Annotated in this window: 109 protein-coding genes, 1 tRNA gene and 2 pseudogenes (2 of these 112 only partly in view); 43 read left to right on the top strand and 69 right to left on the bottom strand. The window is 60.5% G+C overall.

What is annotated here, in order from left to right; genetic code table 11:
* Window positions 1-130, bottom strand: partial view of a secretin N-terminal domain-containing protein gene (locus AC07S6_RS01840; protein ID WP_495111563.1) — the start only. It extends 791 nt beyond the left edge of the window; only the first 130 of its 921 coding nucleotides appear in the window; it begins with the start codon at window positions 128-130; its stop codon lies off the left edge, out of view.
* 246 nt (window positions 131-376) lie between these two features.
* On the opposite strand from AC07S6_RS01840, the gene AC07S6_RS01845 reads away from it, so the two are divergent.
* The 8 genes from AC07S6_RS01845 (at window position 377) to cobA (ending at window position 11,652) form a co-directional block, all read left to right on the top strand.
* A complete protein-coding gene (locus AC07S6_RS01845) occupies window positions 377-1,576 on the top strand; it encodes a CmpA/NrtA family ABC transporter substrate-binding protein (RefSeq protein ID WP_127881135.1) in 1,200 nt (399 codons plus the stop codon).
* Window positions 1,577-1,589: 13 nt separating this feature from the next.
* The gene (locus AC07S6_RS01850; RefSeq protein ID WP_003193274.1) at window positions 1,590-2,165 is read left to right on the top strand and encodes an ANTAR domain-containing response regulator; all 576 of its coding nucleotides are present in this window, start codon (window positions 1,590-1,592) and stop codon (window positions 2,163-2,165) included.
* A gap of 146 nt (window positions 2,166-2,311) precedes the next feature.
* A complete protein-coding gene (locus tag AC07S6_RS01855) occupies window positions 2,312-3,523 on the top strand; it encodes a nitrate/nitrite transporter (RefSeq protein ID WP_014719480.1) in 1,212 nt (403 codons plus the stop codon).
* Window positions 3,523-5,190, top strand: a complete 1,668-nt coding sequence (locus AC07S6_RS01860; RefSeq protein ID WP_495111564.1) for a bifunctional protein-serine/threonine kinase/phosphatase — start codon at window positions 3,523-3,525, stop codon at window positions 5,188-5,190. The genes AC07S6_RS01855 and AC07S6_RS01860 overlap by 1 nt, the downstream gene beginning before the upstream one ends.
* A gap of 232 nt (window positions 5,191-5,422) precedes the next feature.
* Window positions 5,423-7,876 carry a nitrite reductase large subunit NirB gene (gene nirB, locus AC07S6_RS01865; RefSeq protein ID WP_495111565.1) on the top strand — a complete coding sequence of 818 codons (2,454 nt, stop codon included), beginning with the start codon at window positions 5,423-5,425 and terminating at the stop codon, window positions 7,874-7,876.
* Window positions 7,873-8,190 (top strand): nitrite reductase small subunit NirD, encoded by a 318-nt coding sequence (gene nirD, locus AC07S6_RS01870; protein WP_014719483.1) that lies wholly within the window; start codon window positions 7,873-7,875, stop codon window positions 8,188-8,190. The genes nirB and nirD overlap by 4 nt, the downstream gene beginning before the upstream one ends.
* Window positions 8,190-10,898 (top strand): nitrate reductase, encoded by a 2,709-nt coding sequence (locus AC07S6_RS01875; RefSeq protein ID WP_495111566.1) that lies wholly within the window; start codon window positions 8,190-8,192, stop codon window positions 10,896-10,898. The genes nirD and AC07S6_RS01875 overlap by 1 nt, the downstream gene beginning before the upstream one ends.
* Before the next feature lie 10 nt (window positions 10,899-10,908).
* Window positions 10,909-11,652 carry a uroporphyrinogen-III C-methyltransferase gene (cobA, locus tag AC07S6_RS01880; RefSeq protein ID WP_495111567.1) on the top strand — a complete coding sequence of 248 codons (744 nt, stop codon included), beginning with the start codon at window positions 10,909-10,911 and terminating at the stop codon, window positions 11,650-11,652.
* Window positions 11,653-11,712: 60 nt separating this feature from the next.
* Here cobA and AC07S6_RS01885 read toward each other — a convergent pair whose 3' ends face one another.
* The 8 genes from AC07S6_RS01885 to ppsA form a co-directional block, all read right to left on the bottom strand.
* Window positions 11,713-12,693, bottom strand: a complete 981-nt coding sequence (locus AC07S6_RS01885) for an OmpA family protein (protein WP_019820540.1) — start codon at window positions 12,691-12,693, stop codon at window positions 11,713-11,715.
* Between the two features lie 107 nt (window positions 12,694-12,800).
* Window positions 12,801-13,391, bottom strand: coding sequence for an RNA polymerase sigma factor SigX (gene sigX / locus AC07S6_RS01890; RefSeq protein ID WP_003193286.1), 591 nt, complete (start codon window positions 13,389-13,391; stop codon window positions 12,801-12,803).
* An 87-nt stretch (window positions 13,392-13,478) separates the two neighbouring features.
* Window positions 13,479-14,303: a mechanosensitive ion channel family protein gene (locus tag AC07S6_RS01895; protein WP_003193288.1), complete on the bottom strand. Its 825-nt coding sequence runs from the start codon at window positions 14,301-14,303 to the stop codon at window positions 13,479-13,481.
* Between the two features lie 2 nt (window positions 14,304-14,305).
* Window positions 14,306-14,551, bottom strand: coding sequence for a hypothetical protein (locus AC07S6_RS01900; protein WP_014719486.1), 246 nt, complete (start codon window positions 14,549-14,551; stop codon window positions 14,306-14,308).
* Between the two features lie 86 nt (window positions 14,552-14,637).
* Window positions 14,638-15,633 carry a zinc transporter ZntB gene (locus AC07S6_RS01905; RefSeq protein ID WP_054897192.1) on the bottom strand — a complete coding sequence of 332 codons (996 nt, stop codon included), beginning with the start codon at window positions 15,631-15,633 and terminating at the stop codon, window positions 14,638-14,640.
* A 25-nt stretch (window positions 15,634-15,658) separates the two neighbouring features.
* Window positions 15,659-16,150 carry a ribonuclease E activity regulator RraA gene (gene rraA, locus AC07S6_RS01910; protein ID WP_014719488.1) on the bottom strand — a complete coding sequence of 164 codons (492 nt, stop codon included), beginning with the start codon at window positions 16,148-16,150 and terminating at the stop codon, window positions 15,659-15,661.
* A gap of 229 nt (window positions 16,151-16,379) precedes the next feature.
* The gene (locus AC07S6_RS01915; RefSeq protein ID WP_495111568.1) at window positions 16,380-17,369 is read right to left on the bottom strand and encodes an alpha/beta fold hydrolase; all 990 of its coding nucleotides are present in this window, start codon (window positions 17,367-17,369) and stop codon (window positions 16,380-16,382) included.
* A 106-nt stretch (window positions 17,370-17,475) separates the two neighbouring features.
* On the bottom strand, window positions 17,476-19,851 hold the full coding sequence (gene ppsA / locus AC07S6_RS01920; RefSeq protein ID WP_495111569.1) for a phosphoenolpyruvate synthase: 2,376 nt from the start codon (window positions 19,849-19,851) through the stop codon (window positions 17,476-17,478).
* A 178-nt stretch (window positions 19,852-20,029) separates the two neighbouring features.
* On the opposite strand from ppsA, the gene ppsR reads away from it, so the two are divergent.
* A complete protein-coding gene (gene ppsR, locus AC07S6_RS01925) occupies window positions 20,030-20,848 on the top strand; it encodes a posphoenolpyruvate synthetase regulatory kinase/phosphorylase PpsR (protein ID WP_003193298.1) in 819 nt (272 codons plus the stop codon).
* 137 nt (window positions 20,849-20,985) lie between these two features.
* Here ppsR and AC07S6_RS01930 read toward each other — a convergent pair whose 3' ends face one another.
* Complete coding sequence (locus tag AC07S6_RS01930) at window positions 20,986-22,410, bottom strand: aminotransferase-like domain-containing protein (protein ID WP_054897194.1); 1,425 nt, start codon at window positions 22,408-22,410, stop codon at window positions 20,986-20,988.
* Between the two features lie 109 nt (window positions 22,411-22,519).
* Between AC07S6_RS01930 and AC07S6_RS01935 the strand changes: the two genes are divergently transcribed.
* The 5 genes from AC07S6_RS01935 to AC07S6_RS01955 are packed head-to-tail and all read left to right on the top strand — an operon-like array spanning window position 22,520 to window position 28,042.
* Window positions 22,520-23,464, top strand: a complete 945-nt coding sequence (locus AC07S6_RS01935; RefSeq protein ID WP_019820549.1) for a DMT family transporter — start codon at window positions 22,520-22,522, stop codon at window positions 23,462-23,464.
* A 23-nt stretch (window positions 23,465-23,487) separates the two neighbouring features.
* Window positions 23,488-25,350, top strand: coding sequence for a molybdopterin-synthase adenylyltransferase MoeB (moeB, locus tag AC07S6_RS01940; RefSeq protein WP_495111570.1), 1,863 nt, complete (start codon window positions 23,488-23,490; stop codon window positions 25,348-25,350).
* Between the two features lie 16 nt (window positions 25,351-25,366).
* The gene (locus tag AC07S6_RS01945) at window positions 25,367-26,281 is read left to right on the top strand and encodes a PLP-dependent cysteine synthase family protein (protein ID WP_127881138.1); all 915 of its coding nucleotides are present in this window, start codon (window positions 25,367-25,369) and stop codon (window positions 26,279-26,281) included.
* Between the two features lie 37 nt (window positions 26,282-26,318).
* On the top strand, window positions 26,319-27,311 hold the full coding sequence (locus AC07S6_RS01950) for a serine O-acetyltransferase (RefSeq protein WP_072447402.1): 993 nt from the start codon (window positions 26,319-26,321) through the stop codon (window positions 27,309-27,311).
* A 2-nt stretch (window positions 27,312-27,313) separates the two neighbouring features.
* Window positions 27,314-28,042, top strand: coding sequence for an alanyl-tRNA editing protein (locus AC07S6_RS01955; RefSeq protein ID WP_495111571.1), 729 nt, complete (start codon window positions 27,314-27,316; stop codon window positions 28,040-28,042).
* A gap of 130 nt (window positions 28,043-28,172) precedes the next feature.
* Here AC07S6_RS01955 and prpD read toward each other — a convergent pair whose 3' ends face one another.
* The 6 genes from prpD to AC07S6_RS01985 all read right to left on the bottom strand — a co-directional run bounded on the left by prpD (window position 28,173) and on the right by AC07S6_RS01985 (window position 36,569).
* Window positions 28,173-29,657 (bottom strand): 2-methylcitrate dehydratase, encoded by a 1,485-nt coding sequence (gene prpD, locus AC07S6_RS01960; RefSeq protein WP_495111572.1) that lies wholly within the window; start codon window positions 29,655-29,657, stop codon window positions 28,173-28,175.
* Between the two features lie 158 nt (window positions 29,658-29,815).
* Complete coding sequence (prpF, locus tag AC07S6_RS01965) at window positions 29,816-31,006, bottom strand: 2-methylaconitate cis-trans isomerase PrpF (protein ID WP_495111573.1); 1,191 nt, start codon at window positions 31,004-31,006, stop codon at window positions 29,816-29,818.
* An 11-nt stretch (window positions 31,007-31,017) separates the two neighbouring features.
* A complete protein-coding gene (gene acnD / locus AC07S6_RS01970; RefSeq protein WP_019820558.1) occupies window positions 31,018-33,612 on the bottom strand; it encodes a Fe/S-dependent 2-methylisocitrate dehydratase AcnD in 2,595 nt (864 codons plus the stop codon).
* Window positions 33,613-33,795: 183 nt separating this feature from the next.
* On the bottom strand, window positions 33,796-34,923 hold the full coding sequence (gene prpC, locus AC07S6_RS01975) for a bifunctional 2-methylcitrate synthase/citrate synthase (RefSeq protein ID WP_014719499.1): 1,128 nt from the start codon (window positions 34,921-34,923) through the stop codon (window positions 33,796-33,798).
* A gap of 42 nt (window positions 34,924-34,965) precedes the next feature.
* Window positions 34,966-35,859, bottom strand: coding sequence for a methylisocitrate lyase (gene prpB / locus AC07S6_RS01980; protein ID WP_034128348.1), 894 nt, complete (start codon window positions 35,857-35,859; stop codon window positions 34,966-34,968).
* Window positions 35,856-36,569, bottom strand: coding sequence for a GntR family transcriptional regulator (locus AC07S6_RS01985; protein ID WP_014719500.1), 714 nt, complete (start codon window positions 36,567-36,569; stop codon window positions 35,856-35,858). Before AC07S6_RS01985 ends, prpB begins: the two co-directional genes overlap by 4 nt.
* A 270-nt stretch (window positions 36,570-36,839) precedes the next feature.
* On the opposite strand from AC07S6_RS01985, the gene rloA reads away from it, so the two are divergent.
* The 6 genes and pseudogenes from rloA (at window position 36,840) to AC07S6_RS02015 (ending at window position 42,316) form a co-directional block, all read left to right on the top strand.
* Entirely contained in the window at window positions 36,840-37,364 is a 525-nt protein-coding gene (gene rloA, locus AC07S6_RS01990; RefSeq protein WP_014719501.1) for a retropepsin-like aspartic peptidase RloA, read from the top strand.
* A gap of 18 nt (window positions 37,365-37,382) precedes the next feature.
* Entirely contained in the window at window positions 37,383-38,915 is a 1,533-nt protein-coding gene (gene rloB / locus AC07S6_RS01995) for an osmotic stress tolerance membrane protein RloB (protein WP_003193324.1), read from the top strand.
* Window positions 38,915-39,901, top strand: coding sequence for an alpha-L-glutamate ligase-like protein (locus AC07S6_RS02000; protein WP_198862204.1), 987 nt, complete (start codon window positions 38,915-38,917; stop codon window positions 39,899-39,901). Before rloB ends, AC07S6_RS02000 begins: the two co-directional genes overlap by 1 nt.
* Window positions 39,902-40,087: 186 nt before the next feature.
* Window positions 40,088-41,431 (top strand): aminodeoxychorismate synthase component I, encoded by a 1,344-nt coding sequence (pabB, locus tag AC07S6_RS02005; RefSeq protein ID WP_495111574.1) that lies wholly within the window; start codon window positions 40,088-40,090, stop codon window positions 41,429-41,431.
* Between the two features lie 226 nt (window positions 41,432-41,657).
* Window positions 41,658-41,960, top strand: a pseudogene (locus tag AC07S6_RS02010) (type II toxin-antitoxin system HigB family toxin).
* Window positions 41,960-42,316, top strand: a complete 357-nt coding sequence (locus tag AC07S6_RS02015; protein ID WP_014719504.1) for a helix-turn-helix domain-containing protein — start codon at window positions 41,960-41,962, stop codon at window positions 42,314-42,316. The pseudogene AC07S6_RS02010 and the gene AC07S6_RS02015 overlap by 1 nt, the downstream one beginning before the upstream one ends.
* A 127-nt stretch (window positions 42,317-42,443) precedes the next feature.
* Here AC07S6_RS02015 and thrH read toward each other — a convergent pair whose 3' ends face one another.
* Complete coding sequence (gene thrH / locus AC07S6_RS02020) at window positions 42,444-43,061, bottom strand: bifunctional phosphoserine phosphatase/homoserine phosphotransferase ThrH (RefSeq protein ID WP_014719505.1); 618 nt, start codon at window positions 43,059-43,061, stop codon at window positions 42,444-42,446.
* A 151-nt stretch (window positions 43,062-43,212) separates the two neighbouring features.
* Between thrH and AC07S6_RS02025 the strand changes: the two genes are divergently transcribed.
* From AC07S6_RS02025 to AC07S6_RS02035, 3 genes are all read left to right on the top strand, one after another.
* Entirely contained in the window at window positions 43,213-43,947 is a 735-nt protein-coding gene (locus AC07S6_RS02025) for a phosphoadenylyl-sulfate reductase (RefSeq protein WP_014719506.1), read from the top strand.
* Window positions 43,948-44,436: 489 nt separating this feature from the next.
* The gene (locus AC07S6_RS02030) at window positions 44,437-45,966 is read left to right on the top strand and encodes an NCS1 family nucleobase:cation symporter-1 (protein WP_019820568.1); all 1,530 of its coding nucleotides are present in this window, start codon (window positions 44,437-44,439) and stop codon (window positions 45,964-45,966) included.
* 13 nt (window positions 45,967-45,979) lie between these two features.
* Complete coding sequence (locus tag AC07S6_RS02035) at window positions 45,980-46,708, top strand: aspartate/glutamate racemase family protein (RefSeq protein WP_014719508.1); 729 nt, start codon at window positions 45,980-45,982, stop codon at window positions 46,706-46,708.
* A 105-nt stretch (window positions 46,709-46,813) separates the two neighbouring features.
* Here AC07S6_RS02035 and AC07S6_RS02040 read toward each other — a convergent pair whose 3' ends face one another.
* A complete protein-coding gene (locus AC07S6_RS02040) occupies window positions 46,814-47,737 on the bottom strand; it encodes a LysR family transcriptional regulator (protein WP_495111575.1) in 924 nt (307 codons plus the stop codon).
* Window positions 47,738-47,844: 107 nt separating this feature from the next.
* Here AC07S6_RS02040 and AC07S6_RS02045 point away from each other — a divergent pair, with 107 nt between their 5' ends.
* Window positions 47,845-48,591 carry a 3-oxoacyl-ACP reductase family protein gene (locus AC07S6_RS02045; RefSeq protein ID WP_014719510.1) on the top strand — a complete coding sequence of 249 codons (747 nt, stop codon included), beginning with the start codon at window positions 47,845-47,847 and terminating at the stop codon, window positions 48,589-48,591.
* A gap of 129 nt (window positions 48,592-48,720) precedes the next feature.
* Here AC07S6_RS02045 and AC07S6_RS02050 read toward each other — a convergent pair whose 3' ends face one another.
* Window positions 48,721-49,407: an HAD-IA family hydrolase gene (locus AC07S6_RS02050; RefSeq protein WP_054897203.1), complete on the bottom strand. Its 687-nt coding sequence runs from the start codon at window positions 49,405-49,407 to the stop codon at window positions 48,721-48,723.
* A 224-nt stretch (window positions 49,408-49,631) separates the two neighbouring features.
* Here AC07S6_RS02050 and AC07S6_RS02055 point away from each other — a divergent pair.
* From AC07S6_RS02055 to AC07S6_RS02065, 3 genes and pseudogenes are all read left to right on the top strand, one after another.
* Window positions 49,632-49,868 (top strand): annotated as a pseudogene (locus AC07S6_RS02055) (type II toxin-antitoxin system RelE family toxin); the annotation flags it as partial.
* On the top strand, window positions 49,852-50,178 hold the full coding sequence (locus AC07S6_RS02060; RefSeq protein WP_014719512.1) for a helix-turn-helix domain-containing protein: 327 nt from the start codon (window positions 49,852-49,854) through the stop codon (window positions 50,176-50,178). The pseudogene AC07S6_RS02055 and the gene AC07S6_RS02060, both read left to right, overlap by 17 nt.
* A 51-nt stretch (window positions 50,179-50,229) precedes the next feature.
* A complete protein-coding gene (locus tag AC07S6_RS02065; RefSeq protein ID WP_014719513.1) occupies window positions 50,230-50,586 on the top strand; it encodes a DUF2784 domain-containing protein in 357 nt (118 codons plus the stop codon).
* On the opposite strand, the gene AC07S6_RS02070 is transcribed toward AC07S6_RS02065, so the two are convergent.
* The gene (locus AC07S6_RS02070) at window positions 50,573-51,541 is read right to left on the bottom strand and encodes an NAD-dependent epimerase/dehydratase family protein (protein WP_014719514.1); all 969 of its coding nucleotides are present in this window, start codon (window positions 51,539-51,541) and stop codon (window positions 50,573-50,575) included. The genes AC07S6_RS02065 and AC07S6_RS02070 overlap by 14 nt on opposite strands.
* A 94-nt stretch (window positions 51,542-51,635) precedes the next feature.
* On the opposite strand from AC07S6_RS02070, the gene AC07S6_RS02075 reads away from it, so the two are divergent.
* From AC07S6_RS02075 to AC07S6_RS02090, 4 genes are all read left to right on the top strand, one after another.
* Complete coding sequence (locus tag AC07S6_RS02075) at window positions 51,636-52,520, top strand: LysR family transcriptional regulator (protein ID WP_014719515.1); 885 nt, start codon at window positions 51,636-51,638, stop codon at window positions 52,518-52,520.
* A gap of 53 nt (window positions 52,521-52,573) precedes the next feature.
* Window positions 52,574-53,152 carry a DUF4337 domain-containing protein gene (locus AC07S6_RS02080; protein ID WP_003193347.1) on the top strand — a complete coding sequence of 193 codons (579 nt, stop codon included), beginning with the start codon at window positions 52,574-52,576 and terminating at the stop codon, window positions 53,150-53,152.
* Window positions 53,153-53,332: 180 nt separating this feature from the next.
* Complete coding sequence (locus tag AC07S6_RS02085; protein WP_003193349.1) at window positions 53,333-53,668, top strand: hypothetical protein; 336 nt, start codon at window positions 53,333-53,335, stop codon at window positions 53,666-53,668.
* A gap of 69 nt (window positions 53,669-53,737) precedes the next feature.
* A complete protein-coding gene (locus AC07S6_RS02090) occupies window positions 53,738-54,778 on the top strand; it encodes a DMT family transporter (RefSeq protein ID WP_495111576.1) in 1,041 nt (346 codons plus the stop codon).
* A 148-nt stretch (window positions 54,779-54,926) separates the two neighbouring features.
* Here AC07S6_RS02090 and AC07S6_RS02095 read toward each other — a convergent pair.
* Window positions 54,927-55,016: transfer RNA gene (locus AC07S6_RS02095), tRNA-Ser, on the bottom strand.
* 103 nt (window positions 55,017-55,119) lie between these two features.
* On the opposite strand from AC07S6_RS02095, the gene AC07S6_RS02100 reads away from it, so the two are divergent.
* The 4 genes from AC07S6_RS02100 to AC07S6_RS02115 all read left to right on the top strand — a co-directional run bounded on the left by AC07S6_RS02100 (window position 55,120) and on the right by AC07S6_RS02115 (window position 58,084).
* Window positions 55,120-55,287, top strand: coding sequence for a hypothetical protein (locus AC07S6_RS02100; RefSeq protein WP_183146268.1), 168 nt, complete (start codon window positions 55,120-55,122; stop codon window positions 55,285-55,287).
* Between the two features lie 50 nt (window positions 55,288-55,337).
* Complete coding sequence (locus tag AC07S6_RS02105) at window positions 55,338-56,030, top strand: crotonase/enoyl-CoA hydratase family protein (protein WP_495111577.1); 693 nt, start codon at window positions 55,338-55,340, stop codon at window positions 56,028-56,030.
* 212 nt (window positions 56,031-56,242) lie between these two features.
* Window positions 56,243-56,965 (top strand): 1-acylglycerol-3-phosphate O-acyltransferase, encoded by a 723-nt coding sequence (locus tag AC07S6_RS02110; RefSeq protein WP_236453097.1) that lies wholly within the window; start codon window positions 56,243-56,245, stop codon window positions 56,963-56,965.
* 147 nt (window positions 56,966-57,112) lie between these two features.
* The gene (locus AC07S6_RS02115) at window positions 57,113-58,084 is read left to right on the top strand and encodes a magnesium and cobalt transport protein CorA (RefSeq protein WP_003193449.1); all 972 of its coding nucleotides are present in this window, start codon (window positions 57,113-57,115) and stop codon (window positions 58,082-58,084) included.
* Here AC07S6_RS02115 and AC07S6_RS02120 read toward each other — a convergent pair.
* The 3 genes from AC07S6_RS02120 to AC07S6_RS02130 all read right to left on the bottom strand — a co-directional run bounded on the left by AC07S6_RS02120 (window position 58,081) and on the right by AC07S6_RS02130 (window position 62,379).
* Window positions 58,081-58,806 (bottom strand): amidotransferase, encoded by a 726-nt coding sequence (locus tag AC07S6_RS02120; protein WP_032901593.1) that lies wholly within the window; start codon window positions 58,804-58,806, stop codon window positions 58,081-58,083. The two genes, AC07S6_RS02115 and AC07S6_RS02120, sit on opposite strands and share 4 nt — an antisense overlap.
* Window positions 58,807-59,012: 206 nt before the next feature.
* The gene (locus AC07S6_RS02125; RefSeq protein WP_495111578.1) at window positions 59,013-61,157 is read right to left on the bottom strand and encodes a 3-hydroxyacyl-CoA dehydrogenase NAD-binding domain-containing protein; all 2,145 of its coding nucleotides are present in this window, start codon (window positions 61,155-61,157) and stop codon (window positions 59,013-59,015) included.
* Window positions 61,158-61,173: 16 nt separating this feature from the next.
* The gene (locus AC07S6_RS02130) at window positions 61,174-62,379 is read right to left on the bottom strand and encodes an acetyl-CoA C-acetyltransferase (protein WP_495111579.1); all 1,206 of its coding nucleotides are present in this window, start codon (window positions 62,377-62,379) and stop codon (window positions 61,174-61,176) included.
* A gap of 647 nt (window positions 62,380-63,026) precedes the next feature.
* Between AC07S6_RS02130 and AC07S6_RS02135 the strand changes: the two genes are divergently transcribed.
* On the top strand, window positions 63,027-63,827 hold the full coding sequence (locus AC07S6_RS02135) for a c-type cytochrome (protein WP_054897218.1): 801 nt from the start codon (window positions 63,027-63,029) through the stop codon (window positions 63,825-63,827).
* Window positions 63,828-64,009: 182 nt separating this feature from the next.
* On the opposite strand, the gene AC07S6_RS02140 is transcribed toward AC07S6_RS02135, so the two are convergent.
* The 14 genes from AC07S6_RS02140 to AC07S6_RS02205 form a co-directional block, all read right to left on the bottom strand.
* Entirely contained in the window at window positions 64,010-64,792 is a 783-nt protein-coding gene (locus AC07S6_RS02140; RefSeq protein ID WP_032901589.1) for a transglutaminase family protein, read from the bottom strand.
* Window positions 64,789-65,739, bottom strand: a complete 951-nt coding sequence (locus AC07S6_RS02145) for an alpha-E domain-containing protein (protein WP_034126756.1) — start codon at window positions 65,737-65,739, stop codon at window positions 64,789-64,791. The genes AC07S6_RS02140 and AC07S6_RS02145 overlap by 4 nt, the downstream gene beginning before the upstream one ends.
* Window positions 65,740-65,743: 4 nt before the next feature.
* Window positions 65,744-67,153, bottom strand: coding sequence for a circularly permuted type 2 ATP-grasp protein (locus AC07S6_RS02150; protein WP_197883254.1), 1,410 nt, complete (start codon window positions 67,151-67,153; stop codon window positions 65,744-65,746).
* Between the two features lie 445 nt (window positions 67,154-67,598).
* Window positions 67,599-67,940, bottom strand: coding sequence for a ribonuclease E inhibitor RraB (locus AC07S6_RS02155; protein ID WP_003193463.1), 342 nt, complete (start codon window positions 67,938-67,940; stop codon window positions 67,599-67,601).
* A 213-nt stretch (window positions 67,941-68,153) separates the two neighbouring features.
* Window positions 68,154-68,390, bottom strand: a complete 237-nt coding sequence (locus AC07S6_RS02160; RefSeq protein WP_054897212.1) for a hypothetical protein — start codon at window positions 68,388-68,390, stop codon at window positions 68,154-68,156.
* Between the two features lie 103 nt (window positions 68,391-68,493).
* Window positions 68,494-69,099, bottom strand: coding sequence for an START domain-containing protein (locus AC07S6_RS02165; RefSeq protein WP_054897213.1), 606 nt, complete (start codon window positions 69,097-69,099; stop codon window positions 68,494-68,496).
* A 41-nt stretch (window positions 69,100-69,140) separates the two neighbouring features.
* A complete protein-coding gene (locus tag AC07S6_RS02170) occupies window positions 69,141-69,395 on the bottom strand; it encodes a YkgJ family cysteine cluster protein (RefSeq protein ID WP_495111580.1) in 255 nt (84 codons plus the stop codon).
* Between the two features lie 162 nt (window positions 69,396-69,557).
* A complete protein-coding gene (locus AC07S6_RS02175) occupies window positions 69,558-70,049 on the bottom strand; it encodes a hypothetical protein (protein WP_034126752.1) in 492 nt (163 codons plus the stop codon).
* 93 nt (window positions 70,050-70,142) lie between these two features.
* On the bottom strand, window positions 70,143-71,582 hold the full coding sequence (locus AC07S6_RS02180) for an aminotransferase-like domain-containing protein (protein ID WP_003193472.1): 1,440 nt from the start codon (window positions 71,580-71,582) through the stop codon (window positions 70,143-70,145).
* Window positions 71,583-71,851: 269 nt separating this feature from the next.
* The gene (locus tag AC07S6_RS02185) at window positions 71,852-72,664 is read right to left on the bottom strand and encodes an OmpA family protein (RefSeq protein WP_034126751.1); all 813 of its coding nucleotides are present in this window, start codon (window positions 72,662-72,664) and stop codon (window positions 71,852-71,854) included.
* Window positions 72,661-73,023 (bottom strand): DUF4398 domain-containing protein, encoded by a 363-nt coding sequence (locus AC07S6_RS02190; RefSeq protein ID WP_003193475.1) that lies wholly within the window; start codon window positions 73,021-73,023, stop codon window positions 72,661-72,663. Before AC07S6_RS02190 ends, AC07S6_RS02185 begins: the two co-directional genes overlap by 4 nt.
* 9 nt (window positions 73,024-73,032) lie before the next feature.
* Window positions 73,033-73,848, bottom strand: a complete 816-nt coding sequence (locus tag AC07S6_RS02195; protein WP_200583212.1) for a substrate-binding periplasmic protein — start codon at window positions 73,846-73,848, stop codon at window positions 73,033-73,035.
* 72 nt (window positions 73,849-73,920) lie between these two features.
* On the bottom strand, window positions 73,921-74,850 hold the full coding sequence (locus AC07S6_RS02200) for an electron transfer flavoprotein subunit alpha/FixB family protein (RefSeq protein ID WP_197883265.1): 930 nt from the start codon (window positions 74,848-74,850) through the stop codon (window positions 73,921-73,923).
* Between the two features lie 2 nt (window positions 74,851-74,852).
* Entirely contained in the window at window positions 74,853-75,602 is a 750-nt protein-coding gene (locus tag AC07S6_RS02205) for an electron transfer flavoprotein subunit beta/FixA family protein (RefSeq protein WP_014719538.1), read from the bottom strand.
* Between the two features lie 516 nt (window positions 75,603-76,118).
* Between AC07S6_RS02205 and AC07S6_RS02210 the strand changes: the two genes are divergently transcribed.
* Window positions 76,119-77,783 (top strand): electron transfer flavoprotein-ubiquinone oxidoreductase, encoded by a 1,665-nt coding sequence (locus AC07S6_RS02210; RefSeq protein WP_217536557.1) that lies wholly within the window; start codon window positions 76,119-76,121, stop codon window positions 77,781-77,783.
* Between the two features lie 168 nt (window positions 77,784-77,951).
* Here the strand turns inward: AC07S6_RS02210 and AC07S6_RS02215 are convergent, their stop codons facing one another.
* On the bottom strand, window positions 77,952-78,845 hold the full coding sequence (locus AC07S6_RS02215; protein WP_034126748.1) for an AraC family transcriptional regulator: 894 nt from the start codon (window positions 78,843-78,845) through the stop codon (window positions 77,952-77,954).
* 180 nt (window positions 78,846-79,025) lie between these two features.
* On the opposite strand from AC07S6_RS02215, the gene AC07S6_RS02220 reads away from it, so the two are divergent.
* Window positions 79,026-80,078 carry an NAD(P)-dependent alcohol dehydrogenase gene (locus AC07S6_RS02220; RefSeq protein WP_054897943.1) on the top strand — a complete coding sequence of 351 codons (1,053 nt, stop codon included), beginning with the start codon at window positions 79,026-79,028 and terminating at the stop codon, window positions 80,076-80,078.
* Here AC07S6_RS02220 and AC07S6_RS02225 read toward each other — a convergent pair whose 3' ends face one another.
* From AC07S6_RS02225 to AC07S6_RS02250, 6 genes are all read right to left on the bottom strand, one after another.
* Complete coding sequence (locus AC07S6_RS02225) at window positions 80,079-80,882, bottom strand: IclR family transcriptional regulator (RefSeq protein WP_032895696.1); 804 nt, start codon at window positions 80,880-80,882, stop codon at window positions 80,079-80,081. It abuts the gene before it with no gap.
* Between the two features lie 220 nt (window positions 80,883-81,102).
* The gene (gene araH, locus AC07S6_RS02230) at window positions 81,103-82,068 is read right to left on the bottom strand and encodes an L-arabinose ABC transporter permease AraH (protein ID WP_014719542.1); all 966 of its coding nucleotides are present in this window, start codon (window positions 82,066-82,068) and stop codon (window positions 81,103-81,105) included.
* A 22-nt stretch (window positions 82,069-82,090) separates the two neighbouring features.
* On the bottom strand, window positions 82,091-83,590 hold the full coding sequence (araG, locus tag AC07S6_RS02235) for an L-arabinose ABC transporter ATP-binding protein AraG (RefSeq protein ID WP_495111581.1): 1,500 nt from the start codon (window positions 83,588-83,590) through the stop codon (window positions 82,091-82,093).
* Entirely contained in the window at window positions 83,587-84,567 is a 981-nt protein-coding gene (locus AC07S6_RS02240; protein WP_082423423.1) for a substrate-binding domain-containing protein, read from the bottom strand. Before AC07S6_RS02240 ends, araG begins: the two co-directional genes overlap by 4 nt.
* A gap of 32 nt (window positions 84,568-84,599) precedes the next feature.
* Window positions 84,600-85,421, bottom strand: coding sequence for an SDR family oxidoreductase (locus AC07S6_RS02245; protein WP_072448768.1), 822 nt, complete (start codon window positions 85,419-85,421; stop codon window positions 84,600-84,602).
* Between the two features lie 267 nt (window positions 85,422-85,688).
* A complete protein-coding gene (locus AC07S6_RS02250) occupies window positions 85,689-86,168 on the bottom strand; it encodes a GNAT family N-acetyltransferase (RefSeq protein WP_034128422.1) in 480 nt (159 codons plus the stop codon).
* Window positions 86,169-86,357: 189 nt separating this feature from the next.
* Between AC07S6_RS02250 and AC07S6_RS02255 the strand changes: the two genes are divergently transcribed.
* The 3 genes from AC07S6_RS02255 to AC07S6_RS02265 are packed head-to-tail and all read left to right on the top strand — an operon-like array spanning window position 86,358 to window position 87,443.
* On the top strand, window positions 86,358-86,696 hold the full coding sequence (locus AC07S6_RS02255; RefSeq protein ID WP_197882746.1) for a hypothetical protein: 339 nt from the start codon (window positions 86,358-86,360) through the stop codon (window positions 86,694-86,696).
* A 51-nt stretch (window positions 86,697-86,747) separates the two neighbouring features.
* Window positions 86,748-87,014, top strand: coding sequence for a hypothetical protein (locus tag AC07S6_RS02260; RefSeq protein ID WP_032895690.1), 267 nt, complete (start codon window positions 86,748-86,750; stop codon window positions 87,012-87,014).
* Between the two features lie 48 nt (window positions 87,015-87,062).
* Window positions 87,063-87,443, top strand: a complete 381-nt coding sequence (locus AC07S6_RS02265) for a termination factor Rho (protein WP_197882744.1) — start codon at window positions 87,063-87,065, stop codon at window positions 87,441-87,443.
* A gap of 116 nt (window positions 87,444-87,559) precedes the next feature.
* On the opposite strand, the gene AC07S6_RS02270 is transcribed toward AC07S6_RS02265, so the two are convergent.
* The 20 genes from AC07S6_RS02270 to AC07S6_RS02365 all read right to left on the bottom strand — a co-directional run bounded on the left by AC07S6_RS02270 (window position 87,560) and on the right by AC07S6_RS02365 (window position 105,438).
* Window positions 87,560-88,471 (bottom strand): PfkB family carbohydrate kinase, encoded by a 912-nt coding sequence (locus tag AC07S6_RS02270; RefSeq protein ID WP_495111582.1) that lies wholly within the window; start codon window positions 88,469-88,471, stop codon window positions 87,560-87,562.
* Window positions 88,464-89,930 (bottom strand): purine-cytosine permease family protein, encoded by a 1,467-nt coding sequence (locus AC07S6_RS02275; RefSeq protein WP_197882740.1) that lies wholly within the window; start codon window positions 89,928-89,930, stop codon window positions 88,464-88,466. Before AC07S6_RS02275 ends, AC07S6_RS02270 begins: the two co-directional genes overlap by 8 nt.
* 187 nt (window positions 89,931-90,117) lie before the next feature.
* A complete protein-coding gene (locus tag AC07S6_RS02280; protein WP_495111583.1) occupies window positions 90,118-91,119 on the bottom strand; it encodes an ADP-ribosylglycohydrolase family protein in 1,002 nt (333 codons plus the stop codon).
* On the bottom strand, window positions 91,116-91,829 hold the full coding sequence (locus AC07S6_RS02285; RefSeq protein ID WP_057976379.1) for a GntR family transcriptional regulator: 714 nt from the start codon (window positions 91,827-91,829) through the stop codon (window positions 91,116-91,118). Before AC07S6_RS02285 ends, AC07S6_RS02280 begins: the two co-directional genes overlap by 4 nt.
* Window positions 91,830-91,899: 70 nt before the next feature.
* Complete coding sequence (locus AC07S6_RS02290; RefSeq protein ID WP_495111584.1) at window positions 91,900-92,460, bottom strand: DUF1285 domain-containing protein; 561 nt, start codon at window positions 92,458-92,460, stop codon at window positions 91,900-91,902.
* Between the two features lie 16 nt (window positions 92,461-92,476).
* Window positions 92,477-93,082, bottom strand: coding sequence for a DUF4823 domain-containing protein (locus AC07S6_RS02295; RefSeq protein ID WP_034128431.1), 606 nt, complete (start codon window positions 93,080-93,082; stop codon window positions 92,477-92,479).
* 344 nt (window positions 93,083-93,426) lie between these two features.
* A complete protein-coding gene (locus AC07S6_RS02300) occupies window positions 93,427-94,395 on the bottom strand; it encodes a GTP 3',8-cyclase MoaA (RefSeq protein ID WP_019817203.1) in 969 nt (322 codons plus the stop codon).
* Window positions 94,396-94,534: 139 nt separating this feature from the next.
* Window positions 94,535-95,200, bottom strand: coding sequence for a TetR/AcrR family transcriptional regulator (locus AC07S6_RS02305; RefSeq protein WP_003189287.1), 666 nt, complete (start codon window positions 95,198-95,200; stop codon window positions 94,535-94,537).
* A 445-nt stretch (window positions 95,201-95,645) separates the two neighbouring features.
* Complete coding sequence (locus AC07S6_RS02310) at window positions 95,646-96,431, bottom strand: TatD family hydrolase (protein ID WP_057976383.1); 786 nt, start codon at window positions 96,429-96,431, stop codon at window positions 95,646-95,648.
* A gap of 62 nt (window positions 96,432-96,493) precedes the next feature.
* Window positions 96,494-97,483, bottom strand: coding sequence for a DNA polymerase III subunit delta' (locus tag AC07S6_RS02315; protein WP_034128434.1), 990 nt, complete (start codon window positions 97,481-97,483; stop codon window positions 96,494-96,496).
* Window positions 97,476-98,108, bottom strand: coding sequence for a dTMP kinase (gene tmk, locus AC07S6_RS02320; protein ID WP_495111585.1), 633 nt, complete (start codon window positions 98,106-98,108; stop codon window positions 97,476-97,478). Before tmk ends, AC07S6_RS02315 begins: the two co-directional genes overlap by 8 nt.
* A 19-nt stretch (window positions 98,109-98,127) precedes the next feature.
* A complete protein-coding gene (gene mltG / locus AC07S6_RS02325; protein ID WP_495111586.1) occupies window positions 98,128-99,264 on the bottom strand; it encodes an endolytic transglycosylase MltG in 1,137 nt (378 codons plus the stop codon).
* Between the two features lies 1 nt (window position 99,265).
* Window positions 99,266-100,081, bottom strand: coding sequence for an aminodeoxychorismate lyase (gene pabC, locus AC07S6_RS02330; protein ID WP_197882725.1), 816 nt, complete (start codon window positions 100,079-100,081; stop codon window positions 99,266-99,268).
* Window positions 100,081-101,325 carry a beta-ketoacyl-ACP synthase II gene (gene fabF / locus AC07S6_RS02335; RefSeq protein WP_034128438.1) on the bottom strand — a complete coding sequence of 415 codons (1,245 nt, stop codon included), beginning with the start codon at window positions 101,323-101,325 and terminating at the stop codon, window positions 100,081-100,083. Before fabF ends, pabC begins: the two co-directional genes overlap by 1 nt.
* A 110-nt stretch (window positions 101,326-101,435) precedes the next feature.
* Window positions 101,436-101,672 (bottom strand): acyl carrier protein, encoded by a 237-nt coding sequence (acpP, locus tag AC07S6_RS02340; protein WP_003175607.1) that lies wholly within the window; start codon window positions 101,670-101,672, stop codon window positions 101,436-101,438.
* A gap of 191 nt (window positions 101,673-101,863) precedes the next feature.
* A complete protein-coding gene (gene fabG / locus AC07S6_RS02345; protein WP_003189275.1) occupies window positions 101,864-102,607 on the bottom strand; it encodes a 3-oxoacyl-ACP reductase FabG in 744 nt (247 codons plus the stop codon).
* 24 nt (window positions 102,608-102,631) lie between these two features.
* Entirely contained in the window at window positions 102,632-103,570 is a 939-nt protein-coding gene (fabD, locus tag AC07S6_RS02350) for an ACP S-malonyltransferase (protein WP_014719563.1), read from the bottom strand.
* 126 nt (window positions 103,571-103,696) lie between these two features.
* Window positions 103,697-104,707 carry a phosphate acyltransferase PlsX gene (gene plsX / locus AC07S6_RS02355; RefSeq protein WP_084479911.1) on the bottom strand — a complete coding sequence of 337 codons (1,011 nt, stop codon included), beginning with the start codon at window positions 104,705-104,707 and terminating at the stop codon, window positions 103,697-103,699.
* Between the two features lie 4 nt (window positions 104,708-104,711).
* Entirely contained in the window at window positions 104,712-104,894 is a 183-nt protein-coding gene (gene rpmF / locus AC07S6_RS02360; protein WP_003179396.1) for a 50S ribosomal protein L32, read from the bottom strand.
* Window positions 104,895-104,907: 13 nt separating this feature from the next.
* Window positions 104,908-105,438 carry a YceD family protein gene (locus AC07S6_RS02365; protein WP_003175611.1) on the bottom strand — a complete coding sequence of 177 codons (531 nt, stop codon included), beginning with the start codon at window positions 105,436-105,438 and terminating at the stop codon, window positions 104,908-104,910.
* A gap of 105 nt (window positions 105,439-105,543) precedes the next feature.
* Between AC07S6_RS02365 and AC07S6_RS02370 the strand changes: the two genes are divergently transcribed.
* Entirely contained in the window at window positions 105,544-106,122 is a 579-nt protein-coding gene (locus AC07S6_RS02370) for a Maf family protein (RefSeq protein ID WP_072448780.1), read from the top strand.
* Window positions 106,123-106,253: 131 nt separating this feature from the next.
* Here the strand turns inward: AC07S6_RS02370 and AC07S6_RS02375 are convergent, their stop codons facing one another.
* From AC07S6_RS02375 to rluC, 3 genes are read right to left on the bottom strand one after another with little or no spacing between them, the layout of a single operon-like run.
* Window positions 106,254-107,237, bottom strand: coding sequence for a S49 family peptidase (locus tag AC07S6_RS02375; RefSeq protein ID WP_014719566.1), 984 nt, complete (start codon window positions 107,235-107,237; stop codon window positions 106,254-106,256).
* A gap of 21 nt (window positions 107,238-107,258) precedes the next feature.
* Window positions 107,259-107,921, bottom strand: coding sequence for an HAD-IA family hydrolase (locus AC07S6_RS02380; RefSeq protein WP_495111587.1), 663 nt, complete (start codon window positions 107,919-107,921; stop codon window positions 107,259-107,261).
* Window positions 107,908-108,867, bottom strand: a complete 960-nt coding sequence (rluC, locus tag AC07S6_RS02385; protein ID WP_034128444.1) for a 23S rRNA pseudouridine(955/2504/2580) synthase RluC — start codon at window positions 108,865-108,867, stop codon at window positions 107,908-107,910. The genes AC07S6_RS02380 and rluC overlap by 14 nt, the downstream gene beginning before the upstream one ends.
* Before the next feature lie 757 nt (window positions 108,868-109,624).
* Here rluC and rne point away from each other — a divergent pair.
* On the top strand, window positions 109,625-112,783 hold the full coding sequence (gene rne / locus AC07S6_RS02390; RefSeq protein ID WP_495111588.1) for a ribonuclease E: 3,159 nt from the start codon (window positions 109,625-109,627) through the stop codon (window positions 112,781-112,783).
* A gap of 557 nt (window positions 112,784-113,340) precedes the next feature.
* Here the strand turns inward: rne and AC07S6_RS02395 are convergent.
* Window positions 113,341-113,894: the 3' portion of a nucleotidyltransferase family protein gene (locus tag AC07S6_RS02395; protein WP_495111589.1), read on the bottom strand. It continues 31 nt past the right edge of the window; only the last 554 of its 585 coding nucleotides appear in the window; its start codon lies beyond the right edge, outside the window; its stop codon occupies window positions 113,341-113,343.

Below are 113,894 nucleotides of genomic sequence, written 5' to 3' on the forward strand. Positions count from 1 at the left end.
CCGGCAGCCCCTCATCCTGTGCCTGGTACACCTCGCCACAGGCCGTGCGACTGCCCAGCAACAGCGCGGCGCACAGCAGCACGCTGTACAGCCAGCGGCAATTGAGGGTTGCGAGGAAATCAGCGTGCACCGTGGGAATGCCTGGCGGTCTGGCCTGAGGAAGCGGCCATACTGCGAGGCGCACGAGGTTCAATCATGATGGAAAGTTGACGGCCAGTTGCACCGGCCCACCCATGGCATGTGCCTTGCTATGCACTCTGTATCAGGCTCGCACCAACGGCGGCACGGGCCTACGGACAAAGGCGTCGTTTCCCTGCAATGGCCTGTAACGCCAGCTTGGGAAACGGCGCTTTTTTTTCAGAAAAGGCAGGTATTGATGAACGATCCGCTGGCTTGGGTACACGGCAGCGATGCCCCGGAAAAGAGCAGCCTGGACCTTGGGTTCATGGCCCTGACCGATTGCGCCTCGTTGGTGGTCGCCGCCACCCAGGGCTTCGCCCAACCTTACGGCCTCACACTCAACCTCAAGCGCCAGGCGTCCTGGGCCAACCTGCGCGATAAGCTGGTCAGCGGTGAACTGGACGCCGCCCACAGTCTCTACGGGCTGATCTATGCCGTACACCTGGGCATCGGCGGCGTCGCCGCCAGCCCCATGGCAGTGCTGATGGGGCTGAACCAGAATGGCCAGGGCATCAACCTGTCCCACGGCCTGCAACAGCAAGGGGTGATCACTCCTGAGGCGTTGAAAGGCCATGTGCACCAAAGCCGGACAAAACTGACCTTCGCTCAGACGTTTCCCACCGGCACCCACGCCATGTGGTTGTATTACTGGCTGGCGAGCCAAGGCATTCATCCATTGCAGGATGTGAACAGTGTGGTGGTGCCGCCGCCGCAAATGGTGGCGCACCTGCAAGCCGGACGCATCGATGGACTTTGCGTGGGTGAACCCTGGTGCGCCAGCGCAGTGCAACAGAACCAGGGCTTTACCCTGGCGACCAGCCAGGCAATCTGGCCGGACCACCCGGAAAAAGTCCTGGGCTGCACCCAAGCCTTCGCTGACGCGTACCCCAATACCGCACGCGTGCTGGTCATGGCGATTCTCGAGGCCAGCCGGTTTATCGAACAGAGCCGTGAAAACCGCCGCTCTACCGCCCAGTTGCTCAGTGCCAGTGAATACCTCGACGCACCTGTGGGCTGCATCGAACCGCGCCTGCTGGGGCACTATGACGATGGCCTGGGCAACCACTGGCAGGATCCCCATGCACTGCGCTTTTTCGCCGACGGCGAGGTGAACCTGCCTTACCTCAGCGATGGCATGTGGTTCATGACCCAGTTCCGGCGCTGGGGCTTGCTGCGGGAAGACCCTGACTACCTGGGCGTTGCCCGGCAAGTTCAGCAATTGGCACTGTATCGCCAGGCTGCCGAGGCGCTGGGCATTAACGCAGGCGACTCGGACATGCGCCGCAGCCAGTTGCTCGACGGCAAGACCTGGGACGGCAGCGACCCCGCTGGCTACGCCCGCAGCTTCCACCTGCATGCCCTGGCCGATGATGCCAATCGCCAAGCGCTGCGCTGACAGGAGCCCGACGATGCTGCGAATCCTGTTGATCAACGACACCCCGCGCAAGGTCGGGCGCCTCAAGGCCGCATTGACCGAGGCCGGCTTCGAGGTGATCGATGAGTCCGGCTTGACCATCGACCTGCCCGCACGCGTCGAAACAGTGCGTCCTGATGTGATCCTGATCGATACCGAGTCACCCGGGCGCGATGTGATGGAGCAAGTGGTGCTGGTCAGCCGCGATCAGCCACGGCCCATCGTGATGTTCACCGACGAGCACGACCCGAATGTAATGCGCCAGGCCATCAAGTCCGGCGTCAGTGCCTATATCGTCGAAGGTATCCAGGCCCAGCGCCTGCAACCGATCCTCGATGTGGCAATGGCGCGCTTCGAGAGTGACCAGGCCCTGCGCGCCCAGCTTCATGCCCGCGACCAGCAACTGGCCGAACGCAAGCGCATCGAGTTGGCCAAGGGCCTGCTGATGAAGATGAAGAGCTGCAACGAGGAAGAGGCCTACACCCTGATGCGCCGCCAGGCCATGAGCCGTCAACAGAAACTGATCCAGGTGGCGGAGCAGATTATTGCCATGAGCGAGTTGCTCGGCTGATCTGGCTCAGCTCTTGCTAAAGAATTATCACAGGTAGCCAACGGCGGTTGCCCCTTCACGACAAAGACGTCGCCCACCCGGTTTGCCCTTGCGAACCCGGTGGCGGCGTTTTTTCGTTTCTAGACCCCCAACCGTTGAGGTGCGTGATGAAATCAAGCTTCTGGAAATCCGGGCACACCCCGACCCTGTTTGCCGCGTTCCTGTATTTCGACCTGAGCTTCATGGTCTGGTACCTGCTGGGCCCCCTGGCGGTGCAGATTGCCGCTGACTTGCACCTGACCACCCAACAGCGCGGCCTAGTGGTCGCCACCCCGATCCTGGCGGGCGCGGTACTGCGCTTCTTGATGGGGATGCTGGCCGACAAGCTGTCGCCCAAGACCGCCGGGCTGATAGGCCAGGTGATTGTGATCGTGGCGCTGTTCTGCGCCTGGAAACTGGGGATCCACAGCTACGAACAAGCGCTGCTGCTAGGCATGTTCCTGGGCATGGCCGGTGCGTCCTTCGCGGTCGCCCTGCCCTTGGCGTCACAGTGGTACCCGGCGGAGCACCAAGGCAAGGCCATGGGCATCGCCGGCGCCGGTAACTCCGGCACCGTGTTTGCGGCGTTGCTGGCGCCCGTGCTGGCGGCCGCCTTTGGTTGGAGCAATGTGTTCGGCTTTGCACTGATCCCACTGGTGCTGACCCTGATCGTATTCGCCTGGCTTGCGCGCAATGCGCCTGAACGGCCGAAAGCCAAAGCCATGGCCGACTACTTCAAGGCCTTGGGCGACCGCGACAGTTGGTGGTTCATGTTCTTCTACAGCGTGACCTTCGGCGGCTTTATCGGCCTGGCCAGCGCCCTGCCCGGCTACTTCAACGACCAATATGGCCTGAGCCCGGTGACCGCCGGCTACTACACCGCCGCCTGTGTGTTCGGCGGCAGCCTGATGCGCCCATTGGGCGGCGCCCTGGCAGACCGGTTCGGCGGGATCAAAACCTTGCTCGGCATGTACAGCGTGGCGGTGATCTGCATTGCGGCAGTGGGGTTCAACCTACCCAGTTCCTACGCGGCGCTGGCACTTTTCGTCTGCACCATGCTCGGCCTGGGCGCTGGCAATGGGGCGGTATTCCAACTGGTGCCGCAGCGTTTTCGCAGTGAGATCGGCGTCATGACCGGCCTGATCGGCATGGCCGGCGGCATCGGTGGCTTCGCCCTTGCGGCGGGCATGGGCGCCATCAAGCAGAGTACTGGCAGCTATCAACTGGCCCTGTGGTTGTTCGCCAGCCTCGGTGTGCTGGCCTGGTTCGGCCTGCATGGGGTGAAACGGCGCTGGAGAACCACCTGGGGTTCGGCCGCCGTGACCGCCGCACGCGTCTGATGAGCTTACAACTGAGCGTCGCCCAGGCCAGTGCCATCGGCCCGCGCAGCGAGAACCAGGATGCGCTGCGGGTGGTCACGCCCATGGCGGAACTGGCCGCGAGCAAAGGCTACCTGTGCGCACTGGCCGACGGCGTCAGCCAGTGCGCCGACGGTGGCCTGGCCGCACGCTCGACCCTGCAGGCCCTGGCCCTGGACTACTACGCTACGCCACAGACCTGGGGCGTGGCCCAGGCGCTGGAGCGCTTGTTACTGGCGCAGAATCGCTGGTTGCAAGCCAACGGCGGCGGCCAACCGTTGCTCACCACCCTCAGCGCCCTGGTGTTTCGCGGCCAACGCTTCACCTTGGCCCATGTCGGTGATTGCCGGGCGTATCGTTGGCTTGACGGCGAGTTGCAACGCATCAGCGAAGACCATGTGTGGGAACAGCCGGGCATGCAACATGTACTCAAGCGCGCCCTCGGCCTGGATCAGCACCTAGTGCTGGACTTCCTCGATGGTCCATTGCGCGAGGGCGAGTGTTTCCTGCTGCTCAGCGACGGGGTATGGGCCACGCTGGGCGATCACAGCATCGGCGCGATCCTGCGCGAACAGAGCGACCTCGAGCTGGCCGTCAACACCCTGGTCAACGCCGCCCACCTGGCGGGTAGTCAAGACAACGCCAGCGCCTTGCTGGTGCGCATCGATCAACTCGGCGCGGCCACCCTCGGCGACGCCTTGGTGCAGTTGCAGCAATGGCCACTGCCGCCACCGCTGAAAGTCGGACAAACCTTTGAAGGTTGGCAGGTGCAAAGCGTGCTGGCGCAGAGTCGGCAGTCGTTGCTGTACCGCGTGCACGACGCCCAGGGGCAACCCTGGCTGCTCAAGACCTTGCCGTTGCGTTGCGACGATACCGACGCCGCCCAGGCCTTGTTATCGGAGGAATGGTTTCTGCGCCGGGTCGCCGGCCGGGCCTTTCCCGAAGTGCATGCCGCCAGTGGCCGTCAGCATTTGTACTACGTGATGCGCGAATACGCCGGGCAAACCCTGGCCCAACTGTTCCAACAACAGGGCCCGCTGCCGTTGGCACAATGGCAGTCGATTGCCGAACGCTTGCTGCGCGCCGTGGGCCTGTTGCATCGCCGGCAGATCCTGCACCGCGACATCAAGCCAGAAAACCTGCTGCTGGGAGAAGATGGCGAACTGCGAGTGCTGGACTTCGGCCTGGCCTATTGCCCCGGGCTCTCCGAGGACCGTGCGCACCTGCTGCCCGGCACCCCGAGTTTCATCGCGCCCGAGGCGTTCGCTGGCGAGCAGCCTACGGCACAACAGGATTTGTACAGCGTCGGCGTGACCTTGTATTACCTGCTAACCGGGCATTACCCCTACGGTGAAATCGAGGCCTTCCAACGGCCCAGGTTTTCCCAATCCGTCAGCGCCAGCCGTTATCGCCCCGACTTGCCGGAATGGTTGCCACACAGCCTGGAACGAGCGGTGACCGCTGTCTCTGCCCAACGTTATGAAACCGCCGAAGAATGGCTGTTGGTGCTGGAGCAGGCCGATCGCCGCGAATTGAGCGTACGCCCACGCCCTTTGCTCGAACGCGAACCCTTGAAAGTCTGGCAGACCCTGGCGATGGCTTCGCTGCTACTCAATCTGGTGCTGCTGTACTGGCTGATGCACCACTAGCGGGCAGAATGCGCCGACTCTCCGTGTAAACGCCCAGTAAACCTGGGCTATAGGGACTTGGCACAGCTGCTGCATTAACGTTCCCAACACCCCACATATAGCCGCTCCTTCAACGACGAAGGGCCGAGCTTCCCGAGAGAACGGGACCAGGACAAAGGCGTCCTCGCTAGCTGACTAGCGGGGATGCCTTTTTTGTTTGCGCACGATTTGTCGAGCCATTGCGGAGAACGACATGAAAAAACTCAAACTGGTGATGATCGGCAACGGCATGGCCGGGGTTCGCACCCTGGAAGAACTGCTCAAGCTGAGCAACGAGCTGTACGACATCACCGTGTTCGGCGCCGAGCCTCACACCAACTACAACCGCATCCTGCTGTCGCCGGTACTGGCCGGTGAACAAACCTTCGAAGAGATCGTGCTCAACGACCTGGATTGGTACCTGGACAACAACGTCAAGTTGCTGCTCAACCGCAAAGTGGTGCAGATCGACCGGGTCAAGCGCAAAGTCATCGCCGAAGACGGCAGCGAGGCCGAATATGACCGCCTGCTGATCGCCACCGGGTCCACGCCGTTTATCCTGCCAATTCCCGGCAACAGCTTGCAGGGCGTGATTGGTTACCGCGACATTGCCGATACACAGGCGATGATCGACACCGCCAAGACCCACAAGCATGCGGTGGTGATCGGCGGCGGCCTGCTCGGCCTGGAAGCGGCCAACGGCCTGATGCTGCGCGGCATGCACGTGACGGTGGTGCACATCGGTGAATGGCTGCTGGAGCGGCAACTGGACAAGACCAGCGGCCAGCTACTGCAAACCGAACTGGAAAGTCGCGGCCTGGTGTTCCGCCTGTGCGAGCAAACCCAGTCCCTGCACGATGCTGGCAATGGCCGCGTCGGCTCGGTGCAGTTCAAGAATGGCGACATCATCCCCGCCGACCTGGTGGTGATGGCTGCCGGCATCCGCCCCAATACCGAACTCGCGGAAAAGTCCGGCATCCCCTGCAACCGTGGGATCCTGGTCAACGACACGATGCAAACCTACGACCCGCGTATCTATGCGATCGGTGAATGCGCCAGCCATCGCGGCATCGCCTATGGCCTGGTGGCGCCCTTGTTCGAACAGGCCAAGGTCTGCGCCAACCACCTGGCCCAATTGGGCTTTGCCACTTACAAGGGCTCGGTGACCTCGACCAAGCTGAAAGTCACCGGCATCGACCTGTTCTCCGCCGGCGACTTCATGGGCGGCGAAGGCACCGAAACCATCACGCTCTCCGACCCGATTGGCGGCGTGTACAAGAAGCTGGTGATCAAGGACAACATCCTGGTCGGCGCCTGCCTGTACGGCGATACCGCCGATGGCGGCTGGTATTTCCGCCAGATCCGTGAGAACCACGCCATCGGTGAAATCCGCGATCATCTGATGTTCGGTGAAAATGCACTCGGCGATGTCGGCCACCAAGGCCAGGACAAAGCCATGAGCATGGCCGACAGCGCCGAAGTCTGCGGCTGCAACGGCGTGTGCAAGGGCACCATCGTCAAGGCGATCCAGGAACAAGGGCTGTTCAGTGTCGATGAGGTGAAAAAACACACCAAGGCCGCCAGTTCCTGCGGCTCCTGTGCCGGGCTGGTCGAGCAGATCCTGATCAACACCGTGGGCGGCGCCGCCGACGTCAAACCCAAAAGTGAAAAAGCCATCTGTGGCTGCAGCGACCTCAACCACGGGCAGATCCGCCAGGCCATCCGCGAGCAGCACCTGCTGACCATCGACAGCACCATGCGTTACCTGAACTGGCGCACCCCCAATGGCTGCGCCACCTGCCGCCCGGCCCTCAACTATTACCTGATCTCCACCTGGCCCGGTGAAGCCAAGGACGACCCGCAATCGCGGCTGATCAACGAACGGGCCCACGCCAATATTCAAAAAGACGGCACCTACTCTGTGGTCCCACGGATGTGGGGCGGCGTGACCAATCCTTCGGAGCTGCGCCGCATCGCCGATGTGGCCGACAAGTACAACGTGCCGATGGTCAAGGTCACCGGCGGCCAGCGCATTGACTTGCTCGGTATCAAGAAGCAGGACTTGCCAGGAGTATGGAAGGACCTGGATATGCCGTCCGGGCATGCCTATGGCAAATCCATCCGCACCGTCAAAACCTGTGTGGGCAGCGAGTTCTGCCGGTTTGGCACGCAGAACTCGACGCAACTGGGCATCGAGCTGGAGCATGACCTGTTCAATATGTGGTCGCCCCACAAGGTCAAGTTGGCGGTCTCCGGGTGCCCACGCAACTGCTCGGAAGCGGGCATCAAGGACGTAGGCATTATCGGTGTCGACTCGGGCTGGGAGATGTACATCGGTGGCAACGGCGGGATCAAGACCGAAGTCGCAGAGTTCTTCGTCAAGGTGAAAACCGCCGAGGAAGTACGCGAATACAACGGCGCATTCCTGCAGCTATACCGCGAAGAAGCCTTCTACCTGGAGCGCACCGTGCACTACCTGCAGCGGGTGGGCATGGAGCATATCAAGAAGGCTGTGCTGGAAGACCCGGCCCGCCGCCAGGCCCTCAATGAGCGTTTGCAGTTCTCGTTGTCATTCGAGCAGGACCCGTGGAAAGAACGCCTGGAACAGCCGCAGCTGAAAAAGGAATTCGACGTGATCCCCGTCAAACACCTGGAGGTCTCGCTATGAACTGGCTGGATATCTGCGCCCTCGATGAAATCAACGCCCTGGGCTCGCGCATCATCAGCGGACCCAAAGGTGACATCGCGATTTTTCGCACCAGTGACGATGAAGTCTTTGCCCTTGACGATCGCTGCCCACACAAAGGCGGGCCGCTGTCCCAGGGCTTGATCTACGGCAAGCGGGTGGCCTGCCCGCTGCACAACTGGCAGATCGACCTGGCGACTGGCCAAGCCCAGGCCCCGGATATCGGCTGCGCCCACCATCATCAGGCCCGGGTCGAAAACGGCCGGGTGATGCTGGCCCTGCGGGACGCGGGTTGATGAACCGCCAGACCACCGCGTCCACCTGTTGTTATTGCGGGGTGGGCTGCGGCGTGCTGATCGAGCATGACGGCGAACAGATCCTGGGGGTGCAAGGCGACCCCAGCCATCCGGCCAACTTCGGCAAGTTGTGCAGCAAAGGCGCGAGCCTGCACCTGACCGGCGACTTGAGCGCCCGTGCGCTTTACCCGCAACTACGCTTGGGCAAAGAACTGGCGCGCACTCGCACCGACTGGGACACCGCCCTGGAACACGCGACCAACGTGTTTGCCGAGACGATTGCCGAACACGGGCCCGACAGCGTGGCGTTCTATATCTCCGGGCAACTGCTGACCGAGGACTACTACAGCTTCAACAAGTTGGCGCGGGCGTTGGTGGGCACTAATAATATCGACAGTAACTCCCGGCTGTGCATGTCTTCGGCGGTGGTCGGCTACAAGCGCAGCCTGGGCGCCGATGCGCCGCCGTGCAGCTATGAAGACCTGGAAAACAGCGACTGCGTGATGATCGTCGGCAGCAATATGGCCTACGCCCACCCGGTATTGTTCCGACGCCTGGAGCAAGCCAAGGCACAACGCCCGCAGATGAAAGTGCTGGTGATTGACCCTCGGCGTACCGACACCTGCGACTTGGCCGACCTGCACTTGGCCATCTTGCCGGGAACGGATGTGGCGTTGTTCCACGGCATTTTGCATTTACTGCTGTGGGAAGACTGGGTCGACCGTGCGTTTATCCAGGCCCATACCGACGGCCTGGCCGAACTCAAGCGCCTGGTGCATGACTACACGCCGCAGATGGTCACGCAGCTGTGCGGCATCAGCGTCGAACAGCTGCGCCTGTGCGCACAGTGGGTCGGCACCTCCAGCAGCTTTTTGTCGCTGTGGTGCATGGGGCTTAACCAATCCACCGCTGGCAGCGCCAAAAACAGCGCGTTGATCAACCTGCATTTAGCCACGGGGACCATTGGCCGGCCGGGCTGCGGGCCGTTTTCCCTGACCGGCCAACCGAACGCCATGGGCGGGCGCGAAACCGGCAGCCTGTCCAACTTGCTGCCGGGCCACCGCGAAGCGGCCAACCCTGAACACCGCGCTGAAGTAGCGGCCTATTGGGGCGTGGAACAACTGCCCGCGACTACGGGCCTTACCGCCATCGAACTGTTTGAACAGGTGCAGGCTGGCAAGATCAAGGCGTTGTGGATTGCCTGTACCAACCCTGCCCAATCGCTGCCCGACCAGAACGCGGTGCGCGCCGCTTTGGCAGCGTGCCCGTTCGTGGTGTTGCAGGAAGCGTTTCGTACCACCGAAACCGCCGCCTATGCCGACCTGCTACTGCCCGCCGCCAGTTGGGGTGAAAAAGACGGCACGGTGACCAACTCCGAGCGGCGTATTTCCCACGTGCGCCGCGCCATCAACCCACCGGGTGAAGCACGCGCGGATTGGGCGATCACCGTGGATTTCGCACAGCGCCTGGAGCGTCGTCTGCGTCCGGGATTGCCGAGCCTGTTCGCCTTTGAGCAAGCGGCGCAGCTGTTTGATGAATTCAAGCCACTGACCCAAGGCCGTGACCTGGATATGTCCGGCATCAGCCACGCCCTGCTCGACCGGCTCGGCCCGCAGCAGTGGCCCTTTCCCGAGGGTGCGCAAGCGGGTACGTCGCGCCTGTACACCAACGGCATTTTCCCTACTGACACGGGCCGGGCGCGATTTGTCGCCGAGCCTTACCGCGCCGCCAAGGAACAGCGCGATGCGCGATTCCCCCTGACCCTGATCACCGGTCGCCTGCGTGATCAATGGCACGGGATGAGCCGCACCGGCACGGCAGCGCAGCTGTTCGGGCACGTCAGTGAAGCATTGTTGAGCCTGCATCCGGATGAGCTACGCCGCCACCGCTTCAAAGAGGGTGACCTGGTCAGCCTGAAAAGCCGTCGCGGCAGCGTGATCGTCGCCGTCGGCAGCGATGACAGTGTGCGTCCCGGCCAAGCGTTTCTGCCCATGCACTGGGGCGACCGCTTTCTCAAGGGCGGCGTCAATACCCTCACTCAACCGGCGTTCGACCCTTTGTCCAAGCAGCCGGAGCTCAAGCACAGCGGCGTGCGCCTGGAAGCCGTGCAACTGCCGTGGCAGCTGTTTGCGCTGATCGAAGGCGATGTACAGCAACACTTCGAAGCCTTGCGCCCACTGTGTGAAACCTTTGCCTACGTCAGCCTGAGCCTGGCTGGCCGTGAACGCCCCGCGCTGCTGGTGCGCGCCGCGCATACCGAGGCGCCCGACCTGCAACTCTTGACCCGTATCGACCAACTGCTGGGCCTCAACGATGGCCCGGTAATGGCCTACGACGACCCGCGCCGCTCAATCGGCAAGCGCGTGAAGATCGAGAAAGGCCGCATCACCGCCCTGCGCCTGGCCGGCGAAACCCTCGCCCGTCACTGGCTGCAAAGCCTGTGGCTGGAAGGCCGGGCCGACGAGCAACTGCGGCGCTGGTTGCTGGCGCCATTGAGCGCGCCACCGGGCGGTACCACGGCCGGCAACAAGATTGTGTGCAACTGCAAGAACGTCAGCGAAAACGCCGTGTGTGCCGGTATCGGCAGCGGCCTGGACCTGGATGGCCTCAAACAGGCCTTGGGCTGCGGCACCCAATGCGGCTCCTGCGTGCCGGAAATCAAACGTCTTTTGGCTAGCAAACCGCAGCCAATCGCCATCAGTGTGTAAGGGGAACAACATGAGCGCAAAAGTGTGGCTGGTAGGCGCAGGTCCGGGTGACCCGGAGTTGCTGACCCTGAAAGCGGTCCGGGCTCTGCAGGCAGCGGACGTCGTGCTGATTGATGATCTGGTCAACCCGGCAGTACTGGAACACTGCACCAGCGCTCGGGTGATTACCGTCGGCAAGCGCGGGGGATGTCGTTCTACCCCGCAGGATTTTATTCACCGCCTGATGTTGCGTTATGCACGCCAGGGCAAGTGCGTGGTACGCCTTAAAGGCGGTGACCCGTGTATTTTTGGCCGCGGTGGCGAGGAGGCAACCTGGCTGCGCGAGCATGGAATCGAGGTGGAATTGGTCAATGGCATCACCTCAGGGCTGGCCGGGGCGACCCAGTGCGATATCCCGTTGACCTTGCGCGGGGTGAGCCGTGGAGTGACCTTGGTCACCGCGCATACCCAGGATGACAGTAGCTTGAACTGGCGTGCGCTGGCGGAGGGTGGAACCACGCTAGTGGTGTATATGGGCGTGGCCAAGCTGGAAGAAATCCGCGAACAACTGCTCAACGGCGGCATGGCTGCGGATATGCCAGTGGCAATGATCGAAAACGCTTCATTGCCCCAACAACGCGAATGCCGCAGCTCCCTGGCGGCCATGCATGAAGCTGCAAAAGCCTTTGCACTGAAGAGCCCGGCCATCCTGGTGATTGGCCAGGTTGCCGGCGCCGCACAGATGGCTAGCATCGCCGCTGCGGCAAGCGCCTGAGGCAAATCGCAGGCGAAAAAAAGCCCGGCCTGAGCCGGGCTTTTCTTTACTACTCAGTAATTACTGAGCGGTAGCTTCAACCGACGCTTCTACGCGACGGTTAACAGCGCGACCAGCTTCAGTTGCGTTGTCAGCAACTGGGCGGGATTCGCCGTAACCAACAGCAGTTACACGGCTAGGAGCAACGCCGTCTTTAACCAGGACTTGCTTAACAGCGTCAGCACGACGCTGGGACAGCTTCTGGTTGTAAGCGTCTGGACCTACGGAGTCAGTGTGACCAGCAACTTCTACGTTGGTAGCTGGGTACTGAGCCATGAAGTCGGCCAGGTTTTTAACGTCGCCGTAGCTGTTAGGCTTAACAACGGCCTTGTCGAAGTCGAACTTAACGTCCAGCTCAACACGAACAACCTGAGCAACCGGAGCTTCTGGCTCTGGAACTGGCTCTGGAGCTGGTGCTGGGGTAGGAGCTGGAGCAGCTGCGCCAGCGTTACCGCCGAAGTTCACGCCCAGGCCAACCAGTGCGGAGTAGTCCCACTTGCCGTTGTCCAGACCGTAGTCAGCTTCAACACCAGCACGAGCGTACAGGTTGTTGGTGAAGTAGTACTTCACGCCGGTACCGATGGTAGCGAAAGTGGTCTGGTCGCGACCGCTGTGGCCGTCAGCCTGAACGTTGGTACGGCTCTGGTGGCCGAAACCGCCTTCAACGTATGGACGCAGGCTATCAACGCCAGCCTGACCGAAGTGGTACTGAGCAACGAGGCTGCCAGTGTCACCTTTGATCTTCTGGTTGCCAGTGCCGTCGTTCGAACGGGTGTGGTTGGTCTTGTCGTACGACAGATTCAACGACAGATCGTCGGTCAGGAAGTAACCAATGCGAGCGCCTGGGTTGAAGCCGTCTTCGATGTGCTTAACGCTATCGTTGTACTGCTTCTTGTAGAACAGCTCGCCTTCAACTGCGCCTTGGCCTTGTGCCAGAACGCCGAAAGAAGTAGCGGCAATAAGAGAACCAATGGCCAAGCCCAAGGTGTTTTTCAGTTTCATCCGTTAAATCCCCATCTGGTGATTGTAAAGCAGTCCCACAAACCGGGGGACAACTCGGCGACAAGTCTAACAGAACTTGCCTACACGTAAGAGATATTTGCTACGCACTAAGTTTCAGTCTCGCCCGCAAATTTCTCACGTAATTTATCAAGAGCACGCTTGTACCGCATTTTTGTAGCACTCAAACCCATATGCATGATGTCAGCGATTTCCTGAAATTCCAGCTCTGCGACAAATCGAAGCACCAGAATTTCGCGGTCAATCGGGTTCACATGCACCAACCAGCGATCAAGTCCGCCCTTTTCCTCGGGTGCCGGCGCCTTCTCTTCAGACGCCTCCTCAAGGGGGTCCAGACTCAAAGCGTCCATCAAGCGACGCTTTCGCCGTTCCTTCCGATACTGCGTGATGCACTCGTTGTACGTGATGCTGTACAGCCAGGTCTTGAACTTCGATTTGCCCTCGAAGTTCTTCAGGCCGTATAGCACCTTGAGCATCACTTCCTGACAGACATCATCCGCGTCTCTATCGTTCCCCAAATACCTTGAACAAACGTTGAACAGAGTGCGTTGATACCTGCGCATCAATTCTTCGTACGCGCGTGTTACGTGAAACAGCTCCGTGTGCGAGCGCGCGACCAACTCCTCATCAGAGAGCTCACGGGGGTCATAGCGCGTGGACAGCGTTTGGGCTTTATTCAAAACAAGTCGTGCCGACAGTCAGGTCAATGTCCGCTGCAACCCGGTCACCCGGGTTTGCGGCGGCGTACATTAGCAGGATTTGCCGGATTAGCGGCTACTGACCTGCTGCTCCAGGAGAATCCGGTTGGACAGCGACACCAGTTCCCCGTCATCGGTCAGCACGGTCGTCTTGACTGTGCCGATCTCCTCGATTTGCCCTTCGACCTCACCCACACGCACCTGTTGCCCAACTTGATACAGCTCACGCACATAGATTCCCGCAAGAATCTGACCGGCAATTTCCCGGCTTCCCAACCCCATGGCCAGCGCAACTGCCAGACCAACGGTAATCAAAACAATCACAATAACGTGGTTGAGCAGGTCAGTTTTGACCTCCAACTGGCTGATCGCGACGGAAATACTGATGATAATCACCAGCCCCTGTGCGATTCGCCCCAGGCCCGCTGCGTAGTCCAACCCCACGCCTTCGGCGGCCCCGCGCACCAGCCCGTTGGCCAGTTGCGCGAGTAAAACCCCCACCAGCAGCACCAGCGCGCCGCCGAAAACTTTCGGCAAATACAGTGCCAGCATGTCGAGCGTAGCTGAAACTCGCTCAAGTCCAAGGGACTGCGCTGCAGAAACCAGAAAAATAAGTAGAACAAACCAATAGACGATCTTGCCGATCAGGGTCGAAATCGGTACTTGCAACCCCGCGCGGCCGAGCAATTTGGTCAGGCCAGTGCCGGCCATCAGGCGATCGAGCCCCAGTTTGGCGAGCAATTTGGACAGCAGGGTATCAAGCAACTTGGCTACGACAAAACCCAGCAATACCAGGACCAGGGCACCAAACAGGTTGGGAATGAAATTCGCCACCTTGGTCCACAATGCGGTCATCGCGGTGACCAGGCTCTGGGTCCAGAGATCAAGTTCCATATTCAATCAGCCTTATCAGCAGTGCTAGCAAGAGGTTTACGACGGGAAACCGGTGAAACATGGGCCGAACCGTTGTTCAGGGCCATCATCAACGCCGGCAACCAACGCCCGAGCAGACCGAACAGGTCACCCGCCCCTACCTGACGGTTGGCGGTTTTCAGTACGCGGCCCAGGCAGGCATCGTCATCACGGTTGGATGGCGAAGCATTGAGCATGTCACGCAAAGACTGTTCGAACGGATCGTGCATAGAGACCTCTCGCAAGTGATTTAAAAGACGAGGGTAAAATTCATCGGGTCACATCGGCCCTTTCTTACGTTCAGGTCATATTCAGGTCAAACCCAGCGCAATCGTCGAAACAGCCACCATTGCCCCAGTGCCACAGACACCATCAACAGGCACGCAATCATGAATCCGTAAGGGCTGGCAGAGAACGGAATGCCACCCACATTTATACCGAGCAAACCGGTAAGAAAACTCATCGGCAAGAAGATCCCGGTGATGATCCCGAAGCGGTACATGGTGCGGTTCATGCGCAGGCTCAAGCGCCGGTCTTCAGCCTCCAGCACAAGCCCCACGCGCTCTCTGGCCAATTCCAGCTCTTCCAGGTAACGGGTCAGGCTGTTGTGCAGTTCGTTCCAATAGTCGGCATCGTCGTCGCAGAACCACGCCAATTTGATTCGTGTCAGCTGGGCGAAAATATCCCGCTGGGGGGCCAGGAAGCGCTTGAGTCCGGCGGCTCTTCGACGGATCTGCAGAACGCTGCCGTGCTCCGGAGTATACCGTTCGTCGGCATCGAGTTTTTCTTCCTCGGAATCGACGATTTCAGACAAGCCGGCGACCAGATCCTGCACTTTGTTGGTCAGGTACTGAGCCATATAAAGGATGAGTTCAGACGCCGTCCTGGGGCCTTTGCCGTCTGCCAGTTGCACCAGTAACTCATCGGTAGCGCGCAGGGGGCGCAAACGCAGGGAGATCACTCGGTTGGCGGCGGCGAAAATGCGCACCGACACCATGTCTTCCGGCTCCGCGCCTGGGTTGAGATTGATTCCGCGCAGAAACAGCAGCAATTCGGCGTCCGGCAGCGGCAACAGGCGTGGACGGGTGTTTTCCTCCAGCAGCAGGTCACAGGCAAACTCGCTCAGGCCGCTGGATTTACGCAGCCAGGTCTGGGTTTGAGGATGGCTGCGATCCCAGTGCAGCCACAGGCTTTCCTGGGGCTGCAGCTGCAAATCGTCGAGCTCAGTCCGGGCAATCGAACGCGCACCGCCTTTACCATCCAGCACCAGGGCATGCACCAGCCCCCATTGCGCGTTTTCTTCTTCGAACATCCTCACCCCGATCGGTTGCGGCAGTTTATTCAGGCATTTTCAGCGGGCTGGGTGACACGATCACCCCGTTGTTATCGGCATAAATGTACTCACCGGGGCGGAACGTCACGCCTGCGAATGTCACCGGCACGTTCAGGTCGCCAAGGCCGCGCTTGTCGGTTTTTTTCGGATGAGAGGCCAGGGCCTGCACACCCAGGTCGGTCTGAGCGATGACGTCGACGTCACGGATGCACCCGTAGATCACCAGCCCTTCCCAACCATTTTTCGCGGCTTTCTCGGCAATCATGTCGCCCAGCAACGCGCAGCGCAGCGAACCACCACCGTCGACCACCAGCACTTTACCAGCGCCCGGCAGGTCAGCCTGCGCCTTGACCAGCGAGTTATCCTCGAAGCATTTGAGGGTGACTATCTCGCCACCAAAGGAGTCTCGGCCACCGAAGTTGCTGAACATCGGCTCCACTACCTGCACCAGCTCCGGGTAGGCGTCACACAGGTCGGGGGTCACGTAATGGTTCATCGAGAAACTCCTGTCATCAAAGAAGAGGTCGAACATCCACGGTGTACATCAAGAAAACGCCCCGCGACAGGCATTCTTTAAGCGCCTGCGGGTGGGCGGCGGCCATGATCAAACCACGTTCAGCGCAACGCAATACACGTTACGCGACTGAATATGACCAGAAGCGCGTGGCGCGTCATATCTTAGCCGCAACCATTCAAGAGTGAAACGCCCTTGGTAGAGCGTTTCGTCAAATCACTGCGGACACTTCGGGCTGCGTACCCAGCAAGGGTGTCAGCGGGTCGTTCACCCAGCGCTCGACCAAAGGCCACACTTGGGCCTGTGCGGCTTTGCTGACCAGCATCTGCACATGCCCGAAATCCTCGCTGAAACCCTGCTGACGCCCCAGGCACAGGTACTGGCGATGCTCGCTGCCCACTTGCTCGAAGAGCTTGCGGCAGGCCCAGTCCGGGTCTTGCCGGTCGCCCGCTGCGCTCACCGCCAACAGCGGCACATCGACCTGCGCCAAGCCTTTCCACCAGTCATGCTCGGCATCGCCAAACCGGCCGAACAGGCCGTTCCAACGCATCGCTTCGATCATCACGCCGGCCGGCTCGTCCTCGGGCCCACGCTTGAAGCGCGGGCCGGACAGATGGGCAAGGCGCTTGAGGATAAAGCGAGCGCACCACTCCACCGGTGGAATTTTCAACGGCCAGTGGGTGCGACTGACCTGGCAGCCGAACAACGCCACCGACGCCACCGCTGATGCATCCAAGTGCTGCCCACCCAAGGCCGCAGCCAAGGTGGTGGCGCCGAGGGAATGCCCGATCCAGTGCGGAATCTGCCCGCTTTGCTCACACACAAACGCCCCCACGGCCGGCAAATCGTAGCGCGCGTAATCGGCGACACGGTTTCTGGCGTAATCGTGATTGCGCTTGGACAAACCATGGCCGCGCATTTCCGGGATCCACACATCAAATCCGCGACGCGCGAGGTAAGCCCCCAGGCCGATACCTTTGGGCGAATACCAGAAACGCCGGTTGGAAAAACTGCCATGCAACAAAATAATCGGCGTGCCCCGGTTTTCAGGGACATCGGCCAGGCCCAAACGGGTAACCGCCAGCTCGACGGTGCCGTCCGGGCTGTTACCGGGTTTGAGTCGGTAGACGTCTTCACTCAGGTCACCCCGACGTTCAGCGCTGATCAGGGCGACAGGAAACAGATGGCTGCTGCTTTGCATAATGCTCTTGCACAAAAAAGGGCGGCGTCCGCAAGGATTCCCGCCCTGTACAGATAAGAATGCCGGTCACCCGCAACGAGTGACCGGCACTTTTGACCACGCGACCTTAGGCGGACGCTTGGCCTTCAGCCAGGAAGAACCAGGTTTCCAGCACGGAATCGGGGTTCAGCGAGACGCTCTCGATCCCCTGCTCCATCAGCCATTTAGCCAGGCCAGGGTGGTCCGAAGGGCCTTGGCCGCAGATACCGATGTACTTGCCAGCCTTGTTACAAGCCTGGATAGCGTTGGCCAGCAGCTTCTTGACCGCTGGGTTACGCTCGTCGAACAGGTGGGCGATGATCCCCGAATCGCGGTCCAGGCCCAGGGTCAACTGGGTCAGGTCGTTGGAGCCGATGGAGAAACCGTCGAAGAACTCCAGGAACTCTTCAGCCAGGATGGCGTTGGACGGCAATTCGCACATCATGATCACGCGCAGGCCGTTCTCGCCACGGGTCAGACCGTTTTCTGCCAGCAGGTCCACCACTTGGCTCGCTTCGCCCAGGGTGCGCACGAACGGCACCATGATCTCGACGTTGGTCAGGCCCATCTCGTTGCGTACACGCTTGAGCGCACGGCATTCGAGCTCGAAGCAGTCACGGAAGGCTTCGCTGATGTAACGCGAGGCGCCGCGGAAACCCAGCATCGGGTTTTCTTCTTCCGGCTCGTAGAGCTTGCCGCCGATCAGGTTCGCGTATTCATTGGACTTGAAGTCCGACAGGCGCACGATGACCTTTTTCGGGTAGAACGCCGCAGCCAGGGTGCTGATGCCTTCGACCAGTTTCTCGACGTAGAAACCTACCGGGTCGTTGTAGCCGGCGATGCGCTTGTCGACGCTTTCCTTGATGTCCAGTGGCAGGCCGTCATAGTTCAGCAGCGCCTTGGGGTGCACGCCGATCATGCGGTTGATGATGAATTCCAGGCGGGCCAGGCCCACGCCAGCATTCGGCAACTGCGCGAAGTCAAAGGCGCGGTCCGGGTTGCCGACGTTCATCATGATCTTGAACGGCAGGTCGGGCATGGCGTCGATGGAGTTTTGCTTGATATCGAAGCCCAGCTCACCTTCGAAGATAAAGCCGGTATCGCCTTCGGCGCAGGAAACGGTCACGCCCTGGCCATCCTTGAGCAGTTGAGTGGCGTTGCCGCAACCCACGACTGCAGGAATCCCCAGCTCACGGGCAATGATCGCCGCGTGGCAGGTACGCCCGCCACGGTTGGTGACAATGGCACTGGCGCGCTTCATCACCGGTTCCCAGTCTGGGTCGGTCATGTCGGAAACCAGTACGTCACCCGGCTGGACCTTGTCCATCTCGGACACGTCCTTGATGATCCGCACCTTGCCTGCGCCAATGCGCTGGCCAATGGCACGCCCCTCCACCAGCACGGTGCCGGTTTCCTTGAGCAGGTAGCGCTCCATGACGTTGGCCGAAGTGCGGCTCTTCACGGTTTCCGGGCGCGCCTGCACGATGTACAGCTTGCCGTCGTCACCGTCCTTGGCCCACTCGATGTCCATCGGGCACTTGTAGTGCTTTTCGATGATCATCGCCTGCTTGGCCAACTCGCTGACTTCAGCGTCGGTCAGGCAGAAACGCGCACGCTCGGCTTTGTCGACTTCAACGGTTTTGACCGAGCGACCGGCCTTGGCCTCGTCGCCGTAGATCATCTTGATGGCCTTGCTGCCCAGGTTACGGCGCAGGATGGCCGGGCGGCCCGCTTCGAGAGTGCCCTTGTGTACGTAGAATTCGTCCGGGTTGACCGCGCCTTGTACGACGGTTTCGCCCAGGCCGTAGGCGCCGGTGATAAACACCACGTCACGGAAACCGGATTCGGTATCCAGGGTGAACATCACACCGGCAGTGCCGGTTTCCGAACGCACCATGCGCTGCACGCCGGCAGACAGGGCCACCAGCTTGTGGTCGAAACCCTGGTGTACGCGATAGGAAATCGCACGGTCGTTAAAGAGGGAGGCAAACACTTCCTTGGCCGCGCGGATCACGTTTTCGACGCCGCGAATGTTGAGGAAGGTTTCCTGCTGGCCCGCAAAGGAGGCGTCCGGCAAGTCTTCGGCGGTGGCCGAGGAACGCACGGCGACGGCCATGTCCGGGTTACCGGCCGACAGGGTGGCGAAGGCGGTGCGAATTTCTTCGTTGAGCTTCTCGGGGAACTCGGCTTCCATGATCCACTGGCGGATCTGGGCGCCGGTCTTGGCCAGGGCGTTGACGTCATCGACGTCCAGGGCGTCCAGCGCGGCGTGGATCTGGGCGTTGAGGCCGCTCAGCTCGAGGAAGTCGCGGTAAGCCTGGGCCGTGGTGGCGAAACCACCGGGCACCGAGACACCAGCGCCTGCAAGATTACTGATCATCTCGCCGAGGGATGCGTTCTTGCCCCCCACATGCTCTACATCATGGACGCCGAGCTTATCGAGGGAAACTACGTACTCTACCAAGGTGATCTCTCCACTTTCTGTGTTGGAAAAGCTCAGGACGCGGGTTGCTCAGTAGGAGCTAACGCCAGCGCTTGTGGCCTGGACCTGGAAAATAAGTGAGAATGCGGCCCACTGCGGGACGGCAAAATCGCGCCTATCATATCCAAGATTCGCCATCAGCTTAAGGCCCAGGGCTCAAATGAAACGATCTGCTTTCTTTATTTCCGACGGCACCGGCATCACAGCCGAAACATTGGGCCAGAGCCTGCTCGCGCAGTTCGAAAACATTACCTTCGCCAAATTCACCCGGCCTTATATAGACAGCGTGGATAAAGCGCGGGCCATGGTACAACAAATCAATCTGGCGGCTGAAAAAGACGGTTTTCGCCCGATCATTTTCGACACCATCGTCAATCAAGACATTCGTGAGATTCTCGCAACGTCGAATGGTTTCATGATCGACATTTTCTCTACCTTCCTGGCGCCGCTGGAACAGGAGTTGAGTGAACATTCGTCCTATTCCGTCGGAAAGTCCCATTCCATCGGGCATAACTCCAACTATATGGAGCGTATCGAGGCGGTGAACTTCGCCCTCGACAACGACGACGGTGCCCGCACCCACTACTACGACAAGGCCGACCTGATCCTGGTGGGCGTGTCGCGTTGCGGCAAGACCCCCACCTGCCTGTACATGGCCATGCAATTCGGTATTCGTGCGGCCAACTACCCGCTGACCGAAGACGACATGGAGCACCTGACCCTGCCCGCCGCCTTGCGCGCGCATTCACACAAGCTGTTCGGCCTGACCATCGACCCGGACCGGCTGACCGCCATCCGCAACGAACGCAAGCCCAACAGCCGCTACTCCAGCTATGCCCAGTGCGAATTTGAAGTGCGGGAAGTAGAAAATCTGTTCCGTCGCGAAAATATTGCGCACATCAATTCCACGCATTTTTCGGTGGAAGAGATTTCGGCGAAGATTCTGGTGGAGAAGGGTGTGGAGCGGCGCTTCAAGTGATCTCTGGCGCCTGATCTGATCGTTCCCACGCTCTGCGTGGGAACGCCGCCTGGGACGCTCCGCGTCCCGCAATAGCGATGCGGAGCGTCGCAAGATGCATTCCCACGCAGAGCGTGGGAACGAGCAATAACGCGGTCTCACAGATGAAACCGCCCGCCCCCCTGCCCCAGCGCCGTCGCCAGCGCGTCAAACCCCTCGCGCAATAACTGATCATCGCCCGACGTGTTGCAGATACTCGCCCGAATAAACTGCGGCACCGCCGTCTGCCCCACGGCAAACGCCTCGGCGGTGGCGATCAGGTAATTGTTCTGCTTGAGCTCTGCCTCGATTTCCGAGGCCCGCCAGGGTTCCGGTACTTCGATCCAGAAGTGCGGGCTGTTGAGGTGGGTGCGATAGGCCAGGCCGGTCAATAAATCTTCGACCAGCGTCTTGCGACGGCTGATCTCGTTGATCTGCTGACGCAACAAATATTCCGCCGTGCCGTTTTCAATCCACTGGGTCGCCAGCTCCAGAGTCACAGGTGTGGCCATCCAGCAGGTCGAACGTAGCGCCGCCGAGATGCGGCTGACCAGCGCCGGCGGCGCATGCACGTAGCCCACCCGCAAACCGGCCGATACCGCCTTGCTCAGGCTGCTGATCAAGATCGTACGCTCAGGCGCGAAATAGCTGAGGGGCGGCGGACGGTCCTCCACCAGCACACCGTGGGCTTCGTCCTCCAGAATCAGCAGGTTATGTTCGCGACACACCCTGGCCAACGCTTCGCGGCGCGCCACCGACAACACAGCGGTGGTCGGATTCTGGATAGTCGGCGTGCAGTACAACGCCGAAATACGGTGATTGCGACAGACCTCATCCAGCGCCGTGGGCAGCACACCTTCCTCGTCCATCTCCAGGCCGATCAGCCGCACCCCCAACATGCGTGCGGCGGTAATCAGCCCTGGGTAAGTCAGTTGCTCGGTCACCACTGTATCGCCAGCACGCAGCAACGCCATCATGGCGCACAGCAAGCCGTGCTGGCCGCCGTTGACGCAGATGACCTGCTCGGGAATCGGATGAAACTCGCGCTGCACCAGCCATTGCGCGCCCGCTTCACGGTAACGCGGCAGGCCGGCGTCGGGGGTGTAGGCGCTGATGTCCTGGAGGAACTTGGCGTTGGTCGACAGGGTTTGGAAGCTCTGGGCGAGAAACACCGTCTCTTGCCCGGGAATGTGCATATTGCGGCTCATGTCGAAGTACTGGCGCGGCTCCTCGCTGAAATTACGAAAGCCCTCATCACGCTGGCGCTCCATCCCACGCTTGCGCACGAAGGTGCCGTCACCTACCCGCGCAACCACCAGGCCCAGGCGTTCCAGTTCACCGTAAGCCCGGCTGATGGTGCCGATGGTCACGCCTAAATTGTCGGAAAGCACCCTATGGGGCGGCAGTTTTCGTCCCGGTTCAATCAAGCCTTCGAGGATGCCCCGTTCCATCACATCGGACAGGCGCTTGTACTTCACGCCCTGCCCGTTGGACAAGCCCTCACGCATAATTGACACCATGTCAATATTTGTTTTGACAGCCATCTTTCGCCCTAATAGTGTGCTTTTACGGGTTCAATCGCCGATAAACATAACTCATTACAAGTTCAATATAGAGTTCAATTCCGGCTCAGGGAAGCGATAAACGATGCCAATGTCCGCCGTTCTCGAAAACACTGCAAAAACAAAAACGCAAAAACAGTGGCTCGCCGGGCTGGTGACCAGCGTGATGTTCCTGATCGTGTGCCTGAGTTGGGGCACCACGTGGCTGGGCATCAAGATCGCCGTCGAGAGCGTGCCGCCGCTGACATCCGCCGGCCTGCGCTTTCTCATCGCGTTTCCGCTGTTCCTGTGTTTTGCCATGGTGCGCCGTGAGCCGATCCTGTTTCCCCGGGAAAGCCGCTGGTTCTTCGTGTTTGTGACCCTGTCTTACTTCAGCGTTCCCTACTATTTGCTCAACTACGGCGAAATGCATGTGTCGTCGGGCCTCACCGCCCTGCTGTTCAGTTGCATGCCGGTATTCATCCTGATCTTCTCGGCGCTGTTCCTGCGCGAGCGCATCTATTTTTCCCAGGTGGTCGGCATCGGCATCGGTTTCGGCAGCCTTTACATGATCATCAAGAGCCAGGGCCTGCACCTGGACCACGCCGAGTTCTTCGGGGTACTGGCCATTCTGAGCGCCGCGATCATGCACGCCTTGTGCTATGTCATTACCAAGCAAAAAGGCAGCGCCATCAGCGTCATCACCTACAACACCCTGCCCATCGGCATTGCCGGGCTGATGCTGTTCCTGGCCGGCCTGTGGTTTGAAACACCGACGTTCGACGCCATTACCCTGCGCTCCTGGAGCGCGCTGTTCTACCTGGGGCTGGTGGCCTCGGTGGGCGGGTTCATTGTGTATTTCATGCTGCTCAAGCGCCTGAGCCCGATCATCCTGTCGTTCGTCTTCATCATCTTCCCGGTGTTCGCGGTCATCATCGGAGCCTGGTACGAAGGCGTGGAAATTTCCCGCGACCTGATGCTGTACTCGGCGATCCTGCTGGCCGGCTTTGCGATCACCAAATTGCCGATCGAAAAACTCATGGCCAAGAAAAAGTGACCCTCAACCAACGCGAGAGAAACATGGACGTCCTCCGCCCTACCGCCCTGGAACAGATCTACGCCCACGCCAGCCGCAGCTACCCCGAGGAGTGCTGTGGTTTCGTCTTCGCCGACGGCAGCGTGTACCTGGGCAGCAATATCCAGAATGAGCTGCACCGCAAGAACCCCGAGATGTACCCACGCAGCGCGGCCAATGGCTACACCTTTTCGGTGGCCGACACCCTGCTGATGAACAAGGCGTTTCGCAGTGACAACCCGGTGGTAGTGATTTACCACTCACACCCGGATGTGGGCGCCTATTTCAGTGACGAAGACCAGGACAAGGCGCTGTTCCTGGGCGAGCCGATCTTCCCCGTCAGCTATTTGGTGGTGGATGTCCGCCAGGGCCAGGCCCTGGGCTCCAACCTGTTTGCCTGGGATGGCAAGCATTTCTCCCTTCAACCTTTCAACGACCTGCACACGGAGTTGTCCATGAACGCTGTCTCTTTCCCCGACATTCTGGTTCGCGTGGCCAAGCTGCCGGAATCGACCCTTGAGGGCGCCGGATCGACATTGCGCGAAGTCATTGAAAATCTCTGCACCCATCACCCCCAATTGCGTCAGCACCTGTTCCATGAAAAGAACAACCAGCTCAAGGAACACTTCCTGTTTACCGCCGAGGAGGCGCTGATCGAAGCCGATGAAGCCCTGCCGCCGAAATCCCGGATCGAAGTGTTGCTCGCCACCTCAGGCGGCATGGACATCGACACCCTGAGCAACGAAGAAGTGCAGCGCTATGTGCGCCACATCACCCTGCCGGGCGTCGGCCGCGAAGGCCAATTGAACCTGAAGAAAGCCAAGGTGCTGGTCATCGGTACCGGCGGCCTGGGCTCGCCCATCAGCCTGTACCTGGCGGCGGCCGGCATCGGCACCCTGGGGCTGGTGGACTTTGATGTGGTGGAAAGCAGCAACCTGCAACGCCAGATTGTGCATGGCAACAGCACCCTGGGCATGCCCAAGGTCGAGTCCGCCAAGCAGCGCCTGCTGGACCTCAATCCGCATATCCAGATCAACGCGTACAACACCGCGCTCAACAGCGACAACGCCCTGGCACTGGTGGGCGCCTATGACCTGGTGATCGACGGCACCGACAATTTCGACACCCGCTACCTGGTCAACGACGCCTGTGTGCAGCTGGGTAAACCCCTGGTGTACGGCGCCATCTACCGTTTCGACGGGCAGATCAGCGTGCTCAACTATAAAGGTGGGCCGTGCTATCGCTGCCTGTTCCCCAAGGCACCACCCGCAGAGCTGGCGCCCAATTGCAGCGCGGGCGGTGTGATCGGCGTGTTGCCGGGCGTGGTCGGTATGATCCAGGCCACCGAGGCGATCAAATTACTGATCGGCATTGGCGAACCCTTGTCCGGCCGCTTGATGCGCTTCGACGCGCTGGCGATGAAGTTCAGCGAAATCCGCTTCAAGCGCCGCGCTGATTGCCCCTGCTGCTCGGACCTGCGCCATAGCGAAACCGTCGCGCCGGCCACCTGCGCCGATGCCGTACCGAGCCTGCCCTCCCTGGCCGCGGAACGCTATATCAAGCCCCAGGTGCTCAAGCAAGTGCTTGAACACCCCAGCAGCGCCGATGTATTGCTCGACGTGCGTGACGCCAGCGAACTGGAAGTGTGCAAATTACCGGGCGTGGTGCATATCCCGTTGGCAGAACTGGATGGGCAACTCGCCAGCCTGAGCCGCGACAACACCCACTACCTGATCTGCTACGCAGGCGCCCGTGCCGAGCAAGCCGCCAGCACCCTGTTGGCGGCCGGCTTTGCCAACACCAAAGTCCTCCAGGGTGGCATGAAACATTGGGTTCGCGACGTCGAACCTGACATGCCGTTGTACTGAAAGTGGGGACGTGCTGATGCTGCATAACTCCATTCTCGACGTGATCGGCCAGACGCCGATCGTGCGTCTGGCCCAGTTTTCCGAAGACCTCGGCATCGAGGTCTACGCCAAGCTGGAGTCCCTCAACCCCGGCGGCAGCCACAAGGCGCGCATCGCCCTGGGCATGATCCTGGATGCCGAGCGCCGCGGCGTGCTGATCCGTGATTCCGGGCAGACCATCATCGAACCCAGTGGCGGCAACACCGGTATTGGCCTGGTGATGGCCGGCAATGTGCTGGGTTACAAAGTAGTGCTGGTGATCCCTGACAACTACAGCCCGGAAAAACAGAAACTGCTGCGTCTGTATGGCGCCAGGGTAGTGCTGTCCGACAGTCGCCTGGGCAATAACTCCCACGGCGAAAAGTGCATGGAGCTGCAGTTGGAGAACCCCAACTATGTGATGCTCAACCAGCAACGCAATGGCGCCAACCCCCAAACCCACCGCGACACCACCGCCCCGGAAATCCTTCGCGCCTTCGGTGAACAGCGCGTGGACTACTTCGTCAGCGGCATTGGCACCGGGGGACACATCACCGGTATCGGCGAAACCCTCAAGGCCGCCTGGCCGGCGCTGCGGGTGATGGGTGTAGAACCGGAAGAGTGCGACCTGCTCAAAGACCAACACGCAGCGCACGGGATCCAGGGCCTGTCGATCGGCCTGATCCCCAGCATCCTCAACCTGGACGTGATCGACGGCATGCTCAAGGTGTCGCACGCCGATTGCCTGGACATGATCAAACGCATCATGCGCACCGATGCCATCAGCCTGGGGCTGTCTTCGGCCGCCAACATGGTCGCCATCGCCCAACTCGCCCCCGAACTGCCGCCTGAAACGGTGGTGTTGACCATGGTCTACGACAATGCCGACAGCTACCTGCCCAGTTTCGAGTAACCGGGTTTTTAACCATCCAACATACGGGGGTGTCTCCATGGGGGGCTTTATCGACATGCAACAGCTGCACGATGAGTTGCTCACCCACCTCATCACCACCCTCACGCCCAGACAGATGAAGCAGCTGGAGCCGCACCTGGCACCGTTGATTCAGAACGCCGCCCAGGCGGTGGCCGAGGACCTGATTGCCTATGCCTATCGCGACCCCGCGTCCCGTGGGCGCGGTGAATTGATCCTGGAATCCTACGCCTCGTTCAAGGCCGTGCTGTTCTACCGCCTTGCGCACCTGGTGTGGCATTTCCAGGCCGCTGACCACGGCGATTTTTCGCGCATGGCCCTCAAACTGAGTAACCAGGGCAAGATTCTCTCCGGCGCCGAGATTCACCCGGCAGCGCGCATCGGCCGGCGCTTTGTGCTGGACCATGGCTACGGCACGGTCATCGGCGAGACCTGCGTGATCGGCAACGACTGCTACATCCTCTGCGGCGTGACCCTGGGTGCGCGCGGTATTGCCAACAACCCGGACGGCAAACGCCACCCGCGCCTGGGCAACAACGTCGAAGTCGGCGCCGGCGCCCGGGTGCTGGGCTATGTTTCGATCGGCGATAACGTGTTTATCAGCCCCTCCTGCGTGATTACCCAGGACGTGCCGGCAGGCACCAAGGTCAAGGTGGTCAACCAGATCCAACTGCAGAAAAACGATGAATCGGACCACAGCAACTACCTCGGCGCCTTTGCCCTGGATGAGCGCTTGCACGTGGTGGGCGAAGTGAGTGCCGGCCACAAGGTCACCGTGCTGGACGCCGACTTTCATCCGCTGCAAGGGCTGATGCTCGAACCCACGGTAAAAGAGCGGCACCACCTGCAGTTTCGCCTGCGTCGCCTCGACAACGACGAGCAACTGCCACGCCTGCCGCTGAACCTGAAGGTGTGCGGGCCGGAATTTGAAATCACCCTGCTCTCTCCCCCTGGCTTGAGCGCACTGGTGCGCCACCTCTTGCAAGCCACCCCATTGATCGTCGGAGGTTGAACATGTCCGTGCATACCATGGAAACCCTGGCGCTGTTTGACAGCGCGCCCTACCAGAACGCCTTCAGCGCCCGGGTGATTGCCATCAGCGAACAAGGTATCGCCCTGGAGCACACCCTGTTCTACCCCACCGGCGGCGGGCAACCGGGCGATACCGGCCACTTCACCCTGGCCGATGGCACACGGGTCGAGGTGACAGGCACCGTGCGCGACCCGGTGTTGCGCTCGATCATCTGGCATCAGGTAGACCATTGCCCCGAACAGTTGGCCGCTGGCGTCCAGGTCGACGCCGGGCTGGATTGGGAGCGGCGCTACCAGCACATGAAGATGCACACTTGCCTGCACTTGCTGTGCTCCCTCATCGACGCGCCCGTGACCGGTTGCAGCATCAGTGCGGATAAAGGCCGACTGGATTTCGACCTGCCGGAGATGACCCTGGACAAAGACGGCCTCACCCGTGACCTCAACGCCCTGATCGAGCAGGCCCACGCGGTGAAAACGCTGTCGATGCCTGCCACCGAGTACGCGACCCTGCTGCAGATCACCCGCACTCAGGCGGTTGCGCCGCCGGTGGTCTCCGGTTCGGTACGGGTGATTGAAATCCCCGGCATCGATATCCAGCCCTGCGGCGGTACCCATGTGCTCAATACCGAGGAAATCGGTCGGGTGTTCTGCGAGAAGATCGAGAAGAAGAGCAAGCACAACCGCCGGGTGATACTGCGGTTTGAATAGATTCTGAAGCAGAGCTTCAGTCAACTGTGGGAGCTGGCTTGCCTGCGATAGCTGACATCCAGTCAATTCATGTGGGGCTGACACACCGCTATCGCAGGCAAGCCAGCTCCCACAGCGACCGTGCTGTTTTTCAGATCGTGAACAGGTCCATGAAACGGTTCACAGGTGTCGCCTCAAGCCGCGCCTGGTCCTTGCACAGGGCGACAATCTCAGCGCTGCGTTGCGCGGTGAACCGCGTGGCCAGGTTGGCCTTGAACTTGTCTTCCAGCAGTGGAATGCCGTCCACCCGACGGCAGCGATGGCCAATCGGGTACTCCACCACCACCTGCTCGGTGCAGGTGCCATCCGTGAAAAACACCTGCACCGCGTTGGCAATCGAGCGCTTGTCGGCCTCCAGGTATTCGCGGCTGTAGCGCGGGTCTTCGATGACGACCATCTTGTCGCGCAGCTCATCGATGATCGGGTGGGCCGCGTGGAAATCATCTTCATACTGCTCGGCCACCAGATTGCCGAACGCCAAGGGCACGGCGGTCATGTATTGCAGGCAGTGGTCGCGATCGGCGGCATTCGCCAATGGGCCGACCTTGGAAATAATGCGAATCGCCGACTCATGGGTAGTGATCACGATACGGTCGATTTCATGCAAACGATGCTTGACCTGCGGATGCAGGGCGACTGCCGCTTCACAGGCGGTTTGCGCGTGAAACTCGGCCGGAAAGCTGATCTTGAACAGCACGTTTTCCATCACATAGGTGCCGTAGGCTTGGGGCAGGCTGAAAGCTCGCTTGTCCTCGGGCTTGAGCGCCAGGTCCTTGTTGGTGTGGCTGAACAGCACGTCATAGAAGCCCCACTGCGGCGCACTCAACACGCCGGGGATGCCCATTTCGCCACGCAGGGCGATGTCTGCCAGGCGCACGCCGCGGCTCGACGCATCGCCCGCCGCCCAGGATTTGCGCGAGCCGGCATTCGGTGCATGACGATAGGTGCGTAGCGCCTGGCCATCGACAAAGGCGTGGGACAACGCCGATAGCAACTGCTCGCGGTTGGCACCCATCAGCTTGGCGGTGACCGCCGTGGTAGCGACTTTCACCAGCAACACATGGTCGAGGCCTACCCGGTTGAAGGAGTTTTCCAAGGCAATCACACCTTGGATTTCGTGGGCCATGATCATCGCTTCCAGCACTGCACGCACGGTCAACGGCGCGTCGCCATTGGCCAGGCGCTTCTGCGACAGGTGATCGGCCACGGCGAGGATGCCGCCCAGGTTGTCCGAAGGGTGGCCCCATTCGGCGGCAAGCCAGGTGTCGTTGTAGTCGAGCCAGCGCACGATGCAACCGATATCCCAGGCGGCCTTGACCGGGTCCAGGCGAAACGAAGTGCCCGGCACCCGTGCACCGAACGGCACCACGGTGCCCTCTACCATCGGCCCCAGGTGCTTGGTGCACTCGGGGAAGCGCAGGGCCAGCAGGCCACAGCCGAGGGTGTCCATCAGGCAGTTGCGGGCGGTATCCAGGGCGTCCTGGGAGTCGATGCGGTAGTTGAGGACGTAGTCGGCGATGTCCTGCAACACCGGGTCGTAATCGGGGCGGTTGTTCTGGTCGACGTTGGCGCTCATGGCGGTTCTCCTAAAAGTTGGGGTTGTTCCTCAAGGTCAAGGTTGATGTTGATCGTTCCCACGTTCCGCGTGGGAATGCATCCCGTGACGCTCTGCGTCACAGCAGGACGCAGAGCGTCCCAGGCGGCGTTCCCACGCGGAGCGTGGGAACGATCAAGCTAGAAAGCGTCGCCGGGGATGCGCACATAGCCTTCCATTAACACCCGTGCGCTGCGGCTCATGATGGCTTTTTTCACCACCCATTCACCGTTCACCTGGCTGGCCTCGGCCCCCACACGCAAGGTGCCGGACGGGTGCCCGAAGCGCACGGCATTGCGCTCTACGCCGCCCGCCGCCAGGTTGACCAAGGTGCCGGAAATCGCCGCGGCGGTGCCAATCGCCACCGCCGCGGTGCCCATCATCGCGTGGTGCAGTTTGCCCATCGACAAGGCGCGCACCAGCAGGTCCACATCGCCGGCCTGGATCGCCTTGCCGCTGGAGGCCACGTAATCGGCAGGTTTGGCCACGAATGCCACCTTGGGCGTGTGCTGGCGCTGGGCGGCTTCGTCCAGGTGTTTGATCAGGCCCATGCGCAACGCGCCATACGCCCGCACGGTCTCGAACATCGCCAGGGCCTTGGGGTCGCTGTTGATCGCGCCTTGCAGCTCGGTACCGGTGTAGCCGAGGTCTTGGGCGTTGATGAAAATCGTCGGGATACCGGCGTTGATCAACGTGGCCTTGAAGGTACCGACGCCGGGTACCTCCAGGTCGTCGACGAGGTTGCCAGTGGGGAACATCGAGCCACCACCGCCCTCTTCTTCCGCCGCGGGGTCCATGAATTCCAACTGCACTTCGGCAGCCGGGAAGGTCACGCCGTCCAGTTCAAAGTCACCGGTTTCCTGCACCGCGCCGTCAGTGATTGGCACGTGGGCGATGATGGTCTTGCCGATATTGGCCTGCCACACCCGCACCACGGCCACGCCGTTATGGGGTACGCGGGCCGCATCGACCAGGCCAGCACTGATGGCGAACGAACCCACCGCCGCCGACAGGTTGCCGCAGTTGCCGCTCCAATCGACAAATGGCTTGTCGATGGAGACCTGGCCGAACAGGTAATCCACGTCGTGATCGGCGCGGGTGCTTTTGGCCAGGATCACGGTCTTGCTGGTGCTCGAGGTGGCACCCCCCATGCCGTCGATCTGCTTGTCATAGGGGTCGGGGCTGCCAATCACCCGCAGCAACAAGGCGTCGCGTGCAGGGCCCGGCACCTGCGCCGCGGCGGGCAGGTCCTGGAGGCTGAAGAACACGCCCTTGCTGGTGCCGCCACGCATGTAGGTGGCGGGGATCTTGATTTGCGCTACGTGTGCCATGGTTATCCTCTTCAGGCGGTCGCCTTTGATTCCAGGAAGTCCTGGGCGAAACGTTGCAACACGCCACCGGCCTCGTAGATCGACACTTCTTCGGCGGTGTCCAGGCGGCAGGTCACTGGCACCTCGACACGTTCGCCATTCTTGCGGTTGATCACCAAGGTCAGTTGCGCACGCGGGGTGCGCTCGCCGACCACGTCATAGGTTTCACTGCCGTCGATTTGCAGGGTGTGGCGGTCGGTGCCCGGCAGGAACTCCAGGGGCAACACGCCCATGCCCACCAGGTTGGTGCGGTGGATACGCTCGAAGCCTTCGGCGGCAATCGCTTCCACACCGGCCAGGCGTACGCCCTTGGCCGCCCAGTCGCGGGACGAACCTTGGCCATAGTCGGCGCCGGCGATGATGATCAGCGGTTGCTTGCGCTCCATGTAAGTCTCGATGGCTTCCCACATCCGCGTGACCTTGCCTTCCGGCTCGATACGCGCAAGAGAGCCCTGCTTGACCTTGCCGTTTTCCTGCACCATTTCGTTGAACAGTTTCGGGTTGGCGAAGGTGGCGCGCTGCGCCGTCAAATGGTCACCCCTGTGTGTCGCGTAGGAGTTGAAGTCGACCTCGGGCAAGCCCATTTTCGCCAGGTATTCACCGGCGGCGCTGTCCAGCATGATCGCGTTGGACGGCGACAAGTGGTCGGTGGTGATGTTGTCCGGCAGCACCGCCAGCGGGCGCATGCCCTTGAGCGGTCGTGCACCGGCCAGCGCGCCTTCCCAGTACGGCGGGCGGCGGATATAGGTGCTTTGTGGGCGCCAGTCGTACAGCGGCGTGACCTTGGGCCCGGTGTCTTCGTGAATGGCGAACATCGGGATATACACCGCACGGAATTGCTCGGGTTTTACCGAAGCCTTGACCACCGCGTCGATCTCTTCATCGCTCGGCCAGATGTCTTGCAGGCGGATTTCCTTGCCGTCGGCATCCAGGCCGAGCACGTCCTTCTCGATGTCGAAACGGATGGTACCGGCAATCGCATAGGCCACCACCAGCGGCGGCGACGCCAGGAAGGCTTGCTTGGCGTAAGGGTGAATGCGCCCGTCAAAGTTGCGGTTACCCGACAACACCGCGGTGGCGTACAGGTCGCGGTCGATGATCTCTTGCTGGATCACCGGGTCGAGCGCGCCCGACATGCCGTTGCAGGTGGTGCAGGCAAAGGCCACCACGCCAAAACCGAGTTTTTCCAGCTCATGGCCCAGGCCGGCTTCTTCCAGGTACATGGCCACGGTTTTCGAGCCCGGCGCCAAAGACGACTTGACCCACGGCTTGCGGGTCAGCCCCAGCTTGTTGGCGTTGCGTGCCAACAGGCCGGCGGCAATCACGTTGCGCGGGTTGCTGGTGTTGGTGCAACTGGTGATGGCAGCGATGATCACCGCGCCGTCGGGCATTTGCCCCGGCACGTCATCCCATTGGCCGGCAATGCCTTTTGACGCCAGGTCGCGGGTGGCCAGGCGGGCATGGGGGTTGCTCGGGCCGGCCATGTTGCGCACGACGCTGGAGAGGTCGAAGCTCAGACTGCGCTCGTACTGCGCGCCTTTCAGGTCGTCCGCCCACAGGCCGGTGTGACGTGCGTATTGCTCGACCAAGGCGACTTGTTCGTCTTCGCGGCCGGTGAGTTTGAGGTAAGCGATGGTTTGCGCGTCGATGTAGAACATCGCGGCGGTGGCGCCGTACTCCGGGGCCATGTTGGAGATGGTGGCACGGTCACCCAAAGTGAGTGCCGACGCCCCTTCGCCGAAGAACTCCAGCCAGGCGCCGACCACCTTCTGCTGGCGCAGGAATTCGGTGAGCGCCAGCACCATATCGGTGGCGGTGATGCCCGGTTGCAGCTTGCCGGTCAATTCCACGCCCACGCTTTCCGGCAGGCGCATCCACGACGCACGGCCGAGCATCACGCTTTCGGCTTCCAGGCCGCCAACGCCGATGGCGATCACACCCAGGGCGTCTACGTGGGGGGTATGGCTGTCGGTGCCGACACAGGTATCCGGGAAGGCCACGCCGTCACGCACTTGAATCACCGGGGACATTTTCTCCAGATTGATCTGGTGCATGATGCCGTTGCCCGGCGGGATCACATCGACGTTCTTGAAGGCCTTTTTGGTCCACTCGATGAAGTGGAAACGGTCTTCGTTGCGACGGTCTTCAATGGCGCGGTTTTTTTCGAAGGCTTGCGGATCAAAACCACCGGCCTCGACGGCCAGGGAATGGTCGACGATCAGTTGGGTAGGCACCACCGGGTTGACCTGCGCCGGGTCGCCGCCTTGCTGGGCGATGGCATCGCGCAGGCCGGCAAGGTCGACCAGAGCGGTCTGGCCGAGGATGTCATGGCACACCACGCGGGCGGGGAACCACGGGAAGTCGAGGTCGCGCTTGCGCTCGATCAGTTGACTCAGGGACGCGTCGAGGGTGGCCGGGTCGCAACGGCGCACCAGGTTCTCGGCGAGCACACGCGAGGTGTAGGGCAACGTGGCGTAGGCGCCGGGGGTGATTGCCTCGACAGCCGCACGGGCGTCGAAGAAATCCAGGCGGCTGCCGGGGAGCGGTTTGCGAAATTCAGTGTTCATCGTCAGGACTCGGTCACGGTAAGTTCGAAAGGTGAACTGTCGACACTGGCTTTGTTTCCTGTGGGAGCTGGCTTGCCTGCGATGGCATCACTGTGGTGTGACAGGTACACCGAGGTGATGCAATCGCAGGCAAGCCAGCTCCCACAAAAAAGCATATGAGCCAGCGGGCACAGCCCATCCCATTCAGCGACGTTCGATTGGCACGAACTTGCGCTGCTCAACGCCGGTGTACTCGGCGCTTGGACGGATGATGCGGTTGTTGGCGCGCTGCTCGAACACATGCGCAGCCCAGCCGGTCAGGCGCGAGCATACGAAGATCGGCGTGAACAACTTGGTCGGGATGCCCATGAAGTGGTACGCCGAGGCATGGTAGAAATCGGCGTTGGGAAACAGCTTCTTCTGTTCCCACATGGTCTTGTCGATGGCTTCGGAGACCGGGAACAACACGGTGTCGCCCACTTCGTCAGCGAGTTTTTTCGACCAGCCCTTGATCACTTCATTGCGCGGATCGCTGTCTTTATAGATCGCGTGGCCAAAGCCCATGATCTTGTCTTTGCGCGCCAACATGCCAAGGGTGCCTTCAACCGCTTCCTGGGCCGAGGAGAAACGCTCGATCATTTCCATCGCCGCTTCGTTGGCACCGCCATGCAGCGGGCCGCGCAGGGAGCCGATAGCAGCGGTGACGCAGGAATACAGGTCGGACAATGTCGATGCACACACCCGTGCGGTGAAGGTCGAAGCGTTGAATTCGTGTTCGGCGTAGAGGATCAGTGACACGTTCATCACTTTGACGTGCAGCTCGCTCGGCTTCTTGCCATGCAGCAGGTGCAGGAAGTGGCCACCGATGCTCGGCTCGTCGGTCACACAGTCGATGCGCTGGCCGTCGTGGCTGAAGCGATACCAGTAGCACATGATCGCCGGGAACGCGGCGAGCAGGCGGTCGGTGACATCGCGCTGCACGCTGAAATCTTTCTCCGGCTCGATATTGCCCAGGAACGAGCACCCGGTGCGCATCACGTCCATCGGGTGGGCGTCGGCGGGGATGCGTTCGAGCACTTCTTTCAGGGCCTGGGGCAGGTCACGCAGTTTGCTCAGCTTGTTGCTGTAGGCGGCCAGTTCTGCCTGGGTTGGCAACTCACCGTACAGCAGCAGGTAGGCGACTTCTTCAAACTGGGCGTCGGCGGCCAGTTCGCGTACGTCGTAGCCACGGTAGGTCAGGCCGGCGCCGGCCTGGCCCACGGTGGACAGTGCAGTCTGCCCGGCGACCTGGCCACGCAGACCAGCACCACTCAATACTTTTGCTTCAGCCATGTTCGTTCTCCAATTTTGTAGTTGTTCAGGGAACCACAGGGTTTATTTTTTCGCGGCGAACAGCGCGTCGAGCTTCTGCTCGAAGGTGTGGTAGTCGATGCGATCGTAAAGCTCCATGCGCGTTTGCATGGTGTCGATCACGTTCTGCTGGGTACCGTCGCGACGAATCGCGGTGTAGACATTCTCGGCGGCCTTGTTCATGGCACGGAAGGCCGAGAGCGGGTACAGCACAATGGAAACATCCGCAGATTTCAACTGTTCGGTGGTGTACAGCGGTGTCGCACCGAACTCGGTGATGTTCGCCAGGATCGGCGCCTTCACGCGGGAGGCGAACAGCTTGTACATCTCCAGTTCAGTGATGGCTTCCGGGAACACCATGTCGGCACCGGCCTCGATGCACGCGGCGGCACGCTCCAGCGCGGACTCCAGGCCCTCGACTGCCAGGGCATCGGTGCGCGCCATGATCACGAAGCTGTCATCGGTGCGCGCATCCACGGCGGCCTTGATGCGGTCGACCATTTCCTGCTGGGACACGATTTCTTTGTTGGGGCGATGACCGCAGCGCTTGGCGCCCACCTGGTCTTCGATATGGATGGCGGCGGCACCGAACTTGATCATCGACTTGACGGTACGCGCCACATTGAACGCCGAGGAGCCGAAACCGGTGTCCACGTCCACCAGCAGCGGCAGGTCGCACACGTCGGTAATGCGGCGCACGTCGGTGAGCACGTCATCCAGGCCGGTGATACCCAGGTCCGGCACGCCGAGGGAGCCGGCGGCTACACCGCCACCTGACAGATAAATCGCCTTGAAGCCGGCGCGCTTGGCCAACAGCGCATGGTTGGCGTTGATGGCGCCCACCACTTGCAAGGGCTGTTCACTGGCGACGGCGTCACGGAAACGCTGGCCGGGAGTGCTGTTGTTTTTGGAACTCATGACTCACCTCGTGATGAAGGCGCACCGTCCGGGAAGTGACGGGCAATGTTGCGTTTGGAGGCGCCGATATGCCGGCGCATCAACAGTTCGGCCAGTTCACCGTCGCGATCGGCAATCGCGTCGAGAATGCGGTGATGCTCGGCAAAGGCCTGGCGTGGACGATTGGGGGTGGCGGAGAACTGGATGCGGTACATGCGCACCAGTTGATACAGCTCGCCGCAGAGCATTTGGGTGAGGGTGCGGTTACCGGCACCTTGAATGATGCGGTAGTGAAAATCGAAGTCGCCTTCCTGCTGGTAATAGCCGACACCGGCCTGGAACGCCGCATCCCGTTCGTGGGTGTGCAACACCTGGCGCAGTTCCTCGATCTCTGCGTCAGTCATGCGCTCGGCGGCCAAGCGACAGGCCATGCCCTCCAGGGACTCGCGAATCTCATACAGTTCGACCAGCTCGGCGTGACTCAAAGACACCACGCGTGCGCCGACATGAGGCACCCGCACCAGCAGGCGCTGGCCTTCCAGGCGATGGATCGCTTCGCGCAGCGGGCCGCGACTGATGCCGTAGGTGCGCGCCAGCTCCGGCTCGGAAATCTTGCTGCCGGGGGCGATTTCGCCTTTGACGATGGCGGCCTGGATACGCCGGAAGACGTTCTCTGACATGGTCTGGGAATCGTCTGGTGCCACCGATGGTTTTTCCAGTTGCTCCAGCATATTGTCGACACCTTTAAAATCAATGCCGCAAAAACTAGCCAATAAGCCTCTCACAGTCAAAGAATAAATACACATTGTCGACAATCGTCTAATAACCCCCTCATTCGCTGGCCAAGGCATGGCCGCCTGCCAGCGCTGGCGCCAAAAAAGCATCATGTTAGAATGCCCGCCGCTTTTGCCTGACATCAAATGATGAAAGGGCGCACCCGAGATTGCGCAGCAATGCCAGTCCCCATGAAATGAACAGTGCACTGCCCTGCCTCAGGATTTATGAGACTCAAGCCTTACCTACTAGTGATGTGCCTGCTGTGCATACCGAGCCTTGGCGCTGGCGCCGAGAAGACCGTGTACGGCCTGAATGAATACGCCAAGCTTGCGGGTATCGACCTGGAAGTGGCGGCCAAACTCGACACCGGCGCCAAGACCGCCTCGTTGAGTGCCCGCGATATCAAGCGCTTCAAGCGCAATGGCGAATCCTGGGTACGCTTCTACCTGGCCATCGACACCGCCCATTCCCACCCCATCGAACTGCCCCTGGCGCGTGTCAGCAAAATCAAGCGCCGCGCCGGCGACTACGACCCCGATGAGGACAAGAACTACACCGCCCGCCCAGTGATTGCGCTGGATATCTGCATGGGCAGTGCTTTACGCAGCATCGAAGTGAACTTGACTGACCGCAGCGCATTCCAATACCCGCTGCTGATTGGCTCCGAAGCCTTGAAACGCTTTGATGCGCTGGTCGACCCCAGTCTTAAATATGCAGCAGGCAAACCCGCCTGCGCCGCCGACGCTTAATACCGCCGAGTAAACCGAATGCGCTCTCTGACCCTGCACCTGAAAATCCTGATCACCTTGCTGGTGGTGCTGGGCATTTCGGTCACCGCCTATCAGATCTTCGTGCTGGGAATTCCCGTCACCGAAGATGCCACCGACGACTTGTGGAACATCGACGCCAAGGTCGAGTTCGTCGCCAACCCGAAAGACCCGGTCAAGATCCAGATGTTCGTGCCGCCCTTGAGCCGCGACTTCGTCAGCCTCAATGAGAGCTTTATCTCGAACAACTACGGGGTGAGCGTCAACCGCATCGACGGCAACCGCAAGGTCACCTGGTCGGCGCGTCGGGCCAAGGGCAACCAGACCCTCTATTACCGCCTGGTGCTGACCAAGCGCTACAGCGGCGAAAAGGTCAAGATCAAAGGCCCGACCTTCCGCGACAGCATCGCCGTGGAAGGCCCCGAGAAGATCGCCGCCGAAGCCTTGCTGGCCCCGATCCGCCAGCACTCGGCCGACGTCGAGACCTTTATCAGTGAAGCCATCAAGCGCACCAACAACCTCAACGACGACAATGTGAAGTTGCTGCTGGCCGGCGACCCCTCGACGCCGCACAAAGCCAAGATCGTCGAACTGCTGCTGTCCATCGCCCACGTGCCGGTAGAGAAAGTCCACACCATCCGCCTGGTGGCCGACCAGCCGCAAACCCCGGAACTGTGGCTGCGCAGTTTCAACGGCAACGACTGGCTGTACTTCAACCCGGAGACTGGTGAACAGGGCCTGCCCGCCGACCGCCTGCTGTGGTGGACCGGCGATGAAAACCTGATCACCGTCGATGGCGGCAAGAAAGCCATGGTGACCTTCAGCCTGAACAACAGCGAGATGAACGCCATCCGCCTGGCCAAGCTGACGGACGAAAACACCGACGCCAACTTCCTCGAATACTCGCTGTACGGCCTGCCGCTGCAAACCCAGCAGACCTTCATGATCATGGTGATGATCCCGATAGGCGTGCTGGTGATCTTGATCCTGCGCAACCTCATCGGCCTGCAGACCCTGGGCACCTTCACCCCCGTACTGATCGCCCTGGCATTCCGCGAGACCCAGTTGGGCTTCGGGATTGTGCTGTTCACGATCATCACGGCACTGGGCCTGTCGCTCCGGTCGTACCTTGAACACCTTAAACTGCAGATGCTGCCGAGGCTGTCGGTGGTGCTGACCTTTGTGGTGGTGCTGATTGCCGCCATCAGCCTGTTCAGCCACAAGCTCGGGCTGGAACGCGGCTTGTCGGTGGCGCTGTTCCCGATGGTGATCCTGACCATGACCATCGAACGCCTCTCGATCACCTGGGAGGAGCGTGGCGCCAACCATGCGCTGAAAGTGGCGATTGGCACGCTGTTCGCTGCGTCCCTGGCGCACCTGATCATGAGCGTGCCGGAGTTGGTCTACTTCGTGTTCACCTTCCCGGCGATCCTGTTGATCCTGGTGGGCTTCATGCTGGCCATGGGTCGCTACCGCGGCTATCGCCTCACCGAGCTGGTGCGTTTCAAGGCGTTCCTGAAGGCTGACTCTTGATGTTCGGCTTCTGGAAGACCTGGAAGGCCCTGGAAGCGCGGGGGATCATGGGCATTAACCGGCGTAATGCCGACTACGTGCTCAAGTACAACAAGCGCAGCCTGTACCCCATCGTTGATGACAAGATCATCACCAAGGAACGGGCCCTGGCGGCCGGCATCCACGTGCCGGAAATGTACGGGGTAATCTCCACCGAAAAGGAGATCGACAAGCTCGACGAGATCATCGGCGGGCGCAGCGACTTCGTGATCAAGCCCGCCCAGGGCGCCGGTGGCGACGGCATCCTGGTGGTGGCCGACCGGTTTGAAGGGCGCTATCGCACGGTGTCCGGCAAAATCATCAGCCATGAGGAGATCGAGCACCAGATTTCCAGCATCCTCACCGGCCTGTATTCCCTCGGTGGCCACCGCGACCGCGCGTTGATCGAGTACCGCGTGGTGCCCGACCAGATCTTCAAGAGCATCAGCTATGAAGGCGTGCCGGACATCCGCATCATCGTGCTGATGGGCTACCCGGTGATGGCGATGCTGCGCTTGCCCACCCGCCAGTCCGGCGGCAAGGCCAACCTGCACCAGGGCGCGATCGGCGTGGGTGTAGACCTGGCCACCGGCCTGACCCTGCGCGGCACCTGGCTGAACAACATCATCACCAAGCACCCCGACACCACCAACGCGGTGGATGGCGTGCAACTGCCCAACTGGGACGGTTTCATGAAACTCGCCGCCGGCTGCTATGAGCTGTGCGGGCTGGGTTATATCGGCGTGGACATGGTGCTGGACCAGGAAAAAGGCCCGCTGATCCTTGAGCTGAACGCACGGCCTGGGCTGAACATCCAGATTGCCAACGATTGCGGCCTGACTTTGCGCACCCATGCGGTGGAGGCACGGCTTGAAGAGTTCAAGGCAGCCGGGGTGACAGAAACCCCCGAGGAACGGGTGAAGTTCGTGCAGGAGATGTTCGGGCATATTCCGCCGGTTGAAGGCTAAGCAGCGCAGCGCAGGCAAGCCCGGGCTCGATAGGTGGGAGCTGGCTTGCCTGCGATAGCTTTCTGACAAGCCAGTTGCCCCTCAGGCTATACCCTCTATCGAGCTATCACCGACATCCCCTCTAGGAGCAAGTCCTACAGAGGACTACAATCCCCTCCCCCCCGCCACTGGCTGATTCACCCTCGCATGTCGACCTGCTCCGTTTACCCCTTACCCTACCGGGCCAACCCCGCCGAGTACTTTGCGGCTATTCGCCATGCGCCTGGCGCGGTGCTGCTCGACAGTGGCCGCCCGACTGCCGAGCGGGGGCGTTATGACCTGCTCAGCGCCTGGCCCGAAGCGACCTTGACGGTTGGGCCGGATGAACGCGGCAGCGATTTCCTGCAACGCTTGCGAGAGAACCTGGCGCAGTTGGGTGAGGCCGCCCTGCCTGCTGGGGTTGAATTGCCCTTTGCCGGCGGTTTGATCGGTTACTTGAGCTATGACTTCGGCCGGCACCTGGAACAGGTTGCACGCCTGGCCGTGGACGACCTGCACCTGCCGGATGCGCGCCTGGGGTTGTATGCCTGGGCGCTGGTCAGCGATCACCAGGCGCGCACCAGCCAGCTGGTGTTTCACCCGGTGCTGGCCGATAGCGAGCGGCAACGTCTGATCGCCCTGTTCAGTCATGCAACGGGCAGCGCGCCCACCGTCTTCAAGCTTCAGGGCCCCATGGCGCCGGACCTCAGCCTGGAGGCATATCAGCAGGCCATCCTGCGTATTCAGGATTACATTCAGGCCGGCGACTGCTACCAAGTCAACTTTGCCCAACGCTTTCGTGCGCCGTGCATCGGCGATCCATGGGCGGCCTACTGCGCCCTGCGCGAGGCCTGCCCGACACCGTTTTCCGGGTTCCAGAGCCTGCCGGATGACGGCGCGGTGCTGAGCCTGTCGCCGGAACGCTTTGTGCGCATCAGCGAGCGCCAGGTGGAAACCCGCCCGATCAAGGGCACCCGCCCTCGCGGTTTAACACCGCAAGAGGACGCTGCCAACGCCGCCGAGTTGCTCGCCAGCCCCAAGGACCGCGCAGAAAACCTGATGATCGTTGACCTGCTGCGCAACGACCTCGGCCGCAGTTGCCGAATCGGCTCAGTGAAAGTGCCGGAGCTGTTCAGCCTGGAAAGCTACCCCAACGTGCACCACCTGGTGAGCAGTGTCACTGGCATATTGGCCGACGACAAAGACGCCCTCGACCTGATCGCCGGCAGCTTCCCTGGCGGCTCCATTACCGGCGCGCCAAAGATTCGCGCCATGCAGATCATCGATGAGCTGGAGCCCACCCGCCGCGGGTTGTATTGCGGCTCGCTGGTGTACCTGGACGTGCGCGGCGAGATGGACAGCTCCATCGCGATTCGCAGCTTGCTGGTCAAGGATGGGCAGGTGTGTTGCTGGGGTGGCGGCGGGATTGTGGCGGATTCAGAGTGGCAGGCGGAGTATCAGGAGTCGCTGACGAAGGTGCGGGTGTTGTTACAAACGTTGGAAAACCTGTAGGGCACAGCCCCTGCCTAGCGTTCGAGTAGAACGCCATGCGATAGAAAAAGCCTGAATCAGAACCGCTGTGGACGGAATAGACGCTTGCAGATAGCGTCCGGATCCACCGTCCACCGCCACCTGTGAAGGATCACATGAAGCGACTACCTCCTCGTCTGGAAATATTTCCGAGATTGCCTAACCACGCAATCGCACCTATGATCTCCCAAAACGGGAGGTTGAAGCGATGCGGATAATCGCTCTCTCTATCCTACGAATATTCTGGGAAAGCCATTGAGCTTATAGCGACGCCAGAACACCGCTGGTCGAGTGGTATCGGCACATGGAAAAGGCCAATTATCCAACACCGCAAGCACTCAAGGCCGAGCTCAGAACAGCGAGCATTCTTAAGGGCGGCAGGGTCGTGTTCAACGTCGGCGGCAACAAGTATCGAGTGATCATGGCCATCGACTACCAGCGACAACTAGGGTTTATACGGTTCGTGGGGACCCACGCTCAGTACGACCAGATCAACGCGGAGACTGCGTGATGAACATCAAACCTATTCACTCCCAGGAAGACCTGACTGCGGCACTCGTACGAGTCGAGCAGATATGGGGAGCACTACCCGGCTCGCCTGAAGGTGATGAGCTGGAAATCCTGGCAATCCTCATCGAGAAGTACGAAGCCGAGCATTACCCCATGCCCCCTTCGGACCCGGTAGAGGCTATCAAGTTTCGCATGGAGCAATTGGGCATGACCGCCCGCGATCTGGAGCCGTTTATCGGCACCAGTGGGCGGGTGTCAGAGGTGCTGAACCACAAGCGCAAGCTGAGCCTGGCGATGATCAAACGCCTGCATGAAGGCTTGCGTATTCCTTATGAGCGCTTGCTGGCCGAGGGTTAGGCGGTGACGGAGCCGACGCCATCGCGGGCAACCCCGGCTCCCTCAGTTGACCGCGTCGTTTGACGTTACAGGGTCGAAGGTGGGAGCTGGCTTGCCTGCGATGGGGCAATCAGCCGCGCCGCATAACTTACAGGCTCAACTGCCGATTCGACGCCTTGATAAACTCTTTTTTCAAGTCTTCAAACGTATGCACCGCCGGGAACTGCGGGAATTCGCGGATCACATTGTCCGGCGCATGGAACAGAATCCCACGGTCAGCTTCACCCAGCATGCTGGTGTCGTTGTAGGAATCACCGGCAGCGATCACGCGGTAGTAGAGGGTCTTGAATGCCAGCACCGATTGGCGCTTGGGGTCTTTCTGGCGCAGTTGGTAGCTGACTACCCGGTCGTTTTCATCGGTGATCAAGCGGTGGCAAAGCAAGGTCGGGAAACCCAGCTGACGCATCAGCGGCTGGGAGAACTCATAGAAGGTGTCGGACAGGATCACCACCTGGAAGCGCTCGCGCAGCCAATTGACGAACTCAATGGCGCCGTCCAGCGGCTTGAGCGTGGCGATAACGGCCTGGATATCGGCCAGCTTGAGCCCATGCTCGTCGAGGATGCGCAGGCGCTGTTGCATCAGCACGTCGTAGTCGGGGATGTCACGGGTGGTGGCGCGCAGGGATTCAATACCGGTTTTTTCGGCGAAGGCGATCCAGATTTCCGGAACCAGCACCCCTTCCAGGTCAAGGCAGGCAATTTCCACACGACACTCCTGTTAGATATTGTTAGTTGAGCGAGCAAAAGGACTGCCGAACTCTAGCGACTCACGCCCGCCGCCGCAACGCGGGACAGTTTTTGATACCATCGCCCTCCTAGAGAGCGCTCAGCGCCACTGACCTGTAGGAACCGTCCTGATGAACCAAGCCTTCGACGTCGTTGAACTCGCCACGACTTATGCCAACAAGTCTGCCCAGGACATTCTCAAGCTGGCGTTCAGCCAGTTCGGCGATGACTTGTGGATTTCCTTCAGCGGTGCCGAGGATGTGGTCCTTGTGGACATGGCCTGGAAGCTGAACAAGAACGTCAAGGTGTTCAGCCTCGACACCGGCCGCCTGCATCCGGAGACCTACCGGTTTATCGAGCAGGTGCGTGAGTTCTACAAGATCGACATCGAGCTGATCTCGCCAGACCCGAGCAAGCTGGAGCCCTTCGTCAAAGAAAAAGGCCTGTTCAGCTTCTATAAGGACGGCCATGGCGAATGCTGCGGCATCCGCAAGATCGAACCGCTGCGCCGCAAACTCGCAGGCGTCAGCGCCTGGGCCACCGGCCAGCGCCGCGACCAGAGCCCCGGCACTCGCAGCCAGGTGGCGGCGCTGGAAATCGACACGGCGTTCTCCACACCGGAACGCACCCTGTACAAGTTCAACCCGCTGGCGCAGATGACCAGCGAAGAGGTCTGGGGCTACATCCGCATGCTGGAGCTGCCGTACAACAGCCTGCATGAGCGCGGCTTCATCAGCATCGGCTGCGAGCCTTGCACCCGGCCGGTACTGCCCCGCCAGCATGAGCGCGAAGGCCGCTGGTGGTGGGAAGAAGCCACGCAGAAGGAATGCGGGCTGCATGCGGGGAATATCATCAGCAAGGCTTGAGCCTCTGATGCCACCGCCTCTGTAGGAGCGAGCTTGCTCGCGAAAAACGTCAACGATAACGCGGGCTTCCTGAATGAACGCGGCGTCTGTGAGTTTTTCGCGAGCAAGCTCGCTCCTACAGAAAGCGAGATTTCCTTTCGGCCGGGTAAATCTTGTACACAACCTTGTAACCATAAGTGCCATTTTTGTGTGCAACTTAATGTACAACGCACCAAAACGTAACATCTCCCTGCGCCAATGGCGCTGCATATAAATAACCCTGCAATTAATGAAAAAATAAATACCTGTTCAAACGGTCAACTTATAGTGCCCGTAATTCAGTAAGTTATTCGCGACCTATATAAAAACGAAATTAGCCAAGATTTTCATATATCGAGAATTGGCACGCATATGGCTTAGGCAGAAGTACGCTTTGTATACAATCAATACAAAACCTACATACACTTTGCCATCCGCCGCTTTGCTGCAGATGCGCTGGAGCCTGCCGGAATGCGTACAAGTCTCTCGAACACCCTCGCACTGGATCTGCCCTCCTCCCCGTTAAACCCTGCGGCCGCCGGCCCCGGCCCGCTGGTACTCAGCCCGCGCCTGCACAACAAGGACCTGGCGCCCACCAAGGTCGAAGGCCGACGCTGGGGGCGCTATAGCATCTTCGCGTTGTGGACCAATGACGTGCACAACATCGCCAACTACTCATTCGCCATCGGCTTATATGCATTAGGCCTGGGCGGGTGGCAAATATTGCTGTCCCTGGGGATCGGCGCGGCGCTGGTGTACTTCTTTATGAATTTGTCGGGCTACATGGGGCAGAAGACCGGTGTGCCGTTTCCGGTTATCAGCCGTATCAGCTTCGGCATTCATGGGGCGCAGATTCCGGCGTTGATTCGGGCGGTAATTGCGATTGCCTGGTTTGGGATCCAGACCTACCTGGCCTCGGTAGTTTTCCGCGTGCTGCTGACCGCCATTCATCCAGGCTTTGCCGATTATGACCACGACTCGATTCTGGGGCTGTCGACCCTGGGTTGGGCGTGCTTTGTGGCGATCTGGCTGGTGCAGTTGGTGATCCTCGCCTATGGCATGGAAATGGTACGTCGCTATGAAGGCTTCGCCGGGCCGGTGATTCTGTTGACCGTGGCCGCACTGGCCGGCTGGATGTACTTCCAGGCGAACGGGCAGATTGCCTGGTCGATCCGCGAGCCCCTGAGTGGCGGCGAGATGTGGCGCAATATCTTTGCCGGCGGCGCGCTGTGGCTGGCCATCTACGGCACCTTGATCCTCAACTTCTGCGACTTCGCCCGTTCCTCACCCTGCCGCAGGACTATCCAGGTCGGCAACTTCTGGGGCCTGCCGGTGAATATCCTGGTGTTCGCCGCCATCACCGTGCTGCTGTGCGGCGGGCAGTTCCAGCTCAATGGCCGCGTGATCGAAAGCCCGACCGAAATCATCGCGGCGATCCCCAACACCTTCTTTCTCGTGCTCGGCTGCCTGGCCTTCCTGATCGTCACCGTGGCGGTGAACATCATGGCCAACTTCGTCGCCCCGGCCTTTGTATTGAGCAACCTGGCGCCCAAGTACCTGAACTTTCGCCGCGCCGGACTGATCAGCGCCTTCGTTGCCGTGCTGATCCTGCCGTGGAACCTCTATAACAGCCCACTGGTGATCGTGTATTTCCTCTCTGGCCTCGGCGCGCTGCTGGGGCCGTTGTACGGGGTGATCATGGTCGATTACTGGCTGATCCGTAAGAGCCAGGTGGATGTGCCGCAGCTGTACAGCGAAGACCCCCAAGGCATTTATTACTACAGCCGGGGGGTGAATATGCGTGCGGTGGCGGCGTTCATTCCGGCGGCGGTGATCGCCATCCTGCTGGCGCTGCTGCCGGGGTTTGCCAGCGTCTCGCCGTTTTCCTGGTTGTTTGGCGCAGGCATTGCCGGGTTGCTGTACCTGCTGATTGCCAAGCGTCAACCGCACTACGCCGATGTCAGCGGCGAAAGCATTGCCGTCGATAACGTCAGTCATTAAACAAGGACTTTCCATGCGTATCCTCGTGGTCAACGTCAACACCACTGAATCCATCACCGACACCATTGCCCAGCAAGCACGGGCCGTGGCTTCACCGGGCACCGAGATTGTCGGGCTCACCCCGTACTTCGGCGCAGAATCGGTGGAAGGCAACTTTGAAAGCTATCTGGCAGCCATCGCCGTGATGGATCGGGTAATGGCCTACGACCAGCCCTTTGATGCGGTGATCCAGGCCGGCTATGGCGAACATGGCCGTGAAGGCCTGCAGGAACTGCTCAATGTACCGGTGGTGGATATCACCGAAGCGGCGGCCAGCACCGCGATGTTCCTGGGGCACGCCTACTCGGTGGTGACCACCCTGGACCGCACTGTGCCGCTGATTGAAGACCGGCTGAAACTCGCCGGCCTCTACCAGCGTTGTGCTTCGGTGCGCGCCAGCGGCATGGCGGTGCTGGAACTGGAAGAAGACCCGCTGGGCGCCATGGAGGCCATCGTGCGCCAGGCCGAACTGGCCATCCGCGACGACAAGGCCGAGGTGATCTGCCTGGGCTGCGGCGGCATGGCAGGGCTGGATGAGCAGATCCGTCAGCGCACCGGGGTTCCGGTGGTGGACGGGGTAACGGCGGCGGTGATGGTGGCCGAGTCGTTGGTGCGGTTGGGGTTGTCGACCTCGAAGATCAGGACGTATGCGGCGCCGCGGCCGAAGAAAGTCATTGGCTGGCCGGGCAAGTTCGGGCGGTAGACCGATGCGCCTGCATCGCGGGCAAGCCCGGCTCCCACAGTGATCGCAATCCAATGTGGGAGCCGGGCTTGCCCGCGATGGCCACGACTCGATGCAAGGCCCTGCTCAGATGGCACTGAATCGTTGAGCCAGTTTCTGCTCGGCGAACTGCTCAATAATGAAATCCACAAACGCCCGCGTCTTGCCCGGCAACAATTTATGCTCGGCGTAGTAGATGGAAATATTGCCGTCGTCCACATACCAGTCGGGTAACACCCGCACCAACGCACCGCTGTCCAGGAACGGCACGGCCATTGGCATGCTCACCAGCGCGATGCCAAGGCCCTGGGCACTGGCGCAGCAGGCGGCTTCGGAGTCGCTCATGGTCATGGCTGGCTTCAGTACCAGTGGGCTGTGCTCGCGCTCACGGTGGGTCAGTTGCCATGAACGCACCCGGCCAGTCTGCGGCGAGCGAATCAAGATGCCAAGGCAGTGCGACAGGTCATCGGGCGCCAGCACCGGCAGGCGGCGCGCCAGATAATCCGGCGACGCCACCAGCACCCGGTGCGCCGGGGTCAACTTGCGCGCCACCACGCCTTGGGGCAGCTCAAACCCGCCGCCAATGGCCGCATCGAAGCCTTGCCCGATCAGGTCGACCTGGCGGTTATCGAAATGCCAGTCCGGGCTGATATCCGGACAGCGCCGCATAAATTCGCCCAACAACGGCACCACATACCGATTGCCGAACACTGGCCCCATGCTGACCTTGAGCGTGCCCACCGGCCGCCCTTCGGCACTGGCCAGGTTGGCGACCGCATTCTGAATGGTGGTGAGGCTGGCGCTGACTTCCGCCAGGAACACTTTGCCGGCTTCGGTCAGCGCCAGACGCCGAGTGCTGCGCTGGAACAGCCGCACCCCGAGGCGCGCCTCCAACTTGGCGACGCTTTTACCCACCGCTGCGGGAGTGAGGCTCAGGTGCCGTGCAGCCTCGGCAAAGCTGCCACCCTCGGCGCTGCGCACAAAGCATTCGATACTGCCAAAGCTTTCCATATCGCTCCACTCTAAACTTTTGGTTTACACAGACTATAGCAACCACGGGCTACCGAGCAGCGCGGGCGAGGTCGATACTCGCTCCATCAACTACCTCGGAGATCGACATGACCACACACAACCTCACCGGCAAAGTCGCCTTGATTCAAGGCGGTTCCCGCGGCATCGGCGCCGCCATCGTCAAGCGCCTCGCCGCCCAGGGGGCAGCGGTTGCCTTTACCTACGTCAGCTCGGCCGCCAAGGCTGAAACACTGCAGAACGAGGTGATCGGCGCAGGGGGGCAGGCTCTGGCGATTCACGCCGACAGCGCCGATGCCACGGCGATTCGCGCGGCGGTCAACGCCACGGTCGAGGCGTTTGGACGCCTGGATATCCTGGTGAATAACGCTGGCGTGCTGGCCATCGCGCCGCTGGACGAATTCAAGCTGGAAGACTTCGACCAGACCTTGGCGATCAATGTGCGCAGCGTGTTTATCGCCACCCAGGAAGCCGCCAAGCACATGGGCGAAGGTGGCCGCGTGATCAATATCGGAAGCACCAACGCCGAACGCATGCCCTTTGGCGGTGGCGGGCCCTACGCCATGAGCAAGGCGGCGCTGGTAGGGTTGACCAAGGGATTGGCGCGGGACCTGGGGCCACGGGGCATCACCATCAACAACGTGCAGCCTGGGCCGGTGGACACCGATATGAACCCGGCGAACAGTGATTTTGCCGAAAGTCTGATCGGGTTGATGGCGGTAGGTCGGTATGGGCATGTGGAGGAGATTGCCAGTTTTGTGGCCTATCTGGCCGGGCCGGAAGCCGGCTATATCACGGGCGCCAGCCTGACCATCGATGGTGGTTTCAGCGCCTGATTTTGCAAAACCGCAACCCGAATGTGGGAGCGGGCTTGCTCGCGAATACGGTGAGTCAGTTGATAAATCTACTGACTGACACCCTGCATTCGCGAGCAAGCCAGCTCCCACACTTTTGACCGCGCGGGGTCAGGCCATGGGGGGCAAGCCGTAGGCGGCCAAATCAAAGTCGGCGAGCTTGCGAATAATCTGGTCAGCATGCTGGTACTTGCTGTCAGCCATCGCCTCATCGGGCACCGCAATAGCGGTCATGTGCGCAGCCTTCGCCGCCGTCACGCCGAACGGCGAATCTTCGAACACCAGACAATCCTCAGGCGCTACACCCAACCGGCGCGCAGCGGTGAGGAAGATATCCGGCGCGGGCTTGGCAGCGCCTACTTCCGGGTCGTCAGCGGTGACGATGGTGTCGAACAGGCCAAACCATTCACGGTGCAGGGTGGTCTTGTGGCCAAACGAGTTACGCGATGAACTGGTGCCCACCGCAATCGGAATATTGTGCGCCTTCAAGTGCCGCACCAACGCCTCGGCACCGGGCATGCCCAAGGCCTTAGGAAAGCGCTCGCTCATCAGCGGTTCGCGTATTTCCAGAAACTCGGCGGGCGTGATCGGCAGGTCCAGCGCCTTGACCACGTAATCGGCCAAATCCTGGGCACCCCGCCCGATGATGTGCTGCTTGATGCCCCAGTCGTAGGTACGGCCATAGCGTTCGGCAATGATCTGCGTGACTTCGGTGTAGATGCCTTCGGTATCCAGCAACAACCCGTCCATATCGAAAATCACGGCCTTGATCGGGACAGCGTTACGCGGTGCATTCATCACAACACAACCTTGGGGCGAGGACTAAAAGGATTCAGCACAATAACGGCCCTCGTTGCCTGCAAGCAACCTTCGTGGGCTATCCGTTGATTCATACCACGCAACAGTTTTGCCCGTCGGCGCTGACGGCGGCCGTCTAGGGTTTGAGAGGAAAACGTCATGACCCGTTGACGCGGATCTGAAAATACCGATTGCAAACCTTATAAAAGACTTATTAGCCTCCCCTGAACTCAATCCAATGCACGCGAAAAGCCGTCAAACAATTGCTTCGGTTGCATTCGTATCATCAGCAACAGGTACGCGATGCCGTGTCCGCTCTTGAACACATGCCCGATGCAATCAACGTCAAGGCGCTGGTCAACCATCCTCACAGCTATCGCTTGCGGGTAGGTCATTATCGGGTCCTTTTCGACTGGGACGGCAGCATCCAAGAGGTTAAAAAACGTGACGAGCGAACCTACTGCCGTACAGATCATCCACAATACGCAGGGCGAGCCAGCCTATGTGGTGATTCCCTATGAACACTATGTGGCGCAGCAAAACGATCCAAACCTGATACCCCATGCGGTAGTCAGCCGCCTGGTGGATGGCGCAACACCTATTCGCGCGTGGCGCGAGCATCTGAGCCTGACCCAGGAAGAAGTCGCCAAACGCCTGGGTATTTCACAATCGGCATTTGCCCAGCAGGAAGCGGTCAGCAAACCCCGCCGCACCACGCGGGAAAAGATAGCCAAAGCGTTCGGTATCAATGCCAGTCAACTGGAGCTATAACGGCGCGCTGCAAAAATTCACGTACCCCTTCACCTCACATCGAGCTCAAACATGCTCTACCGCCTAGCCGCCGACGGCCTCGTGCTGTTCCACCTGGCCTTTATCCTGTTCGTGCTGTTCGGCGGCCTGCTCACCCTGAAGTGGCCCAGGGTAATGTGGCTGCACCTGCCCGCCGTTGCCTGGGGCATCGCGGTGGAGGTGCTGCACCTGCCCTGCCCACTCACCCGTTGGGAAAACCTGTTTCGCCACTTGGCCGGGCAGGATGGTTATGGCGGTGGGTTTATCGAGCATTACATTCTGACGATGATCTACCCAGCCGGGCTGACTGCGAATACTCAATTAGTGCTGGGGGCCGTGGTGGTGGTGGTCAACCTCGCCGTGTATGCACGCCTGATCAAACGCAAGTAGGCAGGCAACCCAGGCCAACCAGGGTGGCCTCCACCGCCTGTTCCAGCGGTGTGTGGGGCTCATGGCCGAGCGTCGCGAGCAGGCGCTGGTTATCCAGGCGCAACGGTGTTTGCCACAGGTAGCGCATCTCCTGCATCTCACGCACGGTGACGACAAAAGGCGCCGCCCAGTTCAACAACCACCAGGGAAACGCGCCGACCCTGGGTTGCTGGCCCGTCCTGCGCAGCACCACACGCTGGATCGTCTTAGCCATCTGCGTACCGTCCGCATCCATGTACCCAGCCATATGAAAGCAGGCGAAGGCGCCAAGACTGGCACGACGCTCAATCAACTCAAGCATTGTACGCGCTACGTCCGGCAGATAAGCCCATTGATGGGCCACGCCGTAATCGCCTGGGTAGCGGATGGTGTGCACCGGTTTGCCGGGTTTGACCAAGCCTTGGGCAAACCAGTTATTGGCCACCCTGGCGCCGAAAAAATCCCCAGCGCGCACAATCACCACCCGGGCGCCCTGAGTGGAAGCGGCTCGCAAGCGCTGCTCCATCTGCACACGGATCGCGCCCTTGCGAGTCAGCGGGTGCTGGGGTGAGTCTTCGTGCAGCACAGGGAATGCATCCGGCCCGAAGTTGTAGACCGTGCCGGGCAGCACGACTGTCGCGCCTTCGCAGATGGCCGCCGCAATGGAGTTGTCGATCATCGGCAACACCCACTCGGCCCATTTGCGATAACCCGGCGGATTGACGCCGTGCACGATTACCGCGCAGCCCCGGGCGGCCGCGATCACGTCGTCGCGATTCAGGGCATCGCCTTTTAGCCACGTAAAAACAGGATTTTGGCTGCGAGCCTTGATCAGATCCCGAGTCAACGCCCGCACCTCCCAGCCCGCCGCGCTCAACTGCCGCGCCACTTCGCCACCAATGCCACCGGTTGCACCCAAAACCAGAACCTTGCTCATCACCCTCTCCCACTGTTGGTTGATGAGGGTATGTTGGATGCGGAACAGCTAGAGAGGAATTGCCCAAGGGTATCGAGCCGCTATACATTTATGTATGGCTACGAATATCGGTTGGGAGCTTTACCGGTCATTTCTCGGTGTACTCAAGGAAGGATCGCTGTCGGGGGCCGCACGGCAGCTCGGCATCACCCAACCCACGGTAGGGCGGCACATCGCCGCGCTGGAAACGGCGCTGGGCGTCGTGTTGTTCACCCGCTCGCCCTCAGGCTTATTACCCACTACGGTCGCCCACACACTGCGGGCGCATGCAGAAACCATGGCGCGTACCGCCGCCGCCCTTGAACGCGCCGCCTCGTCCCAAGGCGATGAGGTGCGCGGCGTGGTACGAGTATCGGCCAGTGAAGTGGTGGGTGTGGAGGTACTGCCGCCGATCATCACGCAATTGCGCCGGGAACACCCGCACCTGAAGGTGGAACTGGTGCTGACCAACCGCTTGAGCGACCTGCTGCAGCTGGAAGCCGACATTGCCGTGCGCATGGTGCGCCCCAGCCAGGAGCAGCTGCTGGCGCGGCGTATCGGCCTGATCGAAGTCGGCCTGCATGCCCGTGACGATTACCTGCAGCAACACGGCATCCCCCAACACATGCACGACCTGGCCGGCCACTCCGTCATCGGCTTTGATCAAGCCACTGCATTTATCCGCAGCCTGGCAATCAAGGGTTTTGAGCGCAACGCCTTCGCCATCAGTAGCGACAGCGACCTGGCGCAACTGGCAATGATCCGCGCCGGTGCCGGCATCGGTGGGTGCCAGGTACAACTGGCCCAGCGCGACCCACGTCTGCGCCGAGTGCTGCCTGACGGCTTCGCGTTTAAAATGGACACTTGGGTCAGCATGCACGAAGACCTGCGCAACAGCCCACGCTGCCGGGTGACATTCGATGCACTGGTGGCAGGTTTGCAGCGTTACGTACAGGCTTGAGACAGCTGCGCTGGTGAACAATCAGCGCACCTCAATCCGTTCGCGGTCGCCCCATGTCCGAAGCCTTCGAAGTTCCCAGCCCCCACGAAAAACACCTTGAACACACCACCGAGCATGCTCACGGCCGCGGCGATAGCTTTGCCAGTCGTATCGCCGTGATGACCGCGATCATGGCGACCGTCGGTGCCATGCTCAGCTATCAGGCCGGCTCCAGCGAAAGTGAAGCTGCGATGGACAAGAACAACGCCGCCATCATCAAGACCGAAGCCGCTAACCAGTGGAACTACTACCAGGCCAAATCCAGCCGCCAGAACCTGGCAGAACTGGCCAGCCATATTCCCGGCGTGGATGCGGCGCATTACCAGGCGGAGATCGAGCGCTACAAGCGCCAGAAGGAAGAAGTGCGTAAACAGGCCGAAACGCTTGAGGCCACTTCACGGGACTGGGACCACAAATCCGAGGAAGCGCTGCACCAGCACCATCGCTGGGCCCAGGCGATGACGGCGATTCAGATCGCGATTTCATTGGCGGCGATTACCCTGCTCACGCGCAAGGAATGGCTCAAACGCATGTCGTACACCGCCGGCGGGGTGGCGGTGATGTTGGGTGGCCTGGCGTGGCTGCATCTCTGACACGCCGAAGAATAAATGTGGGCGCTGTCGAGCCCCAACCAGGCTGCAATGGGATCACCGCGCAGTACCCGCCAGACTGCGACCCAGCCTCGCTGATTGATTTCAATCTGCCAACTGAGCGCTTAGAGTGTCGCCCCCCCCCGAGAATTGAATCTCGAGATTGAACCTATGGAGTTATGAGTGAAATACGTCAGTAAAGTCGTTGCAGCAGCCGTACTTGGTTTCACCCTGGCAGGTTGCACCGGCACCGCCATGAAAACCCAGCAATACGACGCCAGCCAATACACCGTCCTCGGCCACAGCGAAGCCAGCGCCACCGGCATCATGCTGCTGGGTGTTATCCCCATCGGCCAGAACAACCGCTTCGTACGCGCCCAGGATGCAGCCATCAAGGCCAAGGGCGGCGACGCGTTGATCAACACACAAGTGCAGGAAAAGTGGTTCTGGGCTTGGGTATTGAACGGTTACACCACCAAAATCTCCGGTGATGTGATCAAGCTGAAAACCGCGCAATAAAGTACGAAATTGCCAGGGCGCTGACCCCGGCGAGCGACGTATCATGGGCCTGACTTTCGAGGATGGCCCATGAACCTCAGCATCATTTACGCCCTCGCGGCCGCCGCCCTGTTCGGCGCCAGCACCCCGCTCGCCAAAAGTCTTGGCCTGGGCCTCTCGCCCATCCTGCTCGCCGGCCTGCTCTACCTCGGCAGCGGCATTGGCCTTGCCGGTGTGCGCTTGATCCGTGATCGCGGCTGGAAACCTACCGGACTAACCCCATCGGAATGGCCCTGGCTACTTGGCGCCATCGCCTTCGGCGGCCTCCTCGGCCCCGTTGCACTGATGTTCGGCCTGACCCGCACCACCAGCGCCAGCGCCTCCCTGATGCTCAACCTTGAGTCGGTACTGACCGCCGTGATCGCCTGGGTCGTGTTCCGCGAAAACGCCGACCGACGCATCGTCCTCGGCATGCTCGCCATTGTGCTGGGCGGCGTGGTGTTGTCAGGGTCCGGTGCCGACGGCAGCCGCCAAGACTGGACCGGACCGCTTGCCGTTGCGCTGGCGTGTTTGTGCTGGGGGATCGATAACAACCTCACGCGCAAAGTGTCCGCGTCTGACGCATTGTTTATCGCAGGAGCCAAAGGCTTGATTGCGGGGCTGGTCAATTGCAGCCTGGCACTTTACCTCGGGGCGCAGATTCCCGGCATGGCGCAACTGGCGCCGATTCTACTGGTAGGTTTCCTCGGCTATGGCATCAGCCTGGTGATGTTCGTGCTGGCCCTCCGCGGGCTGGGCAGCGCGCGCACCGGCGCTTACTTCTCCACGGCACCCTTTCTCGGTGCTGCAGTGGCGTTACTGGTGTTTGGCGAGTCGGTGACCGTCGCCTTCTGGATTGCCTCGGCGCTGATGGCCGTGGGCGTGTGGCTGCACCTGACGGAGCGGCATGCCCATGAGCATGTGCATGAGGCAACGCAACATGGGCACTGGCATGTGCATGATGAGCATCATCAACATGAGCATGGGTTTGAGTGGGACTCGAAGGTGCCTCATAGCCATGAGCATGCGCATGGAGTGATGAGGCATAGCCATGCGCACTTTCCGGATGTGCATCATCGGCATAGGCATTGAGGGCGGGCTTAGGCATAGGGTGTGACTTCATGGGGCCGCAGACTGAAAGGTCAGACAACTGAGCTGATAAAAGTTGTACTTTTCAAACCCCAGAAATCACAAAACCCCTGGTTTCTTTCGAAACCAGGGGTTTTGTTTACATCGAATTTGGCGGTGAAGGAGAGATTCGAACTCTCGATACAATTTCTTGTATACACACTTTCCAGGCGTGCTCCTTAAGCCACTCGGACACTTCACCGTATCTCGTCAAACCAGTTCAGTCTGTCGAGGCGCGCTAATGTAGTCGAAAGCCTTTCTGATGGCAAAGGTTTTTTTCAGAATTTTCATGCGGTTAGACCGTTATGCCATTCACCGTCCGGCAAGGGGTGGTGATTGTGCCATTCTCAGGCAGCGGCGGCACGCGTCTGGAGCGCTTGCTGCGCCCTGCTCCGGGGCGTCTACCCTTGGGGATGCAGGAAAAGCCTGACTGGGTAGTCAGTCACGGCGCTTTACCCGCACGGGCGTGGTGAGTAACGTCTGCGCATCTATCTCTATAACAAGCCCTACAAGGAACCGCGTCATGAGTGAGTTGATTGCCTACCACTTCGAAGACGGTATCGCGACCCTGACCCTGAGCAACGGCAAGGTGAATGCCATTTCTCCGGCGGTGGTCGGTGAGTTTAATGCGGCGCTGGATCAGGCCGAGAAGGATCGGGCGGTGGTGATCATCACGGGCACGCCGGGGATTTTGTCGGGTGGTTATGATTTGAAGGTGATGACGGCCGGCCCTAAAGAGGCAATCAGCCTGGTGACCTCGGGTTCGACCCTGGCGCGGCGGATGTTGGCGCATCCGTTCCCGGTGATTGTGGCCTGCCCTGGGCATGCGGTGGCCAAGGGCGCGTTCCTGTTATTGTCGGCCGATTATCGGATTGGCGTCGAAGGCCCGTTCAGCATTGGCCTGAATGAAGTGGCGATTGGCATGACCATGCACCACGCCGGTATCGAGTTGGCGCGGGATCGCCTGCGTAAGTCGGCGTTTCAGCGTTCGGTGATAAATGCCGAAATGTTTGATCCGCAAGGCGCCTTGCACGCCGGTTTCCTCGACAAGGTGGTGGCACCCGAAGAACTGCACGCTGCAGCACTGGAAGCAGCGCGGCAGTTGAAGAAGATCAATATGAACGCGCACAAGCACACCAAGTTGAAAGTGCGCCGCGCACTGCTTGAAGCCCTGGACGATGCAATCATCCAGGATCAGGGCCATAGCCTGAGCTAAGTCCTACACCTGCTGTGCCTGAGCCCGACCTTGAGTCGGGCTTTTTCTTACCTATAAATGTGAAACCTCCGTAGCCGCTCTAGCTAGCCGTTATCGGCCCATGTGGAAACATGCGCTTAAACATCGGCTATCTCCTACGTCTGTAGGGGCAATTGCCGAATACAGTGCACATCCGTACACTGCGCCACCTTTTGTCCCGATGGGCCGTGTCGATGCTTTTTCTGTTGCGTATGTTGTTGATGAGCCTGCATTTTATGATCGCTGGCGTGCTGGGTGTGCTGGTCGGTGTGTGCCGGCCGTTCAACCCGGACAACAGCCGTCTCTGCGCTCGCCTCTATGCGTTGCCGGCCATGCGGATCTTGGGCTTGAACGTGAAGACCGACGTCGACTCGCTGCGCGACAAGCCCGGTACCTGCGTGGTGATCGCCAACCATCAGTCCAATTACGATTTGTTTGTGTTCGGCAATGTAGTACCCCACCGCACGGTCTGCATCGCCAAGAAAAGCCTGAAATGGGTACCACTGTTCGGCCAGTTGTTCTGGCTGGCGGGCAATGTGCTGATCGACCGTGGCAATGCGCACAAGGCCCGGCGTGCGATGCTGACGACCACGCATACCTTGCAGCATGAGGACACGTCAATCTGGGTGTTCCCGGAAGGTACGCGCAACCTGGGCAAAGGGTTGTTGCCGTTCAAGAAAGGCGCGTTCCATATGGCGATTGCGGCCGGTGTGCCTATCGTGCAGGTGTGTGTCAGCAATTACGTGACGCAGATGAAGCTCAATCGTTGGGACAGCGGCAGTGTGCTGATACGCTCGTTGCCGCCGATTCCTACCTGTGGGTTGACGGTGGATGACATCCCTCAGTTGCTGCTGACGTGTCAGACGCAGATGGCTGAGTGCATTGCACAGATGGACCGCGAACTGCAACGCGCGTAGGCGCCCGCTTAGGGTGACGCGGAGCGTCACGGGCGGCATTCCCACGCAGAGCGTGGGAACGATCAGTGTTATCAGCCAGCAACAACGGAACGCCATTCAGGCTAAGCTGCCCAACATCTGTCCTCATGATAAGAAGTGATCAGCACCATGGGTAGAGTTGTTGCGGCTGCCGTCTACAGCGCCGGTAAGAAAGTCTCGGATATCACTCTCGATGAAGGCGCGGCCTGGGCCGCCAAACCTGGGCACTTTGTGTGGATCGGCCTGGAAGAACCCAGCGCCCAGGAACTGAACAACCTGCAACGCCAGTTCAACCTGCACGAGCTGGCGATCGAAGACGCCATGGAAAAACACAGCCGCCCGAAGCTGGAAACCTTCGGCGACGCGCTGTTTATCGTCACCTACTCACCGGTGCGCGAGAACGGCAAGCTGGAGTTTATCGAAACCCATATTTTTGCCGGCAACGGCTACATCATAACCGCACGCAACGGTCACTCGGCGTCCTACGGCTTTGTGCGCCAACGCTGTGAGGCGCGCCCGTTGTTGCTGGAGCATGGGGAAGATTTCGTACTCTATGCGTTGCTGGATTTTGTCACTGAAAACTACCAGCCGGTGAGCGAGGCGATCCACGCCGAGATTGATGAGTTGGAGCGTAACGTGCTGTGCAGTTCGCTCAACGAGCGCGATATCCAGCACCTCCACGGCCTGCGCCGCGATGTGTTACGGCTCAAGCGGCACGTGGCGCCAATGGTGGAGATCAGCCAGGAGTTGCAGAAGCTGAGCTTCCCGTTTATCGACAAGAACATGCGCCCGTATTTCCGTGATGTGCAAATCCACGTGACGCGGCAAATGGAAGACCTCACCACCCTGCGCGACATTGCCAGCCAGACCATCGAGATCGGTGTGTTGCTGGAGGCGTCGCGCCAGAGCGTGGTGCAGCGCAAGTTCGCCGCGTGGGCGGCGATCCTGGCGTTCCCCACGGCGGTGGCGGGGATTTACGGGATGAACTTCCAGAACATGCCCGAGCTGCAATGGCACTACGGCTATTTTGCGGTGCTCGGTTTTATTACCTTGGGCTGTACCGGTTTATGGGCCAGCTTCAAGCGTTCGGGCTGGCTTTAAGCCTTGGCTTCAGGTTGGTGCGCCACAAAGCGCATCATCCACTCCGCCACGGTCACGCCGTGGTGGTCGCGCTCCAGGCTGGCCACGCCGTTGCTGTAGACCTTTTCACCCAGGGTTGTCTGAAGTATTTCCAGCAACTCACGGGAATAGTCGTGAACAAACTCCGGATGGCCCTGGAAGCACAGCACCTGGTCGCCAATGTGATACGCGGCAAACGGGCAGAATTCGCTGGAGGCGATCACGGTGGCGTTTTCTGGCAAGGTGGTGACTTGGTCCTGGTGGCTGATCAATAGCGTCAGCTGCGGCACCTCGGGGCTCATCCATGGCGTCTTGGCATCCAGTTTGTAGGCGTGGGTGCCCATGCCCCAGCCCTGGCTGGCACGTTCGGCCTTGCCGCCCAGCAGCAGCGCGAGCAACTGATGGCCGAAGCACACGCCCAGCAGCTTGTCGCCGCGCTCATAACGCGTGAGCAGGTAGGTCTTGAGCGTCTGGATCCAAGGGTCGGTACCGAACGAATCGGCCTTGCTGCCGGTGATCAGGTACGCGTCAAACACTTCGTCATCCGGCGGGTACTCGCCTTGCACCACGTTGTAGACCACAAACTCGGCGGCTATCGGTTGCTTGGCGAACAGGCGCTTGAACATCTGCCCATAGCCTTGGTACTCATCGATCAAAGCGGGACGCAGAATATCGGTTTCCAGGATGCAGACGCGTAGCGACATAAAAAATACCTGACACGGCGATGGGAATATTGCACACCCCAGAGCCTGCCTTGAAATACACCCCCAAAGCAAGCCCTCAATGGGTACCCACACTCACTGTAGGAGCGAGCTTGCTCGCGAAGAACGTCAACGATAACGCAGGTATCCTGGATAAAAGCGTTGCCTGTGCGTTTTTCGCGAGCAAGCTCGCTCCTACAGTGAAACGTCTAAAACCGCGCGCCTTTTGCGGCTTTTTCCAACAACAACGCCGGCGGCGAGAAGCGCTCCCCGTACTCCTCGGCGAGGTAGCGGGCGCGGGCGATGAAGTCGTTCAGCCCGTACTGGTTGATAAACTGCAACGCGCCGCCACTCCAAGCGGCAAAACCGATGCCGAAGATTGAACCGACGTTGGCATCCGCCGTGGACATCAACACGCCCTCCTCCACACAGCGCACGGTTTCGATGGCTTGGATAAACAGCAAGCGGTCACGCACATCCTGGGGGGAGATTTGCTTGCCGGGCTGTTCGAACCGGTTTTTCAGCTCAGGCCACAGGTGCTTCTGGCCGCCAGCGGGATAGTCGTAAAAACCACCGCCGGCCGCCTTGCCCGTGCGCTTGTATTCGTTCACCAACAGATCAATCACCGCCGTCGCCGGATGATTCGGCATAGCCTTGCCTTCGGCCTGCAGGTCCTTGGCCGTTTGCTGTCGGATATGGCTCATCAGGCTGAGGGACACTTCATCGGACACCGCCAACGGCCCCACTGGCATGCCGGCCTTGCGCGCTTCGGTCTCGATCATCGGCGCCGCCACGCCTTCGCCGAGCATGGCGATGCCTTCGTTGGTAAAGGTGCCGAATACTCGCGAGGTAAAGAAACCGCGACTGTCGTTGACCACAATCGGGGTTTTCTTGATTTGGAGTACGAAGTCAAAACCTCGGGCCAGGGTTTCGTCGCTGGTGCGCGCCCCCTTGATGATTTCCACCAAGGGCATCTTGTCCACGGGGCTGAAGAAGTGCAGGCCGATGAACTTGGCTTGATCGGGCACCGCCGTGGCCAGGCCGCTGATGGGCAAGGTGGAGGTGTTGGAGGCGATCACCGCGTCGGCCCCCACCACGCTTTGCGCCGCGGCCGAAACCTTGGCCTTGAGTGCGCGGTCTTCGAATACGGCCTCGATGATCAGGTCGCAGCCGGCCAGGTCGGCGTCATCCTGAGTAGGATGAATGCGCGCCAGGGTGGTTTCGCGCTGTTCGGCGGTCAATTGCCCACGGCTGACTTTCTTGTCCAGCAATGCGGCCGAATGGGCTTTGCCTTTTTCAGCGGAGGCCAGGGTGATGTCTTTGAGCACCACCTCGATACCCGCACAGGCACTGACATAGGCGATGCCCGCGCCCATCATCCCGGCGCCGAGCACACCGACTTTGCGCGTTACATAAGGCGCAAAGCCCTGCGGGCGCGAGCTGCCAGCGTTGATTTGGTTGAGCTGGAACCAGAAGGTGCCGATCATGTTTTTTGCCACTTGCCCGGTCACCAGTTCGGTGAAGTAGCGGGTTTCGATCAGGTGCGCGGTGTCGACGTCCACCTGGGCGCCCTCGACCGCCGCACACAGGATTTTCTCCGGCGCAGGGAAGCAGCCTTGGGTCTTGCTACGCAAAATCGATGGGGCAATGGCGAGCATTTGCGCGACTTTAGGGTGGGACGGCGTGCCGCCGGGAATCGCGTAGCCCTTGTTGTCCCAGGGTTGCCTGACGTCGGGATTAGCCAGAACCCAGGCACGGGACTGAGCCAGCAATGCCTCGCGATCTGCCGCCAACTCATCAATCAGGCCCGCTTGCAGGGCCTGGGCGGGCCGCACCTTTTTGCCTTCGAGCAAATACGGCAAGGCTTTTTCCAGGCCGAGCATGCGCACCATGCGCACCACGCCGCCGCCCCCTGGCAACAGGCCAAGGGTGACTTCCGGCAAGCCCAGTTGCACGGACTTGTCGTCCAGCGCGACCCGGTGATGGCAGGCCAGGCAAATTTCCCAACCGCCGCCCAGGGCCGCGCCATTGATCGCGGCCACCACCGGTTTGCCGAGGGTTTCCAGGCGGCGTAATTGCGCTTTCAATACCAAGACACTGTCGTAGAACGCCTTGGCGTGGGCTTTATCGACCTTGATCAGCTCATTGAGGTCGCCCCCGGCAAAAAAGGTCTTCTTGGCCGAGGTGATCACCACCCCGGCGATCTCGTCCTTTTCCGCTTCCAGGCGCGTGAGGGTGGCCGCCATGGCTTCACGGTAGGCGGCGTTCATGGTGTTGGCGCTCTGGCCGGGCATGTCGAGGGTCAGCACCACGATCTGGTCCTGGCCTTTTTCGTAACGAATGGCATCGGTCATGACAAATTCCTTAGGCTCAGAGGCGTTCGATAATGGTGGCGATCCCCATGCCACCGCCGACACACAAGGTGGCCAGGCCGTAGCGTTGCTGGCGCACCTCGAGCTCGTCGAGCAAGGTGCCGAGAATCGCGCAGCCGGTGGCGCCCAAGGGATGGCCCATGGCGATGGAGCCGCCGTTGACATTGACCCGTGCGGTGTCGATGCCCATGTCCTTGATGAACTTGAGCACGACCGAAGCAAAGGCTTCGTTGACTTCGAACAGGTCGATGTCTTCAACCCCCAGGCCGGCTTTGGCCAGCGCCTTGCGAGTGGCCGGCGCGGGGCCGGTGAGCATGATGGTCGGGTCGGTGCTGGTCACCGCCGTGGCGACAATACGCGCCCGCGGTTGCAGGCCCAGTTCACGGCCTTTGGCCTCGGAACCGATCAGCATCAGCGCGGCGCCATCCACAATGCCGGAACTGTTGCCCGGCGTGTGCACATGATGGATGCGCTCCACGTGGCTATAGACCCGCAACGCGGTGGCGTCGAAGCCCATCTGGCCCATCATTTCGAAGCTCGGCTTGAGCTTGCCCAAGCCCTCGAGGGTTGAGTCGCCGCGGATAAATTCGTCATGGTCCAGCAGCACGATGCCGTTCTGGTCGTGCACCGCGATCAGCGACTTATTGAAGGAACCGTCTGCCCGCGCCCTGGCGGCTTTCTGCTGGGACTGTAGGGCGAAGGTGTCGACATCCTGGCGCGTGAAGCCTTCCAGGGTGGCGATCAGGTCGGCGCCAATGCCTTGGGGCGTGAAGTGGCTGTGCATATTGGTTTGCGGGTCGAGCACCCAGGCGCCGCCATCGCTGCCCATGGGCACGCGGGACATGGACTCGACGCCGCCAACAACCACCAGGTCTTCGAAGCCGGAACGCACCTTCATCGCCCCCAGGTTCACCGCCTCCAGGCCCGACGCGCAGAAGCGATTGACCTGCACACCGGCCACACTGACATCCCAGTCGGCCACCAGCGCGGCGGTCTTGGCGATATCGGCGCCCTGGTCGCCTACGGGGGTGACGCAACCAAGGACGATGTCATCCACTTGGCGGGTGTCGAGGTCGCTGCGCTGCGCCAGCGCCGTGAGCAAGCCGGCCACCAGGTTTACCGGCTTGACGCTGTGCAGGGCACCGTCGGCCTTGCCTTTACCCCGGGGCGTGCGTATCGCATCAAAGATCAAAGCTTGGGTCATGACATCCTCGAACCGCTGTGGGTGTGTGCCCCTACCTTAGGCCCGATTGACACGGTTTCAATGACGGATGCGCTCATTGGTTTTGACCCCCTCGCTCGGACGAACGGTAGGTACCTACGGGAAATGCCTGATTAATCGTTTTAGCTGTCTAGCCCTAGGGCTGGCGCCAATATGGCAATAAGCCTCATGCCGTTTTTAGCGCAAATACTTCTTAGCTGATATGAAATGAGTCTAAGCCAGAAAGAACGGGCGCTCTAAGGTTGAATCTGTAAGACGCTGCTGCCGGGTTTTGCTGGAGCAGCTGTAAGAAAAGTGCAACGTCACCTCGCGATACTGACTTCAACGGCACGCATTTGACGCTCAGGAATAACAACAAAAGAAAAGGCAGTCAGCCATGTTCAAACAATCGAAAGTACGTCAGGCGGGACTTATCCTGTTCGCCACCACCTTGATTCTGATCCTGCCCAATTTAACCAAGGTTATTGGGTGACACTCCCCGCTTGCGTGCACACACCGCACCAGGCCTGCAGCTTTTGGCAGCACCTGCCAGGACATTGCGCTTAGCGCTCCTGTTGCAGGGGCTGTCTTTTTACCTGCCGTTTTCCGTTATCGTGTGCGCCCTCACTCTCTCGCAACGGGCCTGTGCCTTGAAACCGATCCTCGCCCTTTTCGCCCTGCTGCTGAGCCTGCCTGCGGCGGCGGCACAGTTGACCATCGAGCTGGACCACACCCACAAAACCTGGGAGACCGCCGAGCTGCTCAAGCATCCCGACGCTCAGACGGTGCAGATCGTTGATGATGTGTCCTACAAGCGCAACATGACCTATCGTGCGGTGCCCCTCGCGGTGCTCTTGCCGGGCCTTAAATCTGCGAACCACCTGCAAGCCGTTGCCCTTGATGGTTTTGCCGCCGAACTTGCCGCCGCTCCGTTGCTGGAAAAAAACGGCGCCCGCGCCTGGCTGGCCGTGGAAGACCCGGCCCATCCATGGCCACCACTGGCACAGGGCAAGCCCAGCGCCGGACCGTTCTATCTGGTCTGGACCAACCCTCAAGCCGGACGTATCAGCCCGGAACAGTGGCCGTTCCAGGTCTCCAGGTTCAAACAGTTGCAGACGGTTGGCGAGCGTTTCCCGGCGTTATTGCCCGACCCGAAGCTGGCGGCGAACGACCCGATCAACCAAGGCTTCGCGTTGTTCCAGAAGAACTGCCTCGCGTGCCATCGCCTCAATGGCGGCGGTGATGCCCAGATGGGGCCGGACCTGAATGTGCCCTACAACCCCACCGAGTATTTCAGCGGCGATTTTCTCAGGCGTTACATCCGCGACCCGCAAAGCCTGAGGCATTGGCCACAGGCGAAGATGCCGGCGTTTACAGCCAGTGTATTGCCAGACAATGAGTTGGACTTGCTGGTGGGGTATTTGCGGCATATGGCGGGCCGCAAGTTGTAATTGGATGGACTCGCCCAAGCCGAGGCGTCTATGCGCCACGGTGGCATTCTCGATCGTTCCCACGCTCTGCGTGGTAACGCCTCTCGTGATGCTCTGCGTCACGCTATGGGACGCGGAGCGTCCTGGGCTGCATTCCCACGCAGAGCGTGGGAACGATCAAAGCTCGCTCCTACCGTTATCGGTCATTGCTGCGGCGCCACGAATACCTTGGCGTGCATCTGCTCATGCCCACCGCCACGGCGCATGCCCCGGACCGGGCAGGCGTCGAGGTAGTCCAGGCCGACGGCCAGCTTCAAGTGCCGCTCCGGCCGCGCCAGTTGGTTGGTCACGTCAAAGCTGTACCAGGCGTCATCCAGCCAGGCTTCGGCCCAGGCATGGCTGGCCAGGTGCGTGCTGTCTTCAGTATACAGATACCCCGACACATACCGCGCAGGGATCCCCAGGCTGCGTGCGCAGGCCAGGAACGCATGGGTGTGGTCCTGGCACACCCCTGCTGCACCTGCAAAGGCCTGGGCGGCGCAGGTATCGACGTCGGTCGCACCGGGGGTGTAGACCATGGTGTGGTTGAGCGCGTGCATCAAGTCGATAAGCGCCGTGCGGTCGCGACGCTGATGGCAGTGTTGCCCGGCAAACCCGCGCAGGGCGTCGTCGGGCTCGGTGAGGCGCGTGGAGCGCAGGAACGGAAAGGCAGACTGACTTTCGTGTTCGGCCTCGCGCAATTCATCGATTTCCACCACGCCCCGGGCGCCGATGATGATGGCGTCGTGGGGTTCGTCCAGCGTGAGCACATGCAAGATATTGCCGAAGGGGTCCACCTGTGCCCGCACCGGGCGCGGCAGGTCGAGTTGCCAGCTCAGCACGTGTTGGCGCTCGCTGTCATGGGGCGTCAGGCGCAGGTACTGGATGCTGGCGCGCACCTGGTCTTCGTAGTGGTAGGTAGTGTCGTGGCTGATGGAGAGTCTCATGCCGCCTCCAGGTAGGAACTGTAGATGGCGTCGCCCAACTGGCGGACCAAGGGGATAAAGTCGGTCAGCCAGGCATGCAGGCCTTCCTCGAGGATTTCGTCGATGGCCGTAAAGCGCAGGCGCGCATCCATCTCGGCGGCCAGGCGCTGGGCCGGGCGACCATTGAGGCCTGGCAGGCTCGCGAGGATCTGGTCGATCTCTTCGCTGCAAGCACGCAGCGAACGCGGCACATCGGCGCGTAACAGCAGCAGCTCGGCCACTTGCCGAGCGCCTGGTGCATCGCGATAAATCTCGGTGTACGCCTCGAACGACGACAGGGCGCGCAGCAACGCACTCCATTGGTAATAGGCGTGAGCCGTGCCATCGCTGACCGCCGCCGCCTGTTCGCCGGCCATTTCGTAGCGGGCATCCAGCAGGCGCAGGGTGTTATCGGCGCGCTCGATAAAGGTGCCCAGACGGATAAAGCGGAAGGCATCGTTGCGCATGATGGTGCCGTACGTGGCGCCCCGAAACAGATGGGAGCGCTCCTTGACCCACTCACAAAACCGGCTCATGCCGTAATGGCTGAGCCCCTGCTGGGCGATATCGCGAATGTCCAGCCAAGTGGCGTTGATGTTTTCCCACATGTCGGCAGTAATCCGCCCACGTACCGCGTGAGCGCTGGCCCGCGCCGCACCCAGACAGCTGTAGATGCTTGCCGGGTTGGCCGCGTCCAGGGCAAAAAAATGCAGCAAGCGTTCAGCGTGCAACGGGCCATGGCGCTCGTGGTAATCGTCCAGAGTGCCGGTGATCAACAGCGGCATGGCCAATTCGTGCAGGCCATCGCCGCGCCCGTCCTGGGGCATCAGCGACAGCGAATAGCTGACATCGAGCATGCGTGCGAGGTTTTCGGCACGTTCCAGGTAGCGTGACATCCAGTACAAATCCGAGGCAGTTCTACTCAACATGGCATCAGTCCTCGACCACCCAGGTGTCTTTGGTTCCGCCGCCCTGGGACGAGTTGACCACCAGCGAGCCTTCGCGCAGCGCCACACGGGTCAGGCCACCCGGCACCACGCGGGTGTCCTTGCCGGACAACACGAATGGGCGCAGGTCGATATGGCGCGGGGCGATGCCGTTTTCGACAAAGGTCGGGCAGGTGGACAAGCACAGGGTCGGCTGCGCGATATAGGCGTGTGGCTTGGCCTTGATACGCGCCCGGAACGCTTCGATTTCTGCGGTTGTAGAGGCCGGGCCAACCAGCATGCCGTAACCACCGGAGCCCTGGGTTTCCTTGACCACCAGGTCGGGCAGGTTGGCCAGTACGTGGGACAACTCGTCAGGCTTACGGCATTGAAAAGTCGGAACGTTCTGCAGGATCGGCTCTTCATCGAGGTAGAAGCGGATCATCTCGGTGACGAACGGGTAAACCGATTTGTCGTCCGCGACTCCGGTGCCAATGGCGTTGGCCAGCACCACATTGCCGCACCGGTAGGCGGCGAGCAGGCCGGGTACACCGAGCATCGAGTCGGGGTTGAATGCCAAGGGATCTAGAAATGCATCATCGAGGCGACGGTAGATCACATCGACAGTCTTGGGCCCATCGGTGGTGCGCATGAACACACGGTCATCGCGCACGAACAAATCCGCGCCTTCCACCAACTCCACACCCATTTCCCGAGCCAGGAAGGCATGTTCGAAGAACGCGCTGTTGAAACGCCCGGGCGTCAGTACCACCACACTGGGGTTATCCAGGGGGCTGGCGCTTTTGAGGGTGTCGAGCAGCAGGTTGGGGTAATGGTCGATGGGCGCGATGCGCTGGGCCGCGAACAACTCGGGGAACAGACGCATCATCATCTTGCGGTCTTCGAGCATGTAGCTGACACCGCTGGGCGTGCGCAGGTTGTCTTCGAGCACGTAGTACGTGCCGTCGCCATCGCGTACGAGGTCCACCCCGGAGATGTGCGAATAGATATCGCGGTGCAAGTCCAGGCCCTGCATTGCCAGTTGGTATTGCTCGTTGGCCAATACCTGCTCGGCGGGGATGATGCCGGCCTTGATGATGCGTTGGTCGTGGTACAGGTCGGTGAGGAACAGGTTCAGCGCCTTGACCCGCTGGATGCAACCGCGTTCGACAACCCGCCATTCACTCGCCGGAATGCTGCGGGGGATGGTATCGAAGGGGATCAGACGCTCGGTGCCTTGTTCGTCCCCGTAGAGGGTGAAGGTGATGCCGGCGCGATGGAACAGCAAATCGGCTTCACGCCGGCGCTGGGCCAGCAGTTCGGCAGGGGTGTCGGCCAACCAACGGGCGAACTCGCGATAATGGGGGCGAACCTGCCCTGCCCCATCGTACATTTCATCGTAATAAGTGCGGATCATGCCGTACTCCTTGTCACCCGGACGCAAGAACCTTCGCAAGGCCCGTGCCAGCGGCATAAACACTTGATAATCAAACGGTTGCATAATCCGAGGGGATTTGCCGCACCGTCCTGGTGCGCGCAATTGCCTGTGCCACGCCGTACGCTCCGTTGCAATGCGGTGTTTGGCTATCAACAGCATAGTCAGAGTTGATTTCACTGCCCGCCTGCACTTGCGGATAATCGCCCACATCGGTTGAACAGGACGTGTCCTACAGCCAAACCCTTTGCACATTCAGTAACGTATTGACTCGTGTACTGATGACTCCTCGATCTTCCCTTTCCGCCACCCTATTCGGGTGGCTTTTTTTTGCGCCTGAAACGGCAGTTTCCGTTGCGACGGTAGCCCAAACAAAATCGGCCGACCCAAAGGTCAGCCGATACGCTGTGCTGCTCATAAATACCAACTACATGGGTAACCCACGCACCTCCTGCTTGACGCCCCATCCTTCGATGATCCCTCCCAGGGGCTCGACCACCGCTTCAAAGTCTTGCTCGAAGTCTCCTATGCCGTCGTAGGTTGCGAACATGATTTTGCTCAGTTCCAGATACCAGGCGCCATCGTCGCGCGCGCTGACCTGGGCGTTGAGGGACTCCCCACGAAATCGACCCGCAGCCCTGCGCGCCCGTTCCTCATCCGGGAAAATGGCGTAGAACTCGATGGGGTGAAAGCGCGAGAAATCAAAGCCGCCTTCTTTCATGCGGCGCAGTACGTTGGTGCTGATGTCTTCTTGATAGGCTGTGCTCATGAAACGTCCTCCTCACACCGATGGATAGACTTTCCGTGCTTCCTGAAGCCCCGCGCCCTGCTGGCGCGGGCACCACGGCATAACAACACCGCAGGAAAACAAGCATGTAGCTGACAAGACCAGACCTTAGCGATTCATTCGCTGATCTCGATTGCAGAGTAGCGTGAAGCTATCACCGCCACCAGAGGTGCTCGTGTGGCGCGTGAAAAAAGTTTAGACGGAGGGAGAAATATCGAGAATCTGGATACTGTTCTGGTCTTTGAGAATCTTGACCGTCGGCTCGGGTTTACGGCCTTCCAGGTCATTGAGATCGAGTTTGGCAGCAATCGGCACCAGCTTCGCACGAATCATATGCGCAGCATCTTCGAGGCTGGGCTTTTGTTCGCAGGTGAACTGCTGCACGGACGTTTCACCGTGATCATCAACGAAGGTAATTTGCCACGTTTGCATCGATGCCTCCTCGATAAAACCCATAGGTGGGCTTACAAGTATCTGGACCTTGGCGGCGCGCAAAACGTTCCGCTCAAGCCCGGAGGCACCGGATCAACTGCACTTATTTTTCAGCGTGATCTTTCAAGGCTTTCAAGGTGTTGAACGGCGCGTCCACCACAAACTTGTTGGCCAGCCACGAAGGTACGCTGCCACCTGGCTCGGTGTGTACCTGGTAAGTGACTTCGGTCTGGTTATCGCCCTTTGGCACCAGTTTCCAGAAACCCTCCACCTGGGCGACCCGCACGTAGCCTTTTGCTTCGGGCTTGTAGGTCGGCACACCTTCCAGTTTGCGCGTGACGGTGCCGTCAGCGGCTTTGGTGGTGGTGACGTGGATGTAAGAATCGCGGTCCGTCACGGGGAACGGGGCCTTGAACTGGGTGTAGGTCCAGGCCTCGTCGCCTTTCTTGTCGACGAGTTTCTGGGATTTGCATTCATGGATCCATGCGCAAGCACCGACCACATCTTCCTGCAGCGCCTGGACCTTGGCCAAAGGCGCCTTGATCACGGTCACGCCGCGATAGGCCTTGTACTTGGAACCGGCAATCTCGCTCAGGGACACCTTGATACCGTCTTCGTCCTTGGCGACTTGCCAATCCTCAGCCTGGGCAGTGGCCGCAAACAACAGCGTAAAACCGCACAGCACAGCCACTCGTTTCAGCGAACCCATCGTTGTATTCCTTATTGTTGAAGTTCCGATAGTAAAGCCCATCAAGCCGCCGTCATCTGCTCCCACCAGCCGATCAGCCGGATGGCATCGGCCTGGTCGTTGCCGCACACCTCAATATCGGCATGGAAATCACTGCACACGGCGGGCCGCTGCGGTTGACCGAACAACTGGCACAATTGTTCCACCGACAGGTGCACGCAACGAACGCCAGCGGGTTTGCCCTGGGGCATTCCGGGTAGTGACGAACTGATGGAGGGGGCAATGCAGCAGGCGCCACAGCCTTCACGGCATTTCATGACCAGCAGGTCCTCGACGACTCAATAGGGATGGCCGGGCTAGAGTACGCCCTTAAACAGCCGTTTTAAAATGGCCCAACAGGAGTTTTTTGCACAAAACAAAAGTGACCGACCAGTCTGCGACAGATGGTCGGCAACCTGGGTCACCTGTGCTCAGAAAGTTTATTGCTTGAATTCGAAATCCAGCGCAGCGCCTTCAACATCACGGCGCTCTTCGTTACGCAGTTGCAGCTTCATCTCATTGCTGAGCAAGCGGCCGTTGATCTGGAACGCACTGTTGTCGGTGGGCTTTTCACCAAACATCGGCGGCAACAGAGGCACGCTCTTGGGCTTAGGCATGGTGCCAATGGGTTGCAAGTGCCTGACCATGTCCGAAGGCAGGGACAGGTCCAACTGTGCCGGTGGCAGTTTGGTCTGGGCGACCTCATGGGCCGACTTGGACTTGCTCGCCACGGGTGCACGCTTTTTGGTCGAAGCGGCTTTCTTTTGCGCGGCAGGGGATTTTTTCGCAGGCGTTGGCTGCTTGGCTGAGGTCTTTTGCTCGGCACCGACAACAGGCTTGCCTTCAGCCACCGGCGCCGCAGCCAGCACGCTACCGGCATTGCACAGGCTCAGCAGACCAAGCATCAACGTAACGCGAAAAATAGAAGTCATATCGCCAACAGCATTAACGGCAGAAGGCCATATGCTCGCTTGTTGTGCGCGGCATGACAAGGGCACAGATCAGTCTTGTCCCCTTTGCTCGCCTCAAAAACCCGCTGCGGCCTCTTGGCACAGCTGGCTGGCAAGCATTCCCAGGGTCATCAACGCCCTCTCCGCCTCGCGATTCCACGGCGTGCCGCAATTGAGGCGAATACAGTGGTTGAACTGTTCGGTATTACTGAAAATCAGCCCTGGCGCAATACTGATGCCTTGTTGCAGGGCACGCACATGCAGTTCCTGAGTATTGACCCGCCCCGGCAAACTGACCCACAAGATAAAGCCGCCGGTCGGGCGGGTCATCTGGGTGCCTTCGGGGAAATACTGCTGCACCGCCAATTGGAAGGCACTGAGGTTCTTGCGGTATTCCTGACGGATGTAGCGCAAATGACGGTCGTAGCCACCGTTTTCCAGATAGGCCGCGACGCCCATCTGGGTGACGCTGCATGCCGAGTGCGTGCTGAACATCTGCAGGCGCTGGATTTCCTGCTGGTATTTGCCGGCAATCATCCAGCCAATGCGCACGCCTGGGGACAAGGTCTTGGAAAAGCTTGAGCAATAGATCACCCGGTCGAGGCGGTCGTAGGCCTTGAGGGCTTTGGTGCGGCCGAGTTCGAACATCAACTCGCCGTAAATATCATCTTCGACAATCTGGATATCGAAGTCCGACGCCAGGCGCAGCAACTGTTTCTGCCGCTCCTCTGGCATGGTGCCGCCCAGCGGGTTACTCAAGCGCGTGGTCAGCACCAGCGCCTTGATCGACCATTGGTTGGCGGCCAGTTGCAGGGCTTCCAGGCTCATGCCCGTGGCAGGGTCACTGGGGATCTCGATCACCTTGAGGCCCAGCAGATCAGCCAATTGCAGCAAGCCGTAATAGGTCGGCGACTCAGCCGCGATCAGGTCGCCAGGGCGCGTCAGCACGCGCAGTGACATTTGCAAGGCATCGACACAGCCGTGGGTGATCACCACTTCGGAAGGGTCCACTACCACCCCGGCATCGCGCATGCGGATCGCCACCTGGCGCCGCAGGGGTTCAAAGCCAGGGCTGAACATGTAGCTGAAGGCTCGTGGGCTCTGGAAACGCGTGACCTTGGCCAATTGCTGATGCAATGCCCGCACCGGCAGGTAGTCGACACTCGGCACCGCCGCGCCCAAGGGAAACACCCCTTCACGGCGCGACTCGACCAGCACCTGCTGGATGATACTGCTACGGGTGACCAACCCTGGGCGCTCGACCCGTGCGATATCAGGCGTAGGCGCCGTGAGTGCTGGCGTCTGGTGCACGTAGTAGCCCGACTGCGGCCGCGCCCGAATCAGCCCCTGGTCTTCCAGGTTGGCGTAGGCCTGCAGCACCGTGGCATGGCTCACATTGAGCTGGGAACTCATCTTGCGTACAGACGGCACGCGCTCCCCCGGTTGGTAGACACCGCGGCGGATGTCCTCAGCCAGTTGCTGGGCAATACGTTGGTAAAGCAACAGATTGGTCATGACGCAGCACTCGATTTCACGGGCATTTTATTTTTGTGTGAAACATACATACCGGCACAGTTTAGAAGTGTACGGGGACAGTTGCCACAATAGTCGAGCGTGGGCGGGAGTGACAGTAAAAACTGCCGGGGGAGCTGGGGTGGGCATCGCCGAAACGAAATGTGGGAGCGGGCTTGCTCGCGAAGGCGGTGTGTCAGTCAGCACATCCAGTACTGAGCCACCGCATTCGCGAGCAAGCCCGCTCCCACAATTTGGATCTGCGTCAGCTATTAGCGCGCTGCGCCCAATTGGCCCTTCTCGTCAGAGAACACAATTTCCACCCGACGATTCTGTGCACGACCACGCTCGGAGGCATTGGCTTCCACCGGGTATTGGTCGCCATACCCCTCGACCTCAATGCGTTTGTCATCGATACCCAGGTCCATCAACAGGTCGGCCACCGATTGAGCCCGGTCGCGGGACAGTTTCAGGTTTTCCTGCTCGCCACCGGTGTTGTCGGTGTAGCCCTCGATGCGCACCCGACGCTTGGGGTTCAATTGCAGGAATTGCACGATCTTGAGCACCGTGCGGTTGGCCGAGTTCTGCAGCTCCGCTTCGCCGGTGTCAAACAGTACGTCGCCCAGGGTCATCACCAGGCCACGGTCGGTCTGGGTGGTGAGGCTGGCGATTTGCGCTTCAACCCACTTGCCCTGCTGTTGCACGCTGGCCAGCTTGTTTTCGCGCAAGGCCAGTTGCAGGCGCTGACGTTCCAACTCCAGTTGGGTGCCGCGCTCGGCATTCAGGCCCTGCTGGGTGTGCTCTCGGGCGATGGCGCTGTAGCGCTGGCTCAGGTAGGCGTAATGCACCACATCGGAGCCGCTGCCCCAGTAGCTGGACAGGCGATCGGCGCGGGCCAAGGACTCTCCGGCGCGGATCACGTCCTTGGGCGCGAAGCGCAGCACGTTGGCGTCTTCCTTGACCTTTTGAAAGTCATCGCCGGCCTGCTGCAACGCCTGCTCACTCGTGGGTTGGCTCGCACAGCCGCCCAAGGCCACGCTGCCCAGCAGCAGTACACAGCTCAGGCCACGGATCATCGGGCTCATTGTGCTTCTCCCAACTGCAGCTGCTTACGCAGGCGAGTGATACGGGTATTGAGCACGTTCAATTGTTCCTGGCTCTTGCCGGTCAGCACTTTGGCTTCGGCCAGGCGTGCGTCCAGCTCAGCCTGCTCGGCGCGCATCCGCGCTCGCTTGTAGGATTGGTCGGCCATGTTGCCCTTGGCACGGGCGAATTTTTCTTCGGCCAGCTTCAGTTCGGGGGATTCATCGGTGTTGGCCCCGACCGCGGTGGCTTGTTCCAAGGCTTGCTGGGTCAGGCGCATTTGTTCGATCGGCGCAGGATCGGTTGCGCATCCCGCCAGCGCGACAACGGCAAGGGCCGCGAAAAGAGCTCGAAAAATCACTGTAAATCCCTACTTTGTTGGGGTGCCGACAGGTTGTTGCAGTTGCGCTTTCCAACGCTCCAGATTGCGCTGCAGCGCGGCTTGAGCGGCACCGGAGGCGGGCAATTCTGTCATCTTTTTCGTCAGCTGTCCGCGAAGCCAAGGATCATTGCAGGCCGAGTTGTGGGAAATCGCCAGGTACAGGCCAGGCTGGTCGACAGGCACCTCATGGGCCACCAGGTCATTACTCATGCCCAGGGTCTGGGCCATGGCCATGCCGGAATAGCGCCCAGCCAGCACGTAGTCCACCTCACCGAGCAACAGTTTCTGGAAAGCCGGCGTCAAATTGGGCAGGCGTTGCAGGTTGAGTTGCTGGCTGGCGAAGGTTTCGAACTCCGCGCTCAAGCGCGCACGCTCCGAGACTGCACCTTTGTGGCCGTGCAAATCGGCGGCGGTGGAATAGACCACGGCCGAATCCTTGCGCGTCCATACCAGGTAGTCGGTCTGCATCAGCGCCGGATGGATGTAGTCGAAGTGGTCCAGTTCACCCAGGTTCAGCGGTGCGTCGGCGAGAATGTCCATGCGCCCGCTGCGTGCTTCATCAAGGGCCAGGGAGCGTTTGCCGCCGTAGAGCAGGTCGATTTTCAGCCCGAGCTCCTTGCCCACTTGTTGCAGCACGTCAGCGGTCGCGCCGATCAGGTGCGTAGGGTCCTGAGGGTCGCGCCAGAGTAAAGGCGGTGCGTCCGGGCTGCCGGTGATCACCAGGCGCTCGCACTTGCCGGCGGCGAGCGTCAGGCTCGGCAGCAGCGTAAGGCCCAACAGTAAGGCCCAGGGGCGCAGTTCCATGGCAAGACTCTCCCGATCAGTAAAAAAAAACCCGGTCATAAGACCGGGCTCTTTATAAGTGAAGCGGCTGGATTAGACCAGCTTCTCCAATTCAGGTACGGCTTCGAACAAGTCCGCCACCAGGCCATAATCGGCAACCTGGAAGATCGGAGCTTCTTCGTCCTTGTTGATCGCAACGATCACTTTGGAGTCTTTCATACCGGCCAAGTGCTGGATCGCGCCGGAGATACCGACGGCGATGTACAGCTGTGGCGCAACGATCTTGCCGGTCTGGCCGACCTGCATGTCGTTGGGTACGAAACCTGCGTCAACGGCTGCGCGGGAAGCGCCGACCGCAGCGCCCAGCTTGTCGGCCAGGGCGTACAGGTGTTTGAAGTTGTCACCGTTCTGCATGCCACGCCCGCCCGAAACGACGATCTTGGCAGCGGTCAGTTCAGGACGGTCCGACTTGGCCAGCTCTTCGCCGACGAAGCTGGAAGTGCCAGCGTCGTGGGCAGCGGAGACAGCTTCAACGGCAGCCGAGCCACCTTCGGCGGCAACCGGGTCGAAACCGGTGGCACGCACGGTGATGACCTTGACCGAAGCATTGGACTGCACGGTGGCGATGGCGTTACCGGCGTAGATCGGGCGCTTGAAGGTATCGGCGCTTTCTACCGAGATAATCTCGGAAATCTGGTCAACGTCCAGCTGCGCGGCAACGCGTGGCAGGATGTTTTTGCCGTTGGAGGTGGCAGCAGCCAGGATGTGGCTGTAGCTCTTGCCCAACTCTGCCACCAGCGGTGCAACGTTTTCCGGCAGCTGATGCGCGTAAGCGGCATTGTCAGCGTTCAGGACTTTGCTCACGCCCGCGATTTTCGCAGCCGCTTCAGCCACGGCGCCAGCGCCCTGACCAGCAACCAGCACGTGGATGTCCCCACCGATTTTAGCGGCAGCGGCCACGGTGTTCAGGGTAGCCGGAGCCAGCACCTTGTTATCGTGTTCGGCGATTACGAGGATAGTCATGATCAGATCACCTTCGCTTCGTTTTTCAGTTTCTCAACCAGTTCAGCTACCGACTTGACCTTGATACCCGCGCTGCGTGCAGCCGGCGCTTCGACTTTGACGGTCTTGTTGGTAGAGGCGGTGGAAACGCCCAACGCGTCCGGAGTCAGCGTCTCCAGAGGCTTCTTCTTGGCTTTCATGATGTTTGGCAGGGACGCATAACGCGGCTCGTTCAAACGCAGGTCGGTGGTGACGATGGCCGGCAGTTTCAGGGAAACCGTCTGCGCGCCGCCGTCGATTTCACGGGTGACCGCAACGCTGTCGCCGCTCACTTCGACTTTCGAAGCGAAGGTGCCCTGGCCGTAACCGGTCAGTGCAGCCAACATCTGGCCAGTCTGGTTGTTGTCGCTGTCGATGGCTTGTTTGCCCAGGATCACCAGTTGTGGCTGCTCCTTGTCGACAACGGCCTTGAGCAGCTTGGCAACGGCCAGGGAGGTCAGCTCTTCAGCGGACTCCACCAGAATGGCGCGGTCGGCGCCCAGGGCCAAAGCGGTACGCAACTGCTCTTGGGCAGTGGTCGGCCCGATGGACACCACGACGATTTCCGTCGCCACGCCTTTCTCTTTCAGGCGTACGGCTTCTTCCACAGCGATTTCGCAGAAAGGGTTCATCGACATCTTGACGTTAGCAAGGTCGACGCCGGAATTGTCCGCCTTGACGCGAACTTTCACGTTGTAATCGACAACGCGTTTGACAGCTACAAGAACCTTCATGGATTCCTCGTTACTCTCCGGTGAAAAGAAAGTCGCCTAGGCGAACCTGGCGGTTGATGCTCATCGGCACACAAGGGCACCTCCAAAGACCTCGGCAGTGGCCTTGCACACGGGAAATGACGACCGTTCGTCAGTGGTGACTGAGAGGTCATTCTTTATCGTGGCGTGTAAACTGCGCTCCAACGTTTGGGTGCGCATCACCTTCATTGCCTTCGGCCTGTCTTTGGACGTGCTCTTGAAACCTGCAGTCTGCCTACGGGAAGCGCAAAACCGACCGTATCTTGACCGGAACGCCTATTCTGGTCAATACGGCAAAATGGTCAGTCATAAGCCCCGTTGCTTTGATTTATCTAGGCTGCAGGCAATTCAAACAAACGTTTGTATTGGACGCTGTCAGTGGTCTATATATAATGCGCCACCTAGAGAGACAGGTGGGTGCTGCCTTCGCGCAGAACCACACCGAACCTCCACCCATTAGAAAAAAAAGCCTGTTGAGCCTTGAGTAGGAGATAGCCTGTGGAACGCGAATACATGGAATTCGACGTGGTCATCGTCGGCGCTGGCCCGGCTGGCCTGTCTGCCGCCTGCCGACTGAAGCAGAAGGCCGCCGAAGCCGGTAAGGAAATCAGCGTCTGCGTGGTCGAGAAAGGCTCCGAAGTCGGCGCCCATATCCTCTCCGGTGCCGTGTTTGAACCACGTGCCCTGAACGAGCTGTTCCCGGACTGGAAAGCACTCGGCGCCCCGCTCAACACGCCCGTGGTGCGCGATGACATCTATGTACTGCGCAGCCCGGAAGCCTCCACCAAGGTGCCCGACTTCTTTGTGCCCAAGACCATGCACAACGAAGGCAACTACATCATTTCCCTGGGCAACCTGTGCCGCTGGCTGGCCCAGCAGGCCGAGAACCTCGGCGTGGAAATCTACCCAGGCTTCGCCGCCCAGGAAGCGCTGTTCGACGAGAACGGCGTGGTACGCGGCATCATCACCGGCGACCTCGGCGTCGACCGTGAAGGCAAGCCAAAAGAAGGCCTGTACACCCCGGGCATGGAGCTGCGTGGCAAGTACACGCTGTTCGCCGAAGGTTGCCGTGGCCACATCGGCAAGCAACTGATCCAGCGCTTCAACCTGGACAGCGACGCCGACGCCCAGCACTACGGCATTGGCCTGAAGGAAATCTGGGAAATCGACCCAGCCAAGCACCAGCCGGGCCTGGTGGTGCACACCGCCGGTTGGCCGCTGGACATCATGGGTAAAGAGAACACCGGTGGCTCGTTCCTTTATCACCTGGAAAACAATCAAGTCGTGGTCGGCCTGATCGTCGACCTGTCCTACAGCAATACCTTCCTGTCGCCGTTCGATGAATTCCAGAGACTCAAGCACCACCCGGTGCTGGCCCAGTACCTGGAAGGCGGCAAGCGGGTCAGCTACGGCGCCCGCGCGATTTGCAAAGGTGGCCTGAATTCGCTGCCGAAGATGGTCTTCAAGGGCGGCGCGCTGATCGGTTGCGATCTGGGCACCCTGAACTTCGCCAAGATCAAAGGCAGTCACACCGCGATGAAGTCCGGCATGCTCGCCGCCGACGCCGTGGCCGACCGCCTGTTTGCCGAATCCGAGGGCGGTGATGAGCTGACCACATATGTCGACAGCTTCAAAGCCAGCTGGCTGTATGAAGAACTGTTCGCCAGCCGTAATTTCGGCCCGGCCGTGCACAAGTTCGGCGCAATCATCGGCGGCGGTTTCAACTGGCTCGACCAGAACATTTTCGGCGGCAAGATCCCTTTCACCCTGCACGACACCAAGCCGGACTACGCCTGCCTGAAGCTGGCCAAAGACAGCCAGAAGATCGACTACCCCAAACCCGACGGCAAGCTAAGCTTCGACAAACTGAGCTCGGTGTTCATCTCCGGCACCAACCATGAAGAAGAGCAGCCGTGCCACTTGAAGCTCAAAGACCCAAGCATCCCGATCGGCACCAACCTGCCGCTCTACGATGAACCGGCGCAGCGCTACTGCCCGGCTGGCGTGTATGAAGTGGTGACCAAGGAAGACGGCGAGAAACGCTTCCAGATCAACGCCCAGAACTGCGTGCACTGCAAGACCTGTGACATCAAGGACCCCTCGCAGAACATCACCTGGGTGACGCCGGAAGGCGCGGGCGGGCCGACTTACCCGAATATGTAAGTCGTTCGCTTAACCAGAAAAGGCTCCCGAAATGGGAGCCTTTTTTGTGGGCGACATCGATCAATATGTGGGAGCTGGCTTGCCTGCGATGGCGGTCTTCAGGTGCCAAATGTATAGCTGACCCACCGTTATCGCAGGCAAGCCAGCTCCCACAATAACCTCGTAGTGTCAGGCGGCCCGCTCTTCCCCCGGGTTGCGCAGGAAATAGCGCTTGTACTCCCGACTGAACTGCGACGTGCTCTGGTACCCCACCTTGTGCGCCGCCTGCGCCACGCTCATGCCTTCCACCAGCAGCAACTGCTGGGCCTTCAATAGCCGCAGGCGCTTGAGGTACTGCACCGGCGATAACAAGGTGCAGCGTTTGAAATGCTCATGAAAGGTCGACGCACTCATGTGCGCATACCCGGCCAACGTCTCGATATTCAGCGGCTCGGCGTAATGGGCATGCAGGTGATTCAATGAGGTGGCGATGCGCGAAAACTGCCCCTGTTGTTCCACCAGCGCACGCAGCACATCGGCCTGAGGCCCACGCAAGGCGGTGAACAACAATTCGCGCACCCGCGCCGGGCCCATGATCCGGCTTTCCAGCGGATCGTGCAGGCACTGCAAAAGCCGCTCGACGCAGCCGCGCATCGTATCGTCCAGCACCACCGAACTCATCGACTCCAAGGTCTGCGCGGTCGGCGGCGGCCCGGCTTGCATGCCCATGGCAATCACCAACTCGCCCAACACCACGCGGTCGATGCCTACCGTCACGCCATACAACGGCGCCTCGGGGGCCATGGCAAAGGTCTCGCATTCGAACGGCACCGGCATCGCCTGGATCAGGTAATGCCCGGCGCCATACTCCAACGTGCGCGGGCCGAGGTAGGCGACCTTGCTGCCCTGGGCCACGAACATCAGGCTTGGCTCATAGATCTGCGGCCCACGCGCCACATCGCAACTGGCGCGCAGCACCTGCACGCCCGGCAGGTGAGTCGGGGAAAAACCATCGCGGGGCGTGAGCCCTTCGATCAAGGAAACCAGCGTGGCATTGGCGTCCAAATGGCGGGTCAACAGCATGGCAAAAAACTTCGCGGATGAGGGATGACACCATCATCGCAGGTCTGGCGGCCAATATATCCAAAGCTCTGGCACTGCCGGACGAATAGGCATGAGACTCGGAGCATTTGCCATGTTCGCGCCAAAGGCCTGCGCGCAGAATTCGCCGCCTCTGCAGTCCAAGCTTTTGTGAGGTTTACTATGTACACCGCCATCGGTTACGCCGCCCAGTCGGCCACCACGCCCCTCGCCCCGATGTCATTTGAACGCCGCAGCCCGCGCGTCGATGACGTGGCCATCGAGATCCTTTACTGCGGCGTGTGCCACTCCGATATCCACCAGGCTCGCAACGAATGGGGCATCGCCGTGTACCCGCTGATGCCGGGCCACGAAATTGTCGGCAAAGTCACCGCAGTCGGCGCCAACGTCACTGCGCATAAAGTCGGTGACCTGGTGGGCGTAGGCTGCATGGTCGACTCGTGCCGCCACTGCGAAGCCTGCCAATCGGACCTTGAGCAATACTGCCTCGAAGGCCCGACCATGACCTATGCCACGCCGGACCGCGTGGACGGCAGCAACACCATGGGTGGCTACTCCGACAGCATCGTGGTCAGTGAACACTTTGTGGTGAAGATCCCGGCCAAACTCGACCTGGCCAGCGCTGCGCCGATCCTGTGCGCAGGCATTACCACCTACTCGCCCCTCAAGCACTACGGCGTGAAAGCCGGCGATAAAGTCGGGATCCTCGGCATGGGTGGCCTGGGCCACATGGGCATCAAGTTCGCCAAAGCCATGGGCGCCGAAGTGACGCTGTTCACGCGTTCGGCGAGCAAGGCCGAGGAAGGCCGTCGCCAGGGCGCCGACCATGTGATCGTGTCCACTGATGCCGAGCAAATGAAAGCTGCTGCCGGGCACTTCGATTTCCTGCTGGACACCATCCCGGTGCAGCACGACCTGAACCCCTACCTCGATGTGCTGCGCTTTGACGGCGTGCATATCCTGGTCGGCCTGATCGAGCCGGTGGACCCGCCCGTCAACGCTGCCAAGCTGGTGCTGGGTCGTAAAGTCTTGGCCGGCTCGCTGATCGGCGGCATTGCCGAAACCCAGGAAGTCCTGGATTTCTGCGCCGAGCATGGCATTACCTGCGACATCGAGATGCTCGACATCCGGCAGATCAACGAAGCTTACGCACGCATGATTGCCGGTGATGTGAAGTACCGCTTTGTCATCGACATGGCGAGCCTGAAAGCCTGATCAGGCCTTGGCGCCCAACTCCGCTGACAGCCGGGCTGCGACCTGTTTGATCACAGGAATCAGCTCGGCCATTTTCTCCAGCGGCATGTAGGGCACCGTACTGGCGATGCTGATGCCGGCGACGATGCGCCCGCTGGCATCGCGCACCGGTGCGGCCACGCAGCGGATCGAAGGCTCGTTGTCTTCGAGATCAAACGCGTAGCCACCCTCTACATACTCATGCATGCGCTGTTCGAACTGCGCCCAGGATTGCTCCGGGTGCTGCGGCCATTGCAGGCTCTTGCCCGCCGCCGGCAAGCTCGCCTCGTACAAGCGCTGCCACTCCTGTGGCGAGTCATCCAGCATCAACGCCTTGCCGATACCGGTGCGCGCCAGCGGCATGCGATGGCCGACCCGCGAGCGCATTTCCGGCCCATTGCGGCCGGGGTTCTTGTGCAGGTAAAGCACCTCGTCGTACTCACGAATCGCCAGGTGAATGGTATCGCCGGTCAGCGCCGACAACTCATCCAGGTAGGGCACCGCCAGGTTCACCAAGGGCAACTCTTCACGGGCCTGGAACCCCAACTCGATCAGCTTGGGCCCCAGCAGATAACCGACCTGGGGCACCACACGCAGGTAACGCTCGTCCACCAGGCAACTGGCCAGGCGGTGCGTCGTGCTGCGCGTGGTGCCGATGCGCCGGGCGATCTCCTTGAGATCCCGCGCACCAGCCGCCACCGCTTGCACCACGCCCAGGCCGCGCAACAGGGTCTGGGTGCCGGTGGGGGCGGCGTCTTTGACGGGGGTGTGGGCGTTTTCCTGCATATCGGGCCTATAAGTATGAAAGCGGGGGCATTATGGCAAATACCGCCCTCTTGAACACAGGAGATCCAAGGTGGGAGCTGGCTTGCTGTGGCGAGGGAGCTTGCTCCCGTTCGACAGCGCAGCTGGAGCCGGCTTTTGGGGGCGCTTCGCACCCCAGCGCAAGCAAGCTTGCTCGCCACAGCAAGCCAGCTCCCACAGTTTGATCTTCACAGGGCGAACATCAGCGTTGCTTCATGCGGTCGATGATGACGGCCAGCAAGAGGATCGAGCCACGAATCACATATTGATAAAAGGTATCGATGTTCTTCAGGTTCATCGCATTCTCGATGATCGCCAGAATCAACACCCCGGCAATCACATGGCGGATCATGCCGATACCGCCGCTCAACGACACCCCGCCCAGCACGCACGCCGAAATCACCGTCAGCTCGAAACCCTGGCCAATCATCGGCTGGCCCGAGGTCATGCGTGACGCGAGGATCACCCCGGCCAAGGCGCCGATCAAACCGTGCACGGCAAAGATGATGATCTTGGTGCGATCGACATTGACCCCGGCGAGCAACGCCGCTTCCTGGTTGCCGCCAATGGCCATGGTGTTGCGCCCATAGGTGGTGTAATTGAGCAGCCAGCCAAAGAACACAAAGCACAGGACGGTGATGATGATCGGCACCGGCACGCCCAGCAACTGGCCGTTGCCGAACACGAAGAACCCTTCGTTCATCACCCCCACCGCCTTGCCGTTGGAGAAGATATAGGCCAGGCCGCGCACGATCTGCATGGTCGCCAGGGTGGCAATCAACGCGTTGATGCGCAGCTTGGCAATCACAATGCCGTTGATCAGCCCTACCACCAAGCCCATGGCCAAGGCTGCCGACACGCCGAGTGCCACGCTGTCGGTGTCGCGCATCACGATGCCCGCCACCACCCCGGCGCAGGCGATCACCGAGCCTACCGACAAGTCGAAGTGCCCTGAGGCCAGGCAGAACAACATGGTGCACGCAGCAATACCGACGGTCGAAATCGCCAGGCCCAGACCGCGCATGTTCAGCGGCGAGAGGAAGTTATCGATGAACACCGCGCTGAGCACAAAAATGCCCAGTGCCGCCAGCAGCATCACCCAGTCATCGAGGAATTTGCGCTGATTGAAACCCGGCCAGAAACCCTTTGCAGTTTTTACCTCAGACATAGCCAAACCCTCTTGTTCTTATTCAAGCCCGCGACTGTGGCAGCGCCAGTTGCAGCAGGCGCGCTTCATCCGCTTGGGCGCGGGGCAACTCACCGGTCAGGGCGCCTTCACTCATCACCAGGATGCGGTCGGAGATGCCCATCACTTCCATCAGGTCACTGGACACCACGATCACCGCTATGCCGCTGGCCGCCAGGTTATGGATGATTTGGTAGATCTCCGACTTGGCGCCGATGTCGATACCCCGGGTGGGTTCGTCCAGTAGCAGGACCTTCATCGGCATCGACAACCAGCGGCCAAGGATGGCTTTCTGCTGATTACCGCCGGACAGGTACAGGATTTTCTGCGCCGCGTTCGGCGTTTTGACCCGCATCGCCTGGATCTGTCGGTCGGCGTTGCCTTTCTCCCAGCCTTCGCGCAACAGCCAGCCAAAGGTGGAATGGGCACCACGGGCGCTGATGTTGATGTTTTCAGCGACGCTGCCCAGCGGGATGATGCCCTCTTTCTTGCGATCCTCCGGACACAGCAATACCCCGGCGGCGATGGCGTCCCGGGGTGAGCGCAGTTGCAGCGCTTGCCCGCACAGTTCCAGGCTGCCGGCACTGGCGCGCTCTAACCCACTGAGCAGGCGAAACAGCTCGGTACGCCCCGCCCCCACCAGCCCGAACAGGCCCAGGATCTCGCCCTTGCGCACCTGGAAACTGATCGGCTCACGCAGACCCGGGCCGAGCAAGCCGTCCACCTTGAGCGCCACTTCGCCTTGCTCGCGCGGTCGGTAATCGTAAATATCCTGGATATCGCGACCGACCATGCAGGTCACCAGCTGATCGTGGGTCAGCGTGCTCATGTCCTCGAACGTACGCACGTAGCGACCGTCCTTGAACACCGTCACCGCATCGCAGATACGGAACACTTCTTCCATACGATGCGACACGTAGAGCACCACTTTGCCCTCCTCGCGCAGGCGCGTGATGATGGCCATCAAGCGGTCGATTTCCCGCGCCGAGAGGCTACTGGTCGGCTCGTCAAAGGCGATCACATGGGCGCCACGGGACAGCGCCTTGGCGATTTCCACCAATTGGCGCTGGCCCAGGGACAGGCGCCCGAGTTTTTCGTCGGGGTCGATTTCATCGGCCAGGCCCTTGAGGCAGGCCAGGGCCTGCTTGCGTAGCAGGCCCCGGTTGACCACGCCAAAGCGCGTAGGCAAATGCCCGAGGAACAGGTTCTCGGCCACGCTCATTTCCGGCACCAGATGCAGCTCCTGGTGAATCACCGCCACTCCGCTGGCGATGCTGTCGGCGGCGCATTTGAAGGCCATGGTCTGCGCGCCGATCTGCACCGTACCGCTGGACGGAATGTAGGCGCCGCCGAGGATTTTCAGCAGGGTCGACTTGCCTGCGCCGTTCTCGCCCATCAGCGCGTGCACCGAATGCGGCCGCGCTTCAAAGCTGATCTGCGCCAGGGCTTTCACACCGGGAAATTCCTTGCCGATGCCATTGAAACGCAGGGCCGCGCCGCTCATTTCCACAGGCCGATCTTGGTCAGTTCTTCCTGGAAATTGGCGCGGGTGATCAAGGTCACTTCGTCCATAGCGGTGTATTTAGCCGGTTCCTTGCCGGTGGTGACCCATTCGTACATCGCCAGCGCGGTGTTATAGCCCTCGATATGCGGGCTGGGCAGCATGGAGCCGAAGAAACCGCTGTCGGCTTTCTTCAATTCGCCAATGGCGTCGGTGCCATTGATGCCGATGCCGATGACGTTGGCGGCCTTGAAACCGGCACTTTCGGTGGCGCGCACGCCGCCGAGCACGGTGTTGTCGTTCATGCCGCCGATGATCAGGTTCTTCGCCCCGTTCGGCAGCTTGACCAAGGCCGAGTTGGTGGCGTCCATGCTGCCGGGGACGTCGAGGGTTTTCAGCGCAGCGGTGAGGATGTGGTCCTTGGGAATACCGGCCTCCTCGAGGGATTTGATCGAGCCGTCTGTGCGTTTCTTACCGGTGTCGAGTTCGTTGAAGGTATTGATCACCGCATAGGTATCCTTCCAGTCCCAACCGCGTTTTTTCGCTTCGGCGGCCATGGCGGCGCCCTGCTTCTGGCCCACTTCAAACGCGGCCATGCCCAGGTACGGCACGTCTTCCATGAAGTTGCCCTTGGCATCGACAAAGCGGTCATCCACGGCCATCACTTTCAAACCGTTGACCTTGGCCTTGGCAACGATGGCCGGGCCCAGGGACACGTCCGGCGGGCAGATCACAAAACCCTTGGCGCCATTCGCGGCCAGGCTGTCGATGGCCGACAAGGTTTTTTCGCCATCGGGCACGGCGATCTTGATCACGGTGAAACCATGCTCCTTGCCAGCTTTTTCCGCGAATGCCCACTCCGTTTGAAACCAGGGTTCCTCGGCCTGCTTGACCAGGAAACCGATCTTCACTTCTTCAGCCGATACCCAGCCGCAGAACGCCATTGCCAGTGCCACGGCACCGAGTGTTTGCTTGAACATGGACCACCTCCTTCTTGTTATTGGAAAACGCTTTAGTCGTGGTACATCACAGACCGCCCGCCATCGATCATCAGGCAAGTGGCGTTGATAAAGGGCGCCTCGTCGGTCGCCAGGAACAGTGCTGTCATGGCCACTTCGATGGGCTGGCCAATGCGTTTGGGCGGGTGCAGGTCGAACGCACGCTGGCGTTCGGCGTGGGGGTCTGGGAAACCGTTCCAGTAATCGACGTTGAGCTGGGTTTCGATATAGCCGGGGGCGATGGCATTCACGCGGATGCCCTTGGGCGCGTACTCGATGCCCAGGGCCCGGGTAAGGCCGAGCAGGCCGTGCTTGGCCACAGGGTAAGGAAAGCAACCGGGAATGATGTGGCTGGAATGGGTGGACGCGATATTGATGATGTTGCCGATACCTTGCTCGATCATGTGCGGCAACACCGAACGGCAGCCGTACCAGGCGCCGTCGAGGTCGATGGCGAAACAGCGGCGCCAGTCCTCTTCGCTCATCTCCAGTGGGTCACGGAACACGTTGACCCCGGCACAGTTGACCAGCACATCCACGCGGCCAAAGCGCTCGATGGCCAGGTTGACCAGTGCCTGCCATTGATCCTTGGAAGTAATATCAACCGGTTGGGCGTAAACCTGCGCACCGTGTTCGCGCCAATGAGCGGCGATTTTCTCGACTTTGTCACCCTGGATATCGGCAATGATCAACCGCGCCTGCTGGGCCTGGAAACAGGCAACGATGGCTTCGCCAATGCCTTGGGCGGCGCCGGTGACGATCACCACCTTGTTCTTCAGCCGCTCGCCGTAAGTCGGCTCGGGCACGGCGGGTAGGGACAACGGTTGCGCCTGCATCGCTTCACCTTTTTATTTTTTGTAGTGAGTGCTGATGCTGGCGACTATAAACCCATCGCCTGAAATATCTCAATATATAAATTAAGATCCCATATATTGAGAAAAATAAAAAATGTTCGAGCGGGTTAGCTGTGGCGAGGGAGCTTGCTCCCGCTGTCTGCGCAGCAGACTCCCGCTTTTGGGGGGCGCTTCGCACCCCAGCGCAAGCAAGCTTGCTCGCCACAGGAAAGCTCACATTCTGGTTTTAGTGTTTACATAAACGAGGCTTCAGCCTTGGGCGAAGTCGCGCAGGGCATCGCCTTCCATGCGATAACGCACCCATTCTTCCTGAGGCTGGGCGCCTATGGATTTGTAGAAGGCAATCGCTGGCTCGTTCCAGTCCAGCACGCTCCATTCAAAGCGCCCGCAACCGTTGTCACAGGCGATCTTGGCCAAGTGGCGCAGCAACTTCTTGCCGGCCCCGCCGCCGCGTTGTTCCGGGTTGATGTACAGATCTTCCAGGTACAGGCAGTTACTGCCCAGCCACGTCGAGTAACTGAAAAAGAACACCGCAAAGCCAATCGGCAAGCCGTCGCGCAAGCAGATCAGGCCATGGGCCGTCGCGCCTTCGCTGAACAGGCTGCGTTCGATATCCACCACGCTGGCGATCACTTCATGCCGGGCTTTCTCGTACTCGGCAAGTTCAGTGATAAAGGTCAGGATCTGCGCAGCATCGCTGGGCACGGCGGGGCGAATCTCGATGGTCATGGGCGAGCCTTGGGCAAATTCAAAGGCCACATACTAAGACGGTTTGATGGCCGTTTGCAGTGCAATTGCCCTTACCGACACACAAAATCTTACAGGTACGGCAGTACCGTTCGTCGCCATCCCGGCACGATCGTCAAATGCGGGCAGACCAATACAGGGTAAGGACATTAATCATATGGAGACACCCTGATGAAAAATTCCAAATTTGCTGCCCTCGCCCTCACCGGCCTGTTGTCTGCCACGTCCTTGAGCGCCTTCGCGGCTAGCTCGACCACTGGCCCCACCGATCCAACGCCGGACGCCACTACCGAATCGCAAAAATCCATGGGCACCGGCATGGACACCAACGGTGGCGCGATCATCGACAACAGCGCTGACCCGCGCACCAAAGGCAACGACACCCAGCGCCAGGCACCGGCGGCCGTGGGCAACGGCAAGATGGGCCCTGGCACGAGCAACAATGAGCCGAAGATCAACAAGGGCGACGACTCGAACATTCCCGGCGCGCAGAAACAACCAGCACCTTGATGCACCCTTGGTACGACCAACGCCCGACCATTTCCCAGTGAAGAGGTACGCATGAACGTCGATAGAAACCTTGAAAAAGAAGTCCTCACCCGCCTGCTGCACGCCCATCCCCAAGGCTTGGGCAAGGAGGTGCTGGACAATTACCGCGGTGAAAAAGAGGTCGCCAGTGTCTTGGCGTTCCTGCAGGACCGCGGGCTGATCAAGGATGGGCATGTGACCACCGACGACGCCGGCGAATACGCGTTGAACCTGCCGATCAAGCTCACCGCTTCTGGTGTGGATGAGGCGCGCAAGCTCGACGCTCAAAGTACTCAGTAATCCATTTCTGGCCTGGCCCCGCGACTGGGGCCAGAGGGAGTTTTAGCGATGCCTCGTGGAAGCAAAGCCAAATACACCGACGAACAGAAACGCAAGGCCGCTCATATCGAAGACAGTTACGAGCATAAGGGGTTGCCCAAGGACGAAGCCGAAGCCCGTGCCTGGGCGACGGTGAACAAACAGTCCGGCGGCGGTGAAAAAGCCGGCGGATCAGGCCGACGCAAGGCGCCAGCCAAGAAGGCTCAGGACAGGCAGGAATCGGCCAAGCGTGGCGCTGCCAGCCGTGAGGGGCACCCGCGCAGCAGCCGTGCTTCGCTGGGTACGCAGACCAAGGAAAGTTTGATGAAAGAGGCGCGGGCCAAGGATATTCCTGGGCGCTCAACCATGCGCAAAGATGAGTTGATTCAAGCGCTGAAAAAAGCAGGTTAGACGCAGAACCCATTGTGGGAGCGGGCTTGCTCGCGAATGCGGTGTGTCAGCCAGCACATGCTTTAACTGATACACCTCCTTCGCGAGCAAGCCCGCTCCCCCAGGGTTGTGCGTATTTATTCAGCCAGCAATGCGTCGACTTCGGTGACGCCAGGTGAAGTGGCCGGCCCCCAACGCGTCACCGCCAACGCCGCCGCTGCGTTCGCTCGACGCGCCGCCTCAACGGGTTTCAAGCCCTGCGCCAACCCGGCAATAAATACCCCTGCATGCGCATCCCCCGCACCATTGCTGTCTACCGCCTGCACCTTGAAGCCAGGTACATGCTCAGTCTCTGCCCCACGCCCTACCCAGCAACCATTTGGTCCATCACGCACAACCAGCAGTGCCTGCAAGTGCTGATTCAGCATGGGCAGCGCCTGACTCATATCCGCCGCCCCGGTAAACGCGAGGGCTTCAGGGCCATTGCTGGTCCAGATGTCGATACGCGGCAACAAGGCACGCATCAACGCCGAGTCCGGCGCCTTGACCAGCGGGCCTGGGTCGAATACCACCACGATCTCTCGCGGCAGCGCCAGCAGCCAGTCAAGCAACGGCTGCGCCTTACCTTCAAGCAGCAAGCTGTAGCCACTGACGTACACGTAATCATCGATACGCGGGACGATCTGAGCCAAGTCGTCGACGCGGAGCTCTCCCTCGGCGCCGATATAGGAGATGAAGGTGCGTTCGGTGCTCGCTTCAGTCAGCGACACGCACAACCCGGTATCTTTGCCAGCGCTGGCCGCCAAGGCCGTTTCAACACCTTCGGCCTGCATCGCGGCACGCGCCAGCTCGCCAAAGCGCCCATCGCCATGGCGGCCCAGATAAACCACCGGCAACCCATTGCGCCGTGCCGCAGCCATTACGTTGAAACCGCCACCGACCTGGAAACTGGCGGAGTTGGCCAGCACGTCACCGCCGCTTGCCGGCAGGGTGTCGAGGCCCATGACCAGGTCGACAATGACCTGGCCGGTGTGCAGCAATCTAGACATTGGCGCTCTCTGCTAAAGCCGGACGACGGTCAGAGGCCCCGCCCAAGACTGCATATATTCCGCCAGCCACCACGAAGGTCACGATCCAGCCCAGCCCGTTATGGCCGAGCCAGGAGTCGGACAGCGGCCCGGCAAACCAGATGTTTTCGGCGGTGGTGCCGATGGTGGTGAAGCTGAACCCCAGCACAATGGCCACGGCCCAGGCGCCAAATGCACGCCACTCCACACCACTGCGATACCAGTAGGCACTGCTGGGGCTGACGTCCAGCAGGTCGGTGGGGCTGTAGTAATGACGGTGAATCAGGTCGACCACGAAGATCCCGACCCACGCCGTGATCGGCACCGCCAGCAGCGAAATGAAGGTAATGAACGGGCCATAGAAGCTATCGGCGATCAGCATGAAATAGATGGAGCCGGCAAAAATCGCCACGATATCGACGATCACTGCATGCACGCGCTTGACCTTCAAGCCCAGGGTCAGGGTAGTGAGGCCGGCCGAGTACACCGACAGGTTGTTCGACAGCAACAGGCCGCCGAACGCGGTGATCAGGTACGGCACGGCCATCCAGGTCGGCAGCATGTCGCGGATCGCGATGATGGGGTCGGTGGCCGATGCCAGGTCATTGTTACCCACCGACAACAGGCCACCCAGGGTGATCAGTAGCACCAACGGGATACCTGCACCAAACGCGGCGGAGGCCACCAGGCGCACGGCCTTGACGCTGCGGTGCTGGTAACGCGACATGTCTGCACCGGCGTTGGCCCAGCCGATACCGGTACCGGCCGCCATGGTGCCTACGCCAATGATCATCGCGCTCAACGGCGCCGGGGTGGCGTTGAACACCGCGCTCCAGTCGATGGTGGCACACAGAAAGCCGCCCACCAGAATGTTCAGGCCACCGAATACGTAGGTGGCCCACTTCTGGATCACCAGCAACGTGGCGTGGCCCAGGCCCGATACGGCCAGGGTCAGCAGCACGAAGATGGCAATGAAGATCAGGGTGAGCAGCGGCGCGCTCTTGGCCTCCACTGCCGAGCCGAACAGGATGGAGCTCAACGACAACAACACGAAGGCTGCGGTGGTGGTGTTGACGGTTTCCCAACCCAGGCGGGACATCAGCGACACCAATGTCGGGCCGATATTGCCGCGCACGCCGAAGATGGCGCGGGACAAGGTCAGGCTGGGCGCGCGACCACGGCGACCGGCAATGGAGATAATGCCAACCACGGCAAAGGAGCCAGCGGCGCCAAGAATCGCGACGATGATCGCCTGCCAGATGGCCAAGCCACGAAACGCCACCAGCGTTGCACCAAGGGGCAAACCGAGGATGCTGATATTGGCCGCGAACCACACCCAGAACAGTTGCAGCGGATGGCCGTTGCACTCGCCTTCCGGGACCGGCTCGATGCCGCGTGTTTCCAGTTGCCCGGCGCTTTGGCCGGAAGAGGGACTGCTCATGAAAGGGTGCTCCTGGTGCCTGTATTGTTGTGGTTGTGGCAGCGAGTCGAATCTTTATCCAGTCTTCCTGACTCAACGCTTGTGAATGTGGGAGCTGGCTTGCCTGCGATTGCGGTGGGGCAACCCGCCCAGCGGCCACTGGAAAACCGCTATCGCAGGCAAGCCAGCTCCCACATCAGATTTGTGTTTATCGCAAGGCCAACAACCCTTGGACCAAGGGTTGCACATCCAATCCATTGACCCGCTTGACCTGTTCAACCAACGCCTCAGGCCAGCACTGCATGCCCAGGCACGCCCCCAGCATGGCGCCGAGGATCGCGGCAATGGTGTCGGTGTCGCCGCCAAGGCTGGCCGCCAGGCACAGGGCTTCGAAGGCATTCATATCACCTGACGCCACTTGCTGGGCCAAGGCAAACGAGACCACCACCGATTCCTGGGAAGCGACCGAAGTACCGATCAACTCGTAAAGCAGGTCGGCAAACAACGCTTTGTCGCCGCTGCCGACGCTCAAGGTGCGAGCCCAACTGATGCGGGTAGAAATGCGTCCGCCCGCGATCCAGTGACCATGGCTTTCGGCCTGGCGGGCAATCTGGGTGCCGATATTCAGGGCTTCCCCCAGGTCCACGCCATTGATGCCTGCCGAGACCACCGCCGCCACGGCCGCAGCGCTGGAAATACCCAGGCTGGTGTTATGGGTGACCTGGCACGCCTGGATCACCGCCTGGACAAACCGCCCCGGGTCGCCAACATCGGCGGCGATGCCCACCGGAGTGATGCGCATGGCCGCGCCATTGGTAGTGCCGTAGCGCCCGGATTCCTCCGGAGTATGACCGGCGAGGATCATGTCGATCGCGCGTTTGGTGGACGGCCCGAGCAAGTCCTGAGAACCCTTGGCGCGCATCCCCGCTTCCCAGTCGATCAGGCGCTGGGCAAGCACGGCGGGCTCGATCTGGCCCTGGCCTTGCACCAGTAACTCGGCAACCAGGATGGCTTGTTCGGTGTCATCGGTGATGGAACCGGCAGGCATATTGGGCGCAATGGGCTGGTCCGCGTCGGCGTCTTCCAAGGCGGTGATAGCACCGAAGCGCTTTTGTACCTGCTCGCGGCTCAAGGATTGGGTGGGCATGCCCAAGGCATCGCCCAGGGCCAGGCCATAAAAGGCGCCAAGTGCGCGATTTTTTCGGGTCATTTCGACGCTCCAAACTGCAGGTGCAGGCGAAAGTGCAACGGGTCAAGCAGGCTTTCGACATGCTCCATGAAACGCTCGCGACGATCATAGGTGGTGCGTGACGCCTTGAGAAATACCGTACCGCTGGGGCGCCCGAGTAATTCGGCGTCTTCATCGCTCAGGGGTTCAGCACCGATCCACTGGTCGCCGTCGGCCCCGACGTAGCCGTAGGCGGCCAGGGTGATGGTCAGGGAATTATCGATCAGCCCAATGTGGGGCAGGTTTTCCAGATCGCCAACGGCCGGCATCAACGAGCGTTCCAGCGACACCGCTGTACCGTCAGCCGTGCGCCGGAGGCGGTCGAGGGTAATGAACTGGTCGGTGCCGAAACGGCTGAACAGATCCGGGCGCGTCACGGCTTCGAAACGCAGGACGTCGGTGCTTACTTGGGCGCCCGTATCGGCCAAGGCCTGGGCCCAACCGCTGCGTTGGTCCAACACCATGCCGTCAAAGGTGACAATCGAACCGACGCCGCTCTGGGTGGCGATGTAGTTGCGACGCTTGAGCTCGGCCAGCGCCTCGCGCAGCGTGCCCCGGCTGACCGCAAACTCCTCGGCCAGTTGGTGCTCGCCCGGCAATAGAAAGCCGTCGGCCATGACTCCACCTTCGATACGGCGGATGAGTTCATCGACGACGCGTTTTTTCTTATCAAATCGAACATGTCTAATCATGTACAAATTGATAACCGAAAGCGCGCGTTTACCGCAAGAGGATTATTTCAGGCTGAAGACAAAAACCGCCTCAGGGCTCCAGGCCGATGGGGAAAAACTCCCCGCTGCTCCAGACGCCAAGCCAATTCTGACCGTTGATCGGACGGCTCACCGCCAGCTCCACCAACTGGTAAAAAACGTTGCGATGCACGAGGGCTTCGAGGTTGGTGCGAACGCGCACATAGGGGGCGGGTTCCTGGGTGATGGGGTCGGTGACCACCCGCAGCGGGTGTTCGAGGCCTGCCTCGACCTGTTCGTCGACGTTGGTGGTAAAGCACAACACCTGGCTTTCGCCCTGCCCTTGCACTTGCAGGGTCACTGCGACAAACGGCGCATCATCAACGCGGATGCCGACCTTCTCCACGGGCGTCACCAGGAAATAATCATCGCCATCGCGGCGGATGATGTTGGAGAACAACTTGACCATCGGCTGTCGCCCGATAGGTGTGCCCTGGTAGAACCAGGTGCCATCGCGGGCGATGCGCATGTCGATGTTGCCGCAGAAATCCGGGTTCCACAGATGCACCGGTGCCGGCCCCTTGCCCTTGGGCAGTTGGGCCAATAAATCATTGGCCTTGGCGGAATCGGTCATGGCGGGCTCCTCTGTCTTACTGATCACTCATACCCAGCAAACCGCGGGCATATTGCGCCAGGGGGCGAGCGATCAAATCTTGTGGCGATGTGTCGTGGAACGTCAGTAAACCGCCACGACTGCGAATACGTGCAGTATCAATCAAATACTGGGTGCTGGTCTCGATCAACATGACTTGGATCACCCCGCTGTCCAGGCCAAGGCGGTCCAGGGCTTGCTGGTCGGTCCACTCGTCGGCGTTGCCGATACGGTCATCGGCTGCCGCAAAACGGCAATACAGCAGGTAGTGAGCACCGACGGCACGGGCTTCGGCCATGGCCTGTTCAAGACCTTCGGGCTGGCGGGCGCGACGCACCATAGGGAAATATTCAACGAAGCCATTGAAGGCTTCCTCGGCCACCACATTGGGCCGCGGGTAGGCGCTGCCCGGCGGCACGAAGGCGCCCTGGGCGATAAACACAAAGGAGTCCGGCTGTATGCGCACCGAGGCAGTACGGCGCGTATCGCTGTGATCGAGCAGTCCGGCATCGCTCATCTGATAGCGGGTGCCTTCGGCCATATCACTGACGGTCATGCAACCACCCAGGGCCAATGACGCCAGCAGCAAAACCAGACTACGCATTCTAATCCTCCAGAGGCCGGTGACAGGAAACCGGCGAATGGGGCGTGGGATGCAGGTTCTACGCCAGTTCGAGCAGCGCATGACAAATGTGGGGCTTGCCTGCGATGCGCATAGGTATCGACACAACGTCGGTACGACGCTGGAACTGTGGCGAGGGAGCTTGCTCCCGTGACGACCTGCCAACCAACGCTGATCTACCTGACACACCACGATCCAAATGTGGGAGCTGGCTTGCCTGCGATGACGGCCTGACAGGTGGCTATAACCTAGAAAGTTGTAAGGATCTTTAAGCATCGCAGGCGAGCCAGCTCTCACCACTGATGTGCAACCGAATTGAAACGGGATCAGCCGCCGATGATCTTCATAATCGTGGCACCGCCCGAAAACGCAACTTCCTGCTTGTCGGCCAAGGCCTTCATCAACAAGCCCTGCAACGCCGGCAACGCCTGGTGACGCGGTTGATCGAGCAAGTCACCGACATAATGGCGATTGCTGGACGACAGGCAGCCATGCAGCCAACCAGTAGAGGACAACCGCAACCGCGAACAGGTGCGGCAGAACGGTACGCTCTCGTTGGCGATCACACCGAAGAAGCCTTTGCCCGGCACTTCGTAGCGTACCGCCGTCGCATCGACGGGTGCGTTGGCTTGCAGGTATTCATGTTGCTCGCCGATCAAGCTGAGCAGCTGTTGCAAGCTGACAAACTGTTGCAGGAACGCGTTGGAGTCTTTGGCCAAGTGCCCCATGCGCATCAGTTCGATAAAGCGCAGCTCGTAGCCACGCGCCAGGCAGTAATCGAGCAGCGGCATCACCTGGTCCAGGTTCTGGCCGCGCAACGGCACCATGTTGACCTTGATCTTGATTCCGGCAGCACTGGCCTGGTCCATGCCATCGAGCACGGTGGCCAGGTCGCCGCCACGGGCGATGCTGCGGAAAGCGTCGGCATCCAGCGTGTCGAGGGAGACATTGATGCGCCGAATACCGGCTGCCACCAGCAACGGCAGTTTACGCGCCAGCAGTTGGCCATTGGTGGTCAGGCTGATGTCGCTCAGGCCCATCTGCCCTACCGCCCCCATGAAGGCTTCCAACTTGGGGCTGACCAACGGCTCACCGCCGGTAATGCGCAAGCGCTCGATACCCGCCGCTTCGATCAGGTAAGCCACGCCTCGGGCCATGGCCTCGGCCGACAGTTCATCCTGGGCAGCCACCAACCGCTTGCCGTCAGGCACGCAATAGGTACACGCATAATTGCAGGCTGAAGTCAGGCTGATCCGCAAATTGCGAAAACGCCTGCCTTGACGATCAACGATCATGGATCACTCCGGCAGAGGATAATTCGGGCGCGCTAAAAGCTGACTCATAACTCAGCTTTTAGCAAGGTCCTTGCCTGAGTATATTCCTGGGTTACTGCGCCTGGCAGTAAATCGTTGCGCCATCACTGTGGCGAATGACTTACGTGGCAGGGGTTTCGCCGCTCTTCTCGGCGCCCGGCAGTTCAGGGCTGTGCTTGCGCTTGTTGCCCATGCGCACGCCGATGTCCATCAGGAACTGGAAGAAACCTTCCTGGTCTTCCAGCACATTGCTCCAGAACGGCGAGTGGTACAGCGCCACAGCGCCATGCACCAAGGCCCAGGCGGCGCAGTAGTGGAAATACGGTGGCACGTCTTCAAGCTTGCCTTCGCTGATACGCCCCTTGATCAGCAGGGTCAGGCGTTCGAAGTTCGAGGCGCGGATCTTGTGCAGCTCCTCGACCATCTCCGGCACCTGGTGACCTTTGACCACCTTCTCTTCCAGGCGGTCGAACAGGCGGTAGCGCTGCGGATCACGCATGCGGAACTCGAAGTAAGCGCGGGACAGGGCTTCCTTGTCTTTGTCGACATCCGCCGAATGCAGCAACTCGTTCAAATCACGCTCGTAGTCGAGCATCAGGCGCAGGTAGATTTCGGCCTTGGACTTGAAGTGTTTGTAGATCGTGCCTTTGCCGATACCCACGGCATCCGCAATCATCTCGACGGTGACGCTGTCTTCACCTTGTTCGAGGAACAGCTTGAGCGCGGTGTCGAGAATTTCCTGCTCACGGCGGCGAAATTCACGGACCTTACGGGGTTCTTTGTGCATGAGGAAGAGTCTGCAAAGGTCGGAAATAGGGAGGGTTGCGCAGGGCCATGGATACGTGGCGATACGATTTACCCGGTGCGAGGGATTATCCCGACTGAACGGTCGTTGGGCAATGTCTATGTGAACCCGTCAGGCACATAACTTTCAATGCGCCAACGATTTCGCCGTTATCAGTCAGAAATAATACGCAACACCTGAACCTGCCCATCAGCCCACTGAGAACTCAAGCGAAGGCCGCGTATTCCAAATCTGTTTAAAAAACGATCAATCACGACTGGACTGAATAGGATAGTGGTCAATACTTCAACTGTCGGCGCGACATCTCCCCCAAGTGACGCGTCGACCTGGGTACCGACGGACTGCGTGCCCTTGTTTTACTCCTAATGGTCTTAGCCCGGATTCACCCCCCAGAACCCGGGTTTTTTTTGCCTGGAATTCGGCCGCCCTAACCGGCTACGTGGGCCAGCGGGAACAGGCGCTTGAAGTTCTCGGTAGTCTGCTCGGCAAAGCGTTCGTACGATTCGCCGCGCAGCATCGCCAGGTAATCAGCCACGTCACGTACATATTCGGGCAAGTTCGGTTTGCCGCGATGGGGGATGGGCGCCAGGTACGGCGAGTCGGTTTCCACCAGCAGGCGGTCGGCGGGCACCTGGCGGGCCACATCGCGCAGCGCGTCGGCATTGCGGAAGGTGACGATGCCCGACAGGGAAATATAGAACCCCAGTTCCAGGGCCGCCTTGGCCATGTCCCAGTCTTCGGTAAAGCAATGCAACACGCCAGCCTGCGGCAACGCGGCTTCACGCAGCAAAGCCAGGGTATCGGCACGGGCGCCTCGGGTGTGGACGATCACCGGCTTGCCCGTCTGCCGGGCGGCTTGCAGGTGCAGGCGGAACGAGGCCTGTTGCAACTCGGCAGCTTCAGGCTCGTAGTGATAGTCCAGGCCGGTTTCGCCAATGGCCACCACTCGCGGATGGTTGAGTTCGCCTAGTAGCCAGTCCAGAGCCGGCGCTTCGCCTGGCTTGAGGTCCAGCGGGTGAATGCCCACCGAGCAATCGACGTCGGCGTAGCGATCAGCCAGGGCTTTGACGTCGGCGGCGTTGTCGGCGCTGACGCCAATGCACAGGAAGTGCCCCACCCCACGCTGGCGGGCAGCTTCAAGGGCGGCGTCGAGGGAGCCGCCGTGCTGGGCAAGGTCGAGGCGATCAAGGTGGCAATGGGAATCTACGAGCATAGGAATCTGAGCTTAAGTCACACAAGAGGTAGGGCCAACGATACACCCGTCAGCCAAGGAATTTAACGGCGCCCGAGCAGGCCGACCCACTGCACCAGCAATGCCTCGAGCAACAGCACGCGGTTGAGGTTGGCCTTGCCGAGGACTTTCTGGCGCTGGGCGAGGATCCAGTCCTGGATGTTCAGCACTTTGTCCTGGGCACTTTTTTGCGCCAGGTATTGCACGACCTTGCGCATATCCGCCAAGCCCAGGCCGTTCTCATCCTGGGTGAGCTGGTAGCGCAGGATCAGGCTGGACCAGTCGCAGAACCAGTCGAACAACAGCAACAGCGGAATATCCTTCCAGGCGCTTTCGGCCAGTTGCGTGGCGGACAATTCCTGCTTGAGCAGTTTCTTCACGCCATCCACGACCAGTGCACGCTGTTCGCGCACGCCCTGTGCCTGCAGCTTCACTGCCGCCAAAGGCGAACCGGCCGCCAGGGTCAGCAACTCGCCTCGTTCTTCTGCGCTGCATTCCGGCAACGCCTGCGCCAGCCATTGCAGGCTCATGGCCTCGCTGGGCAATGGGCAAGCCTGCTGCACGCAACGGCTGCGAATGGTAGGCAACAAGCGGCTGGACTGGTGGCTCACCAGCAACAGCACGGTATCGCCGGACGGCTCTTCAAGGCTTTTGAGCAAGGCGTTGGCCGCGTTGATGTTCATCGCCTCGACCGGTTCGATCAGCACCACTTTGCGCCCGCCCATCTGCGCGGTCTGCACCACGAAGCTCACCAGGTCGCGCACTTGGTCGACCTTGATGGCCTTGTCCGCTTCCTCGGGCTCCAGCACATAGTTGTCCGGGTGACTGCCAGCCTTGAGCAACAGGCAGGACTTGCACTCGCCACATGCCTCCAGATTGACCGGGCGTTGGCACAACAGGCTGCCCATCAGGCGCTCGGCGAGGTGGCGTTTACCGATGCCCACCGGCCCATGCAGCAGATAGGCGTGGGCGTGCTGGGCGCGCCCCGCCAGTTGCTGCCAGAGGCCGTCCTGCCACGGGTAGGACTCAGCCACGGCTACGCTCCAACAGGGTGGGCAGCAGCGCGTCGATAGCCTGTTGCACCTGACTCAGCGGCTGGGCGGCGTCCAATAGGTAATAACGTGTGGGCTCAGCCTTGGCGCGCTGCAGGAAAGCGCTGCGCACTGCATCAAAGAAGGCCTGGCCTTCCAACTCGAAGCGATCCAGACGACCTCGCGCACTGGCGCGGGCCATGCCCACTTCCACCGGCAGGTCGAACAACAGGGTCAGGTCGGGGCGCAGATCGCCTTGCACGAAGGTTTCCAGGGTGGCGATGCGCTCCAGGGACAAACCCCGCCCGCCACCCTGGTAGGCGTAGGTGGAATCGGTAAACCGGTCGCAGATCACCACGGCACCCCGCGCCAGGGCCGGGCGAATCACTTCGGCCAGGTGCTGGGCACGGGCGGCAAACATCAGGAGCAACTCGGTGTCCGGATTCATCGGCTCGTCACCCGGGGTCAGCAGGACTTCACGGATGCGCTCAGCCAAAGGCGTGCCGCCCGGCTCACGGGTCAGCACCACCTCAATGCCCTGCGCACGCAGGCGCTCGGCCAGGTAGTCACGGTTAGTGCTTTTGCCGGCGCCTTCCGGGCCTTCCAGGGTAATAAACAAGCCAGTCACAGGCAGTCCTTAGTCAGAGTCATTGCGGGCTTTGCGGCGCGGTAGTGTCCGGCGCGGGCTCGATCGGAGCGTCGGGGGTAGGCGCATCGCTGGAAGGTGCCGAATCTTCAGGCGGTTTCACCACCGGTGCCGGGCTGGAACGGTAATCGGCACGGCGCTTGAGTTGGAACTCACGCACGGCGGCATTATGCGCATCCAGGTCATCCGAGAATATATGGCTACCATCGCCACGGGCGACGAAATACAGGCTGCTGCCCGGTACCGGGTTCAGTGCTGCATGGATCGCCTCGCGACCGACCATCGCGATGGGCGTGGGCGGCAGGCCAGCAACCATGTAGGTGTTGTAGGGGTTGGCTTCCTTGAGGTGGGCGCGGGTCAATTTACCGTTGTAGCGCTCACCCAGGCCGTAGATCACGGTGGGGTCGGTCTGCAGCAGCATGCCGATCTTCAGGCGACGCACAAACACACCGGCAATCTGCCCGCGCTCCTGAGGCACACCGGTCTCCTTTTCTACCAGCGACGCCATTATCAGTGCTTGGTAAGGGTCGGTGTAGGGCGCGTCGGCGGCACGCTTGCTCCACTCCTGGGCGAGTACATCGTCCAGGCGGTTGTAGGCTTTTTTCAGGAACTCGACATCCGTCATGCCGCGGACAAAACGGTAGGTGTCGGGGAAGAACCGCCCTTCAGGAAACACACCTGGGTGGCCGAGCTTATCCATCACTTCGCTGTCAGTCAGGCCCGCGAGGGTCTGCACGATCTTTTCATGCTTGGCCAGGGCGGTGCGCACCTGACGGAAATTCCAGCCCTCCACCAAGGTCAGGCTGTACTGCACCACTTCGCCGCGCTGCCACAGGCCGATCAAACCCTCGGCGGTAAGGCCCGGGCTCATGCGGTACTCGCCGCTGTGCAGTGGCTGGCCTTCGAGGTTGAAGCGCCAGTACAGGCGCAACCAGAATGCATCGTCGAGCACGCCGTCGGCTTCCAGACGATTGAAGGTGCCCGTCGGCGTAGCGCCAGCGGGTACGTCGAGCAACTGCTCCTGAGGCAGCTTCAGGGGCTGCTTGAGGGCAGAGTCGAGTTTCCAGGCAGAAAAGCCCACGAGCAAAGCCGCCGAGATCAGGCTGATCTGCAGCAGTAACACCAGTTTTCGTATCAACTCAAATATCCAATAGCGCGCGAACAATGCCCTGCAGTTTACGGGTGAGCGGCCCAACCGGCCAGCTCATCGCAGCGCAGCCTCGCACCGGCCAAATGCCATAAACGCTGTTGCAGACGAAGACTTCATCGGCCTGTTGCAACTGCTCCACACTGATGTCGGCCACGGCCACCGGGACGCCCAGCGCTTGTGCCTGGGCCAGCACTTCGGCGCGCATTACGCCCGCAACGCCACAACGGCTCAGATCAGCGGTTAGTAACAAGCCGTTGCTCACCAGGAAAAGATTGCTGAATATGCCTTCGATCACCCGGCCAGACATATCCAGCATCAGGCCTTCGGCATGCTCGGTATCTTGCCATTCGGCACGCGCGATCACCTGTTCCAGGCGATTGAGGTGCTTGATACCGGCCAGTAACGGCTGCTGCGCCAAGCGCGTGGCACACGCGAACAGGCGCACGCCTTCGACTTCATGGATGGGCGGGTAAACAGCGGGCGCGCTGCCCTGCAAGATGCGGCGCACCGGGGCGCCAGGGTTGATGCCGTAACCGCGCAAGCTGTCGCCACGGGTGAGGATCAATTTGAGAATACCGTCGCCAAGGGCGGCGGCGAAGCTCAGCACTTCGTGGCGAATCAACCCGTGATCCACCACCAATGCCAAACGCCTGCAACCCTCTTCCAGGCGTTGCAGGTGACGGTCGAGCAGCAACGGCTGCCCGGCCTTGACGGCGATGGTCTCGAACACCCCATCGCCATAGGCCAGGCCGCGATCTTTCAGGGGCACGCTGTCCGCTGGCTGACCGTCGACCCAGCTGTGCATCACTCGGCGAACCGGCGGAACACCAGGGAACCGTTGGTGCCACCGAAACCGAACGAGTTGGAAATCGCCACGTCGATCGGCATGGGCTGCGCTTCGTGGGGCACGAAGTTCAGGTCGCAGCCTTCGTCCGGCTCATCAAGGTTGATAGTCGGCGGAGCGACCTGATCCCTGATTGCCATCACACTGAAGATCGCCTCGACCGCGCCCGCCGCACCCAACAGGTGGCCGGTCATGGACTTGGTGGAGCTGACCGCCAGCTTATAGGCGTGCTCGCCGAACACCGACTTGATGGCCTCTGCTTCCGCCAGGTCGCCGGTCGGGGTCGAAGTGCCATGGGCGTTGATGTACTGCACCTGGTTGGGGTTGACCTTCGCATCGCGCAGGGCATTGGTGATGCAACGCGCAGCACCCGCTCCGTCGGACGGCGGTGAAGTCATGTGGTAAGCGTCGCCGCTCATGCCAAACCCGATCAATTCGGCGTAGATAGTGGCACCACGCGCCTTGGCGTGCTCCAACTCTTCGAGCACCAGCGCACCGGCACCGTCGGAGAGCACAAAGCCGTCACGGCCCTTGTCCCACGGACGGCTGGCACGGGTCGGCTCGTCGTTGCGGGTCGACAGCGCACGGGACGCGCCGAAGCCGCCCATGCCCAGGCCGCACGCGGCCATTTCGGCGCCGCCGGCGATCATCACGTCGGCTTCGTCGTAGGCAATGTTGCGTGCCGCCATGCCAATGCAGTGGGTACCTGTGGTACACGCCGTGGCGATTGCGTAGTTCGGTCCCTGTGCACCCAGATGAATGGACAGGAAGCCGGAAATCATATTGATGATCGAGCCCGGTACGAAGAACGGTGAAATTCGACGTGGGCCAGTCTCATGCAAGGTGCGGCTGGTTTCTTCGATATTGGTCAGACCGCCAATACCTGAACCCATGGCCACGCCGATGCGGTCACGGTTGGCGTCGGTGACTTCCAGGCCGGCGTTACGCACAGCCTGAAACCCGGCAGCCAGGCCGTACTGAATGAACAGGTCGAGCTTGCGGGATTCTTTGATCGAGAGATATTCCTCGACATTGAAGCCCTTTACCGAGCCGCCAAAACGGGTGGAATAGGCAGAAAGGTCCGTGTGTTCGATCAGACCAATACCACTGCGGCCAGCCAGAATGCCCTGCCAACTGCTCGGCACATCCGTACCCAGTGGCGACAACATACCCATACCGGTGACTACGACGCGTCTACGCGACACAGCACTCTCCTTTTTCTAATGACGACACTTTTCATCGCCGCTAAAGAAAAAACCGCACGCCTTTACAGCAGTGCGGTTTTTCCCTGACAGCAAGCGACGACTACAAACTATTACGCCTGGTGGCTAGTAACGTAGTCGATGGCAGCTTGAACAGTAGTGATTTTTTCAGCTTCTTCGTCCGGGATTTCGGTCTCGAATTCCTCTTCCAGAGCCATCACCAGCTCAACGGTGTCAAGGGAATCGGCACCCAGGTCTTCTACGAAGGAAGCAGTGTTGACCACTTCTTCTTCCTTAACGCCCAGTTGCTCGGCGACGATTTTCTTGACGCGCTCTTCGATGGTGCTCATACCTTGTTTAACTCCTAATGGACAAATTCAGGCAGCTGGCCAGTGGGTAAGTGTATAGAAAGCCATTTCAGCTTTTCAACTGAAAGCTTCACCCTGTACCCGGTCGGCCACCTGCCTATAAATTAAGTTGCAGCTTTATAACGGATTTTAGACAGCTCGTATGACATTTTTTTGAAGCGATCCGTCACAATTTAACTCATGTACATCCCGCCGTTAACCGGGATTGTAGCCCCAGTCACGTATGCCGCACCGTCAGATGCCAGGAAAGTGACCACATTCGCGATCTCTTGGGCCTGGCCCAGACGGCCCAGCGGAATCTGCGTCAGCAAGGCTTCGCGCTGTGCTTCCGGCAGTTCGCGGGTCATATCGGTGTCGATGAACCCAGGGGCCACCGAGTTGACCGTAATGGACCGCGAGCCGACTTCACGCGCCAGTGCGCGGCTGAAACCTTCCAGGCCGGCCTTGGCAGAGGCATAGTTTACTTGGCCTGCGTTGCCCATGGCACCCACTACGGAGCCAATATTGATAATTCGGCCCCAACGCGCCTTGGTCATGCCGCGCAAAACGCCCTTGGACAGGCGAAACAGACTGTTCAGGTTGGTATCGACCACGTCGTACCACTCGTCGTCTTTCATGCGCATCATCAGGTTGTCACGGGTGATCCCGGCGTTGTTCACCAGGATAGCCGGTGCACCGAACTGAGCAGTGATCTGGGCCAGTACGGCAGCCACGGACTCATCGCTGGTCACATTCAGTTCAAGACCGGTACCTTGCACGCCGTTTTCCTTCAGGGTCGCGGCGATACGCTCGGCGCCCGAGGCGGAGGTGGCGGTGCCGATCACAACGGCGCCCTGACGGCCCAGCTCCAGGGCGATCGCCTGGCCAATGCCACGGCTTGCGCCGGTAACCAGTGCAACTTTACCTTGCAGACTCATGCAGGCTTCTCCTAAGTACGGGAATCAGGCCAGTGCCGCGCGAGCGGCAGCGAAGGCTTCTGGGGTATTGAGGTTGGCGGTCGACACACCGTCGGCGCAGCGCTTGTTCAAGCCGGCCAGGACTTTACCCGGGCCGCACTCGACCAGCTCGGTGGCACCGTTGGCGGCCAGGGTCTGGACCGATTCAACCCAGCGCACTGGCTTGTACAGTTGCTCCAGCAGGTCGCGCTTGAGGGTGTCGAGGTCGGCGGCCACGGCCGCACTGACGTTCTGCACCAGCGGGATCTGCGGCGCTTGCCAGTTGATGGCAGCGATAGACTCGGCAAACCGCTCTGCCGCCGGGCGCATCAGCTCACAGTGGGACGGTACGCTCACCGGCAATGGCAGGGCACGCTTGGCGCCACGGGCCTTGCAACCCTCGATGGCACGCTCGACAGCTGCCTTGGCGCCGGCGATCACCACCTGGCCTGGGGAGTTGAAGTTCACCGCGCTGACCACTTCGCCTTGCGCCGCTTCGGCGCAGGCCTCGATCACCACCGCGTCGTCCAGGCCCAGGATAGCGGCCATGCCGCCCTGCCCGGCCGGAACGGCTTCTTGCATCAGTTGACCACGACGCTCGACCAGCTTGACCGCTTCAGCCAAGGTCAGGCTGCCCGCGGCCACCAGGGCGCTGTATTCGCCCAGGCTGTGCCCCGCGACGAAGGCAGGGCGCGCGCCGCCTTCTGCCAACCACAAGCGCCACAGGGCGATCGAGGCGGTCAGGATGGCCGGCTGGGTTTTATCGGTTTGGTTGAGCAGCGCTTCCGGCCCTTGCTGGGTCAGTGCCCACAGGTCGTAACCCAGGGCGTCAGAAGCTTCCTTGAAGGTGTCCAGGATCAGCGGGTATTGCGCGCCCAGCTCGGCCAACATGCCGAGGGACTGCGAACCCTGCCCTGGAAAGACGAATGCGAGGGATGTAGACATGTAACAAGCCCCTAATGATCTGGTCGTCAAAAATGCTCGCGCCTACGGTGGGCGCGAACGAAACTGACAGATTGGATGGTCAATTGAACTGGCCGGTCACATTTAAGCACTCCCGGGCCAATTCGCCTAAGGCAACAGATCCTCGAGACGGCCGTGCAAGCGTTGCGGCAGGTTCTCTTGAATCTCGATCAAGGCCCGTGCAATTGCACTTTGAAAGCCCAGCACACCGGCCGAGCCATGGCTTTTTACCACAATGCCCTGCAAGCCAAGAAAGCTTGCACCGTTGTGCCGGGCTGGCGCCAGGTCAGCCTGCAAGCGTCGCATCAGGGGCAGCGCCAAGGCCCCCACCATACGTGACGCCAGGTTGCGCTTGAACAAAGCTTCGATACGCGTAGCAATCATGGTTGCCAGGCCTTCGCTGGATTTGAGCAGGATATTACCGACAAAGCCGTCGCACACCACCACATCAGCTTCACCACGGTACAAACCATCACCCTCAACAAAGCCGATGTAGTTCAAGCCCCGCGCGCTTTGTAGCAAGGTGGCGGCAAGCTTGACTTGCTGGTTGCCCTTGATGTCCTCGGTACCGATATTCAGCAGGGCAACCCTGGGTCGGGCCACGCCCAGCGCTTCGGCGGCCACCGAGCCCATTACGGCGAACTGCAGCAGGTGCTCGGCGCTGCAATCAACATTGGCGCCCAGGTCCAGCAGCTGGCAATAGCCTTTCTGCGTAGGGATCGCCGCCACCATCGCCGGCCGATCAATACCTGGCAAGGTTTTGAGCACATGCCGCGACAAGGCCATCAACGCGCCGGTATTACCAGCACTGACACAGGCTTGCACCTTGCCATCACGCAATAGCTCAAGGGCCACCCGCATTGAAGAATCGGGCTTGCCACGCAGGGCAACCGCCGGCTTTTCATCCATGCTGATGGTTTCGCTGGCTGGCGTAATCGTCAGGCGCGCGCGATCCACCGCCGGATGGCTGGCAATCAGTTCTTCAAGTAGGGAGGGTTGACCGACGAGGGTCAGGTGCAGCGAGGGCGTGGCAGACAGGCTGGCAATGCAGGCCTGAACAATGCTGCGGGGACCGAAGTCCCCGCCCATTGCGTCAATCGCGATGACTTGAGCAGACAAGTGATTACTCGTCAGCGCCCTTGTCGATCACTTTACGGCCACGGTATACGCCTTCTGGCGATACGTGGTGACGCAGGTGAACTTCACCAGTGGTCTTTTCCACGGACAGGGTGCTAGCCTCGAGAGCGTCGTGCGAACGGCGCATGTCACGGGCGGAGCGGGATTTTTTGTTCTGCTGAACAGCCATAATTGATTAACTCCTAAACGTTTGGGTCACGCTTTAACTGCGCCAATACACTGAACGGGTTGGACCGCGTTACCTCGTCCTCGCTCGGCTCGGCCTCGTCATCGAGACCCTCCGGCTGCTGGCATTCTTCCGGATGATGAGCAGGCACAATGGGCAAGGCGAGCAAAAGCTCCTCCTCGATCAGTGCATGCAGATCCAATGGATCTTCGCCCAGTTCCAGCACGTCATAACCTTTCGGCAACGACTGGGTATTCGCACCCTCTTTCACCACAGCATAACTGCATTCGCTGTGGATCGGCAGGGTGACCAGCTCAAGACAACGCTGGCAAACCATTTTGACTTCGGTGTCGATAACGCTGTGGATTACCACAGATTTACGTTCATCTCGTTCAAAAACGAATTTCGCCTGCACCGTACCGACAGTGTCGGAAAGCGGGTCGCAGAGTCTCTCCAAATCGGCCAGCAGCACTTCACCTTGAAGGGTGGTGCCACGATCAGCCAATTTGCGCGGGTCAACGTGAGGTGGAATCGGGTCATTCAACATAGGCGCAGCATTATAGGGATGCACCCGGCCATGTCAAAGGAAATTCAGCCCTGTGCGTCAGCCGGTCACGTCGATAGAATCGGCGACTGCCTTGAGGAGACGTATATGCTGCCTTTATTACTCGCGTCCAGCTCGGTTTATCGCCGGGAATTACTGAGCCGCCTGCACCTGCCGTTCACCTGCAGCTCGCCGGATATCGACGAAAGCCACCGCCCGGATGAATCCGCCATCGAACTGGTCAAGCGCCTGGCCGAACAAAAGGCCCGCGCCCTCGCCACCAGCCATCCTGGCCATTTAATCATTGGCTCGGATCAGGTCGCCGCACTGGAAGGCCGGATCATCGGCAAGCCGCACACCTTCGAAAATGCTCGCGAGCAACTGCTTGCTGCCAGCGGCAAGCGAGTGAGCTTCCTCACGGGCCTGGCACTGCTCAACAGCGAAACCGGGCACTGCCAGGTCGACTGCGTGACGTTTACCGTACACATGCGCGAACTGGATGCAGAACGTATCGAGCGCTATCTGCGGATCGAGCAGCCTTATGACTGTGCGGGCAGCTTCAAAGCAGAAGGGCTCGGTGTGAGCTTGTTCCGGAGCACCGAGGGACCGGACGCGACCAGCCTGGTTGGGCTGCCACTGATTCGACTGGTGGACATGCTGCTGACCGAAGGCGTACAGATCCCTTGAAACCTTCGTAAAGCAATGTGGGAGCTGGCTTGCCTGCGATAGCGATGTACCAGGCGACACTTATATCGACTGATCCATCGCTATCGCGGGCAAGCCCGCTCCCACAGTTGATCTACACCTAGCTTGGAATTTCAGCGCAGGGACGGCCCCTGGAAGCCCATGTACAGCGCCAATTTCTCCGCCACACTGGCACCGAGTTTCTTGGAGAAGCGATCAAACGGCGATTCCTCAACCGTAAAATCCACCAACTCCTTCTCGCCAATCACATCCCGCGCCACCGAGCTGGCACTGCCCAAGCCGTCAATCAGGCCCAGCGGCAATGCCTGCTCGCCCGACCAGACCAGGCCGGAGAACAGCTCCGGATGCTCCTTATCCTTCAACCGGTCACCACGGCCCTGCTTGACGCTGGCAATGAACTGACGATGGGTAGTGTCGAGCACGCCTTGCCAGAACGCGGTTTCATCCGCCTTCTGCGGTTGGAAAGGATCGAGGAACGACTTATGCTCGCCCGAGGTGTAGGTGCGACGCTCCACCCCCAACTTCTCCATGGCCCCCACAAAACCGTAACCGGCCGCCGTGACACCAATAGAGCCCACCAGGCTGGCCTTGTCGGCATAGATCTGGTCTGCGGCGCTGGCAATGTAATAGGCACCCGAGGCACCCAGGTCGGAGATCACGGCATAGAGCTTGGTATCCGGATGCAAGGTGCGCAGACGACGAATTTCGTCATACACATAACCCGACTGCACCGGGCTACCGCCTGGGCTATTGATGCGCAGGACCACGCCTTTGACCTTGGGGTCCTCAAACGCCGCGCGCAGGCTGGTGACGATATTGTCGGCACTGGCGGGCTCCTTGTCGGCAATCACGCCGCGCACCTCGATCAAGGCAGTGTAATGACTGCCACGGGCGGCGCTCTTTTCCATGTCCATCAGCGGACTGAACAGCGCCAGCATCCCAAGCAGGTATACAAAGGTCAGCAGCTTGAAGAAAATCCCCCAGCGCCGCGAACGTCGCTGCTCCTGGACGCTGGCCAGGAGGGTCTTCTCCAAAAGCTTCCAGCTTTTATCATCACTGCTCTGTGCCTTTTCAGGCGCCTTCCACTCGTCACTCATGCCATTAACCCCAGCAAAGACTTACAGGGCCCGGCTGAGCCAGGCCTGCAGTTCAGAAAAATGATCAATCGTCAGCCTCGGCTCGTATTGCTGCAACGCCTCGGCAGACTGGGCGCCATAGCTGACAGCGACGCTGTCCATGCCCGCATTGCGTGCCATCATCAGGTCGAAAGACGCATCACCCACCATCAATGCCTCGCGTGGCGTTACGCCACAGTGCGCAAGGATCTGCTCCAGCATCAAGGGATGAGGCTTGCTGGCGGTTTCATCCGCAGCACGGGTGATATCAAAGTAATCTTCCCAGCCGTGAGCCTTGAGCACACGGTCCAGGCCGCGACGAGCCTTGCCGGTGGCGACCGCCAGGTGATAGCCCTCGGCACGAAACGCTTGCAGCGATTGCACCACGCCTTCAAACAGCGGCGAAGGCGTAGCTTCCAGCGCAATGTAGTGGTCGGCGTAGTGCTCGCGAAACACTACCAACTCGGCGTCGCTGATGTCGGGGTACAGGGTGCGAATGGCTTCAGGCAAACCCAGGCCGATAATGCCCTTCACCGCCAGGTCCGTGCACAACTCAAAGCCCGAGCGGGTCGACGCCATGTGCATGGACTCGACGATGCGGCCAATGGAATTGGCCAGCGTCCCGTCCCAATCGAAGATCAGCAGCTTGTAGTCAAGGTGCGACACTCAAACGCTCCACGGTCTTGGCCCACATTTCATCGACCGGCGCCTGCAATTTCAGCTCGCCGCCATCGGGTAGCGGCACGGTGAGCATGTAGGCGTGCAGGAACAGGCGCTTGCCGCCCAGGTCGCGAATTTCCTTGGAGAAATCTTCGTCGCCGTACTTGGTGTCGCCCGCAATGCAGTGGCCCGCATGCAGGGTGTGCACACGAATCTGGTGAGTGCGGCCAGTGACCGGCTTGGCCTCGACCATCGTGGCGAAGTCACCGAAGCGACGCAGCACCTTGAACAGGGTCAGGGCCTCTTTGCCCTCCTCGTCCACTTCGACCATGCGCTCGCCGGAGCGCAGATTGCTCTTCTGCAGCGGCGCACGCACGCTCTTGATCGAGCTGGCCCAGTTACCGCGCACCAGCGCCATATAGCGTTTGTCCACACCATCACCACGCAAGGCGGTGTGCAAGTGGCGCAACATGCTGCGCTTCTTGGCGATCATCAACAGGCCGGAGGTGTCACGGTCCAGGCGATGCACCAGTTCCAGTTCCTTGGCATCCGGGCGCAACTGACGAAAGGCTTCGATCACGCCGAAGTTCAAGCCACTGCCACCATGAACCGCAATGCCACAGGGCTTGTTGATCACGATCAGCTTGTTGTCTTCGAACACGATCGACGCTTCCAGGCGCTGCAACAACCCCTGGGCCAGCGGTACCGGTTCGTCGCGTTCAGGCACGCGCACTGGCGGCACACGGACGATATCGCCCGCCTGCAGCTTGTACTCAGGCTTGATGCGCCCCTTGTTCACGCGCACTTCGCCTTTACGCAAAATGCGATAAATCAAGGTCTTGGGCACGCCTTTGAGCCTGGCCAAAAGAAAGTTGTCGATGCGTTGGCCGGCATATTCCGGCGAGACCTCAAGCAGCTGGACGCTGGGGGTCGGGGGGGTGGTAGTCGTCATGGCGGCGATGATAACAATTTTTTATGGAATTGAAGCACTTAATCATTACTGCTATAGTCGCGAACGCCGCCAAAAGCGGCCTGGACAGAGGACATGCGGCAAACTGCCGGCCCTGACCATCGCAATTCATCAGGACGCGAGGCCGTCCTACGGGGCTTTCGCCACCCAGGAAGGCTCAAGATTGTAACAAGCGCAGGTGACATGAGGCCTGAAGCGAGTGCAGAAAGCAGAGTGAATACTCGCCTTTTGCGCCGATATTTACGGCCAGTTCACAAAGTGCAGTCAGTTTTGAGCCAGACCATGGCGAATGCTTCGGAAACAACGCCTGTTAAGAGCTGAGTGAGAGCGCAACCGCCCACACCTAGTCTTGTTTAGCCATGAGCGTGGACTCCCCATTGGAGAACACGGTAAATGCCAACCCGCTGCGGATTCTGCGCGCGGCAGCACCCGAATTATCAGGGATACGTGTAGGGTGGAGATGCACAACCGTCGGACTGTGTAGCACTAGGCTTGTTTTAGACGCTTCATCTCGTCCACAGTCGCCGGTTGATTCCTCCTCCTGACCTTAGCTTTTGTTGAAGTGGTGCCTTTGTCACCACCGCTAACGAGCAGGACGCGTCCGTCGCGATACCGGCCCAATTGGCCGATTTTGCTGGACACTGGAGTGGCCAACCACTCTTGACGCACCTGACACCGACCGTGAGAAGTCGTGTGTGCCGAACGCCGTTTCCGGCAGCCCGGAAACCGACGGTACAACATGAAAAGAATGCTGATTAACGCAACTCAACCCGAAGAGTTGCGTGTTGCACTGGTAGATGGCCAACGCCTCTACGACCTGGACATCGAATCCGGTGCACGCGAGCAGAAAAAGGCCAACATCTATAAAGGCCGTATCACTCGCATCGAACCAAGCCTTGAGGCTGCCTTTGTCGATTTCGGCTCCGAGCGCCACGGCTTCCTGCCCCTCAAAGAAATCTCCCGCGAATACTTCAAGAAAGCCCCTGAAGGCCGCGTGAACATCAAGGACGTCCTGAGCGAAGGCCAGGAAGTCATCGTCCAGGTCGAAAAAGAAGAACGTGGCAACAAGGGCGCAGCCCTGACCACCTTCATCAGCCTCGCCGGTCGTTACCTGGTGCTGATGCCGAACAACCCACGTGCCGGCGGTATTTCCCGTCGCATCGAAGGCGAAGAGCGTAACGAACTGCGTGAAGCGCTGAACGGCCTGATCGCACCGGCCGACATGGGCCTGATCGTTCGCACTGCAGGCCTTGGCCGCAGCAGCGAAGAAATGCAGTGGGACCTCGACTACCTGCTGCAGTTGTGGACCGCTATCAAAGAAGCGTCCCTGGATCGTTCCGCGCCGTTCCTGATCTACCAGGAAAGCAACGTAATCATCCGCGCCATCCGCGATTACCTGCGCCAGGACATCGGCGAAGTGCTGATCGACAGCGTTGAAGCTCAGGACGAAGCCCTGACTTTCATCCGCCAGGTAATGCCGCAGTACGCCAGCAAGATCAAGCTGTACGAAGACAGCGTTCCGCTGTTCAACCGTTTCCAGATCGAAAGCCAGATCGAGACCGCTTTCCAGCGCGTGGTCGAGCTGCCTTCCGGCGGCTCCATCGTGATCGACCCGACCGAAGCCCTGGTGTCCATCGACATCAACTCGGCACGTGCGACCAAAGGCAGCGACATCGAAGAAACCGCCCTGCAGACCAACCTGGAAGCGGCTGAAGAAATCGCCCGCCAGCTGCGCCTGCGTGACATCGGCGGCCTGATCGTGATCGACTTCATCGACATGACCCCTGCCAAGAACCAGCGCGCCGTGGAAGAGAAAGTCCGCGAGTGCCTGGAAGCTGACCGCGCTCGCGTGCAAGTCGGCCGCATCTCGCGCTTCGGCCTGCTGGAAATGTCGCGTCAGCGCCTGCGTCCATCCCTGGGCGAGAGCAGCGGCATCGTCTGCCCGCGTTGCAACGGCACAGGCATCATCCGTGACGTTGAATCGCTGTCCCTGGCGATCCTGCGCCTGATCGAAGAAGAAGCCCTGAAAGACCGTACCGCCGAAGTTCGCGCCCAAGTGCCGATTCCGGTTGCCGCCTTTCTGCTCAATGAAAAACGCAACTCGATCACCAAGATCGAACTGCGCACCCGTGCCCGTATCGTCATCCTGCCGAACGATCACCTCGAAACGCCGCACTTCGAAGTACAGCGCCTGCGTGACGACAGCCCGGAAGCCCATAGCGGGCAGTCCAGCTATGAAATCGCCGCGGCTGCCGCCGAAGTCGAAGAAGTCCAGCCAGCCGCTGCGACTCGCACCCTGGTTCGCCAGGAAGCCGCGGTGAAGACTGCACCGGCCCGTGCCAACGCACCGGTACCGACCGAAGCTGCCGCCCCGGTTGCCGCGCCGGCCGCCCTGCCTGAGCCGAGCCTGTTCAAGGGCCTGGTGAAGTCGCTGGTCAGCCTGTTCGCCACCAAGGAAGAGCCTGCTGCCCCGGTTGTGGTTGAAAAACCTGCCACCGAGCGCCCGGCGCGCAACGAAGAGCGTCGCAACGGTCGCCAGCAGAGCCGTAACCGCAACGGCCGCCGTGACGAAGAGCGCAAGCCTCGCGAAGAACGTGCCCCGCGTGAAGAACGCGCACCACGTGAAGAGCGTGCGCCTCGCGAAGCCCGCGAAGAAACCCCGACCGTCGCCCGTGAAGAACGTGCACCGCGTGAAGAGCGCGCCCCACGTACCCCACGCGCTCCACGTGAAGACCGCAAGCCACGTGGCGAGCGTGAAGAACGCGTGCGTGAACTGCGCGAGCCTCTGGACGCGGCACCTGCCGTTGCCGCTGCCGCAGCCGTTAGCACCGAAGAACGCCCGGCCCGCCAGCCGCGTGAAGAACGCGCACCACGCGAAGAGCGCCAACCGCGCCCGCCACGTGAAGAGCGTCAACCACGCGCCGAGCAAGCCGCTGCTGCCACCGAAGAAGAAGTACTGACCGGCGAAGAGCAGTTGCAGGAAGACGGCCAGGACAACGCCGAAGGCGATCGTCCACGCCGCCGCTCCCGCGGCCAGCGTCGTCGCAGCAACCGTCGTGAGCGTCAGCGTGATGCCAACGGCAACGTAATCGAAGGTTCGGAAGAAACCGGCGAGAACGCAGAAGCTGCCAACAACGAGCCAACAGGCGCCGAACTGGCTGCCGGTTTGGCCGTTACCGCTGCCGTTGCGAGCTCAGTCATCAGCGCACCTGCTGAAGCCCAGGCTCACGAGCAAGCCGAACGTGCTACCGCTGCCATCGAAGACACTGTTGCCGTAGAAGCGCCAGCCGCCGAAACCCCAGCGGTTGAAGCGCCGGTTGTTGAAGCGCCAGTCGTTGAAGCCACGACCCCTGTCGAAGCCCCAGTGGTTCCGGAAGTGGAAGTTGCCCCTGTTCGCGATGCACAGCCAGAAACCGACGTGGTTGCCGTTGAGCCAGCTCCATCGGTTGAGCCTCAGCCAGTATTCGAAGCGGCCGCGGAAGCTCCGGTGGTCGAAGAAGCTGCCCCGGCTGCGCGTGAAGTTCGCGAAGAACAGACCGCCTTCCAGTGGACCACCGAACCGGCTGCACCGGTTGAAGCGCCAGCGCCTGCCCCAGTGGTAGAAGAAGCACCGGCACCGGTTGCTGAAGTCGTCGCCGAGCCAGCCCAAGTAGTTGAGCCGACGCCGGTTGCTGAGCCTGCGCCCGTGGTTGAAGTTGAAGCCCCAGTGGTTGCCGAAGTGGCCGCCCCTGTGGTTGAAGCTGCACCTGCAAGCGCCCTCACCGAAAACGGCCGTGCGCCGAACGACCCGCGTGAAGTGCGTCGTCGCCGCAAGGAAGCCGAAGCTGCTGCAGCCGCAGCCAAGGCGGTAGAGCACGAGGCCCAGGAAGCAGAGCACGAGCCTAAACCCCTCGTCTGATTCCATAAGCCACTAAAAAGCCCCGCCTGAGTGATCAGGCGGGGCTTTTTCATGGCTGATTATCTCGACCTGGAATGCGATCACTGTGGGAGCTGGCTTGCCTGCGATAGCGTCGATTCAGCCAGCGTGGCGGTGACTGACACACCGCTATCGCAGCATAGGTATCTACACAACTTTGTGGGCTGTAACGGCAGACGGTAACCACGATGCGAAGCGAGTCGCTCTTGATCTGCTTTTGATCTTAGGCGCCCCGTCAAACCACGCTGGCCGGAATTCGACAGGGATTTGGGGGGTAAACCGGCAGGGATGCCGGTTTAGCCGCCGTCAGGGCGGAACCCTAAGTGGCCGTTACCGCAGGAATGGATATGTACACAATCCAACTGTGTTGACTGTCAGGCCGCTATCGCAGGCAAGCCAGCTACCACATTGGACGGTGGTGCGTCAGGTAGATAAGCGCCGGCTATCAGGCCGTTACGGGAGCAAGCTCCCTCGCCACAGGTCCAACGTCGGCTCTAAGTAGATACCTATGGCTATCGCAGGCAAGCCAACTGCCGCACTTAACCTGCAGTAAAACTCAACCGTTGCGGCACATCCACATCCCAAAGCACACCAGGATCATCTACCTGCACCTCTCGCACCTGAGTTTGTGCAAACAACGGCCTGGCCCCACGATCCCCACTCAGAGCCATCAGCGCCGGCCCAAACCTGTGATGGAAAGCCACCGGGTGCCCGTACTGCCCGGCAGATACCGGCACAGTGATGCCCTCCACGCTGGCAATCACCCGTTCGATACTCGATGACTGAATAAACGGCATATCCCCCAACACCACCAGCCACCCATCCGCTGCACCGCTGGCCTTGACCGCCGCCGCAATGCTGTCGCCCATACCGCTCGAATCCAGCAGTACAACCTGACAGCCATAAGCCTCTGCCAGGCGGATAACCTCCCCGCGCTCCGGCGACGTCACCAGCCAGCGCGTTACCACACGCTCAGGCAAGTTGCGCAACACCTGCTCGATGACCGGCCGGCTAACACCATCCAGCCCCACACACGCGGCGAGCAATTTGTCTTGATCAGCTCCAGCTTCGGCACGAAAACGACTGCCCTGCC

Source organism: Pseudomonas sp. GW821-FHT07B01, from assembly GCF_059419065.1.

Excerpts from the sequence above, each read along its gene's own strand:
- AC07S6_RS02275 (WP_197882740.1), bottom strand. The coding sequence starts at position 89,930 with ATGAGCAGTCCCTCTTCCGGCCAAAGCGCCGGGCAACTGGAAACACGC.
- AC07S6_RS02015 (WP_014719504.1), top strand. The coding sequence starts at position 41,960 with ATGAACATCAAACCTATTCACTCCCAGGAAGACCTGACTGCGGCACTC.
- pabB (WP_495111574.1), top strand. The coding sequence starts at position 40,088 with ATGTCGACCTGCTCCGTTTACCCCTTACCCTACCGGGCCAACCCCGCC.
- AC07S6_RS02035 (WP_014719508.1), top strand. The coding sequence starts at position 45,980 with ATGCGTATCCTCGTGGTCAACGTCAACACCACTGAATCCATCACCGAC.
- rloA (WP_014719501.1), top strand. The coding sequence starts at position 36,840 with ATGAGACTCAAGCCTTACCTACTAGTGATGTGCCTGCTGTGCATACCG.
- fabD (WP_014719563.1), bottom strand. The coding sequence starts at position 103,570 with ATGTCTACATCCCTCGCATTCGTCTTTCCAGGGCAGGGTTCGCAGTCC.
- AC07S6_RS02310 (WP_057976383.1), bottom strand. The coding sequence starts at position 96,431 with ATGCTCGTAGATTCCCATTGCCACCTTGATCGCCTCGACCTTGCCCAG.
- AC07S6_RS02120 (WP_032901593.1), bottom strand. The coding sequence starts at position 58,806 with ATGTCGCTACGCGTCTGCATCCTGGAAACCGATATTCTGCGTCCCGCT.
- fabG (WP_003189275.1), bottom strand. The coding sequence starts at position 102,607 with ATGAGTCTGCAAGGTAAAGTTGCACTGGTTACCGGCGCAAGCCGTGGC.
- AC07S6_RS01850 (WP_003193274.1), top strand. The coding sequence starts at position 1,590 with ATGCTGCGAATCCTGTTGATCAACGACACCCCGCGCAAGGTCGGGCGC.
- AC07S6_RS01885 (WP_019820540.1), bottom strand. The coding sequence starts at position 12,693 with ATGAAACTGAAAAACACCTTGGGCTTGGCCATTGGTTCTCTTATTGCC.
- prpD (WP_495111572.1), bottom strand. The coding sequence starts at position 29,657 with ATGAGCGCCAACGTCGACCAGAACAACCGCCCCGATTACGACCCGGTG.
- AC07S6_RS01875 (WP_495111566.1), top strand. The coding sequence starts at position 8,190 with ATGAACCGCCAGACCACCGCGTCCACCTGTTGTTATTGCGGGGTGGGC.
- AC07S6_RS02070 (WP_014719514.1), bottom strand. The coding sequence starts at position 51,541 with ATGAGCAAGGTTCTGGTTTTGGGTGCAACCGGTGGCATTGGTGGCGAA.
- AC07S6_RS02180 (WP_003193472.1), bottom strand. The coding sequence starts at position 71,582 with ATGACCAATCTGTTGCTTTACCAACGTATTGCCCAGCAACTGGCTGAG.
- AC07S6_RS02265 (WP_197882744.1), top strand. The coding sequence starts at position 87,063 with ATGCCTCGTGGAAGCAAAGCCAAATACACCGACGAACAGAAACGCAAG.
- araH (WP_014719542.1), bottom strand. The coding sequence starts at position 82,068 with ATGTCTGAGGTAAAAACTGCAAAGGGTTTCTGGCCGGGTTTCAATCAG.
- AC07S6_RS02365 (WP_003175611.1), bottom strand. The coding sequence starts at position 105,438 with ATGTTGAATGACCCGATTCCACCTCACGTTGACCCGCGCAAATTGGCT.
- rloB (WP_003193324.1), top strand. The coding sequence starts at position 37,383 with ATGCGCTCTCTGACCCTGCACCTGAAAATCCTGATCACCTTGCTGGTG.
- AC07S6_RS01900 (WP_014719486.1), bottom strand. The coding sequence starts at position 14,551 with ATGCACGATCCGTTCGAACAGTCTTTGCGTGACATGCTCAATGCTTCG.
- AC07S6_RS02290 (WP_495111584.1), bottom strand. The coding sequence starts at position 92,460 with ATGACCGATTCCGCCAAGGCCAATGATTTATTGGCCCAACTGCCCAAG.
- AC07S6_RS02100 (WP_183146268.1), top strand. The coding sequence starts at position 55,120 with ATGCCATTCACCGTCCGGCAAGGGGTGGTGATTGTGCCATTCTCAGGC.
- AC07S6_RS02270 (WP_495111582.1), bottom strand. The coding sequence starts at position 88,471 with ATGTCTAGATTGCTGCACACCGGCCAGGTCATTGTCGACCTGGTCATG.
- AC07S6_RS01855 (WP_014719480.1), top strand. The coding sequence starts at position 2,312 with ATGAAATCAAGCTTCTGGAAATCCGGGCACACCCCGACCCTGTTTGCC.
- AC07S6_RS01860 (WP_495111564.1), top strand. The coding sequence starts at position 3,523 with ATGAGCTTACAACTGAGCGTCGCCCAGGCCAGTGCCATCGGCCCGCGC.
- rluC (WP_034128444.1), bottom strand. The coding sequence starts at position 108,867 with ATGACGACTACCACCCCCCCGACCCCCAGCGTCCAGCTGCTTGAGGTC.
- moeB (WP_495111570.1), top strand. The coding sequence starts at position 23,488 with ATGGACGTCCTCCGCCCTACCGCCCTGGAACAGATCTACGCCCACGCC.
- AC07S6_RS02280 (WP_495111583.1), bottom strand. The coding sequence starts at position 91,119 with ATGACCCGAAAAAATCGCGCACTTGGCGCCTTTTATGGCCTGGCCCTG.
- AC07S6_RS02375 (WP_014719566.1), bottom strand. The coding sequence starts at position 107,237 with ATGAGTGACGAGTGGAAGGCGCCTGAAAAGGCACAGAGCAGTGATGAT.
- AC07S6_RS02185 (WP_034126751.1), bottom strand. The coding sequence starts at position 72,664 with ATGAGCCCGATGATCCGTGGCCTGAGCTGTGTACTGCTGCTGGGCAGC.
- AC07S6_RS02025 (WP_014719506.1), top strand. The coding sequence starts at position 43,213 with ATGAACCAAGCCTTCGACGTCGTTGAACTCGCCACGACTTATGCCAAC.
- AC07S6_RS02175 (WP_034126752.1), bottom strand. The coding sequence starts at position 70,049 with ATGACTTCTATTTTTCGCGTTACGTTGATGCTTGGTCTGCTGAGCCTG.
- AC07S6_RS01985 (WP_014719500.1), bottom strand. The coding sequence starts at position 36,569 with ATGCTGGAGCAACTGGAAAAACCATCGGTGGCACCAGACGATTCCCAG.
- AC07S6_RS02205 (WP_014719538.1), bottom strand. The coding sequence starts at position 75,602 with ATGAAGGTTCTTGTAGCTGTCAAACGCGTTGTCGATTACAACGTGAAA.
- AC07S6_RS02110 (WP_236453097.1), top strand. The coding sequence starts at position 56,243 with ATGCTTTTTCTGTTGCGTATGTTGTTGATGAGCCTGCATTTTATGATC.
- AC07S6_RS02165 (WP_054897213.1), bottom strand. The coding sequence starts at position 69,099 with ATGGGTTCGCTGAAACGAGTGGCTGTGCTGTGCGGTTTTACGCTGTTG.
- AC07S6_RS02260 (WP_032895690.1), top strand. The coding sequence starts at position 86,748 with ATGAACGTCGATAGAAACCTTGAAAAAGAAGTCCTCACCCGCCTGCTG.
- AC07S6_RS02115 (WP_003193449.1), top strand. The coding sequence starts at position 57,113 with ATGGGTAGAGTTGTTGCGGCTGCCGTCTACAGCGCCGGTAAGAAAGTC.
- AC07S6_RS01935 (WP_019820549.1), top strand. The coding sequence starts at position 22,520 with ATGTCCGCCGTTCTCGAAAACACTGCAAAAACAAAAACGCAAAAACAG.
- prpF (WP_495111573.1), bottom strand. The coding sequence starts at position 31,006 with ATGGCACACGTAGCGCAAATCAAGATCCCCGCCACCTACATGCGTGGC.
- prpB (WP_034128348.1), bottom strand. The coding sequence starts at position 35,859 with ATGAGTTCCAAAAACAACAGCACTCCCGGCCAGCGTTTCCGTGACGCC.
- AC07S6_RS02050 (WP_054897203.1), bottom strand. The coding sequence starts at position 49,407 with ATGAATGCACCGCGTAACGCTGTCCCGATCAAGGCCGTGATTTTCGAT.
- pabC (WP_197882725.1), bottom strand. The coding sequence starts at position 100,081 with ATGCACAGCTGGGTCGACGGTCAGCCAGCGGACAGCGTGCCCCTGAAA.
- AC07S6_RS02150 (WP_197883254.1), bottom strand. The coding sequence starts at position 67,153 with ATGATCCGCACTTATTACGATGAAATGTACGATGGGGCAGGGCAGGTT.
- AC07S6_RS02255 (WP_197882746.1), top strand. The coding sequence starts at position 86,358 with ATGAAAAATTCCAAATTTGCTGCCCTCGCCCTCACCGGCCTGTTGTCT.
- rraA (WP_014719488.1), bottom strand. The coding sequence starts at position 16,150 with ATGAACCATTACGTGACCCCCGACCTGTGTGACGCCTACCCGGAGCTG.
- AC07S6_RS02370 (WP_072448780.1), top strand. The coding sequence starts at position 105,544 with ATGCTGCCTTTATTACTCGCGTCCAGCTCGGTTTATCGCCGGGAATTA.
- AC07S6_RS02285 (WP_057976379.1), bottom strand. The coding sequence starts at position 91,829 with ATGATTAGACATGTTCGATTTGATAAGAAAAAACGCGTCGTCGATGAA.
- AC07S6_RS01955 (WP_495111571.1), top strand. The coding sequence starts at position 27,314 with ATGTCCGTGCATACCATGGAAACCCTGGCGCTGTTTGACAGCGCGCCC.
- AC07S6_RS01845 (WP_127881135.1), top strand. The coding sequence starts at position 377 with ATGAACGATCCGCTGGCTTGGGTACACGGCAGCGATGCCCCGGAAAAG.
- AC07S6_RS02045 (WP_014719510.1), top strand. The coding sequence starts at position 47,845 with ATGACCACACACAACCTCACCGGCAAAGTCGCCTTGATTCAAGGCGGT.
- AC07S6_RS02105 (WP_495111577.1), top strand. The coding sequence starts at position 55,338 with ATGAGTGAGTTGATTGCCTACCACTTCGAAGACGGTATCGCGACCCTG.
- AC07S6_RS02125 (WP_495111578.1), bottom strand. The coding sequence starts at position 61,157 with ATGACCGATGCCATTCGTTACGAAAAAGGCCAGGACCAGATCGTGGTG.
- ppsR (WP_003193298.1), top strand. The coding sequence starts at position 20,030 with ATGAAACGATCTGCTTTCTTTATTTCCGACGGCACCGGCATCACAGCC.
- AC07S6_RS02090 (WP_495111576.1), top strand. The coding sequence starts at position 53,738 with ATGAACCTCAGCATCATTTACGCCCTCGCGGCCGCCGCCCTGTTCGGC.
- AC07S6_RS02195 (WP_200583212.1), bottom strand. The coding sequence starts at position 73,848 with ATGGAACTGCGCCCCTGGGCCTTACTGTTGGGCCTTACGCTGCTGCCG.
- rpmF (WP_003179396.1), bottom strand. The coding sequence starts at position 104,894 with ATGGCTGTTCAGCAGAACAAAAAATCCCGCTCCGCCCGTGACATGCGC.
- acpP (WP_003175607.1), bottom strand. The coding sequence starts at position 101,672 with ATGAGCACCATCGAAGAGCGCGTCAAGAAAATCGTCGCCGAGCAACTG.
- AC07S6_RS02245 (WP_072448768.1), bottom strand. The coding sequence starts at position 85,421 with ATGCAGGCGCAACCGTTGTCCCTACCCGCCGTGCCCGAGCCGACTTAC.
- nirD (WP_014719483.1), top strand. The coding sequence starts at position 7,873 with ATGAACTGGCTGGATATCTGCGCCCTCGATGAAATCAACGCCCTGGGC.
- araG (WP_495111581.1), bottom strand. The coding sequence starts at position 83,590 with ATGAGCGGCGCGGCCCTGCGTTTCAATGGCATCGGCAAGGAATTTCCC.
- AC07S6_RS02305 (WP_003189287.1), bottom strand. The coding sequence starts at position 95,200 with ATGCACAAAGAACCCCGTAAGGTCCGTGAATTTCGCCGCCGTGAGCAG.
- AC07S6_RS02295 (WP_034128431.1), bottom strand. The coding sequence starts at position 93,082 with ATGCGTAGTCTGGTTTTGCTGCTGGCGTCATTGGCCCTGGGTGGTTGC.
- acnD (WP_019820558.1), bottom strand. The coding sequence starts at position 33,612 with ATGAACACTGAATTTCGCAAACCGCTCCCCGGCAGCCGCCTGGATTTC.
- AC07S6_RS01930 (WP_054897194.1), bottom strand. The coding sequence starts at position 22,410 with ATGGCTGTCAAAACAAATATTGACATGGTGTCAATTATGCGTGAGGGC.
- AC07S6_RS01945 (WP_127881138.1), top strand. The coding sequence starts at position 25,367 with ATGCTGCATAACTCCATTCTCGACGTGATCGGCCAGACGCCGATCGTG.
- AC07S6_RS02080 (WP_003193347.1), top strand. The coding sequence starts at position 52,574 with ATGTCCGAAGCCTTCGAAGTTCCCAGCCCCCACGAAAAACACCTTGAA.
- AC07S6_RS02225 (WP_032895696.1), bottom strand. The coding sequence starts at position 80,882 with ATGCAGGAAAACGCCCACACCCCCGTCAAAGACGCCGCCCCCACCGGC.
- AC07S6_RS02030 (WP_019820568.1), top strand. The coding sequence starts at position 44,437 with ATGCGTACAAGTCTCTCGAACACCCTCGCACTGGATCTGCCCTCCTCC.
- AC07S6_RS02040 (WP_495111575.1), bottom strand. The coding sequence starts at position 47,737 with ATGGAAAGCTTTGGCAGTATCGAATGCTTTGTGCGCAGCGCCGAGGGT.
- nirB (WP_495111565.1), top strand. The coding sequence starts at position 5,423 with ATGAAAAAACTCAAACTGGTGATGATCGGCAACGGCATGGCCGGGGTT.
- AC07S6_RS01915 (WP_495111568.1), bottom strand. The coding sequence starts at position 17,369 with ATGCAAAGCAGCAGCCATCTGTTTCCTGTCGCCCTGATCAGCGCTGAA.
- AC07S6_RS02130 (WP_495111579.1), bottom strand. The coding sequence starts at position 62,379 with ATGACCCAAGCTTTGATCTTTGATGCGATACGCACGCCCCGGGGTAAA.
- AC07S6_RS02240 (WP_082423423.1), bottom strand. The coding sequence starts at position 84,567 with ATGTTCAAGCAAACACTCGGTGCCGTGGCACTGGCAATGGCGTTCTGC.
- AC07S6_RS01950 (WP_072447402.1), top strand. The coding sequence starts at position 26,319 with ATGGGGGGCTTTATCGACATGCAACAGCTGCACGATGAGTTGCTCACC.
- AC07S6_RS01895 (WP_003193288.1), bottom strand. The coding sequence starts at position 14,303 with ATGGAACTTGATCTCTGGACCCAGAGCCTGGTCACCGCGATGACCGCA.
- AC07S6_RS02170 (WP_495111580.1), bottom strand. The coding sequence starts at position 69,395 with ATGAAATGCCGTGAAGGCTGTGGCGCCTGCTGCATTGCCCCCTCCATC.
- AC07S6_RS02145 (WP_034126756.1), bottom strand. The coding sequence starts at position 65,739 with ATGTTGAGTAGAACTGCCTCGGATTTGTACTGGATGTCACGCTACCTG.
- AC07S6_RS02065 (WP_014719513.1), top strand. The coding sequence starts at position 50,230 with ATGCTCTACCGCCTAGCCGCCGACGGCCTCGTGCTGTTCCACCTGGCC.
- cobA (WP_495111567.1), top strand. The coding sequence starts at position 10,909 with ATGAGCGCAAAAGTGTGGCTGGTAGGCGCAGGTCCGGGTGACCCGGAG.
- AC07S6_RS02140 (WP_032901589.1), bottom strand. The coding sequence starts at position 64,792 with ATGAGACTCTCCATCAGCCACGACACTACCTACCACTACGAAGACCAG.
- AC07S6_RS02215 (WP_034126748.1), bottom strand. The coding sequence starts at position 78,845 with ATGCTGTTGACCCGCCATTTGGACGCCAATGCCACGCTGGTTTCCTTG.
- AC07S6_RS02160 (WP_054897212.1), bottom strand. The coding sequence starts at position 68,390 with ATGCAAACGTGGCAAATTACCTTCGTTGATGATCACGGTGAAACGTCC.
- AC07S6_RS02200 (WP_197883265.1), bottom strand. The coding sequence starts at position 74,850 with ATGACTATCCTCGTAATCGCCGAACACGATAACAAGGTGCTGGCTCCG.
- AC07S6_RS02300 (WP_019817203.1), bottom strand. The coding sequence starts at position 94,395 with ATGATCGTTGATCGTCAAGGCAGGCGTTTTCGCAATTTGCGGATCAGC.
- rne (WP_495111588.1), top strand. The coding sequence starts at position 109,625 with ATGAAAAGAATGCTGATTAACGCAACTCAACCCGAAGAGTTGCGTGTT.
- prpC (WP_014719499.1), bottom strand. The coding sequence starts at position 34,923 with ATGGCTGAAGCAAAAGTATTGAGTGGTGCTGGTCTGCGTGGCCAGGTC.
- AC07S6_RS02220 (WP_054897943.1), top strand. The coding sequence starts at position 79,026 with ATGTACACCGCCATCGGTTACGCCGCCCAGTCGGCCACCACGCCCCTC.
- AC07S6_RS01905 (WP_054897192.1), bottom strand. The coding sequence starts at position 15,633 with ATGTTCGAAGAAGAAAACGCGCAATGGGGGCTGGTGCATGCCCTGGTG.
- AC07S6_RS02250 (WP_034128422.1), bottom strand. The coding sequence starts at position 86,168 with ATGACCATCGAGATTCGCCCCGCCGTGCCCAGCGATGCTGCGCAGATC.
- AC07S6_RS02155 (WP_003193463.1), bottom strand. The coding sequence starts at position 67,940 with ATGAGCACAGCCTATCAAGAAGACATCAGCACCAACGTACTGCGCCGC.
- AC07S6_RS02000 (WP_198862204.1), top strand. The coding sequence starts at position 38,915 with ATGTTCGGCTTCTGGAAGACCTGGAAGGCCCTGGAAGCGCGGGGGATC.
- AC07S6_RS02075 (WP_014719515.1), top strand. The coding sequence starts at position 51,636 with ATGGCTACGAATATCGGTTGGGAGCTTTACCGGTCATTTCTCGGTGTA.